The sequence below is a fragment of the Janthinobacterium sp. SUN118 genome, assembly GCF_030397695.1.
In the GTDB taxonomy this organism is placed as follows: Bacteria; Pseudomonadota; Gammaproteobacteria; order Burkholderiales; family Burkholderiaceae_D; genus Janthinobacterium.
Genome location: NZ_JAPUBV010000001.1, coordinates 451,494 through 566,836 on the forward strand (window position 1 = coordinate 451,494; position 115,343 = coordinate 566,836).

Annotated in this window: 97 protein-coding genes and 1 pseudogene (2 of these 98 cut by a window edge); 59 read left to right on the forward strand and 39 right to left on the reverse strand. The window is 64.2% G+C overall.

The genetic code is table 11. The features are described 5' to 3' along the window. From O0880_RS02095 to O0880_RS02115, 5 genes are all read left to right on the forward strand, one after another. On the forward strand, positions 1 to 503 hold the 3' end of the coding sequence (locus O0880_RS02095) for an acetate/propionate family kinase (RefSeq protein WP_289884784.1). The gene continues 715 nt to the left of window position 1, outside the view; the window shows 503 of its 1,218 coding nt (coding positions 716-1,218); its start codon lies off the left edge, out of view; its stop codon occupies positions 501 to 503. 220 nt (positions 504 to 723) lie between these two features. Next, on the forward strand, positions 724 to 1,200 hold the full coding sequence (locus O0880_RS02100) for a hypothetical protein (protein WP_289884785.1): 477 nt from the start codon (positions 724 to 726) through the stop codon (positions 1,198 to 1,200). A 154-nt stretch (positions 1,201 to 1,354) separates the two neighbouring features. After that, positions 1,355 to 3,685 carry a M43 family zinc metalloprotease gene (locus tag O0880_RS02105; protein ID WP_289884786.1) on the forward strand — a complete coding sequence of 777 codons (2,331 nt, stop codon included), beginning with the start codon at positions 1,355 to 1,357 and terminating at the stop codon, positions 3,683 to 3,685. 63 nt (positions 3,686 to 3,748) lie between these two features. Continuing rightward, a complete protein-coding gene (locus tag O0880_RS02110; RefSeq protein WP_289884787.1) occupies positions 3,749 to 4,084 on the forward strand; it encodes a hypothetical protein in 336 nt (111 codons plus the stop codon). Positions 4,085 to 4,337: 253 nt separating this feature from the next. Continuing rightward, positions 4,338 to 4,718 carry a hypothetical protein gene (locus O0880_RS02115; protein WP_289884788.1) on the forward strand — a complete coding sequence of 127 codons (381 nt, stop codon included), beginning with the start codon at positions 4,338 to 4,340 and terminating at the stop codon, positions 4,716 to 4,718. 349 nt (positions 4,719 to 5,067) lie between these two features. On the opposite strand, the gene parC is transcribed toward O0880_RS02115, so the two are convergent. Genes parC through O0880_RS02135 form a run of 4 tightly spaced genes read right to left on the reverse strand, consistent with a single transcriptional unit; the run spans position 5,068 to position 13,017 of the window. Next, on the reverse strand, positions 5,068 to 7,422 hold the full coding sequence (parC, locus tag O0880_RS02120) for a DNA topoisomerase IV subunit A (RefSeq protein WP_289884789.1): 2,355 nt from the start codon (positions 7,420 to 7,422) through the stop codon (positions 5,068 to 5,070). 48 nt (positions 7,423 to 7,470) lie between these two features. Further along, positions 7,471 to 9,297 carry a J domain-containing protein gene (locus O0880_RS02125; RefSeq protein ID WP_289884790.1) on the reverse strand — a complete coding sequence of 609 codons (1,827 nt, stop codon included), beginning with the start codon at positions 9,295 to 9,297 and terminating at the stop codon, positions 7,471 to 7,473. A gap of 12 nt (positions 9,298 to 9,309) precedes the next feature. Beyond that, positions 9,310 to 11,019, reverse strand: a complete 1,710-nt coding sequence (locus tag O0880_RS02130) for a molecular chaperone HscC (protein ID WP_289884791.1) — start codon at positions 11,017 to 11,019, stop codon at positions 9,310 to 9,312. Continuing rightward, positions 11,020 to 13,017 (reverse strand): DNA topoisomerase IV subunit B, encoded by a 1,998-nt coding sequence (locus O0880_RS02135; RefSeq protein WP_289884792.1) that lies wholly within the window; start codon positions 13,015 to 13,017, stop codon positions 11,020 to 11,022. A gap of 463 nt (positions 13,018 to 13,480) precedes the next feature. Between O0880_RS02135 and kdpF the strand changes: the two genes are divergently transcribed. From kdpF to O0880_RS02170, 7 genes are all read left to right on the forward strand, one after another. Beyond that, on the forward strand, positions 13,481 to 13,570 hold the full coding sequence (kdpF, locus tag O0880_RS02140) for a K(+)-transporting ATPase subunit F (RefSeq protein ID WP_071321981.1): 90 nt from the start codon (positions 13,481 to 13,483) through the stop codon (positions 13,568 to 13,570). Then, complete coding sequence (gene kdpA, locus O0880_RS02145) at positions 13,570 to 15,375, forward strand: potassium-transporting ATPase subunit KdpA (protein WP_289884793.1); 1,806 nt, start codon at positions 13,570 to 13,572, stop codon at positions 15,373 to 15,375. The genes kdpF and kdpA overlap by 1 nt, the downstream gene beginning before the upstream one ends. A gap of 9 nt (positions 15,376 to 15,384) precedes the next feature. Continuing rightward, a complete protein-coding gene (kdpB, locus tag O0880_RS02150) occupies positions 15,385 to 17,475 on the forward strand; it encodes a potassium-transporting ATPase subunit KdpB (protein WP_071321983.1) in 2,091 nt (696 codons plus the stop codon). A gap of 10 nt (positions 17,476 to 17,485) precedes the next feature. Continuing rightward, positions 17,486 to 18,061 (forward strand): potassium-transporting ATPase subunit KdpC, encoded by a 576-nt coding sequence (gene kdpC, locus O0880_RS02155; protein ID WP_289884794.1) that lies wholly within the window; start codon positions 17,486 to 17,488, stop codon positions 18,059 to 18,061. 142 nt (positions 18,062 to 18,203) lie between these two features. Further along, a complete protein-coding gene (locus O0880_RS02160) occupies positions 18,204 to 20,951 on the forward strand; it encodes a DUF4118 domain-containing protein (RefSeq protein WP_289884795.1) in 2,748 nt (915 codons plus the stop codon). Next, the gene (gene kdpE, locus O0880_RS02165) at positions 20,948 to 21,646 is read left to right on the forward strand and encodes a two-component system response regulator KdpE (protein WP_071321986.1); all 699 of its coding nucleotides are present in this window, start codon (positions 20,948 to 20,950) and stop codon (positions 21,644 to 21,646) included. The genes O0880_RS02160 and kdpE overlap by 4 nt, the downstream gene beginning before the upstream one ends. A 140-nt stretch (positions 21,647 to 21,786) precedes the next feature. Beyond that, on the forward strand, positions 21,787 to 22,536 hold the full coding sequence (locus tag O0880_RS02170) for a TorF family putative porin (protein ID WP_289884796.1): 750 nt from the start codon (positions 21,787 to 21,789) through the stop codon (positions 22,534 to 22,536). 84 nt (positions 22,537 to 22,620) lie between these two features. On the opposite strand, the gene O0880_RS02175 is transcribed toward O0880_RS02170, so the two are convergent. The 3 genes from O0880_RS02175 to O0880_RS02185 are packed head-to-tail and all read right to left on the reverse strand — an operon-like array spanning position 22,621 to position 24,462. After that, positions 22,621 to 23,172, reverse strand: coding sequence for a division plane positioning ATPase MipZ (locus tag O0880_RS02175; protein WP_071321988.1), 552 nt, complete (start codon positions 23,170 to 23,172; stop codon positions 22,621 to 22,623). After that, complete coding sequence (gene dapA / locus O0880_RS02180; protein ID WP_289884797.1) at positions 23,150 to 24,181, reverse strand: 4-hydroxy-tetrahydrodipicolinate synthase; 1,032 nt, start codon at positions 24,179 to 24,181, stop codon at positions 23,150 to 23,152. The genes O0880_RS02175 and dapA overlap by 23 nt, the downstream gene beginning before the upstream one ends. Further along, on the reverse strand, positions 24,178 to 24,462 hold the full coding sequence (locus O0880_RS02185; protein ID WP_232251033.1) for a hypothetical protein: 285 nt from the start codon (positions 24,460 to 24,462) through the stop codon (positions 24,178 to 24,180). Before O0880_RS02185 ends, dapA begins: the two co-directional genes overlap by 4 nt. 242 nt (positions 24,463 to 24,704) lie before the next feature. Here O0880_RS02185 and O0880_RS02190 point away from each other — a divergent pair, with 242 nt between their 5' ends. Continuing rightward, a complete protein-coding gene (locus O0880_RS02190; RefSeq protein WP_071321990.1) occupies positions 24,705 to 25,697 on the forward strand; it encodes a type 1 glutamine amidotransferase in 993 nt (330 codons plus the stop codon). Next, the gene (locus O0880_RS02195; RefSeq protein WP_289884799.1) at positions 25,694 to 26,773 is read left to right on the forward strand and encodes an alginate lyase family protein; all 1,080 of its coding nucleotides are present in this window, start codon (positions 25,694 to 25,696) and stop codon (positions 26,771 to 26,773) included. The genes O0880_RS02190 and O0880_RS02195 overlap by 4 nt, the downstream gene beginning before the upstream one ends. 1 nt (position 26,774) lies before the next feature. Here O0880_RS02195 and O0880_RS02200 read toward each other — a convergent pair whose 3' ends face one another. The 8 genes and pseudogenes from O0880_RS02200 to O0880_RS02235 form a co-directional block, all read right to left on the reverse strand. After that, positions 26,775 to 29,246 (reverse strand): TonB-dependent receptor, encoded by a 2,472-nt coding sequence (locus tag O0880_RS02200; RefSeq protein ID WP_289884801.1) that lies wholly within the window; start codon positions 29,244 to 29,246, stop codon positions 26,775 to 26,777. A 95-nt stretch (positions 29,247 to 29,341) separates the two neighbouring features. Further along, complete coding sequence (locus O0880_RS02205; protein WP_289887272.1) at positions 29,342 to 30,121, reverse strand: FecR domain-containing protein; 780 nt, start codon at positions 30,119 to 30,121, stop codon at positions 29,342 to 29,344. Positions 30,122 to 30,175: 54 nt separating this feature from the next. Beyond that, positions 30,176 to 30,658 (reverse strand): annotated as a pseudogene (locus O0880_RS02210) (sigma-70 family RNA polymerase sigma factor); the annotation flags it as partial. A gap of 301 nt (positions 30,659 to 30,959) precedes the next feature. Beyond that, a complete protein-coding gene (locus tag O0880_RS02215) occupies positions 30,960 to 32,090 on the reverse strand; it encodes a YbdK family carboxylate-amine ligase (RefSeq protein WP_289884803.1) in 1,131 nt (376 codons plus the stop codon). Further along, positions 32,091 to 33,278, reverse strand: coding sequence for a cation:proton antiporter (locus tag O0880_RS02220; protein ID WP_071326208.1), 1,188 nt, complete (start codon positions 33,276 to 33,278; stop codon positions 32,091 to 32,093). 308 nt (positions 33,279 to 33,586) lie between these two features. Beyond that, on the reverse strand, positions 33,587 to 34,756 hold the full coding sequence (locus O0880_RS02225; RefSeq protein WP_071321991.1) for a VWA domain-containing protein: 1,170 nt from the start codon (positions 34,754 to 34,756) through the stop codon (positions 33,587 to 33,589). Further along, complete coding sequence (locus O0880_RS02230; RefSeq protein ID WP_289884804.1) at positions 34,750 to 35,403, reverse strand: GNAT family protein; 654 nt, start codon at positions 35,401 to 35,403, stop codon at positions 34,750 to 34,752. The genes O0880_RS02225 and O0880_RS02230 overlap by 7 nt, the downstream gene beginning before the upstream one ends. Before the next feature lie 9 nt (positions 35,404 to 35,412). After that, positions 35,413 to 36,282 (reverse strand): MoxR family ATPase, encoded by an 870-nt coding sequence (locus O0880_RS02235; RefSeq protein WP_071321993.1) that lies wholly within the window; start codon positions 36,280 to 36,282, stop codon positions 35,413 to 35,415. 233 nt (positions 36,283 to 36,515) lie between these two features. Between O0880_RS02235 and O0880_RS02240 the strand changes: the two genes are divergently transcribed. Both O0880_RS02240 and O0880_RS02245 read left to right on the forward strand, forming a co-directional pair. Beyond that, on the forward strand, positions 36,516 to 36,845 hold the full coding sequence (locus O0880_RS02240; RefSeq protein WP_071321994.1) for a cytochrome c: 330 nt from the start codon (positions 36,516 to 36,518) through the stop codon (positions 36,843 to 36,845). An 11-nt stretch (positions 36,846 to 36,856) separates the two neighbouring features. Beyond that, entirely contained in the window at positions 36,857 to 37,198 is a 342-nt protein-coding gene (locus O0880_RS02245) for a cytochrome c (RefSeq protein ID WP_071321995.1), read from the forward strand. Positions 37,199 to 37,212: 14 nt separating this feature from the next. On the opposite strand, the gene norR is transcribed toward O0880_RS02245, so the two are convergent. Next, positions 37,213 to 38,751: a nitric oxide reductase transcriptional regulator NorR gene (gene norR, locus O0880_RS02250; RefSeq protein ID WP_289887274.1), complete on the reverse strand. Its 1,539-nt coding sequence runs from the start codon at positions 38,749 to 38,751 to the stop codon at positions 37,213 to 37,215. 150 nt (positions 38,752 to 38,901) lie between these two features. On the opposite strand from norR, the gene nirK reads away from it, so the two are divergent. The 3 genes from nirK to O0880_RS02265 are packed head-to-tail and all read left to right on the forward strand — an operon-like array spanning position 38,902 to position 43,394. Beyond that, positions 38,902 to 40,383, forward strand: coding sequence for a copper-containing nitrite reductase (gene nirK / locus O0880_RS02255; protein ID WP_289884805.1), 1,482 nt, complete (start codon positions 38,902 to 38,904; stop codon positions 40,381 to 40,383). A gap of 26 nt (positions 40,384 to 40,409) precedes the next feature. Next, on the forward strand, positions 40,410 to 41,087 hold the full coding sequence (ytfE, locus tag O0880_RS02260; RefSeq protein WP_289884807.1) for an iron-sulfur cluster repair protein YtfE: 678 nt from the start codon (positions 40,410 to 40,412) through the stop codon (positions 41,085 to 41,087). Between the two features lie 15 nt (positions 41,088 to 41,102). After that, positions 41,103 to 43,394, forward strand: coding sequence for a nitric-oxide reductase large subunit (locus O0880_RS02265; RefSeq protein WP_289884808.1), 2,292 nt, complete (start codon positions 41,103 to 41,105; stop codon positions 43,392 to 43,394). 6 nt (positions 43,395 to 43,400) lie between these two features. Here the strand turns inward: O0880_RS02265 and O0880_RS02270 are convergent, their stop codons facing one another. Beyond that, positions 43,401 to 43,823 (reverse strand): DUF1841 family protein, encoded by a 423-nt coding sequence (locus tag O0880_RS02270; RefSeq protein WP_071321999.1) that lies wholly within the window; start codon positions 43,821 to 43,823, stop codon positions 43,401 to 43,403. Between the two features lie 107 nt (positions 43,824 to 43,930). Here O0880_RS02270 and O0880_RS02275 point away from each other — a divergent pair, with 107 nt between their 5' ends. Together O0880_RS02275 and mqo are read left to right on the forward strand one after the other, a co-directional pair. Further along, complete coding sequence (locus O0880_RS02275; RefSeq protein ID WP_289884809.1) at positions 43,931 to 44,512, forward strand: malonic semialdehyde reductase; 582 nt, start codon at positions 43,931 to 43,933, stop codon at positions 44,510 to 44,512. Positions 44,513 to 44,961: 449 nt separating this feature from the next. Then, positions 44,962 to 46,554: a malate dehydrogenase (quinone) gene (gene mqo / locus O0880_RS02280; protein WP_289884811.1), complete on the forward strand. Its 1,593-nt coding sequence runs from the start codon at positions 44,962 to 44,964 to the stop codon at positions 46,552 to 46,554. A gap of 102 nt (positions 46,555 to 46,656) precedes the next feature. Here the strand turns inward: mqo and O0880_RS02285 are convergent, their stop codons facing one another. Continuing rightward, complete coding sequence (locus O0880_RS02285; RefSeq protein WP_071322002.1) at positions 46,657 to 47,289, reverse strand: RNA pyrophosphohydrolase; 633 nt, start codon at positions 47,287 to 47,289, stop codon at positions 46,657 to 46,659. Positions 47,290 to 47,493: 204 nt separating this feature from the next. Between O0880_RS02285 and O0880_RS02290 the strand changes: the two genes are divergently transcribed. Then, the gene (locus tag O0880_RS02290) at positions 47,494 to 49,233 is read left to right on the forward strand and encodes a proline--tRNA ligase (RefSeq protein ID WP_071322003.1); all 1,740 of its coding nucleotides are present in this window, start codon (positions 47,494 to 47,496) and stop codon (positions 49,231 to 49,233) included. A 20-nt stretch (positions 49,234 to 49,253) separates the two neighbouring features. Next, on the forward strand, positions 49,254 to 49,856 hold the full coding sequence (locus O0880_RS02295) for a lytic transglycosylase domain-containing protein (protein WP_289884815.1): 603 nt from the start codon (positions 49,254 to 49,256) through the stop codon (positions 49,854 to 49,856). 79 nt (positions 49,857 to 49,935) lie between these two features. On the opposite strand, the gene O0880_RS02300 is transcribed toward O0880_RS02295, so the two are convergent. Beyond that, the gene (locus O0880_RS02300) at positions 49,936 to 50,331 is read right to left on the reverse strand and encodes an SWIB/MDM2 domain-containing protein (protein WP_071653383.1); all 396 of its coding nucleotides are present in this window, start codon (positions 50,329 to 50,331) and stop codon (positions 49,936 to 49,938) included. Positions 50,332 to 50,761: 430 nt separating this feature from the next. Then, positions 50,762 to 52,129, reverse strand: coding sequence for a signal recognition particle protein (gene ffh / locus O0880_RS02305; RefSeq protein WP_034746567.1), 1,368 nt, complete (start codon positions 52,127 to 52,129; stop codon positions 50,762 to 50,764). Positions 52,130 to 52,368: 239 nt separating this feature from the next. On the opposite strand from ffh, the gene O0880_RS02310 reads away from it, so the two are divergent. From O0880_RS02310 to O0880_RS02380, 15 genes are all read left to right on the forward strand, one after another. Next, positions 52,369 to 52,878 (forward strand): sigma-70 family RNA polymerase sigma factor, encoded by a 510-nt coding sequence (locus O0880_RS02310; RefSeq protein ID WP_071322005.1) that lies wholly within the window; start codon positions 52,369 to 52,371, stop codon positions 52,876 to 52,878. Further along, entirely contained in the window at positions 52,875 to 53,879 is a 1,005-nt protein-coding gene (locus O0880_RS02315; RefSeq protein WP_289884822.1) for a FecR domain-containing protein, read from the forward strand. The genes O0880_RS02310 and O0880_RS02315 overlap by 4 nt, the downstream gene beginning before the upstream one ends. A gap of 112 nt (positions 53,880 to 53,991) precedes the next feature. Beyond that, entirely contained in the window at positions 53,992 to 56,178 is a 2,187-nt protein-coding gene (locus O0880_RS02320; protein WP_289884823.1) for a TonB-dependent siderophore receptor, read from the forward strand. Between the two features lie 116 nt (positions 56,179 to 56,294). After that, positions 56,295 to 56,576 (forward strand): hypothetical protein, encoded by a 282-nt coding sequence (locus O0880_RS02325; RefSeq protein ID WP_289884824.1) that lies wholly within the window; start codon positions 56,295 to 56,297, stop codon positions 56,574 to 56,576. Continuing rightward, positions 56,573 to 58,276: a PepSY-associated TM helix domain-containing protein gene (locus O0880_RS02330; RefSeq protein WP_071322007.1), complete on the forward strand. Its 1,704-nt coding sequence runs from the start codon at positions 56,573 to 56,575 to the stop codon at positions 58,274 to 58,276. The genes O0880_RS02325 and O0880_RS02330 overlap by 4 nt, the downstream gene beginning before the upstream one ends. Further along, positions 58,273 to 58,614 (forward strand): DUF3325 domain-containing protein, encoded by a 342-nt coding sequence (locus O0880_RS02335; RefSeq protein ID WP_289884825.1) that lies wholly within the window; start codon positions 58,273 to 58,275, stop codon positions 58,612 to 58,614. Before O0880_RS02330 ends, O0880_RS02335 begins: the two co-directional genes overlap by 4 nt. A gap of 91 nt (positions 58,615 to 58,705) precedes the next feature. Further along, positions 58,706 to 59,893 (forward strand): efflux RND transporter periplasmic adaptor subunit, encoded by a 1,188-nt coding sequence (locus O0880_RS02340; protein ID WP_289884826.1) that lies wholly within the window; start codon positions 58,706 to 58,708, stop codon positions 59,891 to 59,893. A 5-nt stretch (positions 59,894 to 59,898) separates the two neighbouring features. After that, positions 59,899 to 61,893 carry a MacB family efflux pump subunit gene (locus O0880_RS02345; RefSeq protein ID WP_289884827.1) on the forward strand — a complete coding sequence of 665 codons (1,995 nt, stop codon included), beginning with the start codon at positions 59,899 to 59,901 and terminating at the stop codon, positions 61,891 to 61,893. 192 nt (positions 61,894 to 62,085) lie between these two features. Further along, positions 62,086 to 63,030, forward strand: a complete 945-nt coding sequence (locus tag O0880_RS02350) for an ABC transporter substrate-binding protein (protein ID WP_289887275.1) — start codon at positions 62,086 to 62,088, stop codon at positions 63,028 to 63,030. Between the two features lie 256 nt (positions 63,031 to 63,286). After that, positions 63,287 to 64,090 (forward strand): cytochrome c biogenesis protein CcsA, encoded by an 804-nt coding sequence (ccsA, locus tag O0880_RS02355; protein ID WP_289884828.1) that lies wholly within the window; start codon positions 63,287 to 63,289, stop codon positions 64,088 to 64,090. Continuing rightward, complete coding sequence (locus O0880_RS02360) at positions 64,087 to 64,347, forward strand: PP0621 family protein (protein ID WP_071322013.1); 261 nt, start codon at positions 64,087 to 64,089, stop codon at positions 64,345 to 64,347. The genes ccsA and O0880_RS02360 overlap by 4 nt, the downstream gene beginning before the upstream one ends. Positions 64,348 to 64,473: 126 nt before the next feature. Continuing rightward, the gene (locus O0880_RS02365; RefSeq protein ID WP_354669877.1) at positions 64,474 to 65,574 is read left to right on the forward strand and encodes a sigma-54 dependent transcriptional regulator; all 1,101 of its coding nucleotides are present in this window, start codon (positions 64,474 to 64,476) and stop codon (positions 65,572 to 65,574) included. Next, a complete protein-coding gene (gene ampD / locus O0880_RS02370) occupies positions 65,552 to 66,163 on the forward strand; it encodes a 1,6-anhydro-N-acetylmuramyl-L-alanine amidase AmpD (RefSeq protein ID WP_071322015.1) in 612 nt (203 codons plus the stop codon). The genes O0880_RS02365 and ampD overlap by 23 nt, the downstream gene beginning before the upstream one ends. Positions 66,164 to 66,557: 394 nt before the next feature. After that, positions 66,558 to 69,509: a ribonucleoside-diphosphate reductase subunit alpha gene (locus O0880_RS02375; RefSeq protein ID WP_289884829.1), complete on the forward strand. Its 2,952-nt coding sequence runs from the start codon at positions 66,558 to 66,560 to the stop codon at positions 69,507 to 69,509. Positions 69,510 to 69,708: 199 nt separating this feature from the next. Beyond that, on the forward strand, positions 69,709 to 70,860 hold the full coding sequence (locus O0880_RS02380; protein WP_071322017.1) for a ribonucleotide-diphosphate reductase subunit beta: 1,152 nt from the start codon (positions 69,709 to 69,711) through the stop codon (positions 70,858 to 70,860). Positions 70,861 to 71,738: 878 nt separating this feature from the next. On the opposite strand, the gene O0880_RS02385 is transcribed toward O0880_RS02380, so the two are convergent. Next, positions 71,739 to 72,749 carry a hypothetical protein gene (locus O0880_RS02385; RefSeq protein ID WP_289884830.1) on the reverse strand — a complete coding sequence of 337 codons (1,011 nt, stop codon included), beginning with the start codon at positions 72,747 to 72,749 and terminating at the stop codon, positions 71,739 to 71,741. Between the two features lie 286 nt (positions 72,750 to 73,035). Here O0880_RS02385 and O0880_RS02390 point away from each other — a divergent pair, with 286 nt between their 5' ends. Next, the gene (locus O0880_RS02390; protein ID WP_232251036.1) at positions 73,036 to 73,569 is read left to right on the forward strand and encodes a YggT family protein; all 534 of its coding nucleotides are present in this window, start codon (positions 73,036 to 73,038) and stop codon (positions 73,567 to 73,569) included. A gap of 115 nt (positions 73,570 to 73,684) precedes the next feature. Here the strand turns inward: O0880_RS02390 and O0880_RS02395 are convergent, their stop codons facing one another. From O0880_RS02395 to O0880_RS02430, 8 genes are all read right to left on the reverse strand, one after another. Next, positions 73,685 to 74,623, reverse strand: a complete 939-nt coding sequence (locus O0880_RS02395; protein WP_071322020.1) for a carbohydrate kinase family protein — start codon at positions 74,621 to 74,623, stop codon at positions 73,685 to 73,687. 12 nt (positions 74,624 to 74,635) lie between these two features. Continuing rightward, positions 74,636 to 75,928 (reverse strand): DUF3426 domain-containing protein, encoded by a 1,293-nt coding sequence (locus O0880_RS02400; protein ID WP_289884831.1) that lies wholly within the window; start codon positions 75,926 to 75,928, stop codon positions 74,636 to 74,638. Between the two features lie 8 nt (positions 75,929 to 75,936). Next, entirely contained in the window at positions 75,937 to 76,881 is a 945-nt protein-coding gene (gene prmA / locus O0880_RS02405; RefSeq protein ID WP_071322022.1) for a 50S ribosomal protein L11 methyltransferase, read from the reverse strand. Next, complete coding sequence (gene accC, locus O0880_RS02410) at positions 76,878 to 78,293, reverse strand: acetyl-CoA carboxylase biotin carboxylase subunit (protein WP_071322023.1); 1,416 nt, start codon at positions 78,291 to 78,293, stop codon at positions 76,878 to 76,880. The genes prmA and accC overlap by 4 nt, the downstream gene beginning before the upstream one ends. Before the next feature lie 103 nt (positions 78,294 to 78,396). After that, positions 78,397 to 78,864 carry an acetyl-CoA carboxylase biotin carboxyl carrier protein gene (gene accB, locus O0880_RS02415; RefSeq protein WP_071322024.1) on the reverse strand — a complete coding sequence of 156 codons (468 nt, stop codon included), beginning with the start codon at positions 78,862 to 78,864 and terminating at the stop codon, positions 78,397 to 78,399. Positions 78,865 to 78,954: 90 nt separating this feature from the next. Further along, positions 78,955 to 79,392, reverse strand: a complete 438-nt coding sequence (gene aroQ, locus O0880_RS02420; protein ID WP_034746628.1) for a type II 3-dehydroquinate dehydratase — start codon at positions 79,390 to 79,392, stop codon at positions 78,955 to 78,957. A gap of 82 nt (positions 79,393 to 79,474) precedes the next feature. Next, positions 79,475 to 80,026: a TlpA disulfide reductase family protein gene (locus O0880_RS02425; RefSeq protein ID WP_289884840.1), complete on the reverse strand. Its 552-nt coding sequence runs from the start codon at positions 80,024 to 80,026 to the stop codon at positions 79,475 to 79,477. A 5-nt stretch (positions 80,027 to 80,031) separates the two neighbouring features. Next, complete coding sequence (locus O0880_RS02430; protein ID WP_289884842.1) at positions 80,032 to 80,682, reverse strand: hypothetical protein; 651 nt, start codon at positions 80,680 to 80,682, stop codon at positions 80,032 to 80,034. 111 nt (positions 80,683 to 80,793) lie between these two features. On the opposite strand from O0880_RS02430, the gene mpl reads away from it, so the two are divergent. The 9 genes from mpl (at position 80,794) to O0880_RS02475 (ending at position 90,241) form a co-directional block, all read left to right on the forward strand. Next, positions 80,794 to 82,170 (forward strand): UDP-N-acetylmuramate:L-alanyl-gamma-D-glutamyl-meso-diaminopimelate ligase, encoded by a 1,377-nt coding sequence (mpl, locus tag O0880_RS02435; RefSeq protein WP_289884843.1) that lies wholly within the window; start codon positions 80,794 to 80,796, stop codon positions 82,168 to 82,170. Further along, entirely contained in the window at positions 82,167 to 82,769 is a 603-nt protein-coding gene (locus O0880_RS02440) for a YqiA/YcfP family alpha/beta fold hydrolase (protein ID WP_289884846.1), read from the forward strand. Before mpl ends, O0880_RS02440 begins: the two co-directional genes overlap by 4 nt. Next, positions 82,766 to 83,380, forward strand: coding sequence for a chorismate lyase (locus tag O0880_RS02445; protein WP_071322029.1), 615 nt, complete (start codon positions 82,766 to 82,768; stop codon positions 83,378 to 83,380). Before O0880_RS02440 ends, O0880_RS02445 begins: the two co-directional genes overlap by 4 nt. Positions 83,381 to 83,382: 2 nt before the next feature. After that, the gene (locus O0880_RS02450; RefSeq protein ID WP_289884848.1) at positions 83,383 to 85,470 is read left to right on the forward strand and encodes an RNB domain-containing ribonuclease; all 2,088 of its coding nucleotides are present in this window, start codon (positions 83,383 to 83,385) and stop codon (positions 85,468 to 85,470) included. 137 nt (positions 85,471 to 85,607) lie between these two features. Next, complete coding sequence (locus O0880_RS02455; RefSeq protein ID WP_071322031.1) at positions 85,608 to 86,465, forward strand: energy transducer TonB; 858 nt, start codon at positions 85,608 to 85,610, stop codon at positions 86,463 to 86,465. A gap of 11 nt (positions 86,466 to 86,476) precedes the next feature. Further along, on the forward strand, positions 86,477 to 87,304 hold the full coding sequence (aroE, locus tag O0880_RS02460) for a shikimate dehydrogenase (RefSeq protein WP_289884850.1): 828 nt from the start codon (positions 86,477 to 86,479) through the stop codon (positions 87,302 to 87,304). Positions 87,305 to 87,357: 53 nt separating this feature from the next. Beyond that, positions 87,358 to 88,032: a monofunctional biosynthetic peptidoglycan transglycosylase gene (gene mtgA, locus O0880_RS02465; protein ID WP_198043941.1), complete on the forward strand. Its 675-nt coding sequence runs from the start codon at positions 87,358 to 87,360 to the stop codon at positions 88,030 to 88,032. Positions 88,033 to 88,248: 216 nt separating this feature from the next. Further along, entirely contained in the window at positions 88,249 to 89,214 is a 966-nt protein-coding gene (gene corA / locus O0880_RS02470) for a magnesium/cobalt transporter CorA (RefSeq protein WP_034746658.1), read from the forward strand. Positions 89,215 to 89,512: 298 nt separating this feature from the next. After that, positions 89,513 to 90,241: an HAD-IA family hydrolase gene (locus tag O0880_RS02475; protein WP_289884852.1), complete on the forward strand. Its 729-nt coding sequence runs from the start codon at positions 89,513 to 89,515 to the stop codon at positions 90,239 to 90,241. A gap of 11 nt (positions 90,242 to 90,252) precedes the next feature. Here O0880_RS02475 and O0880_RS02480 read toward each other — a convergent pair whose 3' ends face one another. The 9 genes from O0880_RS02480 to O0880_RS02520 all read right to left on the reverse strand — a co-directional run bounded on the left by O0880_RS02480 (position 90,253) and on the right by O0880_RS02520 (position 100,690). Then, complete coding sequence (locus O0880_RS02480; protein ID WP_289884854.1) at positions 90,253 to 90,984, reverse strand: SDR family oxidoreductase; 732 nt, start codon at positions 90,982 to 90,984, stop codon at positions 90,253 to 90,255. Positions 90,985 to 90,992: 8 nt separating this feature from the next. Then, positions 90,993 to 92,537 (reverse strand): FGGY-family carbohydrate kinase, encoded by a 1,545-nt coding sequence (locus O0880_RS02485; RefSeq protein ID WP_289884855.1) that lies wholly within the window; start codon positions 92,535 to 92,537, stop codon positions 90,993 to 90,995. 14 nt (positions 92,538 to 92,551) lie between these two features. Further along, complete coding sequence (locus O0880_RS02490; RefSeq protein WP_289884857.1) at positions 92,552 to 93,646, reverse strand: alcohol dehydrogenase catalytic domain-containing protein; 1,095 nt, start codon at positions 93,644 to 93,646, stop codon at positions 92,552 to 92,554. Positions 93,647 to 93,683: 37 nt separating this feature from the next. After that, on the reverse strand, positions 93,684 to 94,694 hold the full coding sequence (locus O0880_RS02495; RefSeq protein ID WP_198043862.1) for a ribose ABC transporter permease: 1,011 nt from the start codon (positions 94,692 to 94,694) through the stop codon (positions 93,684 to 93,686). Continuing rightward, the gene (locus O0880_RS02500) at positions 94,672 to 96,168 is read right to left on the reverse strand and encodes a sugar ABC transporter ATP-binding protein (protein WP_289884859.1); all 1,497 of its coding nucleotides are present in this window, start codon (positions 96,166 to 96,168) and stop codon (positions 94,672 to 94,674) included. Before O0880_RS02500 ends, O0880_RS02495 begins: the two co-directional genes overlap by 23 nt. 72 nt (positions 96,169 to 96,240) lie before the next feature. After that, positions 96,241 to 97,158 carry an ABC transporter substrate-binding protein gene (locus O0880_RS02505; RefSeq protein WP_083412093.1) on the reverse strand — a complete coding sequence of 306 codons (918 nt, stop codon included), beginning with the start codon at positions 97,156 to 97,158 and terminating at the stop codon, positions 96,241 to 96,243. Between the two features lie 80 nt (positions 97,159 to 97,238). Continuing rightward, positions 97,239 to 98,117 (reverse strand): AraC family transcriptional regulator, encoded by an 879-nt coding sequence (locus tag O0880_RS02510; protein ID WP_289884861.1) that lies wholly within the window; start codon positions 98,115 to 98,117, stop codon positions 97,239 to 97,241. Between the two features lie 365 nt (positions 98,118 to 98,482). Next, positions 98,483 to 99,772: a glutamate-1-semialdehyde 2,1-aminomutase gene (gene hemL, locus O0880_RS02515; RefSeq protein ID WP_289884863.1), complete on the reverse strand. Its 1,290-nt coding sequence runs from the start codon at positions 99,770 to 99,772 to the stop codon at positions 98,483 to 98,485. A gap of 60 nt (positions 99,773 to 99,832) precedes the next feature. Then, positions 99,833 to 100,690 carry a hydroxymethylpyrimidine/phosphomethylpyrimidine kinase gene (locus tag O0880_RS02520; RefSeq protein WP_289884865.1) on the reverse strand — a complete coding sequence of 286 codons (858 nt, stop codon included), beginning with the start codon at positions 100,688 to 100,690 and terminating at the stop codon, positions 99,833 to 99,835. A gap of 96 nt (positions 100,691 to 100,786) precedes the next feature. Here O0880_RS02520 and O0880_RS02525 point away from each other — a divergent pair, with 96 nt between their 5' ends. The 7 genes from O0880_RS02525 (at position 100,787) to O0880_RS02555 (ending at position 110,838) form a co-directional block, all read left to right on the forward strand. Then, entirely contained in the window at positions 100,787 to 100,939 is a 153-nt protein-coding gene (locus O0880_RS02525; RefSeq protein ID WP_038488910.1) for a rubredoxin, read from the forward strand. Between the two features lie 85 nt (positions 100,940 to 101,024). Continuing rightward, positions 101,025 to 101,444: a response regulator gene (locus O0880_RS02530; RefSeq protein ID WP_289884867.1), complete on the forward strand. Its 420-nt coding sequence runs from the start codon at positions 101,025 to 101,027 to the stop codon at positions 101,442 to 101,444. Positions 101,445 to 101,482: 38 nt separating this feature from the next. Continuing rightward, the gene (locus O0880_RS02535; protein WP_071322043.1) at positions 101,483 to 101,848 is read left to right on the forward strand and encodes a response regulator; all 366 of its coding nucleotides are present in this window, start codon (positions 101,483 to 101,485) and stop codon (positions 101,846 to 101,848) included. Between the two features lie 3 nt (positions 101,849 to 101,851). Then, positions 101,852 to 102,493: a chemotaxis protein CheW gene (locus tag O0880_RS02540; RefSeq protein ID WP_289884869.1), complete on the forward strand. Its 642-nt coding sequence runs from the start codon at positions 101,852 to 101,854 to the stop codon at positions 102,491 to 102,493. Continuing rightward, a complete protein-coding gene (locus O0880_RS02545; RefSeq protein ID WP_071322044.1) occupies positions 102,493 to 104,730 on the forward strand; it encodes a methyl-accepting chemotaxis protein in 2,238 nt (745 codons plus the stop codon). The genes O0880_RS02540 and O0880_RS02545 overlap by 1 nt, the downstream gene beginning before the upstream one ends. Before the next feature lie 74 nt (positions 104,731 to 104,804). Further along, positions 104,805 to 110,093, forward strand: a complete 5,289-nt coding sequence (locus tag O0880_RS02550) for an Hpt domain-containing protein (RefSeq protein WP_289884870.1) — start codon at positions 104,805 to 104,807, stop codon at positions 110,091 to 110,093. A 124-nt stretch (positions 110,094 to 110,217) separates the two neighbouring features. Beyond that, the gene (locus O0880_RS02555) at positions 110,218 to 110,838 is read left to right on the forward strand and encodes a hypothetical protein (RefSeq protein WP_289884871.1); all 621 of its coding nucleotides are present in this window, start codon (positions 110,218 to 110,220) and stop codon (positions 110,836 to 110,838) included. A 39-nt stretch (positions 110,839 to 110,877) separates the two neighbouring features. Here the strand turns inward: O0880_RS02555 and O0880_RS02560 are convergent, their stop codons facing one another. Next, on the reverse strand, positions 110,878 to 112,341 hold the full coding sequence (locus O0880_RS02560; RefSeq protein WP_289884873.1) for a deoxyribodipyrimidine photo-lyase: 1,464 nt from the start codon (positions 112,339 to 112,341) through the stop codon (positions 110,878 to 110,880). A 426-nt stretch (positions 112,342 to 112,767) separates the two neighbouring features. On the opposite strand from O0880_RS02560, the gene O0880_RS02565 reads away from it, so the two are divergent. The 4 genes from O0880_RS02565 to O0880_RS02580 all read left to right on the forward strand — a co-directional run. After that, positions 112,768 to 113,370, forward strand: coding sequence for a YqgE/AlgH family protein (locus O0880_RS02565; RefSeq protein ID WP_071326215.1), 603 nt, complete (start codon positions 112,768 to 112,770; stop codon positions 113,368 to 113,370). 165 nt (positions 113,371 to 113,535) lie between these two features. Then, positions 113,536 to 113,919 carry a Holliday junction resolvase RuvX gene (ruvX, locus tag O0880_RS02570; RefSeq protein ID WP_289887276.1) on the forward strand — a complete coding sequence of 128 codons (384 nt, stop codon included), beginning with the start codon at positions 113,536 to 113,538 and terminating at the stop codon, positions 113,917 to 113,919. Positions 113,920 to 113,984: 65 nt separating this feature from the next. After that, positions 113,985 to 114,509 (forward strand): bifunctional pyr operon transcriptional regulator/uracil phosphoribosyltransferase PyrR, encoded by a 525-nt coding sequence (pyrR, locus tag O0880_RS02575; RefSeq protein WP_071322048.1) that lies wholly within the window; start codon positions 113,985 to 113,987, stop codon positions 114,507 to 114,509. Then, positions 114,502 to 115,343: the 5' portion of an aspartate carbamoyltransferase catalytic subunit gene (locus O0880_RS02580; RefSeq protein ID WP_034746695.1), read on the forward strand. It continues 124 nt past the right edge of the window; 842 of the gene's 966 nt are visible here — the first part of the coding sequence; it begins with the start codon at positions 114,502 to 114,504; the stop codon falls past the right edge of the window. Before pyrR ends, O0880_RS02580 begins: the two co-directional genes overlap by 8 nt.

Consider the following 115,343-nt stretch of genomic DNA (forward strand, 5'->3'; position numbering starts at 1 on the left):
TCGATGGTTTGATGATGGGCACGCGCTGCGGCTCGCTCGATCCGGGCGCCGTCATCTACCTGATGGAAATCGAAAAGCTGTCGCTGGAAAAAGTGGCGCACGTGCTGTACCACGAGTCGGGCTTGCTGGGCGTCTCCGGCGTGTCGGCCGACCCGCCCGTGCTGCTGGCGCAGCAGGACCGGCAGGATGCAACGGGCGAGCGCATCCGTGCCGCGCTGGCTTTATATATCCGCCGCATCGTGCGCGAGATCGGCGCCCTGACGGCCGTGCTGGGCGGGCTGGACATGCTGGTGTTTACGGCCGGTATCGGCGAGCACAGCGCGGAACTGCGCCAGCGCATCTGCGCCGAGCTGGGGTTTATCGGCCCCGTGCTCGACAGCGAGGCAAATGCGCGCAATGCCAGCCGTATTTCCAGCGAGGACAGCCGCATCGTCGTGGGCGTGGAGCCGGCCAACGAGGAGTGGGTAGCGGCCCGCCATGCGGCGCTGGCCGTCGGCGCGTGAGTGCCTGAGACGCGTGGCCGCGCTCCGCGCAATGGGAAATTTGCCGAATTGCACATATTTCCCATTGAGTGCGATAGCGCACAGTCTGGTTTCGACTTTGTCCTTACTATGAAGTCATGCCATCGAGCTGCTGACAACAACAGCGCGATGCCTGGCAAATTTGGAACATTTTGCCCGCCTTTAGTAAAAATAAATCGAATCCATATTGAAAGGTCACATCATGAACAAATTACTCGCCGCCCTGATCGCTACCCTGTTTGCCACCGCCGCCATCGCCCAGACGGCGCCGGCTACCGAAGCCGTCGTGAAAGCCCAGGCTTCCGCGCAAAAAGACGTCAACAAGGCTGCCGCTTCGGAAGCCAAGGTCGATGCCAAGGCTGACGCCAATGTCGCCAAGGCAGAAATGAAGGCCGACGAAAAGAAAGCCGACGCCCATCACAAGGCCAATAAAACCAAGGCCAAGGCCCACGACAAAGTGGTGCATGCCGACCCGGAAGACAAGCTGAAAGCGGAAGCCAAGGCCGACAAGGCGGCCGCCAAGGCCGATGCAAAAGCGGGCAAGGCTGCCGTGAAAGCCGATGCTAAAGTTGCCAAGGAAAAAGTGGAAGCGAACGCCGACAAGGCTGTCGCCGCCACCAAGACGGAAGAAGCCAAGGCCAAGGCCGACGCTGAAGTCAAGGCCGCCGCCGCCAAGTAATTCCCCATGCAGGTTTTCCTGTAGCAAAAAAGACAGCCCCGGCTGTCTTTTTTTTCGCCTGCCTTTTCCCTGGCGTTGCCATCCTTGACGTGCCTCAAATGCCCGCCCTGTCGCCGTGCCATAGTGAATTGGCAGACAGACCAAGGGAGACATCATGACTACCGCCAAAACGAAAAAAACACCGGCGACCGGTTCCGCTGACGGCATGCCGGCCATGCAGTCCATGCCGGTCGAGGGCGACATGCAGGCCGCCGATGCCGGCGCGGACAGCGGCGATCACATGCCCGGGCCACGCCTGGGCGTGTCGTATGCCGACCAGGCGGCCATCCATGCCGCGGCGGCAGCGGATGCGGCAAGCATGCCCGCCGGCGGCATGCAGCAGGCATCGCAGGGCATGGCCGGCGCCAGTTGCATGCATGTGGGCGATGGCGACGGCATGGGCGGTGACCGCGACGGGGCCGGTGGTGGCGCGGGCGGCGGCATGGGGGGCGGCGGCGATGGCGATAGCCAGGGCGGCGGCACGCCGCAGGTGCGCACCTGCGCCACGATGGACGTGCATCGTCGCCTGCTGAGCGAAGATCCCGCCTATGCGCGCGTGCGCGACGATATCGAGAACCTGGCCGGCTTGTACGAAGGCGACCGCAGCATCGCCGCGCGCGCCGGCGTGACGCAGATACCGGTGGTGGTGCACGTGGTGTGGAACACGGCCGTGCAGAATATCTCGGACGCGCAGATTGCCAGCCAGATCGATGTGCTCAACCGCGATTACCGGCGCACGAACAGCGATGTTGGCAGCACTCCGGCACCATTCCTGCCGCTGACGGCCGACGCGCGCGTGGAATTCGCGCTGGCCACGCGCGATCCGAATGGGGCGGCCACCAGCGGCATCGAGCGGCGCCAGACTACAGTGACGTCCTTCGGCGCCGACGACGCCGTCAAGTCGCAGGCGACGGGCGGCATGAATGCCTGGCCGTCCGATACCTACCTCAATATCTGGGTCTGCCAGCTTGGCGGTGGCTTGCTCGGCTACGCGCAGTTTCCCGGCGGCCCGGCCGCCACCGACGGCGTGGTGGTCTTGCAATCGGCGTTTGGCACCGTCGGCACGGCGGCGCCGCCGTTCCACCTGGGCCGCACGGCCACGCACGAGGTGGGGCATTGGCTGAACCTGAACCATATCTGGGGCGACGACGGCACGGGGTGCTCGGGCACCGACAACGTGGCCGACACGCCCAACCAGGGTGGACCGAACACGGGCCAGCCTTCGTTCCCCCATGTTTCCTGCAGCAATGGACCGAATGGCGACATGTTCATGAATTACATGGATTATGTCGACGACCCGGCCATGTTCATGTTTACCACGGGCCAGGTGGCGCGCATGCAGGCGTGCCTCGATGGCCCGCGCGCCAGCATCGGCACGGGCGCGGGCGGCGGCTCCACGCCGCGCCAGAGTTCCTCTCCCGTCGTGGCCTGGGGCGCGAACCGCCTCGACGTCTTCGTGCTGGGCACCGACCGCGCGCTATACCACAAGGCCTGGAATGGGGCGGCGTGGGCGCCCTCCGTGAGCGGTTACGAGGGGCAGGGCGGCATTTGCACGAGTGCGCCGCAGGTGGTGTCATGGGCGCCGAACCGGCTCGACGTTTTCGTCACGGGCACCGACAGCGGCCTGTTCCACAAGTGGTGGAATGGTTCGGCATGGGGGCCGTCGCTGACGGGCTACGAGGCGATGGGCGGCCTGTGCGTGGGCGACCCGCGCGCCGTGGCCTGGGGCCCGAACCGTCTCGACGTGTTTGTCGTCGGCACGGACCGGGGCCTGTATCACAAATGGTGGAATGGCGCCGCCTGGGGACCGTCGCTGACGGGCTACGAAGCCATGGGCGGCATCTGCCTGGGCCAGCCCGAAGCCGTGGCCTGGGGCCCGAATCGCCTGGACGTGTTCGTCATCGGCACGGACCGCGCCCTGTACCATAAATGGTGGGACGGCACGGCCTGGGGACCGTCGCTGACCGGCTATGAACGGCTGGGCGGCATCTGCATGTCGTCGCCGAAGGCGGTGGCGTGGGGGCCGAACCGCCTCGACGTGTTTGTCACCGGCACCGATGGCGCGCTGTACCATAAGTGGTGGGATGGCACGCAATGGGGGCCATCCATCGATGGCTTCGAACGTCTGGGCGGCATCTGCGTGGGCGAAGTGGAGGCCGTGTCGTGGGCGGCCAACCGCCTGGACCTGTTCGTCATCGGCACGGACAGCGCGCTGTACCACAAGGCGTGGAACGGCAGCGTCTGGAGCCCATCGCTGACAGGCTTTGAAAACCTGGGCGGCGTGTGCACGTCGCGTCCACGCGCCACGGCATGGGCGGCCAACCGCCTCGACGTGTTTGTCACGGGCACCAATGGCGCCCTGTTCCACAAGGCCTGGAACGGTTCGGCCTGGTCACCATCCGTGAGCGGCTATGAAAGCCTGGGCGGCGTGGTATCGTGCTTCTGACGGCGTACTATGGGCGTCTGGACAGCGATGGCTCGGAAAGGGGGCGGCATGCATGGCATGACGATGGCATTGCCCAGCGGTAGCTGGACGCATTCGTTCGAAGAAGATGCGGGCGGCATCGAAGTGTACCGGCCCACGGCCACGTTCGCGTTTCCACCCAGCCGCAAGGGGCGCAAGGTGCTCGAATTTGGCACCGGCGAAAAAACGGGGGAAGAAGGCGCCGCCACCCTGACCGCCATGTCGCCCGGCCCCGATGACCGTCCGCGCGCCGGCGCGGCCGACCGGCTCGTTCCCTTGGGCATGGGCCGCTATGGCTTGGGCGGCACGGCGGCGGCGCCGCAAGAGGTGCTGGAAATCATCGAGGCCACGCCGGACATCCTCAAACTGGCGCGGCGCTGACGAGGAAGAGCCGCTGCTTGCGCGGCCGCCGGCATTGTTCCCTCACCTTGAATGAATATCGCCCACCTGGCCATCTGCCAGATAAATCACGTTGACTGCCTATTTAAATCTGTTAACTGTTGCTGGTCTGGTGTCTAGCGGAAAGTTCTCGTATGGACGGCGCTTGCATAAAACGCTAGACTAAATTTTCTCATACGCAACATTCGATATGCCGATTGTTTGTGGAAAAATGTGAGTGTTTCCCCTATAAATAATGACGATATCTTTTAGTGTTTTAAAAGCGAAAAGCCTGTTGGTTTCCGCTGTGCTCATTAGTTGCTGCCTTCCGGCACAGGCGACTGAAATTCATGTTGAAAATGTCACGATCAGCAAGATACGCGGTATCGGAGACTTTTCTACTCCCGTGTTTGCCAATGCCATTGAAATCTGGTTCGCGGCCCCGGTTAATCTGCCTGCGGGCATGGGATGCCCGGCGCTGGCCTATCGCGTGGCGGTGGATGCCAAGCATAAACATTTGATTGCCGCCGTTTATCTCGCATTTTCCATGGGGAAGAAAATCAATATCAACTTTGACGACCGGCTGCCGATACGCGGCGATATGTGCGAAGCGTCTTATGTGGACGTTGTGAATTAAGTCATTTTCCAAGACGGGATGGCGATGGTTTGCCCCGTTTTTTCAGATGAAGAAAACGGGTGAAACGGAGATTGTTTTCGGATGAAGGGCGATAGATGCCCGGCGATGGCTGGCAGCCTGTATTCCAGCCGCATTCATGCTCGATGCCACAGCAAGGCTGGCAGCTTTTGCACGAGCTGGCAGAGGCAATTTTGACTTGCTCTGAAGAAAAGTTTATGCCGGCGTGATGGCCAGAATCAGCGGCATCGGCCTGCCCCCCTGCGCTGGCTGCTTCTCGCTGCATCTAGTTTTTTAGCCTGCGGGAAAGACGGTCCGGCCGACGTATCGACCGAACCGTATCAATCCTGCATCAGCCGATGGCCGTCATCGAAACGGGCTTCAGCTTGGCCGCCAGCGCCTTGCCTTTCCTGGCGCGCTTGCCGAAGTGCTCGGCCAGGGCCGTGGCGCCCAGCGACGCATCCTGCGGTTTCGATGCGCGGCCGATGCCGGAGACGACGACGCCGCGTTGCGTGATCGGCTGCACGGCCAGCAGCTTGTCCTTGCCTTCCAGGTCGATCAGCTTGACGCCCGTGCCGCCCTTGGACAGGGTTTTCATTTCATCGAGGCCGAATACGAGCAGGCGCGCGCCTTCCGTCAGGCAGGCCACGGCGCTGGCCGCGTCAGGGATGATCTTTGGCTCGAGTGGCACGTCGCCGTCGTCCAGCGTGATGAAGGCCTTGCCGCCTTTCAAGCGGCTGGCCATGTCGCCCGCCTTGGCGATGAAGCCGTAGCCGGCGCTCGACGCCAGCAGCAGGCTGGTGGCGCCATTGCCCGCGAAGTAGTGGAGGATGCGCACGGCGTTGCCCGGTGTACCGCCGCTCAGGTCGCACAAGGTCGTGATCGGCACGCCGTCGCCGCGTGCGTTGGGCAGCGCGGAAACGGGCACGGAATAGATCCTGCCGTTGTTGCCAAAGCCGAGCAGGGTGTCGACCGTGCGGCACTCGAAGGCGCCATGCAGGGTATCGCCCGCCTTGAACGTGAACTGGGCCGCATCGTGGCCGATGCCGGTACGCGCGCGCACCCAGCCTTTTTCCGAGATGATGACGGTGACCGGTTCATCGACCACCTTCTGCTCGGCCACGGCTTTTTGCGCTTCCTCGATCAGGGTGCGGCGCGCATCGCCGAACTGCTTGGCGTCCGCCTCGATTTCGCGGATGATGGCGCGTTTCATCGAACCCGGGTTGTCGAGCAGGTCCTGCAGCGACTTTTCTTCCTTGCGCAGCTCGGCCAGTTCCTGCTGGATCTTGAGCGTTTCCAGGCGCGCCAGCTGGCGCAAGCGGATTTCCAGGATATCGTCGGCCTGGCGCTCGGACAGATTGAACGCGTCGATCAGGGCCGCCTTCGGTTCATCCGAATTGCGGATGATCTGGATCACCTTGTCGATATTGAGCAGGATCGCTTCGCGCCCTTCCAGGATATGGATGCGGTCCTTGACCTTGCCCAGTTTGTAGCCGGTACGGCGGGTCACGGTCTCGAAACGGAAGTCGATCCACTCGCGCAGGATGTCGCCCAGGCCCTTCTGGCGCGGACGGCCATCGCCGCCTATCATCACCAGGTTGATCGAGGTCGACGATTCCAGCGACGTGTGCGCCAGCAGCATCAGCATGAATTCCGTCTGGTCCTGGTTTTTCGATTTCGGCTCGAACACGAGGCGCACGGGCGCGGCGCGGCCCGATTCGTCGCGGATGGTGTCGAGCGAATTGAGGATCAGCGCCTTCAGGGCCACCTGGTCCGGCGACAGCGCCTTCTTGCCCAGCTTGATCTTCGGATTCGTCAGTTCCTCGATTTCTTCCAGCACCTTTTGCGACGAGGTGCCCGGCGGGAGTTCCGTCACGACGGCTTGCCACTGGCCGCGCGCCAGTTCCTCGATCTTCCAGCGTGCGCGCACCTTCATGCTGCCACGGCCGCTCGCATACATGTCCTGGATCTGCGATGGCGGCGTGATGATCTGCCCGCCGCCGGGGAAGTCGGGGCCGGGGATGATGGCCATCAGTTCGGCGTGCGTGATCTTTGGATCGCGGATCATGGCGACAGCCGCTTTCGCCACTTCCGCCAGGTTGTGCGACGGGATTTCCGTCGCCAGGCCCACGGCGATGCCGGAGGCGCCGTTCAGCAGCACCATCGGCAGGCGCGCCGGCAGCAGCTTCGGTTCTTCCGTCGAGCCGTCGTAATTGGGCTGGAAGTCCACCGTGCCCATGCCGATTTCATCCATCAGCAGCTTGGCGATCGGCGTCAGACGCGCTTCCGTGTAGCGCATCGCCGCCGCGCCATCGCCGTCGCGCGAACCGAAGTTGCCCTGACCATCGATCAGCGGGTAGCGTAGCGAGAAGTCCTGCGCCATGCGCACCAGCGCGTCATACACGGACTGGTCGCCGTGCGGATGCAGCTTGCCCAGCACGTCGCCGACCACGGCCGCCGATTTGCGTGGCTTGGCCGTGGAATTCAAGCCCAGCTCATTCATCGCATACAGGATGCGGCGCTGCACGGGCTTCTGGCCATCGCAGACGTCGGGCAGGGCGCGGCCCTTGACCACCGAGATGGCGTAATCGAGATAGGCGCGCTCGGCAAACGTGGACAGGGTCAGCGCTTCACCGTCGAATACCGGTTCATCCGGCTCGATCGGCTCAGGCTGGGCATCGTCAAATAAATTGGTTTGTGTGGACATGGCGCTTGTTTCAGTATTAAGTGGTTGCGGTTGAATTCGTGGAGCCGATTATGACAGCCCGGGTTTGGAGGCGGATGTGCGGTACGTCAGATACATGTAGCGCAAGGTCAGATACAGCACGGCCATGGCCAGTTCGACGCTGTGATGCATCATCGGCATGGCGCGGATAGCGGGGGCCTGGCCGGCCAGCAGAAAGCTGCCGATGGACGGCACCAGGACCAGCGGCCACATCGTCTTCCAGCGGAAATCGCTGGGAGAAAACAGCAAGCCGGCGCAGGACCAGGCAAACAGCATGGCGCCGGCGAGGACGGCCGGCAGCTGCTGCGCATACAGCAGCGACAGCAAGCCCGCACAGCCGATCAGCCATGCCGCGCGCAGGCGGGGCAGGAGCGCCTCGGGGAAGCGGCAATCGCCATACAGGCCGGTGGCGCTGCGCAGGGCCAGCGCCGCCAGGCAAAACATCAGCGGCATGGCCTCGCCGATGGCGAGCGCCGCCTGGCCTTTGCCGCTCATGAACATGGCGGCGAACAGCGAGAGGCCCAGGGCCAGGAGCAGCAGCATGCCATGCAGCAGCTGGCGATTCAGCGCATACGCGAGCAAGGCCGACGCGCACAAGCCGGCCGAAGTGACGAGACGCATGCTCTCGCTGCGTTCGGGCAGGAACAGCAGCAGCGCCAGCGCGAGGTAGGGCACGATCCAGCCCAGTTGCCGCAGGCCGGGCCGCTCCCACAGCGCGGGCAGGCGTTCCTGCAGCGCTTCCAGGCGCGCGAACAGCGGCGCCGGCCAGCGCAAGGCATGCATGGCCAGCAGGGCAAAGGCCAGCGCCTGGAAACCCAGCAGGCTGGCATAGCCAGCCGTGTCGCCGAGCTTGAAACCGGCCGCATCGAGCACGCCGGCCAGCATGAAGTGCAGCACGAAACCGAGGCCGCACGATGCCAGCGCCGTCTGCTTGAAGTAGCGTTTGGCATGGACGACGTGTTCCCATTGCTCGAACAGATCCGTATCGAGCTTGTAGGCCAGCATTTCGGCATGCTGCCAGCGTATCGTCTGCAGCAGCTCGCGCAGCTGCAGCGTGAATTTTTGATCGAACAGCTGGCGCGCGTAGGCGCTCGGCGGCTGTTGCGACATGATGCAGTCCAGGCCCGGGTAGCTGTCGCGGTTGTCGCTGAAATGGGCGAACGAGCGGTCGGCCCGGTAGCGCTGCACGGCGCTGCGTACCAGGTCCGCATGGCTGCGCGCCAGGTAGGAAAAATCATGCTCCCAGCCCAGCTGCTCGAACAGGGCCTGGCGCAGCGCCAGCTCATAGCCGGCGCTGGCGCAGTAGCGCAGCGCGCACAGGTCGAATTCCTCGCGCACGTCGAGGTTCAGCAATTCCCCGCGCTCGAGGAAGCCTGGCAGCAGGGCGACCCCGTTGCGCTGCCTTGCCTGTTCCAGGAATGCCTGCCACAGGCTGGCGCCTTCCTGCACCGGGTCGATGGCGACCACGCCCCACAATTCGGCTGGCGGTGCCTGTTCCTGGGCGATGACGCCCCACAGTTCCGCAGGCGCGTCCAGAGTGTCTCGGGTATCGTCGTCGACGACGCCCCATAATTCGGCGGCTTCCACGCGCGGCGTCCCGGTCTCTGCGATACTTGCCGCTACCGGGGCCGGATGCGCTTCAGCCGTTTCCTCAGCCTGCTCCTGCAACTCGGCGGCAAACAGCTGCGCATGGCGCAGCGCGTATTCATAGGCGTCGCGCAGTTCCTGGAAGGCGGCCGCATCATCCTCGGGACGCGTCACCTTCAGGCGCTTCGCATACGCGCGCTTGATGGCGCGCTCGTCGCCCGTCGGTGCCGTGTCCAGGATCTCCCACAGGCCGCGTTCTGCGTTGTGCATGCCGCCGTCCATCTACAGGAAGCTCTCGCTCTCGACCTGGCGCAGCACGTCATCCAATGCCTGGCGCGCCTTGCGGATGGTGTTCGGGTCCTGCGTTTCCAGCGCGGCCTGGAAGTTGGCCGTATGCGCGGCCAGGTACTGGCGCACGTCGCCCAGCGACTGTTCGTACAGGCGGTCGGCGCGCGTGACCAGGGTGCGGTTCTCCAGCTGCTCGCGCGGGTGGATCTTCAGGTCGGCCAGTTCAAGGAAGCGCCGCTCGATCTGTTCCGGCGTCATCACGCCCGCATTGTCGCTGATGACCATCTTGTGCTTTTCCTGCGTGGCCAGCACCGTCACTTCCGCTTCCAGCACGCCGCTGACGTCATAGGTGAAGCGCACGTCGATGCCGACCTCGCCGGCCTTCTTGGCGGGAATCGGGAAGCTGATCTTGCCGAGGAAGACGTTGTCGGCCACCAGGCGCGACTCGCCCTGGAAGATCGCGACGTTGATTTCCTTCTGGTTGTCGTGGATGGTGGTGATGTTTTCCGTGCGCGAGACGGGCACCACGGAGTTGCGTTCGATGATGGGCAGGTAATGGCCTCCCTCATACTGGTTCGCGCCGACCTGGCGCGAAATGGAAATGCCCAGCGAGTACGGCGCCACGTCGGTCATGACCACTTCGTCGAGGGCCGCATCGCGCATTTTCAGGCCCGCCTGCACGGCGGCGCCCAGCGCCACCGCTTCATCCGGGTCCAGGTGGATGGCGGGAAAGCGGCCGAACATGCGCGACACCAGCTTGCGTACCAGCGGCATGCGCGTGGCGCCGCCGGCCAGCACCACTTCATTCAATTCGGCGGCGCGGATGGTGGCGTCGCGCAGTGCCCGTTCCACGGGCAGGCGCAAGCGGGCCAGAAGGGGCTCGCACAGCTGCGCCAGCTTGTCTTCGTTGATCTCCCAGCTGTATTCCCTGTCCTGGTAGCGCGTGACCATGCGCACGGAGGGCTGCTCCGACAACAGGCGCTTGACGCGCTCCGCCTCGTCGCGCAGCAACTGCTGCTGGCGCGGGTCGAGCAGGCGGCTGCCGACGGCGTCGCGCAAGCCGCTGCCCTCCAAAAAGGCGTCGACCAGCACGCTGACGAAGTCTTCGCCGCCGAGGAAATTGTCGCCGGCCGAGGCGCGCACTTCCATCACGCCTTCAAACAGTTCCAGGATCGACACGTCGAAGGTGCCGCCGCCCAGGTCGAAGACGAGGAATTTGCTTTCCTGTTCCTTGTCGCGGATGCCGTAGGCCAGCGCGGCGGCCGTCGGTTCATTCAGCAGCCGCTCCACGCGCAGGCCTGCCAGCTGGCCGGCGATGCGCGTGGCCTTGCGCTGCGCATCGCTGAAATACGCGGGCACGGTGATGATGGCTTCCTCGACCTTGTGTCCCAAAAACGCTTCGGCGTCTTCCTTCAGCGCGCGCAGCACCATCGACGACAGCTCTTCCGGACGAAAGTGCTGCGTGCCGAGGGTGATTTTCTTTTCGCTGCCCATGTAGCGCTTGAAGACGGCCGCCGTCAGCTGCGGGTGCGTCTGCAGGCGCTCGCGCGCGGCGCGCCCCACCAGCACGGTGCCGTCGTCGTCGATGCTGACGCACGACGGCGTCAGGTGGTCGCCCAGCGCATTCGGAATGATGGATGCCTTGCCGTCGCGCCAGATGGCGACCAGGCTGTTGGTGGTGCCGAGGTCGATGCCGATGATCATTTAGATATCCGCCTCCGCCTCATTGCCGTGTTCCTCGATCCAGGCGCGGCGGCCTGCCGCCTCGCCTTTGCCCATCAGCATGTTGAAGCGGGCGGCCGAGGCCATGTGGTCGATTTCGCCCAGGGTCACGGGCAGCAGGCGGCGCGTGTCCGGGTTCATCGTCGTTTCCCACAGCTGCTCGGCGTTCATCTCGCCCAGGCCCTTGAAGCGCGAGATCGACCAGGCGCCCTGTTTCACGCCTTCCTTGCGCAGCTTGTCCTCGATGGCGAGCAGTTCGCCGTCGTCGAGCGCGTAGATTTTCTGGATCGGCTTCTTGCCGCGCGCGGGTGCGTCCACGCGGTACAGCGGCGGACGGGCGATGCAGATATGGCCCTTGTTGATCAGGGCGGGGAAGTGCTTGAAGAACAGGGTCAGCAGCAATACCTGGATGTGCGAGCCGTCCACGTCCGCGTCGGAGAGGATACAGATCTTGCCGTAGCGCAGACCGGACAGGTCGGGCGTGTCGCCCACGGTGTGCGGGTCGACGCCGATGGCGACTGCGATGTCGTGGATCTCGTTGTTGGCGAACAGGCGGTCGCGGTCCGTCTCCCACGAGTTCAGCACCTTGCCGCGCAGGGGCAGGATGGCCTGGAATTCCTTGTCGCGGCCCATCTTGGCCGAACCTCCCGCCGAGTCGCCCTCGACGAGGAACAGTTCATTGCGCGTGATGTCCGACGATTCGCAGTCGGTCAGCTTGCCCGGCAATACGGCCACGCCCGAGGATTTTTTCTTTTCCACTTTTTGCAGCGAGCGCTGGCGCGACTGCGCCTGCTTGATCACCAATTCGGCCAGCTTCTTGCCGTAGTCGACGTGCTGGTTCAGCCACAGTTCCAGCGGCGGCTTGGTGAAGGTCGAGACGAGACGCACGGCGTCGCGCGAGTTCAGGCGTTCCTTGATCTGGCCCTGGAATTGCGGGTCCAGCACCTTCGCCGACAGCACGAAGGAAGCGCGCGCGAATACGTCTTCGGGCAGCAGCTTCACGCCTTTCGGCAGCAGCGAATGCATCTCGACGAAGTTCTTCACGGCGCCGAACAGGCCGTCGCGCAAGCCCGATTCGTGCGTGCCGCCATTCGAGGTGGGAATCAGGTTGACATACGACTCGCGCACGATGGCGCCTTCTTCCGTCCACGCCACGACCCAGGCCGCGCCTTCGCCTTCGGCAAAGCCTTCCGAGTCCGGGCCCGCGTATTGCGCGCCCTCGAACAGGGGGATCAGCGTTTCGCCATTCGACACCTGCGCCAGCGATTCGGTCAGGTAGCCTCGCAAGCCTTCCGCGTACAGCCAGGTTTGCGTGTCGCCCGTCTTGGCATTGGTCAGCGTGACCGTCACGCCCGGCAGCAGCACGGCTTTCGAGCGCAGCAGGCGTTGCAGCTCGGTTTGCGAGATATTCGGCGAGTCAAAATACTTTGCATCGGGCCAGGCCGTCACGCGCGTGCCCGACTTCTTGCCGTCGCGCGGGGCGGGACGCGAATTCAATGGTTCGATCACGTCGCCGTTGGCAAACACCATGTGATGCAGGCCGTTGCCGTCGCTTTCCTTGCGCCAGACGGTGATTTCCAGGCGCGTCGACAGTGCATTGGTGACGGATACGCCGACGCCGTGCAGGCCGCCCGAAAACGCGTAGGCGCCGCCCGAGCCCTTGTCGAACTTGCCGCCCGCGTGCAGCCGCGTAAACACGATTTCCACCGTCGGCACGCCTTCTTCCGGATGCAGGCCGACGGGAATGCCGCGGCCATTGTCTTCGACGGTGATGCTGCCATCGGTGTTTTGCGTGACGGCGATATGCGTGCAATGACCGCCCAGCGCCTCGTCGGAGGCATTGTCGATCACTTCCTGAATGATGTGCAGCGGATTTTCAGTGCGGGTGTACATCCCCGGGCGCTGCTTGACGGGTTCCAGTCCTTTCAGGACACGGATGGATGATTCGCTGTAGTCGGATGCTGGTTTTTTAGTGGCCATACGTGTTCAAGCTAAGTAAAGACAGTGGTTGGAACGCCAGGCCGGGGCACTGCGCGGCGCAGTGACAGCGGCGGCGATAACTGTATGAATGTACAGTATATCCCGTCCAGCGTCACTGGGGGAGGGCAGTGCGGCAGGCTAGGCGTCCTTGTGCGGACGCTCGCGCATTCTATCTTGATCGGCGAGCAATAGCGCTACTCCAAGGCAACAAGAGTGCGCCACAGCCGTGGTTTTGCGCCAATTGTGGCGGATTTTATGCGGTAAAGCCCCCGTTTTTACATCTTGTTTACAGCTGCCCGCCCAGTCTTTACGAATTTTTTAGATCCATTTGGCTAATCTGCTCACTATCAAAACAAACCTGAATGAGGGTGGGAATGGATATCGTGTATCTCGGCTTGATTGCCGTGTTTTTCGTCGTGGTGGTCGGCTTTGCCGTCGCCTGCGACAAATTAGGGAGCGTGAAATGAACGCGTTTTATGTGCTGGGCGCCTTCGTGTCGGCCGGCTTGCTCGTGTACCTGCTGGTGGCGCTGCTGAAGGCGGAGGAACTGTGATGACGACCCAATCAACACTATTACTGCTCGCTTTCCTCGTCGTGCTGCTGGCGGCCGCCTATCCGCTGGGATCGTACATGGCCAGGGTGGCCGGCGACGCGCCGCTGCGCGGCCTGGGCTGGCTGCAAAAGCTGGAAAACCTGCTGTACCGCTGGTCCGGCCTGCCCGCCGACAAGGCCATGGGCTGGAAAAGCTATGCCATCGCCCTGATCGTCTTCAATACCGTGGGCGCCGTGTTTGTGTATGGCCTGCAGCGCCTGCAGGGCTTTTTACCGCTGAATCCCCAGGGACTGGGCGCCGTCAGCCCGGATTCCTCGTTCAATACCACCGTCAGCTTTGTCGCCAATACCAACTGGCAGGGCTACGGCGGCGAACAGACCATGAGCTACCTGACCCAGATGCTGGGCCTGGCCTGCCAGAACTTCTTCTCGGCCGCCACGGGCATCGCCGTGATCTTTGCGCTGGTGCGCGGCTTCGCCTCGCGCTCGGGCAAGTCGATCGGCAATTTCTGGGTCGACCTGGTGCGCTCGACCCTGTACATCCTGCTGCCGCTCTCCTTGGCCTTGTCCGTCGTCTTCATGGGCGAAGGCATGATCCAGAATTTTTCCCCGTACAAGGAAGTGACCCTGCTCGACCAGGTGGCGTATGAGACGCCGAAAATGGCGGCCGATGGCCAGCCCGTGCTGGATGCGGCCGGCAAGCCCGTGATGGAAGCGCAAGTGGCAAAAACGCAGACGATCGCCATGGGCCCCGTCGCGTCGCAGGAGTCGATCAAGCTGCTGGGCACGAATGGCGGCGGCTTCTTCAATGCCAATTCCTCGCATCCGTATGAAAACCCCACCGTGCTGTCGAACTTCCTGCAGATGCTGGCCATCTTCCTGATTCCCGCCGGCCTGTGCTTCACCTTTGGCCGCATGGTGGGCGACATGCGCCAGGGCTGGGCCGTACTGGCCGCCATGACCGTCATCTTCGTCGTCATGACGGCCGGCGTGATGAGCGCCGAGCAGCAAGCCAATCCTGCCCTACAGGCGCTGGGCGTGGACCAGCAGGCCAGCAGCCTGCAATCGGGCGGCAATATGGAAGGCAAGGAAACGCGCTTCGGCATCAGTTCCTCGACCCTGTTCGCGGCGGTGACGACGGCGGCATCGTGCGGCGCCGTCAACTCCATGCACGACTCCTACATGCCCCTGGGCGGCATGGTGCCGCTGCTGCTGATGCAGTTCGGCGAAGTGGTGTTCGGCGGCGTGGGCACGGGCCTGTACGGCATGCTGATGTTCGCCATCCTGGCCGTCTTCATCGCCGGCCTGATGATAGGCCGCACGCCGGAATACCTGGGCAAGAAAATCCAGGCGTATGAAATGAAGATGGTGTCGCTGGCCATCCTGGTGACGCCGGCCCTGGTGCTGACGGGAACGGCGATCGCCGTGATGGTGGAGCCGGGCACGGTGGGCGTGGCCAATCCGGGCGCGCATGGATTTTCCGAAATCCTGTACGCCTTCACCTCGGCCGCCAACAACAACGGCAGCGCGTTTGCCGGCCTGTCCGCCAACACGCCGTTCTATAACGTGATGCTGGCGATCGCCATGTGGTTCGGCCGCTTCGCCGTGATCGTGCCCGTGCTGGCGGTGGCCGGTTCACTGGCCGGCAAGCAGCGCCTGTCGGCCAATGCCGGCACCATGCCCACGCACGGCCCCATGTTCATCGGCCTGCTGATCGGCGTCGTCGTGCTGGTCGGCGTGCTCAATTATGTTCCCGCGCTGGCCCTGGGCCCCGTCGTCGAACACCTGCAACTATTCATCAAATAAGAGGCTACCATGTCACGCACAAGCCTGACTTTGTTCGATTCCGCACTGATCGGCCCCGCCGTCGTCGATGCGTTCAAAAAACTCGACCCCCGCACGCAGTGGCGCAGCCCCGTGATGTTCGTCGTCTATGTCGGCAGCATCATCACGACCCTGCTGGCCATCCAGGCCCTGAATGGCCAGGGTGAAGCGCCGTTCGGCTTCATCGTCGCCGTCGCCGTGTGGCTGTGGTTTACCGTGCTGTTCGCAAACTTCGCCGAAGCGCTGGCCGAAGGCCGCAGCAAGGCCCAGGCGGCCTCGCTGCGCGCCCTGAAACAGACGGTGATGGCGAAAAAGATGCAGACGCCAAAATATGGCACCTCCTGGCTGCCCACGCCCGCCACCGACCTGCGCAAGGGCATGACGGTGCTGGTCGAGGCGGGCGACGTGATTCCCGCCGACGGCGAAGTGACGGCCGGCGTGGCCTCCGTCGACGAGAGCGCCATCACGGGCGAATCGGCGCCCGTCATCCGCGAATCGGGCGGCGATTTTTCCGCCGTCACGGGCGGCACCCGCGTGCTGTCGGACTGGCTGCTGGTGCGCGTCTCCGTCAATCCCGGCGAAGCGTTCATCGACCGCATGATCGCCATGGTGGAAGGCGCCAAGCGCCAGAAGACGCCGAATGAGATCGCCTTGACGATCCTGCTCGTCGCCCTGTCCATCGTTTTCCTGATCGTCACCGTGACCCTGCTGCCGTATTCGCTGTTTTCCGTGGCGGCGGCCGGTAGCCAAGGTGTGACAAGTTCGCCCGTCACCATCACCGTGCTGATCGCGCTGCTGGTGTGTTTGATCCCGACCACCATCGGCGGCCTGCTGTCGGCCATCGGCGTGGCCGGCATGAGCCGCATGATGCAGGCCAATGTGATCGCCACCTCGGGCCGCGCCGTGGAAGCGGCTGGCGACGTCGACGTGCTGCTGCTCGATAAAACCGGCACCATCACCCTGGGCAACCGCCAGGCGTCGAACTTCGTGCCGGCGCCCGGCGTGACGGAGCAGCAGCTGGCCGACGCGGCGCAGCTGGCCTCCTTGGCCGATGAAACGCCGGAAGGGCGCAGCATCGTCGTGCTGGCCAAGCAGAAGTTCAATATCCGCGAACGCGAGATGGCCAGCCTGCACGCCACCTTCGTGCCGTTCACGGCGCAGACGCGCATGAGCGGCGTGGATATCGCGGGCGAGCAGCAGGTGCGCCAGCTGCGCAAGGGCGCGGCCGACTCCATGAAAAAATATGTGGAAGCGCTGGGCCAGCCGTATCCGGAAGAGGTGGCGCGCGCCGTCGACGACATCGCCCGCCGCGGCAGCACGCCGCTGGTGGTGGTCGACGATGGCCGCGTCATGGGCGCCGTGGAGCTGAAGGATATCGTCAAGGGCGGCATCAAGGAACGCTTCGCGGAACTGCGCCGCATGGGCATCAAGACCGTCATGATCACGGGCGACAACAAGCTGACGGCCGCCGCGATTGCCGCCGAGGCGGGCGTGGACGACTTCCTGGCGGAAGCGACGCCGGAAGACAAGCTGAAACTCATCCGCAGCTACCAGGCCGAAGGCCGCCTGGTGGCGATGACGGGCGACGGCACCAACGACGCGCCCGCGCTGGCCCAGGCCGACGTGGCCGTGGCCATGAATTCGGGCACGCAGGCGGCCAAGGAAGCGGGCAACATGGTCGACCTCGACTCGAACCCCACCAAGCTGCTGGAGATCGTCGAAATCGGCAAGCAGATGCTGATGACGCGCGGTTCGCTGACGACGTTCTCGATCTCGAACGACATCGCCAAGTATTTCGCCATCATCCCGGCCGCCTTCGTGGGCACGTATCCGCAGCTGAAGGCGCTCGACATCATGCACCTGGCCAGCCCCGCCTCGGCCATCATGTCGGCCGTGATCTTCAATGCGCTGATCATCGTCGTGCTGATCCCGCTGGCGCTGAAGGGCGTGCAATACCGCGCCATCGGCGCGGCCAGCCTGTTGCGCCGCAACCTGCTGATCTACGGCCTGGGCGGCATCATCCTGCCCTTCATCGGGATCAAGCTGATCGACATGCTGCTGTCCGCACTCAACCTCGTCTAAAGGAACCATCATGAGCACTATCGTACGTCCCGCCCTGGTCCTGTTTGCCGCGCTGACCGTGATCTGCGGCGTCGTCTATCCGTTTGCCACGGCCGGCATCGGGCAACTGGCTTTCAATGAGGAAGCCAATGGCAGCATCGTCGAGCGTGGTGGCAAACCGGTCGGCTCCAGCCTGATCGGCCAGTCGTTCACCTCGCCCAAGTATTTCTGGGGCCGTCCATCGGCCACCGCGCCGATGGCGAATAACGGCGCCGGTTCGGGCGGCTCGAACCAGGGACCGAGCAATCCTGCCCTGGTCGACGCCGTCAAGGCGCGCATCGCCGCCCTGCAGGCAGCCGATCCTGGCAACCGCAACCCGATCCCCGTTGACCTGGTGACGGCGTCGAGCAGCGGCCTGGACCCTGAAATCAGCCTGGCGGGTGCCCTGTACCAGGCGCCGCGCGTGGCCCGCGTGCGCGCCGTGCCGCTGGCGCAGGTGGAAAACGCCATCGCCAAGGTGCAGAAAACCGCGTATATCGGCTTTTTTGGCGAACCGCGGGTCAATGTGCTGGAACTGAATCTGGCATTGGATGCCATGGCAAAGTAAGCTGGCAATGGTGCGTAGGTCGGCGTAGGTTGACTTGACGCAGCGTAAGCCGACATTACCCACGGCGCAGCCAACAATGCCGTCGGATTACGCGCTAGCGCTAATCCGGCCTACAGATGCTCCAAGAAGACTAAAATACAATATGCTCCCCAACGACAGCCAACGCCCCGACCCTGACGCCCTGCTGGCGCAAGTGCAGGCGCAGGAAAAGAAAGCCGCGCGCGGCAGGCTGCGCATCTATTTTGGCGCCTCCGCCGGCGTCGGCAAGACCTATGCGATGCTGGCCGCCGCCCGCAAATTGCTGGCCGATGGTCAGGATCTGCTGGTCGGCGTGGTGGAGACGCATGGGCGCCAGGATACGGCCGCCCTGCTGGACGGACTGCCGCTGCTGCCCCGGAAGGCCGTCGAATACCGCGGCAAGACCCTGTTCGAGTTCGACCTGGACGAAGCGCTGCGGCGTGCGCCGCCGCTGATCCTGATGGACGAACTGGCCCATTCGAACGTGGCCGGTTCGCGCCATCCGAAGCGCTGGCAGGATGTCGAGGAATTGCTGGCGGCCGGCATCGACGTGCTTTCCACCGTCAACGTGCAGCACCTGGAAAGCCTGAACGATGTGGTGGGCGGGATCACCGGCGTGCGCGTGGCCGAGACCCTGCCCGACACGGTGTTCGACCGCGCCGACGAGGTGGTGCTGGTCGATATCCCCGCCGATGAACTGCTGCGCCGCCTGAAACTGGGCAAGGTGTATCAGCCGCAGCAGGCGGAGCGGGCGTCGCAGCATTTTTTCCGCAAGGGTAATTTGATCGCCTTGCGCGAACTGGCCTTGCGCCGCACGGCCGACCGCGTGCAGGACGACGTGCAAGCCTACCGCGTCGAGAAGTCGATCAATCCCGTCTGGAAGACGGGCGCCGCGCTGCTGGCTTGCGTGGGGCCGCGCGCGGGCGGCGAACATGTCATCCGCAGCACGGCGCGCCTGGCCAGCCAGCTCAATGCGGAATGGCATGCGCTGTATGTGGAAACGCCGCGCCTGCAGCGCCTGCCGGCGCGCCAGCGCGAACGCATCCTGAAAACGCTGAAGCTGGCGCAGGACCTGGGCGCGCGCACGGCCGTCAATCCCTCCGGCGACATCGCCGCCGCCATCGTCGACTATGCGCGCGGCGCGAATATCTCGAAAGTCATCGTCGGGCGCGGGCAGGGCAGGGGCGGCTGGCTGACGCGGCTGTGGAGTGCGTCGCCGGCGGCGCGCATGGCCAGCCTGGCGCCCGATATCGACCTGATCGAGGTGGGCTTGCCGCCAGCTGACGCCCCGCCCCGGCCTGTCGCGGGCGTGGACGCGGAAACGCCGCGCCGCCCCATGCGCCACTGGCGCTACATCCTGGCGGCCGGCGCCAGCATGGCCACGGCCCTCGTTTCGGTGCCGTTGCAGCCTTACCTGGACCTGGCCAATATCGCCATGCTGTCGCTGCTCACGGTGGTGCTGGTGGCCGTGCGCCTGGGGCGCGGACCGGCGGCGCTGGCCAGCCTGGTGGGCGTGGCCTGCTTCGACTTCGTCTTCGTGCCGCCGCGTTTCTCGTTTGCCGTGGGCGATTTTCAATACATCATCACCTTTGGCGTGATGCTGGCCGTGGGCCTGATCACGGGCCACCTGACGGCCGGCCTGCGTTTCCAGGCACGGGTCGCTTCGCACCGCGAAGCGCGGGCGCGGGCCCTGTACGAGTTTTCACGCGAGTTATCCAGCGTGCTGCAGACGGAGCAGATTTTCGAGATCACGAAAAATGCCATCGAGCGGGCGTTCCGCGCGCGCGCGACCCTGCTGCTGCCCGATGACGAGGGACGGCTGCAATCGCCAAATGGCGTGGAGCCGCTGGACATGGGCATCGCGCAGTGGGCCTTCGACCATGCCCAGGCGGCCGGCACGGGCACCGATACCCTGCCGGGATCGAGCATTTTTTATCTGCCGCTGATCGCGCCGATGCGCACGCGCGGCTTGCTGGCGCTGCTGCCGCTGGAGGCGCCGCGTCACGGGCGCTGGCTGCTGGTGCCCGAGCAGCGCCAGCACCTGGACACCTTTGCCGCGCTGGCAGCCATCGCCCTCGAACGCGTGCACTACATCGACGTGGCGCAGGGTGCGCTGGTGCAGATGGAGTCAGAACGCTTGCGCAATTCGCTGCTGGCGGCCCTGTCGCACGACCTGCGCACGCCGTTGACGTCGCTGGTGGGGCTGGCCGAATCGCTGGCCCTGTCGAAACCGGCGCTGTCCAGCGCGCAGCTGGACATGGCGCGCGCGCTGCAGTCCGAGACAGTGCGCATGAGTGCGCTGGTGGCGAACCTGCTGGACATGGCGCGCATCGAAAGCGGCCAGGTGCGCCTGAACCTGCAATGGCAGGCGCTGGAAGAGGTGGTCGGCAGCGCGCTGCGCGCCAGCGGCCCGCAGTTGCAGGCCCACCGCGTGCAGACGCAGCTGGCGCCGGACTTGCCGCTGGTGCGCTACGACGCCGTGCTGATCGAGCGCGTGCTGTGCAACCTGCTGGAAAACGCGACCAAGTACACGCCGCCGGGCAGCAGCATCGCCATCGTTGGCCGGGTACATGGGCAGTTCCTGCAGGTGACGGTGCAGGACGATGGCCCGGGCTTGCCGCCCGGGCGCGAGGAAGCCATCTTCGAAAAATTCACGCGCGGCGAGCGCGAGTCGAACAAGCCGGGCGTGGGACTGGGGCTGGCCATCTGCCGCGCCATCGTCGAAGCGCACGGCGGCACCATCCACGCGCAGCCAGCCGCGTCGGCACAGGGCGCGGCCATGGTCTTTACCTTGCCGCTGGGCACGCCGCCGGCACCGCCCGCGCCGGAGCCGGACGATGCAAACGATTTTGAAACAGGACAACCATCATGAACGAACCTTCCGCCACCGCCTTGCTGGTCGAGGATGAACCGCAAATCCGCCGTTTCGTGCGCTCCGCGCTGGAGGACGAGGGCTGGCAGATTTTCGAGTCGGCCACCATGCAGCGGGGCCTGATCGACGCGGGCACGCGCCGCCCCGACCTGATCGTGCTGGACCTGGGTCTGCCCGACGGCGACGGCATCGACTTCATCGCCGACATCCGCAAATGGTCGGCCGTGCCCATCATCGTGCTGTCGGCGCGGGTCGACGAGCAGGACAAGATACGCGCGCTCGACGCGGGCGCGGACGATTACCTGACCAAGCCGTTCGGCGTGGGCGAGCTGCTGGCGCGCGTGCGCGCCACCTTGCGCCGCCAGCGCCAGCCCGCCGCCAGCGATGACGGCGTGGTGCAGTTCGGCGACGTGCGCGTCGACCTGAAGGACCGCCTGGTGACGCGCAACAAGCAGCTGGTGCACATGACGCCGACGGAATTCCGTTTGCTGTCCGTCCTGGTGAAAAACGCGGGCAGGGTCGTCACCAATCCGCAACTGCTGCGCGAAGTGTGGGGGCCGTCGAACAGCGAAAACGGCCACTACCTGCGCATCTACATGGGGCATTTGCGGCAGAAGCTGGAAGCCGACCCGGCCCAGCCGCAGTACCTGCTGACGGAAACGGCCGTCGGCTACCGCTTGCTGCTGCCTCTCTAAACCGCTTAAACCGCTTTTCATCCCCTGTCTGAAAACAGGCGCCGCGCGCGCCAGGGGGACGCTTTACCCGAATTTTTGCAGCGGCGGGCCAGCTGCGCCATGTTGGCAAAGGCCCATACCACCCATGAAGAAGAAAAACCATGAATAAAATGTTACTTGCACTCGCCGTCGCCACCGCCTTTACCGGCAGCCTGGCCCACGCCGACGAGGCCAAGCCGGACAACGAGCTGAGTTTCAACGTGGCCGGCGTGTCCGACTACCGCTACCGCGGCATCTCGCAGACGCGCTTGAAGCCCGCGCTGCAGGGCGGCTTTGATTACGTCAACAATCCCACCGGCCTGTATGCGGGCGCGTGGGCCTCGACCATCAAGTGGACCAAGGACGCGGGCGGCAGCGGCGACGTGGAAGTGGACCTGTATGCGGGCAAGCGCGGGCAGTTGAACGCCGATATCGGCTATGACGTGGGCGTGCTCGCATATGTGTACGCGGACAACGGCTTGAAGCACGTCGCCGGCCTGGCCAACGCGGATACGCAGGAAGTCTACGGCCAGCTGTCGTATGGCGCGGCCTACATCAAGTACTCGCATGCCGTCTCCAACCTGTTCGGCATCGTCAACAGCAAGAACAGCGGCTACCTCGATATCGGCGCGAATATCGACCTGACGAATGGCTGGACCGGCAACCTGCATGCGGGCCATCAGAAGGTCAACAACAATGATGCATCGAGCTACACGGACTGGAAAGTGGGCGTGACGCGCGACTTCGGTTTTGTTTCTGGCGCGCTGGCCGTGATCGGCACGAATGCCGGCAAGGCCGCCTATGCCTCGCCGGTCAACGGCAAGTTCATGGGCAAGACGGCGCTGCTGCTGACGGTCAGCAAGACGTTTTAATTGAAGGGAGGAGAGGCGGCGGCGCCGCCTTTCGCGTGCTGAAAATGGGGCCGGACCCGGCGGGTCTGGCCCCAGCCGTCGTTGCTATGCCGCGCGGTGGCTGCAGTCGAACACGGCGCAATACAGCTGTCCCAGGCCGACCACGCGGGCTGCCGGGATCCGCGCGGCCAGGGTGTGGGCGGCCGACGCTTGCGTGTCCGTTGCCAGCAAGACGCATAGACCGGGATTGAAGCTGCGCGCATGCGCGATGCGGCGCGTCAGGCCTGCCTGCGCGGCGGCGTCGATGCCGCCGTCCAGCGGCACCACCAGCACGCGCGCAGCGATCAGGGCCGAGCGGCTGCCCATGGAATCGCGGCCTTCGCTGTCGATGACGATGTCGTGGTAGCAGGTCACCAGGTGCTCGAGTTCCGGTTGCAGACCCTTGGCGCTGATGGCGCGCGCCATCAGGCGCGGCCGCGTCACGCTGTTTTGCGTGACGCCGTCGTGCATGATCCTGGCCTGCGCCAGGGCTCCCTGGCGCGGATCGGCATCGAGCAGCAATACCTTGCGTCCGGCCAGCGCGCGCGAGGCAGCCAGCCGTCCGGCGACGATGGATTTTTCCATCCCGCCGCGTTCATCCGTGATGGCGATGATCATCGTGGCGTACCGCGGGCATGATGTTGGCAGGGGAGACCAGCTGCAGCAGGCAGCTTTCGCGCGCGGCCAGCCTTTCATCGGCCGTCCATACGGGCAGCTCCATCAGCTGTTCCAGCGCATCGGCCAGCGCGGCTTGGCCGGCCTGGGACATGGGTGTCATCGGCAAGCGCAGCTCGTCGCGCACCTTGCCCTGCATGGCCAGCGCCGCCTTCACGGGGCCGGGGTTGGGTTCGGAAAACAGCAGGCGGATGACGGGCAGCATGGCCTTGAACAGGGCGCCTGCTGCGCCGTGGCGGCCCTGCTTGACGAGGTGGAACAGCTGCGCATACAGGTCGGGACGTACCTGGGCGGCGGCCGACATGGCGCCGTGGCCGCCCATGGACAGGCTGGCCAGCAGCAGCGCATCGTCGCCGCACAGCACGTCCAGGCGCGTGTCGAGCAGCAATTCGCCGAGCTGCTGCAGCGTGCCGCCCGCTTCCTTGATGGCGACGAAATGGGAGTCGCGCGCCAGCAGGGCGGCCGTCTGCGGCGCGATATTCACGCCCGTGCGGGCCGGTACGTTGTACAGCACGATGGACTGGTCGGTGGCGGCGGCGATGGCCTGGAAGTGGCGCACGATGCCGTCCTGCGACGGGCGCACATAGGCGGGCGCGGAGATCAGCAGGCCGGCCAGCGGATGGTCGTTATAGCGCTGCACGCTGGCGATGACGCCGTGCGTGTCGCTGCCGCCCACGCCCATCACGACGGGAAAGCGCGGACCGACGGCTTCGAGCACGCTATCCAGTAGCATGGTCTGTTCGGCGGCGCTCAGCATGGCCGCCTCGCCCGTGGTGCCGCACGCGACCAGGCCGTCGATGCCGCTGGCGGCCAGCTCGCCGGCCAGCTGCTGCGCGGCGTCGACGTCGATCTGGCCATCGCGGAACGGCGTGACCATCGGCACCCAGATGCCCTGGAAGTGCGCGGTGATGCGGGAGGTGGACATCGCCTGCTCGCAGGCATACTGGTTCATAGCGATTTCCCCTGGCTGATGCGGCCAAATTCCGCCGCCGGCAGCAGGCGCATGACGGCATCCATCGTCAGGCGCAGGGCCGGTTCCGTCACGCACAGCCAGACTTTCATGCGCTCGGCATGGTCGACCGCTTCGACGCGCATGAACGAGAGCATGCCGCCGCAGGTCTTGACGACCAGCTGGCGCAGCTCGGCCAGGCAGGATTTGTCGACCGTGATGTGCATGAGGAAGGTGGGCAGGCGGGGATGGCGGTGGGGCAGCGCTTGATGCGCTGGAGGCATAGAGTGGCGTGAATGGGGATCCATGGCGGCTTTGCAGCGGTGGTTGAGGTACGTTCAAGATTAGCAGCGGGGCCGTAAAGATTCTCTAAAAAGCGGGGCCGCCGGCGTAAACGCGGCGTATGCGTTGGGTGCGCTCCTGTTGCGCGGATGCGCCGCACGTATGCTTTTGTTACAAAATTGAATCGTGCTTTCGGAGGCGGGGGTTTATATTGAAACCGTCCCCGCTTTGAGTCAGCCTTGCCATGTCAGACGAAAAAGATCCCCAGCAGCCCCCTTCCACCGATCCTGCACCGCCATCCCGGCCCGACCGGGTTGGCCGGGCATCCGACGACGAGCACCGCGCACGCGACGCCGCGCCGCGCTACCTGAAGGACAATGACACGCCGCTGGCGCTGGCCTGGCGGGTGATCTCGTCGCGCTACCGTTCCATGCGCGACAAGGCGAGCCGCGATTTCATGCGGCGCACCTTGCGCATCGGCATCTCGGCGCGCATCTTCCATCCCGAGCCCGGTGCCACGGGCCTGCGCAGCAAGAACCTGCAATACCTGGAAGAGTCGATCGCGCAGTGGGTCATGTCGCGCGACGTGCTGGTGTTCATGATTCCCACGGTCAATACCAGCGGCCTGCTCCACCCGAGCAACATCACCTTGCGCCACTATGCGCGCCACCTGGACGGCCTGGTGCTGCAGGGCGGCGCCGACGTCTCGCCGCAGACCTATTCGGAGACGGCCACGCGGCCCGAATGGAGCGGCGACCGCGCGCGCGACTTGTACGAGCTGGAGCTGCTGCACGAATTCGTCGACGCGGGCAAGCCCGTGCTGGGCATTTGCCGTGGTTGTCAATTGATTAATGTCGGTTTCGGCGGCACGCTGTACCAGGACATCGCCTCGGACGTGGAAGGCGCCACCTCGCACGTCAACGACCTGTATGACCGCCACCGCCACAGCATCGTCTTCCCGAAAGGTTCGTCACTGGCCGGCCTGTTCCCGAAGACGGGCGAGGCACTGGTCAATTCCATCCACCACCAGTCGGTCAAGGACCTGGGACGCGACATCACGGTGGAAGCGTATTCGCAGGGAGACAATATCGTCGAGGCCATCCGCTACCAGCGGGCGCGCTTCGTCATGGGTCTGCAGTGGCACCCGGAATTCCATTCGGCGGGCGGCGTCGAACTGCTCGACTGCACGCCCATCCTCGACAACTTCCTGCGCGCGGCGCGGGAAACGCGGTTTTGACGCCCTTCCTGATGCGCCGCCGCGCCGTGCTGGCCGGCTTGCTGGCGTTGTCCCTGGCGCAGCTGCGCGCGGCGCCGCGCCCGCACGAGGCAGCGCTGCCGTTTGCGCTGACGTCGGCCGAGCGCGCCCGCACGCTGAAGGCGCGCGTGACCCCTGCCGTTGCCGAACAGGTGCTCAAGGCGGCGCGCAAGGATGCGGCGCGGCCCGTGCATTTGATGGCGCAAGTGCGCACGGGCGGCTTGCTGAAGGGCGAGGGCGGGCGCGAACACAGCCAGCAGGCGCAGGAAGACTGGCGCCAGGCGCGCCTGCAGGCGCTGGCCTGGCGGCTGTCGGGCGACATGGCGCATTTCGAGAGCGCGCGCCGGCTGGTGCTGGCCTGGAGCAGTGGCTATCAGCCGTCGTTCAGTCCCGTCGACGAGACGGAGCTGGCCAGCCTCCTGACGGGCTTTGATTTGCTGCAGGAGCGCCTGAATGGCGTCGAGCGCGAGCAGGTGCAGGCATTTTGCCGCACCCTGGCGCACGGGTACTTGAGCGATCCGATCAAGGTGGGCGGGCCGTCGACGGCGCGCAACAACTGGCATAGCCACCGCATCAAGATCGGCACGGCCGCCGCTTACCTCACGGGCGAGGCGCTGCTGATCGCGCGCGCGAAAGAGCGTTTCCTGGCCCATGTGCCGCGCAATATCGGCGCCGGCGGCGTGCCGTTCGACTTCGAACAGCGCGACGCCCTGCATTACACCACCTACAGCCTGGAACCGCTGCTGGCGACGGCGCTGATGGCGCAAGCCCATGGCGACGACTGGTATGGCGCGCCGCCGGCGCGGCGCCTGGCCGAGGCGCTGGCCTGGCTGGCGCCGTATGCGCAGGGAAAAAAGACGCACGAGGAATTCGCGAAAAGCGCCGTGCCCTTCGACCGCAAGCGCGTGGCGGCCGGCGAAAAGGGCTTCACGGGGAACTGGGAACCCAAGGGCGCCGCCAATGTGTACCTGCTGGCGGCGCGCTTCGATCCCGCTTATTTGCCGCTGGCGCTGGAATTGCGCCCGCCGGCATGGGCGCTGGCGTTGTACGGCGCGTAGTTTAAAACTTCGTGCGCACGGTGAACATCACGCTGCGCGGTTCGCCATAAAAGCCCGTCTGGAACAGGCCCAAACCCGTCATGTATTTCTTGTCCAGCAGGTTGTTCACGTTGAGGCTGGCCGTGACGTTCTTGCTGATTTCATAGCGGGCCAGCAGGTTGACCAGTGCGTAGCTGCCCTGCTTGATGCGCGAATAATCGTTGATGGCGGGATTCCAGATATTGCCGTAGTGGCTGCTTTGCCAGTTGATGCCGCCGCCGACGGTCAGCTTGTCCAGGCTTGCCGGCAGGCGCCACGTGCCCTGCACGCGCACCAGGTGGGCCGGCTGCGTGGTTTGCAGCATGGTGGAAAACACGTCCTTGCCCTCCGCGTCGCGCACATGCGCATAGGTATAGCCGGCGCTCAGCTTCACATCCCTGGCCACTTCGCCCGTCACTTCCATTTCCACGCCGCGGCTGGTGACGCCGTCGATGGCTCGATACGCTTCTTCGCCGTTGACTTCGCCCACAGAGCTGGCCACGTTGCTTTGACGGATCTGGAACAGGGACGCGCTGGCATTGACCTTGCCGTCAAGATACTCCGCCTTCACGCCCGCTTCGAAACCCTTGCCGCGCACGGGGGCGAGGAAGTTGCGGTTGACGTCGCGGTTGCTCTGCGGCGCGAAGATGCTGGTGTAGCTGCCGAACACGGAATATGTCTTGTCGAGGTCATACACGATGCCCGCGTACGGCGTGATGACCTTGTTTTCCTCGATGCGCGACTGGATGCGCGCCGTGCCGCTGTCGAAGAAGGTACGGTCCTGTTCCTGCCTGTAGTCGCTGACGCGCGCGCCGACGATGACGGACAGCGCGTCGACAGGATGCAGGCGCACGGCGCCATACAGGCCGCTCTGGCGCGTGCTGTCGTTGTCGTTGCCCAGGCGCTTGAAGGCCGGTTCCGCGTACTGGCCGCGCCAGTCGAAATAGCTGCCTTCGACTGGCGGATAGATGGATTCGTAGACGGGGCCGTCCTGCTTCGCCGTCGATGAAGAATAGCCGACCATGGCTTCGTGCCGGCGGCCGAAGGCCGTGAACGGGCCGCTGGCGTCGACGTTGACGGTGGTCTGGCGGCGGTCGCCCTTGTATTTCCCCATGAAGAAATAGGCGCCTTCGCCCGTGGCGGGGTCGGGATTGCCGCCGCTGGCCGAGCCGAGCACGCTGTCATGCTTGCTGCGCAGCTGGTTGGCGCTCAATTTCACCTTCCACTCGTTGGCGAAGCTATGCTCCAGCGACGTAAACAGCGTGGTGTTCTGCATGTCGCGGCGGCTCCAGTCCGTGGCCGGGTTCCACGCGGTGGGGAAATCCGTGCGCGAGCCATCCGAGAACAGCACGGGAAAACCGGTCCAGGTCGAGCCGCGCGGCTTGTAGTCCTGGTGCGTGAAACCGGCCGTCAGCAGGGTGACAGGCGTCAGGTCCGCCTCGATGATGCCGTAGGCGACCGATTTTTGCTGTTTATAGCGGTCCAGGTAGGAGTGCTTGTCCTGGTAGGCGCCCACCAGCCGGCCGCGCACCGTGCGGCTGTCATTCAGGGGGCCGGAGACATCGACTTCGCCGCGGTAGTTGTCCCACGAGCCGGCGCCCAGGGTGGCCGAGCCCTCGAAGCTGGCGGTGGGGCGCTTGCGCACCATGTTGACGGTGGCGGACGGGTCGCCCGAGCCGCTCATCAGGCCCGTCGCGCCTTTCAGCACTTCGATGCGGTCGTAGATGGCCATGTCGCTGTTGGTCGTGCCCCAGTCGTACACGCCATCATAGATGGCCGATACGCCGTCGTACTGGAAATTGGTGACGGCGAAGCCGCGCGCCTGGAAGCTCCAGCGGTCGCTGTCATAGTTCTGCACGCTCACGCCATTGACGTTCTTCATGACGTCGGAGACGGCGTTGCTGTTCTGGTCATCCATCTGCTGGCGCGTGACGATGGTCAGCGATTGCGGCGTTTCGCGCTGCGTCAGGACCAGGCCCGTGGCGCCGCTGGCGGGGCCGCCCGTATAGCTGCCCGTGCCGGCCGTCACGGCGCTGCGTTCGGCCGCTGCCACCACGGTGACGCCGCTCATGACGGCCACGCCGCGGCTGTCCGCCGTTGAGGCGCCGGCGCTGGCGGGGATTTTCTGCAACAGGTAGCCGCCATTCGCCTGCGGCACGGTTTGCAGGCCACTGCCGGCCAGCAGCGTGCGGAAACCGTCCTGCAGGCTGTAGCGGCCTTGCAGGCCGGCGCTGCGCAAGCCTTGCGTGGCCTCGCTGGAGAATGACAGCAGGATGGCGCTGTCGCTGCCGAAGCGCGTCAAGACATCGCCCAGCGAGCCTGCGGGAATGCTGTAGCTGCGCACTTGCTGCGTTTGCGCCTGGGCTGATGCCGGCAGGGCCAGGGCCATGCCGATCTGCGACAGGGCGCAGGCCAGGACGGTGCGGGTAAGGAGGGTACGCGAAGCGTGATGCATGTGAAAAAACCTTTCGTGGATGCGCAAGATGGGGACTGCCTATCTTCCAAGTCACGCGACCACGGCGAAACAGCTCAATTTCAAGAGAATATTTTTTAGCGTGCCGCCAGTTCGATGCGCACGACCTGATGTCCCCAGAAGCGCGTGACGGTATTGCGGCGCAACTGCAGGCTGGCGCAGACGGCGTCGAGGATGGCGTCCGTGTCGGCCAGCGGGTAGGAGCCGGAGACGCGCAAGCTGGCGATGCCGGGCGCACAGCTCAGCGGCTGCTCGCAGTAGCGCGTCAGCTCGGCGAGAAAATCGGCCAGGCGCATGTCGCGCGCCACCAGCATGCCACCGAGCCAGGCCCCGCCATAGGGAGCCAGCGCCTGGCGGTGGTATCCCGCGCTGTCGAAGTGGGCGCCCTCGCCGGGGCGCAGCACCAGGCGCTGGCCGCCATCGTCGGCCAGCACGGCGACGGCCCCTTCGAGCACGCCGGTGCTGGCGTAGTCATCGTGCAGGCGCACCGTGAAACGCGTGCCCAGCGCCTGCAGGCCGCCATGCGGCGTGCTGACGAAGAACGGCCGTTGTGCCGCATCCTTGCCGGTGGCGATGAAGATCTCGCCGGCCAGCAGCACAATGCGCCGCTGTTCGCCGCTGTAATCGATGTTGACGGCGCTGCTGGTGTTGAGGGTGAGCTGGGTGCCATCGCTCAGGGTCACGACGCGGCGCCGGTTGACGCCCGTGCGGTAGTCGGCCGTCCAGCCGCGCCATGGCGCATGGCGTTCGAATGCGTACAGCGAAGCGCCGCAGGCCAGCAGCAGGGCCAGGGTCTTGACGGCGTGGCGGCGCGGCGCATTCGCCTGCACGCAGGCGCGCAGCAGGGTCGCCTGCATGGCCGGCGGCAGATGCTCGTGCTGCAGTTGCAGCTGCTGCCACGCGTGCGTGGCGCTGCCGGCGCGCTGCAGGTGGCGTTTCACCGTGGCCAGCGAGATGCCGAGCTGGCGCGCGATGTCTTCCTGCGGCAGGTCGTCGAGCTGGCGCAGCAGGAAAGCGCGCTTGACGGGCGCCGGCAGGCCGTCGAGCATGCGGTCGAGTTCGAATACGGTGGCCAGCAGCAGTGCCCGTTCTTCGGGCGACGGTGCATGCAAAGGCGGCAGCTGCGCCAGCACGTCGAGGTAGGCCAGTTCCAGTTTCTGGCGCCGGTAGTGGTTGAACAGCACGCGCTGGGCAACGGTGGCGAGAAAGGCGCGCGGCTCGCGCGCGGCGACGGCGTCCTCCCGGTCGAGCAGGCGCATGAAGGTGTCATGCGCCACGTCGGCCGCGCAGGCGGTGCTGCCCAGCTTCTTGCGCAGCCATCCCTGCAGCCAGCCGTGGTGGTCGGCGTACAGTGTCGCGATGTCCTGGCGTTGTAGCGGCTCTGCCAGCGGCATCGCGTTCCCCTTGCATGGCCGGCCCGGCTGGATCGGTGGATTAAACAATAATAAGAATCATTCTCACTTATTGTAACAAGCGGGGCCGGCTGCTGTAAATGACGGGGAGGCGGGGTGTGGTTTTTTGGCTTTGCTCTGCTGCCGTAAAAGTCACGGTGACTGGCAACACCGTCGCGCGCGGACGGTGGCGGGTAGGTCGCATTAGTCCGCAGTACGTCATCCGACAACATTGTTGGCGACGCCAGTCGGATTGCGCGGCGTGCCGCCGCCGATCCGAGCTACGTTTCCATGCTGACCGGCGTCAGTAGTTCATCGGCTCGCCGCGAAAACATCTGATGGCCGAATCGACCATGCCCTCGGCGCTGCCCTGCAGGCTGTGCTGCTTGCGCAGGTATTGCGCATCGCTCCACTGCTTGGCCACGTCCGACAGGTGTTTCAGGGCCTGCGTGCTGCCCAGCGCCTCGGCGTGCGGTTCCATCTTGCGCAGGGTGGTCATGATGTCCTCGCGCAGCGACATCGTCTCGTAGGTTTTCGGATGCGTGATGGCGCCGTCGAGGCCGAAGCGGCAGGCCTGGAAGCGGTTGTAGTTATACACGAGGTAATCGTCTTCCACCGGCGGCGCTTCCTTGCGTTCGAGCAGGTAGCGGCACAGCGCCTGCAGGTAGGCGGCCAGCGCGGCGGCCCGCTCCACCGTCAGCGGCGTATCGCACACGCGCAGCTCGATGGTGCCGAATTCCGGTTTGGGGCGGATATCCCAGTAAAAGTCCTTCATGCTCTTGATGATGCCCGTGTTCTCCATCTTGGCGAAATACTCGTTGGAGAACTGGTCCCAGCTCAGGGTGAATGGCGCGCGTCCGCTCATGGGGAAGGCGAACACGGAGTTCAGGCGTGCCGAATCGAACAGCGTGTCGCGTCCCTGCACGTAGGGCGAGGAGGCCGACAGGGCGATGAAATGGGGGATGTAGCGGTTCAGCGAGTGCAGCAAAAACATGGCGTCGTCGCCCGAGGCGCAGCCGATATGCACGTGCTGGCCGAAGATGGTGAACTGCTTGGCCAGGTAGCCGTACAGTTCCGAAATTTCCTGGAAGCGGGGCTTGGAAAAGATCTTTTGCGACGACCATTGCTGGAACGGGTGCGTGCCGCCGCCCGCGATGCCGATATTGAGCTTGTCGCCGGCCGTGATCAGCGTGTCGCGGATTTCCTGCAGCTGCTCCAGAAGGGGGCCATGATGCGTGTGCACGCTCGAGTTGATCTCGATCATGCTCTCGGTGATTTCCGGCGTGACGTTGCCGGGAAACGGTTTTTTATTCAGCAGGTGCAGCAGGTCGGGGCTGGCGGCCGTCAGGTCGTAGTCCGACAGGTTCACCAGCTGCAGTTCGAGTTCGACGCCGAAAGTCAGCGCGGCCGATTGGCCAAAGGGTTCCAGCGGCATTTAGCGCTCCTTGATTTCGTGGGTTTCTTTTGCCAGCATCAGCACGCGCTGCACGAGCACGGGGCCGACCAGTTCCAGGCCCAGGGTGACGGCGGCCAGGGCATTCAATTCGTCGCCGAAGTTCACGCCGTGCTGGCGCGCGTGTTCGAGCAGCAGGATGATGAAGACGGAGACGGGCGTCAGCGCCACGCCTGTCAGGATGCCCTTGCGCCAGGAAATGCCGCTGACATGCGAGAACGCGGCCACGCCGACGACTTTCGTCAGCAGGCGGCCGCCGACGACGGCCAGGGCCAGGCCGGCGCCGGCCGTCACGCTGCCCCATTCCAGGGTCGAGGCGGCATACACGAACAGCAGCACCGTCAGCAGTTCGCCCAGCGCGCCGAAATTGCGCTGCGCCTGGCTGAAGGCGACGCGGCGGTGGCGCGCCACCAGCCCGAAGGTCAGGGTGGCCAGCAGCGGCGACAGGCTGGTGGTGTAGGTCAGGGCGACGAGCAGCATGACGGACAGGGCGAAAGCCACCGTGGCGTCCTGTGCCATGTTGCCCAGGCGGCGCAGCATGGCGGGCACGATGATGCCGAAGACGGTGCCGGCGGCCACGGAGGCGGCCAGCACGGCGGCGCTGCTGCTGGTCGCCTCGATCAGGTCGGTGGAGCTCTGGAACATCCAGAAACCGATGATGATGTTGAAGGTGAAGACGGCCAGCACGCAGTTGAGCGCCGTCAGGTGGACGATGCGCTCCGTGACCTGACCCGAGCTGCGCTCCTCGTTGATGACGCGCATGATGGTGGCCGGCGAGGTGGACATGGCCAGCGACGCCAGCAGCAGCGCCGTCATCGATGTGGTGCCGAACTCGATGCCGATGAAGTACACGACGGCAAAGGTCAGCAGGGACTCGACGAGGCCCGTGACGGCGATCCACGGGTTGTTTTTCAGCCAGCGCAGGTTGATGCGGTAGCCGACTTCGAACAGGATCAGGCCGAAGGCCACGTCGGCCAGCACCAGCATGGGGCCGGCGTCCGTCTGCGGCAGGATGCCGACCTGCGTCTGCGCCAGGATGAAGCCGATCACGCCGTAAAAACTGATGCGCGGCAGGCCCGTCCAGCGGTGGCCGAATTCGCCGACGACCCAGGCCAGGGTAATGGCGAACGGCCAGGACAGGTCGGCGGCGATCGAGATTAGACTTTGCATGCTCATTCCTTTGAAGTGTCGCTGGCACCGGCCGGCAGCATGGAGACTGGCGCGGCAACAGCATGGTGCAGCTTTGGTGCATTGTTTGCGCAGAGCGTTGCGCCGATTCTACCGGAGCAGAAGGCGCGCACGATGTGCGCAATCGAACAGTGCCGTGGTCATGGCGGCCACGCACGGGATGCGGCAGGGGCGGGGCATGGCAATGCCGATGGCGCGCCGCCCGCGGCGGAGAGGCTCCGCACGGTTGTTTCTACCGCAGTGTACGACATGGCGGCGGCATGCCGCCATGGACTTTTTGTTGCACGCTTTTATTTACTGAGCAAGCGCATGCCCCGTTCCAGTCCGTCGATCGATAGCGGGAACATGCGGTTGTTCATCAATTGCCGCATCACGCCGATGGACTGGCGGTACTGCCACAGGCCTTCCGACTCGGGATTGAGCCAGATGAATTTCGGGAAGGCGGCGGTAAAACGCGCCAGCCATGTCGATCCCGCTTCCTCGTTGTTGTATTCGACCGAGCCGCCCGGCTGCAGTATTTCATAGGGGCTCATGGTGGCGTCGCCGACAAAAATCAGCTTGGTGTCGGGCGGGTACTTGCGCAGCACGTCCCAGGTGGGGAAACGCTCGGCGTTGCGGCGCCGGTTGTTCTTCCACAGGTAGTCGTAGACGCAGTTATGGAAGTAAAAGAATTCCATGTTCTTGAATTCCGTCTTCGCCGCCGAGAACAGTTCCTCCGTGCGCTCGATATGGTCGTCCATACTGCCGCCCACGTCGAGCAGCATCAGCACCTTGATGCGGTTCTTGCGCTCGGGCCGCATCCTGATGTCGAGGTAGCCCGCGTTGTTGGCGGTGGCGGCGATGGTGGCGTCGAGCGCCAGTTCGTCTTCCGCGCCTTCGCGCGCGAACTTGCGCAGGCGGCGCAGCGCCACCTTGATGTTGCGCGTGCCCAGCTCGCGCTCGCCGTCGTAATCCTTGTAGCTGCGCGCTTCCCACACCTTCACGGCCGTGCGATTGCCGCCCTTGCCGCCGATGCGGATGCCTTCCGGATTCGTGCCGCCGTTGCCGAACGGCGAGGTGCCGCCCGTGCCTATCCACTTGCTGCCGCCTTCGTGGCGTTCCTTCTGCTCCTTCAGCAGCTCGTTCAGGCGGTCCATCAGCTTGTCGTAGCCGAATTTTTCCAGCTGCGCCTTCTGCTCTTCGGACAATTCGCGCTGCATGCGTTTCAGCAGCCAGTCCAAGGGAATCGTCGCATTCGTCTCGAAGGCCGCATTGACGCCCTTGAAGTACTGCGCGAACGCGCGGTCGAACTTGTCGAAATGCGCTTCATCCTTGACCAGGGTCAGGCGCGACAGATAGTAGAAATCGTCCATCGAGGCGCCGATGACGTTCTTTTGCAGCGCCTCGAGCAGCGTCAGGAATTCCTTGATGGAGACGGGTATCTTCGCATCCTTGAGCGTGAAGAAGAAATCGATCAGCATGGCGCGCTTTCGCCATCCGCGCCGCCGTCGGCCCTGGGCAGCGCCGCGATGGGACGCTGCGCCAGCTTGTAGCGCAGGTGGGCGGCGATTTCCGGCCACTCGCCGCGCGCGATGCTGTACATGACCGTGTCGCGCACGGTGCCGTCGCGGCGCAGCGCATGGTGGCGCAGCACGCCATCCTTTTTCGCACCCAGGCGTTCGATGGCCGTCTGCGAGGCGTGGTTGAAGTTGTCGGTGCGCAGTCCCACCAGCGCGCAATCGAGAGTCTCGAAGGCGTGCGCCAGCAACAGCAGCTTGCAAGTGGTATTGACGTGGCTGCGCTGGCAGCGCTTCGCATACCAGGTGTAGCCGATTTCCAGGCGGCCGATGGCGGGTACCACGTCGTGGTAGCTGGTGGTGCCGATCACGTCGCCGCTGGTCACGTCGATGACGGCAAAGGCGAAGCGCGCAGGGCGCATCTCGATGGCCTTGAAGATGTACTGGTCGACCTGGTCCGGTTCCGGCACGGACGTCACGCGCAGGTTCCATAATTCGCCATCCATGGCCGCGGCGCGCAGGCCGGGCGCGTGATGGGGCGCCAGCGCCTCGAGGCGGATGCCGTGCAGCTCCAGCGGAACGAAGACGTTTTCCGTGCTGATGTCTTTCACCTGCGCTCCTTAGCGGTTGGTGCGCGACATGAACATCAGGCGCTCGAACAGGTGCACATCCTGTTCGTTTTTCAGCAGCGCCCCGTGCAGGGGCGGCACGACGGCCTTGTTGTCCTTGCTGCGCAATGCTTCGGCGGGGATGTCCTCGGCCAGCAGCAGCTTGAGCCAGTCGAGAAATTCCGACGTCGACGGTTTTTTCTTCAGGCCCGGCACGTCGCGCACCTCATAGAAGGTTTGCAGCGCCTGCGCCAGCAATTCCTGTTTCAGGTGCGGATAGTGGACGGCGACGATCTGCTCCATCGTGTCCTTGTCCGGGAATTTGATGTAGTGGAAGAAGCAGCGGCGCAAGAAGGCGTCCGGCAATTCCTTCTCGTTGTTCGAGGTGATGATGACGAGCGGGCGATGGCGCGCCGTGACCATTTCGCGCGTTTCGTAGACATAGAATTCCATGCGGTCGAGTTCGCGCAGCAGATCGTTCGGGAATTCGATGTCGGCCTTGTCGATCTCGTCGATCAGCAGCACCACCGGTTCGGGCGCCGTGAACGCCTGCCACAGCACGCCCTTGACGATGTAGTTCTGGATGTCGCGCACGCGCTCGTCGCCGAGCTGAGAATCGCGCAGGCGCGAAACGGCGTCGTACTCGTACAGGCCCTGCTGCGCCTTGGTGGTCGATTTGATATGCCATTGCATCAGCGGCATGTTCAGCGCCGCCGCCACTTCCTCGGCCAGCATGGTCTTGCCCGTGCCGGGCTCGCCCTTGATCAGCAGTGGCCGCTGCAAGGTCAGTGCCGCATTCACGGCCAGTTTCAGGTCGGCGGTGGCGACATAGCTGTCGGAACCTTCGAAGCGGTGGCCTTGCTGTGGGTGCTGTGCTTGCATGAGCGGTCTGCCAAAGTATTGAAAGGGTGAGTATAAACAGAACTGGGGCGTACTGCCACGCAGGCGGCCTGTGCCCGCCCGCATACACTGGTCTTTTTGTAGGTGGACTTGCAAGAACATCTTGGTTAGAATCGGCAAGTAGCAGCTTAATTGTCAACCTTAATTGTCAATACATAAGATCAATAAAAACCAGCTCTGGCGTTTCTCCGATTACCTTTGTTCACTTTGCCACTATGAAAAAAATATTTGCACTTCTCGTGCTTGCCGGCATCGCAAATGCCGTCACAGCGGCTGACATTGTAGGAAACGCCAAGGCAGCCACTGCCAAGGTGGAAATGTGTATCGGTTGCCACGGCATTCCCGGTTACAAGGCAACTTTCCCTGAAGTGTTCCAGGTGCCGATGATCGGCGGCCAGTCGGCAAAATACATCGAAAATGCGCTGCAAGCGTACAAGAAGGGCGATCGCAAGCACCCCAGCATGAAGGGCATCGCCAGCAGCCTGTCGGACCAGGATATCGCCGACGTCGCCGCCTACTATGCGCAACAAGCCAAGCCGAACTGAGGACTAGCCAGATGAAAACATTATTCGCCGCCCTCGTTTGCGCCACCGTCTCGTTTTCCGCCGTTGCCGCCGGCAATATCAACACGGGCAAGGTCCTGGCGGAGAAATACAGCTGCGCCACCTGCCACGGCAAGGATTATGGCTCGCCCATCGACCCGTCGTATCCGAAACTGGCGGGCCAGCACAGGGATTACCTGGAACACGCGATGACGGCGTACAAGCGGGGCGACAAGGCCAACGGCCGCAACAACGCCATCATGACGGGCCAGGTCAAGCCGCTGAGCAACCAGGATATCAAGGACCTGGCCGCCTACTTCCACAGCCTGCCCGGCACCCTGGTGACGCACCGCTGAGCGGTGTCGCCGGCTCAGGCTTTCAGCCCGACCCGGCGCGCCAGCTTGTGCAGGTTGCTGGCGTCCAGCCCCAGCTGGCGCGCCGCCGCGGCCCAGTTGTCCTGATGCAGGGCCAGCGCCTGGCGGATGGCCTGGCGCTGGCTCGCTTCCACAATTTGATGCATGCTGAGCAAAGGCGCCGCTGCCGTCGCGCACGCTGCCGGCGCACCCGCCGGCGCCTCCAGCGCATCGAGATCGAGCATATCCGTTTCCAGGGTGACGATGTCCTTGCGGTCCGCGCCGCGGATCACGGCTTTCAGCGCGGCACGGCTGATCACATGTTCGAGTTCGCGCACATTGCCGGGCCAGCGGTAGTGGCGTAGCGCCTCTTCCGCTGCCGCCGACAGGCGCAGGCTGCGCAGGCCCAGGCGTGCACGGTTGAGTTCCAGGAAACCGCCCGCCAGCAGCAGCACGTCATTGCCCCGCTCGCGCAGCGGCGGAATCGGCACGGGATACACGGATAAACGGTGGTACAGGTCGGCCCGGAACGTGCCGTCGCGCACGTGCTCGCGCAAGCTGCGGTTGGTGGCGGCGATCACGCGCACGTTGACCCGGCGCGGCCGGTCCGCGCCCAGGCGCTGGATTTCCCCATTTTGCAAGGTGCGCAGCAGTTTGGCCTGGATGGACAGCGGCAATTCCCCCACTTCATCGAGGAACAGGGTGCCCCCTTCGGCCGCCTCGAAACGGCCGGGCCGGTCGCTGACGGCGCCGGAAAACGCGCCGCGCACATGGCCGAACAGTTCGCTCTCGGCCAGGGACTCGGGCAAGGCCGCGCAATTGACATGGATCAAGGGCTTGCCGGCGCGGCGCGACAGCCGGTGCAGCCGGTGCGCGCACAGTTCCTTGCCCACCCCCGTTTCCCCCAGCAGCAGCACGGGCAGTTCCGAATCGGCCACCACCTGCAGTTCGTGCAGCAATTGCGTGATGGCGCCGCTCTGGCCGACGAAATCGTGTTCCTCGCGCGGCACCTGCGCATTGGCCTGCATGGCGCCGCCCGACAGGCGCAGGCCGCGTATTTCGGCCTCCAGGCGGGTGACGCGCACGGCTGCCTCGATGGCGCACGCCAGTTCGCCCAGCTCGCGCTGCGCGCGGACATCGAAGGCGCCCACCTGCAGGGCGTCGAGCGTGATCACGCCCCAGCGTTCGCCTTCCAGGTCGAGCGCCATGCCCATGCAGTCGTGCACGGGCAGCGGCTCGCCGGCCCGCTCGGCGATCAGGCCGTCGTACGGATCGGGCAGGGCACTGTCGTGATGGAAGCACAGCACGCCGCGCCGCTGCAGGATGGCGGCCAGGCGCGGATGGTCCGTGACGGCGAAACGGCGTCCCAGCGCGTCGCTGGCCAGGCCGGCCATGGCCACGGGCCGCAGGTGCTCGCCGTCCAGTTTGAGCAAGGCCACGGCCTCGCAGCCGAAGTACGCGCGCAGGCTGCCCACCAGCCGTTGCAGGCGCACGGCCACGGGCAGGTCGGCGACCAGGTCGGTGAGTAGCAGAAGGTGAATGGCGGAGGTGGTCATCATGACCATGGAGGGTACAACGGACCCTGCCCAGGCAGGGTCATAACGACCCTGCAATTTTCAAATCGTTGATTTAAAACAAGTTTTTCCTGGCACACGGTTTGCCTAGGTAAGAGTGCCGAACCGGCAGACAAGACCAAGGAAAGCTTGATGAAAACCACTCCCTCCCTCGGCGCCATCGCCGCCGCCATCTGTGTCCTGGCGCTGCCCCCGTGCGTACAGGCGCAGGCCAGCCTGCCTGCCAGCGCCGCCGCCACTGCCGCCAAATCCGCCGCCGCGACGCTCAAGCGTTATGAACTGCAGACCAATATCGTCGATGGCAAGATGGTGTTCATCGACGCCAAGGGCCAGGTCAATCCCGTGCTGGCGGCAAACGTGGGCGACACGGTCGAACTCGTGCTGAAAAGCGGCGAGGGCGCCGAACATGATTTGCTGATACCCGAGCTGAACGTGGCGTCCGCCAAATTCAGCGCCAATACGGGCAAGACCAGCGTGCGCTTCAAGGTCACGCGCGCCGGCACGTTCACGTATTACTGCTCGATTCCCGGCCACCGGCAGATCGGCATGGAAGGCAAGCTGGAAGTGAGCGGCGCCTCGCGGGCAGAAGCCGGAGCACCGAAGGCGGCTGGCGCGGGCGCCGCCAGCGAATCGGGCCAGGCCGCCGCGCTGGCCCTGTACACGCCGGCGCCATCGCCGATGCGCGGGCCCGATCCATCCGCCGTCAGCGTGGCGGCCAATCCCGCTTCGGTGCCCGCCGCCATCGGCGCGCGCGCGCCGCAGACCCTGAAATACCGCATGGAGACGGTGGAACTGCCGGGCAAGCTCGATGACGGTACCAGCTTTACCTACTGGACCTTCAACCGCCAGGTGCCCGGTCCCATGCTGCGCGCGAAGGTGGGCGACACGGTGGAGCTGACCCTGTTCAATGCGAAAGACAGCAGGATGATCCACTCGATCGACCTGCATGCCGTGACGGGCGGCCATGGCGGCGGCCAGCACACGCAGGTGGCGCCGGGGCAGGAAAAAACCGTCACCTTCAAGGCGCTCAATCCCGGCCTGTATGTGTACCACTGCGCCACGCCGCTGGTGCCGCAGCATATCGCGGCAGGCATGTACGGCATGATCCTCGTCGAACCGGAAGGCGGCTTGTCGAAGGTGGACCGCGAGTATTACGTGATGCAGGGCGAGATGTACACGGGCCGTCCGCACGGCGCGCCCGTGCACCAGGAACCGAACCTGGAAAAGATGGCCAACGAGCTGCCCGACTACTACGTCTTCAACGGAGAAGTGGGCGCCTTGAGCAAGACGCACAAATTGCAGGCGACAGTCGGCGAGACGGTGCGCATCTACTTCGGCGTCGGTGGCCCGAACAAGATTTCATCGTTCCACATCATCGGCGAAATCTTCGACAAGGTGTACAGCGAAGGCTCGATCAGCAGCCCGAAACACGACGTGCAAACCACCTTGGTGGCCCCCGGCGGCGCGACCATCGTCGAACTCAAGGTGCAGCACCCGGGCAGCTACCTGCTGGTCGACCATGCCCTGTCGCGCGCCGGCAAGGGCGCCGTCGGCGTGCTGGAAGTCACGGGCGAGCCCGTGCCCGGCGTCTACCACGCGGGCGCCCGCCAATAAACCCTATTCATCCTCAAGGAACCGTTATGGACATGATCGAGTTATCCCTGGGCCAGCTGGCCCGCCGCATCCCCGGCGCCACGCGCCTGTTCGATGCGCACCGCCTGGATTTTTGCTGCGGCGGCAACAAGACCCTGCGCGCGGCGGCCGAAGCGGCCGGCGTGGACGTCACCCCCATCGTCGAGGAGCTGCGGCTGCTGCAAGGGCGGATGGACGCCAGCGGCGAGCGTGACTGGCAGGAGGCTACGGCCACGGAATTGGTGCAGCACATCCTGGCGCGCTACCACGCCGTGCACCGCGAGCAGCTGCCCGAACTGATACGCCTGGCGCGCAAGGTCGAGCAGGTGCATGGCGAGCGCGCCGACTGTCCGCACGGGCTGGCGGAACACCTGTCGGCCATGGCGCAGGAGCTGGAAAGCCATATGCGCAAGGAGGAGGACGTGCTGTTCCCCATGATCGTGCGCGGCCAGGGCCCGCAGGCCGGCGCACCGATCAACGTGATGCGCATGGAGCACGACGACCATGGCGTGGCCTTGCGCGCGATGGAGGCGATGACGAACGATATCAGCGCGCCGGCCGGCGCCTGCACCACCTGGCGCGCGCTGTACACGGGGCTGCGCACCTTCCGCGAGGACCTGATGGCGCACATCCATACCGAAAACAATATCCTGTTCGAGCGCTTCGCGCCGGCCGTGGTGCACTGACAAAGGAAAGACCGCATGGGTCCCTATAAAAAACTCTGGTTCACCCTGATCGGCGTGCTGATCGTGACCTTTTCGCTGCTCGGTTATTACGGCGTCGAAGTCTACCGGCAGGCGCCGCCGATTCCCGCGCAAGTGCTGGCGCAGGATGGCCGGCAGCTGTTCGACCGTGAAGGCATCCTCGATGGCCAGACGGCCTGGCAATCCGTGGGCGGCATGCAGCTGGGCTCCATCTGGGGCCACGGCGCCTACCAGGCGCTCGACTGGACGGCCGACTGGCTGCACCGCGAACTGACGGCCTGGCTGGAGCTGGCCGCGCAGGAGCAGCACGGCAAGGCTTACGCGCTGCTGGACGGCCCCGCGCAGGCGGCACTGCGCGAAGCGCTCAAGCTCGAGTACCGCAGCAACCGGGTCGACAATGCGCAGGTGCTGCGCCTGTCGCCGCGCCGCGTGCAGGCGCTTGCCCGCACGGCGCACTATTACGACCAGCTGTTTTCCGACGCGCCGGCGCTGCAAAAGAGCCGCGAGCATTTCGCCATGAAGGAAAACACCCTGCCCAGCGCCGAACGGCGCGCGCAGATGACGCAGTTCTTCTTCTGGACCGCCTGGGCCGCCGCCACCGAGCGTCCGGGCCAGAAGGTCACGTACACGAACAACTGGCCGCACGAACCGCTGATCGGCAACCAGCCCAGCGGCGAGAACCTCGTCTGGTCGGTCGCCAGCGTGGTGGTGCTGCTGGCCGGCGTCGGCTTCCTCGTCTGGGGCTGGGCCTTCCTGCGCGACCATGACGAAGCGCTGCCGGCGGCCGGTCCGCGCGATCCGCTGACCACTTTCGCCCTCACGCCTTCGCAGCGGGGACTGGGCAAATACCTGTTCCTCGTCGTCGCCCTGTTCATCTTCCAGGTCTTCATCGGCGGCTTTACCGCGCACTATACGGTGGAAGGGCAGCAATTCTATGGCGTCGACGTGTCGCGCTGGTTCCCGTATGCGCTCACGCGCACCTGGCATATCCAGGCCGCGCTGTTCTGGATCGCCACGGGCTTCCTGGCCGCCGGCCTGTTCCTCGCGCCGCTGATCAATGGCGGCCAGGATCCGAAGTGGCAGCGCCTCGGCGTCGACGTGCTGTTCTGGGCGCTGGTGGTGGTCGTCGTCGGCTCCTTCATCGGCAATTACCTGGCGATTGCGCAAGTGATGCCGCCCGAGTGGAATTTCTGGCTCGGCCACCAGGGCTATGAATACGTGGACCTGGGTCGTTTGTGGCAGATCGGCAAGTACGTGGGCATCCTGCTGTGGCTGTTACTGATGCTGCGCGGCGTCGTGCCGGCCCTGCGCCAGAAGGGCGGCGACAAGAACCTGCTGGCGCTGCTGACGGCTTCCGTGGGCGCCATCGGCCTGTTTTACGGCGCCGGCCTGTTCTACGGCGAGCGCACGCATTTATCGGTGATGGAATACTGGCGCTGGTGGGTGGTGCACCTGTGGGTGGAGGGTTTCTTCGAAGTCTTCGCCACCACGGCGCTGGCCTTCATCTTCGCGACCCTGGGCCTGGTGTCGGCGCGCATGGCCACCACGGCCAGCCTGGCGTCGGCGTCGCTGTTCATGCTGGGCGGCATACCGGGCACTTTCCACCACCTGTATTTTGCCGGCACCACCACGCCCGTGATGGCCATCGGCGCCAGCTTCAGCGCGCTGGAAGTGGTACCGCTGATCGTGCTGGGCCACGAAGCGTGGGAAAACTGGCGGCTGAAGGAACGCGCGCCGTGGATGGAAAACCTGCGCTGGCCGCTGATGTGCTTTGTCGCCGTCGCCTTCTGGAACATGCTGGGCGCGGGCGTGCTGGGCTTCATGATCAACCCGCCCGTGGCGCTGTATTACATCCAGGGTTTGAACACGACTCCCGTGCATGCGCATGCGGCACTGTTTGGCGTGTACGGCTTCCTGGCGCTGGGCTTTACCTTGCTCGTGCTGCGCTATCTGCGGCCGCACTGCCAGTTCAGCCCGGCGCTGATGAAGACGGCGTTCTGGGGCTTGAACGGGGGCCTGGCGCTGATGATCTTTACCAGCTTGTTGCCAATTGGCATTATCCAGTTCCACGCCAGCGTGACGGAAGGCCTCTGGTATGCGCGCAGCGAGGCATTCATGCAGCAGCCGCTGCTGCAGACGCTGCGCTGGGTGCGCACCTTTGGCGACATGGTCTTCATCGTGGGCGCCATCGCCATGGCATTGCAGGTGGTGCTGGGATTGCTGGGCAAGGCGCCGAAGGCGCCCGTACTGCAGCCGCAGGCAGGGGGCGGCGCGGCCGCCATGAAATAGCGTTGCCTAGCGGCGGCGCACGCAGTCGATATAGGCGTCCGTGTCCGGCGGCAAGCCCGAACGCTGCGACGCCCAGATCATCTGGCCCAGGCACTCCATCACTTCGTGCTGGGCTGCATGGGCCGAATCGAGGCGCTGCGTCAGCTGCTGCACGGCCGGGCGGATGCCGCGCGGCTGGTCGACCTGCACCTGTTCCGTGATCGACAGGTGCATGGACAGGTGCAGGAAGGGATTGGCCTGCCCGCCCTCGACGGAATAGTCGCGCGCCAGCGCCGCTTCAACGTCGCTCAGCTCGTTTTCATATTCGGGGTGCTCAAGGATCCAGTCGAGCGCGATCGCTTCCATGGGCGTGAGGATGTCGTGGGCGCGGTGCTTGCGCAGGGTGTCGCAAAAGAAACGGCGCACATCGTCGGAAGAGGGGTTGAACATGGCTGGATAACTGTGGCTAAGGGCAGCCGGCATTGTACCGCGTACGTAAATTGTGTACGCTGTGCCAGCTGTTTTTGCCCTTCCACCGACCACCTGGAGAATGCCCGATGTTGAATGATGCCGCCCTCGATACCCTGTTCTACGCCGCCCGCACGCATAATGGCTGGCAAGACCGTCCCGTCAGCGATGCGCTGCTCAAGCAGCTGTACGATACCCTGAAGTGGGCGCCCACTGCGGCCAATGGCTCGCCGATCCGCGTGGTTTTCGTCAAGTCGCCTGAAGCGAAGGCGACCCTGGTCGAATGCATGTCGGCCGGCAACGCGGCCAAAGTGGCGCAGGCGCCCGTGACGGCCATCATCGGCATGGACATGGCGTTTTATGAACAGCTGCCCAAGCTGTCGCCCCACGTCGACGCGCGCGCCTGGTTCACGGGCAACCAGGCGCTGTCCGATGCGACGGCATTCCGCAATTCTTCGCTGCAAGGCGGTTATCTGATCCTGGCCGCGCGCGCCCTGGGCCTCGATTGCGGCCCGATGTCCGGCTTCGACACCGAGAAACTCGACGCCGCCTTCTTCGCCGGCACCACCGTCAAGGCCAATTTCGTCTGCAGCCTCGGCTATGGCGATCCCGACCGCGTGCGTCCCCGCGCGCCGCGCCTGTCCTTCGAGGAAGCGTGCCGCATTGTCTGAATGACTACTTCAGGGTAATTTCCAAGGGCATCGCGGATGCCCTTTTTTACGCCGCGCGACCGCGTTCATGAGCCGATAGTCACCGCAAATTAATACCTGGCAGTAAGTATTATCCACTAGCGCCGCGCCCCGGCAGCGCCAAATAACGGTGATAAAATCGCCGTTCTTGATATTTGCACTGGACACGACGGCGATTGTATTGCCGCTTTTTCAGCCGGCAACGACGGCCGTGCCGTTCCATTGCCCGCACCTTTGCCACCAAATCTTGCTTTGGGACTATCCCGTAGCGCGGCAGCATGCCTGACACCATCGACCTCCGCCTCTCCGGCTGCCTCGGCGTTCCGGATGGCGGGCTGTTTTTCGTTCGATCCTCGATCGATCGCTTGCGGTCGCGCTGGTGCCGCCGCGGTGGCGCACAAGAATCATCCTATTCATGAACGGAGTTACGTATGCGTAAATCGCTATTACTTTTGATGTCGTGCCTGATCCTGGCGGCATGTGACAAGACCCCGCCGGCTTCGTCGGAAAAACCGGTCGACGTGCTGCTGGTCGGCGCCGGCACCATGAGCGCCACCCTGGGCAGCATGCTCAAGGAACTCGACCCGTCGCTGACGATGGAAATGTACGAGCGCCTCGGTTCCGTGGCGGCCGAAAGCTCGGACGCGATGAATAACGCGGGCACGGGCCACTCGGCGTTTGCCGAGCTGAACTACACGCCGGAAGCGGCCGACGGCAGCATCGAAACCAAGAAAGCCGTCGATATCAACGAGCAATTCGAGATTTCCAAGCAGTTCTGGGCTTACCAGGTGGAAAAGAAGCACCTGGGCGCGCCGCAGACCTTCATCAACAATGTGCCGCACATGAGCTTTGTGTGGGGCGATGCGAATATCGCCTTCCTGCACAAGCGCTATGAAGCGATGCAAAAGCAAAACCTGTTCAAGGGCATGCTGTACTCGGAAGACCCGGCGCAGATCGCGCAATGGGCGCCGCTGGTCATGCAAGGCCGCGACAAGGGCCAGAAAGTGGCCGCAACGCGCATGGAGATCGGTACCGACGTCAATTTCGGCACCCTCACGCGCGGTCTGGTGAGCTACTTGACGGACAGCCATGGCATGGCACTGCATCTGCGCCATCAGGTGCAGGACATCAAGCGCGGCGCCGACGGCGTGTGGAACGTGACGGTGAAAAACCTGGCCGACGACACGGAAAAGACCGTGCGCGCCAAGTTCGTCTTCATCGGCGCGGGCGGCGGTTCGCTGCCGCTGCTGGAAAAATCGGGCATTCCTGAAGCCAAGGGCTACGGCGGCGTGCCGGTGGGCGGCCAATGGCTGGTCACCACGAATCCGGACCTGGTGGCGGCGCATGCGGCCAAGGTGTATGGCAAGGCGTCCGTCGGTTCGCCGCCGATGTCCGTGCCGCATCTGGACACGCGCATCATCGACGGCAAGAAAGCCTTGCTGTTTGGCCCGTTCGCCACCTTCTCGACCAAGTTCCTGAAAAACGGTTCGTGGATCGACTTGCCCGCCTCTATCGGCAGCGGCAACATCAAGCCCATGCTGCAAGCCGGCTACGACAATATTCCGCTGACCAAATACCTGGTCGAACAAGTGATGAATACTCCGGAAGACCGTTTGAAGACCCTGCGCGAATACTTGCCGAATGCCAAGATGGAAGACTGGACCCTGCAAAACGCGGGCCAGCGCGTGCAGATCGTCAAGGATGACCCGGTTAAAGGCGGCTTGCTGCAGTTCGGCACGGAAGTCGTCGGCGCCGCCGATGGCAGCATCGTTGCCCTGCTGGGCGCCTCGCCTGGCGCGTCTACCGCGCCGCCGATCATGATCAAGGTGCTGCAGACGGCGTTCAAAGCGCGCCTGGCGACGCCGGAATGGCAGGCGAAGATGGTGGAAATGGTGCCGTCGTATGGTCAAAAGCTGAACAACGACCCGGCCCTGGCCAACAAGATCCGCCAGCACAGCAGCGCGATCCTGGGCTTGAAAGCCATTACGCTTGACGTGCCAGCGGCAGCGCCGGCGGCAAACTAAGTGAGCCTGACCGGCAGGGAGGTTTCCTGCCGGAATGAAAAAAAGGGGCAGCCTGGTCAGGCTGCCCCTTTTGCGTGGGAGCGTGCGTTCATGTCTGGCCGGCTACTCCTTGCCCGGCAAAATCAGCTCGGGCGTGCGCCCTTCGGCGGCAGCGCCGTCGCAAGGCTTGGCCAGCGCAGCACCGTCCTGCGCCCGCGGCGCATGCGGCTGGCGCAGGTAGCGCGAGGTATGGCGGTGCGCTTGCTGCGCGTTGCCATGCACGGGCCAGGTCAGGAAGCGGGACAGCTCCTGCAAGGCACGCTGGTACACATCGCGCTTAAATTCAATCACGACATCGAGCGGGACCCAGTACTCATGCCAGCGCCAGGCGTCGAACTCGGGATGGTCGGTCAGGCGCAGATTGACGTCGTTGTCGCGCGCGCACATTCTCAGCAGAAACCAAATCTGCTTCTGGCCACGGTAGTGGCCGCGAATCTCGCGCTTGATGAAGTGGTCTGGCACTTCATAGCGCAGCCAGTCGCGGGTGCGGCCGACAATTTTGACGTGTTCCTGCCTGAGTCCGATTTCCTCTTCAAGTTCGCGAAACATGGCTTGTTCCGGAGTTTCGCCATATTTGATACCGCCTTGCGGAAACTGCCATGAGTGCTCGCGCACCCGCTTGCCCCACCACACCTCGTTCTGGGCGTTTAGCAGGATGATGCCGACGTTGGGCCGAAACCCTTCACGGTCGAGCATAATGCACCTCAAACTTTCTGCGACAGCGCGTCTTTTTTTACATTTTTGCCCACAACTCCGCAAGCCGGTTGCCTTTTCGGGGTGCGAAAAGAGCCGGAATCGCACCAATTGAGCGCATTTGTGTAAAGTATGGACGCATCAGCCAGCTAATCCTTTAAAATTAGGTTGATTATAACCCTCTCTTTTTAAAAAGAATTCACCGTTATGCGCGCCTCCCGTTTTTTTATTTCCACACTTAAAGATGCACCTTCTGACGCGGAAATCGTCAGCCACCAATTGATGATGCGTGCAGGCATGATCAAACGCCTCGGTTCCGGCATCTACACCTACATGCCGATGGGCTTGCGCGTGATCCGCAAGGTGGAAGCCATCATCCGTGACGAGATGAACAAGGCCGCCGGCATCGAACTGCTGATGCCGCTCGTGCAGCCTGCCGAACTGTGGCAGGAGACGGGCCGCTGGACCAAGATGGGCGATGAACTGATGCGCGTGAAAGACCGCCATGGCCGCGAATACGCGATCCAGCCGACGTCGGAAGAGGTCATCACGGACGTCGTGCGCACGGAAATCAAGTCCTATCGCCAGCTGCCGTTGAATTTTTACCATATCCAGACCAAGTTCCGCGACGAGCGCCGCCCACGCTTCGGCCTGATGCGCGGCCGCGAATTCACCATGAAGGATGCGTACTCGTTCGACCGCGACCTGGCCGGCATGCAAGCGTCGTACAAGGTCATGTTTGATGCCTACACCAGTATCTTCACGCGTTTCGGCCTGCAATTCCGCGCCGTGGCAGCCGATAACGGCGCCATCGGTGGTTCCGGTTCGCATGAATTCCACGTCATCGCCCACACGGGCGAGGACGCGCTCGTGTACTGCCCGACGTCCGACTACGCCGCCAACATGGAAGCGGCCGAAGCGCTGCCGCCGGCTGGCGAGCGCGCCGCCGCCACCCAGGCCTTGACCAAGACGGCCACGCCGGACACCGTCAAGTGCGAAACCGTGGCCACCCTGCTGGGCCTGGATCTGTCGCAGACCGTGAAAACCATCGCGCTGACGGTGGAAACGACGGGCAAGGACGAGAAAGTCACGAAACAGTTCTTCATGCTGCTGCTGCGCGGCGACCATGAGTTGAACGAGATCAAGGTAGGCAAGGTTGCCGGCCTGGCCGGCCACCGTTTCTCGACGGAAGCGGAAATCCTGGAAGTCTACGGCACGATTCCCGGCTACCTGGGCCCGATCGGCACCAAGGCACCGGTCACCGTGGTGGCGGACCGCACGGTTGCCCATATGGGCGATTTCGTCTGCGGCGCGAATGAGGCCGGTTTCCACTACACGGGCGCCAACTGGGGCCGCGACATGGCCGAGCCTGCCATCGTGGCCGATTTGCGCAATGTCGTCGCCGGCGACGCGTCGCCGGACGGCCAGGGCCTGCTGGCCATCGAGCGCGGCATCGAAGTGGGCCACGTGTTCCAGCTGGGGACGGCGTACTCGGAAAGCATGAAAGCCACCTTCCTCGACGAGAACGGCAAACCGGCACCGCTGCAGATGGGTTGCTACGGCATCGGCGTGACGCGCATCCTGGGCGCCGCCATCGAACAGAACTTCGACGACAAGGGCATCATCTGGCCTGCGTCGATCGCGCCATTCGAGGTCGTGCTGTGCCCGATGGGCATGGACCGCAGCGAACTGGTCAAGGAAGAGACGGAGAAGCTGTACGCGGCCCTGCAAGGCGCGGGCGTCGATGTCATCGTCGATGACCGCGGCTTGCGCCCAGGCGCCATGTTTGCCGACTGGGAACTGATTGGCGTGCCGCACCGCATCGTCATCGGCGAGCGGGGCTTGAAAGAAGGCAAGCTGGAATACCAGGGCCGCCGCGACGCGGAAGCGACCGGCGTGGCACCGGACGAGATCGTTGCCTTCATCCAGGGCAAAATGGCGCAGTGAAGCGTCTATCCGTAAGTCAAGTGGCCGGCGCCCTCGCGCTGGCCACCTGCCTGGCCTGCGCTTTCCCGGCGCAGGCCGGCAACCAGAAGGAAGAGGCGCTGGCCGACTCCGTCCGCCTGGCGCTGTCGCATGCGATCCGCGACGAACGCCCGCCGCAACCCAAATTTGCCACCCCCGCCGAGTTGCAGCGCTACCAGCAATGGCTGGCGCAGATGTCGCAACGCCTGCAGCGCAAGCTGCCGGACGCGCAGTTGCGCACGGAATTTCTGGAAACAGTATGGTATGAAGCGCGCCGCGCCGGCCTGGAACCGGCCCTGGTGCTGGGCCTGATCCAGGTCGAGTCGGCCTACCGCAAATATGCCGTCTCGCTGGCCGGCGCGCGCGGCTACATGCAGGTGATGCCGTTCTGGACGGGCGTCATCGGCGACAGCGACCGCAGCAAGCTGTTCCACATGCAGACGAATCTGCGCTATGGCTGCGCGATTTTGCGCATGTACCTGGACATGGAAAAGGGCGATCTGTACCTGGCCCTGGGCCGCTACAACGGCAGCCGGGGACGCGCCGAGTACCCGAATGCCGTGCTGGCCGCGTGGAAATTGTGGGAATTCAAGCCTGCCGCCTGAACGCAAGTCAAAAAAATGCCCCGCTCGCTGATTCAGCGGCGGGGCACTCGCACGGCTGACGCAGCCGGCGCGTATCTGATCATTTCAAATGATCGGAGATCAGTTTCGTCATTTCAAACATGGAGACTTGGGCTTTGCCGCCGAAAACAGCTTTCAGCTTGTCGTCCGCATTGATCATGCGGCGGTTGGCCGGATCTTGCAGATCGAGTTTTTTGATGTAATCCCATACCTTTTTGGTCACTTCCGTGCGCGGCAGTGGTGCTGCGCCAACAACGGCGGCCAGTTCTTTCGATGGCGTCATTGCTTTCATGAATGCTGCGTTTGGCTTGCGTGGTGTTGCCGGTGCTGCCGCTTTCTTCGCCGCTGCTGGTTTAGCTGCTGCCTTGGCTGCGGGTGCTGCTTTCTTGGCGGCTGCAGGCTTGGCTGCTGCTGCTTTGGCTGGCGCTGCTACTGGGGTTTTTTTGGCTGTTGCCATCTTCGAGCCTCCTTAACAAACACATGGGAAATTGCGCAATTAATCGCACGGCTAATATTGGTGTGGATTTACCTAGTATGCAAGTGTTTTTCACGTTTTCACGAGGAAAAAGCAGGGAAATGACGCGCCTGTCGCCCGGGCGCACCGCTTGGGGGCGTGGAACGGCGTTTTTGCCCGTAAATGGCATGGTTGCTGGCTATGCGGGGAGGGGACTGCGGGGAGGGAGGAAATCATGCCGGACGCCATCAAAATGCAATCCGGCATTATTTTATAACGGTGTTTCTTGACTTGAACTACGTCTCACGCGGCGTAAAAAAGGCCTTCAAAATCACAGCGGGCGGGGATGCTTTGTGGCAGGGAAGCGCAACCGTACTGAAGTACGGTGAGCATCGCCGGCCGCAAAGACCACCGCGCAGCGGATTTTGAAGCCTTATCTCATCCCAGGCATCATGCCCTTCATGGAGCGCATCATCTTCATCATGCCGCCGCCCGACAATTTTTTCATCATCGTCTGCATTTGCTCGAATTGCGTCAGCATGCGGTTCACTTCCTGCACCTGCACGCCGGCACCGGCGGCGATGCGGCGCTTGCGCGTGGCCTTGATCAATTCAGGCTTGGCGCGCTCCTGCGGCGTCATCGAATCGATGATGCCGCACATGCGGCGCACCTGTTTGTCGGCCTGGTCCATGTTCTTGCCGCCGGCCGCCTGCTGGAACTGGGCCGGCAGCTTGTCCATCAGGTTGGCCATGCCGCCCATTTTCTTCATCTGGCCCAGCTGCGCCTTGAAGTCGTTCATGTCGAACTTGCCGCCCACCTTGATCTTTTGCGCCAGGTCCGCCGCCGCCTTGCTGTCGACGCCCTTGCGCGCCTCTTCCACCAGCGCGAGGATGTCGCCCATGCCGAGGATGCGGTTGGCCATGCGGGTCGGGTCGAACGCTTCCAGGCCGTCGAGTTTTTCCGAGACACCGGCAAACTTGATCGGCTTGCCCGTGATGTGGCGCACCGACAGGGCCGCGCCGCCGCGCGCATCGCCATCGAGCTTGGTCAGCACGATGCCGGTCAGCGGCAGCGCATCATTGAAGGCCTTGGCCGTGTTGATGGCGTCCTGGCCCAGCATGGCGTCGACGACAAACAGGGTCTCGATCGGCTTCACGGCGCCGTGGACGGCGGCGATTTCGCGCATCATCTCTTCGTCGATACCGAGACGGCCCGCCGTATCGATGATCAGCACGTCGTGGTAATGCTTTTTCGCCCAGTCCAGCGCGGCCAGCGCGATATCGACCGGCTTGTCCGTGCTGGTCGATGGGAAGAAGTCGGCGCCCACCTGGGCGGTGACCGATTGCAGCTGGGCGATCGCGGCAGGGCGATACACGTCGGCCGAGACGGTCAGCACTTTCTTTTTCTTTTCTTCCTTCAGGTATTTCGCCAGCTTGCCGACGGTGGTGGTCTTGCCCACACCCTGCAGACCGGCCATCAGGATGATGGCGGGCGGCTGCTGGGCAAAGCTGATCTGCGACGCTTCCGGGCCCAGGTCGGCGCCCATCAGGGCTGCCAGCTCGCGCTGCACCACGCCCACGAGGGCCTGGCCTGGCGTCAGCGAGGAAATGACATCCTCGCCCATGGCTTTTTCTTTGACTTTGGCGATGAATTCGCGCACGGCGGGCAGGGCGACGTCGGCTTCGAGCAGCGCCAGGCGCACTTCGCGCAGCATGTCGGCGGTATTCGCTTCGGTCAGGCGCGCCTCGCCGCGCATGGTCTTGACGACTTTGGCAAGCCGTTGGGTGAGATTATCTAGCATGATGAACCTGCAATGAAAAGCTTGGGGGTGGGCGGCGCAAGCCGGACGATGGGCGCCATTTTACCCCATCGCGTGGCCCTGGCGCGCCATTGCTGCACAGCCTGGCGGTTGGCCGGCTTTTGAATTAGTTGGTATTTCTGCCAATGCCGCGATTGCATGAAAGCTAAAATCGCGGTTAAAATGAGAATAATTCTTATTTACATTCGAGGGCGCCACGCGCCATACCGGAAAGGGGTGCCATGTCGGCCGCCGATTTTGCCCAGCAACAAGACCTGCACGCGCTCTACAGCAGCCATCACGGCTGGCTGCAGGGCTGGCTGCGGCATAAGCTGGGCAATGCGGGCGAGGCGGCCGACCTGGCGCAAGACACCTTCATCAGCGTGCTTGCCAACGGCATGGCGCCGCAAATCCGCGAGGCGCGCCCTTTTCTCGCCACCATCGCGCGGCGCCTGGTGGCGCACCGCTACCGCCGCCAGGTGCTGGAAGACGCCTACCTGGAGGCGCTGGCCTGCTTGCCGCCCGAGGCGGCGCCCGCGCCGGAAGCGCGCCTGCTGGCGCTCGAAGTCTTGCAGGAAATCGACACGGCCCTCGACGGCTTGCCCGCTCCCGTGCGCACGGCTTTCCTGCTGGCGCAGCTGGAAGGTCTCAGCTATGCCGAGATCGCCGCGCGCCTGAACGTGTCGGCCAGCTCGGTGAAGCAGTACCTGACGCGCGCCAACCGCCAGGTGTTTTTCTCCCTGCCGGCATGAACACGGCGGGCGAAGCGGCGGCCCCGGCGGTCATCAGCGAGGACGTGCAGCTGCAGGCGGCCGAATGGCTGACGCTGCTGATGTCGGGCGATGTGGGCGAGGCGGAGCGGGCCGCCTGGCAGCGCTGGCGCCGCGCCGCGCCGGAACATGAACAGGCCTGGCAGCATATCGAGGCCGTCGCGCAGCGCCTGCAAGGCGTGTACCGCGACGGTGCGCAGCGCACGGCGGCCGCGCAGGCGCTGGCCAGCGCCGGCCCGCCCGCCAGCGGCAAGCGGCGCCAGCTGCTCGTCTGGCTGGGCGTGGCGACTGGTGGCGGCTTGCTGGCCGCGCAGACGGGCGCCTGGGATGGCGTGCGCGCCTTGCGCGCCGACTACCGCACGGCCACGGGTGAGCGGCGCGAAGTGGCGCTGGCCGATGGCAGCGTGCTCAGCTTGAATACGGAGTCGGCCGTGAATGTGCGCTTCGACGGCAGCCGCCGCCTGATCGAGCTGCTGGCCGGTGAAATCCTCGTCGTCAGCGGCCGGGGCGCCGGCAGCGCCGCGCCGCTGGAAGTGGCTACGCGCGAAGGCCTGGTGCGCGCGCTGGGCACGCGCTTTTCCGTGCGCCAGCAGGATGGCTACAGCACGGTCGATGTCTTTGAAAGCGCCGTCGAGATTCGTCCGCGCGACGGCGACGGCGCACCGTTGCTGCTGGCGGCCGGGCGCGGCGTGACGTTTTCCCGTCACGCACCCGACGCGCCGCATGCCGTCGATGCGTATGCGGACGCCTGGTTGCGCGGGCAGATGATCGTCGACGACGTGACCCTGGGCGATTTCCTGGCCGAGCTGGCCCGCTATCGCCCCGGCGTGATCCATTGCGCGCCGGAAGTCGCCCAGCTGCGCCTGTCGGGCGTGTTCCCGCTGGCCGACACCCAGCGCATCCTGCACATGCTGCCCAACTCGCTGCCGGTGCAGGTGCGCAGCCGCACGGCGTACTGGGTGACGGTCGAACCCGCGCCATAGCCGCGGCATAAAGAATATTTATCGAGCGGACTGCCCGTTTGTCGTTTTCGCGGCACCTACAGAGTAGGGCGCCTATTGTTCACCGTCTCATGACGCCATTTCAGGATTTTTCATGCCGCACGCTTTGCAAATTGCCATTTCGACACCGCGCCTTTCCGCACTGCGCCCGCTGGCGCAAGCGGCCGCGGCCCTGTGCCTGGCCGCCAGCGTGCCGGCCTTGGCCCAGCAGACCGCGCCCGAGCAGACCATGGGCGGCGTGTCGGTGACGGCGGGACGCGATGCGGCGACGGAAGGCAGCGGCTCCTACACGACGGGCGTGAGCAATACGGCAACCAGGCTGAACATGTCGCTGCGCGAGACGCCGCAGTCGGTCAGCGTGCTGACGCGCCAGCAGATCGACGACCTGGGCATCACCACCCTCGATGACGCCGTGCAGTCGATCACGGGGCTGGTCATGCAAAAAGGTAACTTCACGGGCGATTCGGGCAGCTTCAGCGCGCGCGGCTTTCCCGTCGAGAACATCCTGTTCGATGGCTTGCCGACCAGCCTGGGCGCGAACGGCACCTTCAATGGCGACAATGACGACCTGGCCATCTACGACCGCATCGAGGTGGTGCGCGGCGCCACGGGCCTGACGACGGGCAGCGGCACGCCCAGCGCCGCCATCAATCTGGTGCGCAAGCGCCCGACGGCCACGCCGCAGGCGTCGTTCTCGGCCAGCGTGGGCAGCTGGAGCAACTACCGCCTGGAAGCCGACGCGGCCAATGCGCTCAACGAAGCGAAGACGCTGCGCGGGCGCGTCGTCGTGACGGTGCAGGACAAGCAGGACTACGTCGACGTGCTGCATGGCCGTAACCACCAGCTGTACGGCATCATCGAGGCCGACCTGCGCCCCGACACCACTTTTACCTTCGGCGCGCACTACCGCAAGACCGATAACGACGGCGTCGTGACGGGCGTGGTGACGGCCGCCGACGGCAGCTTCCTGCAGTTGCCCCGCTCCACCTACCTGGGCACCGACTTCGATGACTGGCGCCAGACGGACAAGACCCTCTTCGCCGAACTGGAACACCGCTTCGGCAACGGCTGGAAGGCCAGGCTGGCGGCCACGCGCAAGACGCCCGAGATCGACACGACGTTTTCCGGCATCAACCGCCGCGGCGATACCCTGCGCTTCAACTCGCAGAGCTACCGCGCCGAGCTGGCCAACACCAGCTACGAAGCGTATGCCAGCGGCAGCTACAACCTGTTCGGCCGCCGGCACGAGCTGACGGTCGGCGCCAGCCACCGCCGTTCGTCGAAAAACAGCTATGGCGGCTGGGCGCCGTACAGCTGGGGTGCGGCGGCGCCCGTGATCGACCCGTTCAACTGGGACACGGGCAGCGTGCCGCGCCCCGTCATCAACTACGCGCAGTGGCGCACGGCCAGCATCACCGAGCAAAGCGGCGTGTATGCCGGCACGCGCATGCGCCTGGCCGATCCGCTGTCGCTGGTGCTGGGCGGTCGCCTGAGCTGGTACAAGGACGACGCCGGCTACTCGGTGGCGCGCGAATTCACGCCGTACGCCGGTGTCGTGTACGACCTCGACAAGCAGCACTCCGTGTACGCCAGCTGGACCGAGATCTTCCAGCCGCAGGCGTCCACGGACGCCAACGCGCAGTCATTGAAGCCGATCAGCGGCACCAACTACGAAGCCGGCGTGAAGGGCGAGTACTTCGGCGGCGCCCTCAATGCCAGCGCGGCCGTGTTCCAGATCCGCCAGCAGAATCGCGGCGTGGACGACCTCAATGGCCCCAATCCCTGCCCCGGCAGCACCTGGGGCTATTGCCAGCGCGCCTCGGGCGAAGTGCGCAGCGAAGGCGTGGAGCTGGACGTGGCGGGCGCGCTGACGCCCGACTGGCAGCTGTCGGCCGGCTATACCTATGTGAAGGCGCAATTTACGCGCGACAGCGATCCGGCCAATATCGGCAAGGATTTCAACAGTCGCTATCCGCGCCAGCAGCTCAAGCTGGCCACCAGCTACCGCCTGTCCGGCGCGGCGCAGGGCTGGCGCGTCGGCGCCTCCGTGTACGGGCAGGGCGCGACGGAATCGAGCGACGGCAGCTATCACCTGCGCCAGGGCCGCTACGCGATCCTGGGCCTGAACGCGGCCTGGCAGGTCGACAGCCGCGCCGAGCTGCGCCTGAACGTCAACAACGCGCTCGACAAGCATTATTACCAGAGCATTTATTCCGATGTCTTCGGCAACCTGCCCGGCGCGCCGCGCAACGTGATGCTGACGCTCAATTACAAGCTGTAACTTAATAACTTTGAATGACCTATCTTGATGAAGGATGCATGGCTTATGGATGTGCAGTTGAATGTGGCCCGCGCCCGCGATGGCGTGAACCAGCGTATGCTACAAGGAGCGCCGCGATGATGAAATCGGCCAACATGATGTTGTTTTCGCGCGTGCTGGCCGCCATTTTCGGCGGCTACGCGCTCACGTCCGGCGTGGCCGTGCTGCTGTCGGCCGTGCTGCCGCTGTCGCGCGCCGAAGCCGTGCTGACGGCCACCCTGAGCGCCTTCGTCGTCTACACCGGCGCCGTGATCTGGGTCTTTGCCGTGCAGGACCTGCGCCGCGCCTGGACCGGCATGCTGCTGCCGGCCATCCTGTGCGGCGGCATCGGCATGCTGTTGTCGCGGGGTGCCGCATGAACGCCGTCAAGGTGGACAAGGTGGCGAAGACGCCACAGCAGGGCGGCTTGCGCCAGGCCATGGCCTGGCTGCATACGTGGAGCGGCCTGTGGATTTCCTGGCTGCTGTTCGCCATCTTCATGACCGGTACCCTGGCCGTCTTCGACGACCCGATCGGCCACTGGATGACGCCCGAGCACGCGCTGGAAGAGGCGGCGCATGCGAACGATCCGCCGCTGCCGAAGGTCACGGACCGCGGACACCGTCTGGAGCTGGCCCTGGACTTCATGGCGAAAGAGCATCCGAAGGCGGACATGTGGGAAATCTGGCCCGTGCAGCGTCCTGGCCATGGCCTGTCCGCCTACTGGTTCCAGCCCAGCGGCGGCTATGGTTCGGCGGATCTCGATCCGCTGACGGGCGCCGTCGTCGAGCATGCGCGCGAGGCGACCGAGCGCGAAACCATCGGCGGCCACCATTTCGTCGATTTCCACTACGAGCTGCACGCGGGCCGCATCGGTGTCTGGATCGTCGGCATCACCACCATGATCATGCTGGTGGCGCTGGTCAGCGGCGTCATCACGCACAAGCGCATCTTCAAGGATTTCTTCACCTTCCGTCCGGCGAAAGGGCAGCGCTCGTGGCTCGACGCGCACAACGCGGTGGCCGTGCTGACCCTGCCGTTCCAGTTCATGATCGCCTATACGGGCCTGGCCTTCTTCAGCGACGACTATGTGCCTGCCCCCGTGGTGGCCCAATATGGCATGGAAAACGGCAAGCGCGCCTTCCTGGCCGACTGGAACGATGCGGGCAAGCCCGAGCGGTCGGGCCAGCCGCTGGCCATTCCCGCGCTGGAGTCATTCGCGCAGCGCGCCGAGCAGGCCATCGGCCAGGAAATCCGCGCCGTGGTGCTGGACAACCCGAACGACGCCTCCATGCGCGTGTGCATGTACGGCTGGAATGAGGACACGGAACTGCTCACGCGCCTCAGCGCCAACACGGGCAGGGCCTGCTATGCGCTGGCCACGGGCGAGCAGACCGCCTTGCGCCTGCCGGGCAAGTCGGACACGGGCGGCGCAGGCCTGACGCGCACCGTCATGTCGAACCTGCACATGGTCGGCTTCGGCGGCACGCCGATGCGCTGGCTGTACTTCTTCTGCGGCCTGGCCGGCACGGCCATGATGGGCACCGGCGCCATCCTGTTCATGGTCAAGCGCCGCCAGCGCTCCGGCGGCGAATTCGGCGCCTATACGCAGCGCGTGTACCGCGTCATCGAATGCCTGAACGTGGCGGCGATCGCCGGCCTGGCCATCGCCTGCGTGGGCTTCCTGTGGGCCAACCGCCTGATCCCCGTCGGCATCGAGCAGCGCGCCGGCTGGGAAGTGCGTGCCTTCTTCGGCGTGTGGTTCGTGATGCTCGTGCATGCCTGCCTGCGCGCGGAAAAGCGCGCGTGGATCGAACAACTGTGCCTGCTGGCCGCCCTGTGCCTGCTGCTGCCCGTGCTGAATGTGCTCACGACAGGCGACAGCCTGGTGGCGCAGATCGCGCGCGGCGACTGGGAAAGCGCCGGCGTGGAACTGTGCAGCATGGCGTTCGGCCTGCTGGCCGCCTGGGGCGCGTGGAAAGTCCACAAGCGCAAGGAAAAAGCGGCCAGGAAGGCCGCCGGCAAGGAAAGCCAGGCGCCATCGGCCAGCCTGCAAGTCACTACGGAAGGACAGTCATGATCAACACCATACTCTGCGCGCTGGGCCTGTCGTATGCGGGCATGGCCAGCCTCTCGCTGGCGATGGACCGCCATCACGGCCAGGTGTGGGGGCGCGACGCCGCGCCGAATGTGCGGCGTGCGCTGCAACTGGCGGGCGCCATCCTGCTGGCGCTGGCCATCTGGCCCTGCGTGGCTGGCTGGAGCCCCACCGTCGGCGTGGTCGCCTGGCTGGGCTTCCTGTCGGCCGGCGCGCTGCTGGTGGCCCTGCTGCTGCCGTATGCACCCAAAGTATTGTTTCGTAGTTCCCTGCTGGCAGCCGTCGCCGCGCTGGCAGGGCTTGTGACGTTCCTGCAGTAATGTTGACTGCCATTTTCAAGGATAGACTGATGCAATTTTCACGCCTGGCGACACCGTTCGATGTTTTAACTGTATTGAAAGTGGCTTCCTGATGGCGGCCCGCCTGTCTTCCCGCCGCGCGCGCATCCTCGGCGGCGCGGTCTTGCTGGCGCTGTTCGGCGCCGGCGCCCTGTGGGCCACGCGCGGCCCGAAAACCGTGTTCGACACGGCCCCCGTCAAGCGCGGCAACATCGAGGCCAGCGTCACGGCCATCGGTACCCTGCAACCGCAAACCTATGTCGACGTGGGCGCCCAGGTGTCGGGCCAGATCACGCGCCTGCACGTGCAGCCCGGCAGCGCCGTGGAAAAAGGCCAGTTGCTGGCCGAGATCGACCCCAGCGTGCAGCAAGCCACGGTCGACGCGGGCCGCGCCGCCCTGGCGGGATTGCGCGCGCAGCTGGCCGACCAGCAGGCGCAGCACCGCCTGGCGGGCCAGCAGCATGGGCGCCAGAAACAGATGGCCAAGTTCGATTCCACGCCGCTGGCCGACCTGGAAACGGCCGAAGCCACCCTGGCATCGGCCGCCGCCAAGATCGACCACCTGAAGGCGCAGATCGACCAGACCCAGGCGAGCCTGAAGGCCGACGAGGCGCGTCTCGGCTATACGCGCATCTACGCGCCGATGGCCGGCAGCGTGGTGGGCCTGGATGCGAAGGAAGGGCAAACCCTGAACGCGACGTACCAGACGCCGAACATCCTGCGCATCGCCGATTTGTCGGCCATGACGGTGTGGACGGAAGTGTCGGAGGCGGACGTGCGCCGCGTGCGTCCGGACATGCCCGTGTATTTCACCACCCTGGGCGGCGACCAGCGGCGCTGGAGCGGCAAGGTGCGGCAGGTGCTGCCGGCGCCGCCGGTGCCCGGTGGCTCTGCCGCCGGCACGGCCCTGGCGCCGTCGACCAGCAAGGTGATTCTGTATACCGTGCTGTTCGACGTGGATAACGCCGATGGCGAATTGATGCCGCAAATGACGGCGCAGGTGGTGTTTGTCACGGCGGCGGCGAAAAATGTGCTGGCCGTGCCCCTGCCGGCCCTGAAACCGTCGACCGAGGAGGGCGCGAAGCCGGGGCAGTTCACGGCCCGCGTGATGGATGCCGAGGGCAAGGTCGATACGCGCGCCATCACCGTGGGCGTGCGCAACCGCCTCAATGCGGAAGTGCTGCAAGGCTTGCGCGAAGGCGAATTGCTGGTGACGGGCGAGCAGCCGGCCGGCAGCGGCGCCAGCAGGTTCCAGCTATGAGTGCGATGAGCGAGACCGCGTCGCTGGGGCAACCGGGACAGCCGGCGCCGTCGGCGCCGTTGATTGAACTGCAAGGCATCCGCAAGCGCTATGGCGGACATGACGGCGCGCCGGCCGTGGAAGTGCTGCGCGGCGTCACGCTGTCGATCGGCGCCGGCGAATTCGTCGCCATCGTCGGGGCGTCCGGTTCCGGCAAGTCGACCCTGATGCACCTGCTGGGCTGTCTCGACCGGCCCAGCGACGGCAGCTACCGCTTTGCCGGCCAGGACGTGGCCAGCCTGAATCCCGATGAACTGGCATGGCTGCGGCGCGAAGCGTTCGGCTTCGTCTTCCAGGGCTACCATTTGATCGCCACCGAATCGGCGCGCGAGAACGTGGAAGTGCCGGCCCTGTACGCGGGCATGCCAGCGGCCGCCCGCCATGCCCGCTCCGAGGCGCTGCTCAAGCGCCTGGGGCTGGGCGAGCGGCTCGACCACCGGCCGAACCAGTTGTCGGGCGGGCAGCAGCAGCGCGTGTCGATTGCGCGCGCGCTGATGAATGGCGGGCGCATCATCCTCGCCGATGAGCCGACGGGGGCGCTGGACAGCACCAGCGGCGCCGAAGTCATGGCCCTGCTGGGCGAACTGGCCGACGCCGGCCACACCATCATCCTGATCACGCATGACCGCAAGGTGGCGGCCCAGGCGCGCCGCGTGATCGAGATCAGCGACGGCGAGATCGTCGAAGACTCGGGCGCCATCGCCATTCCCGCCACGGCGACGGCCCTGCCGCCGCTGGACATGTCGCGCGCCGCGCACGATACGGGCGCCTCGCTGGGCACGGAACTGCTCGACGCGGCGCGCGCCGCCTGGCGCGTGATGTGGATCAACCGCTTCCGCACGGGCCTGACCCTGCTCGGCATCATCATCGGCGTCGCTTCCGTGATCGTCATGCTGGCCATCGGCCTGGGCACGCGCCAGCAAGTGATGGCGCAGCTGGGCGCCTTCGGCTCGAACCTCTTATATATGTCGTCGATCGGCGAAAGCTCGCGCATCCCCGGGCGCAGCATCACGCTGGCCGACCTCGAGGCGCTCGAGGAAGTGCCCGGCATTTCCCACGTGCTGCCGAATGTCACCGGCAACAAGGTGATCCGCCATGGCAACCTCGACGTGCAGACGTATGTGCGCGGCACGGGCGCGGCGCTGCCGCAGATCCAGACCTGGCCGCTGGCCTATGGCGGCTTCTTCACGCAGCAGGATGAGCGCGAGATGGCCACCGTCGCCGTGCTGGGCTGGCGTCTGGCGCACAAGCTGATGCCCGACATCGCCAATCCCGTCGGACAGAATATCCTGATCGGCAACGTGCCGTTCCAGGTGATCGGCGTGATGAGCGAGAAGGGCGCGCTGACGGGCGACAAGGACGAGGACGACGTGCTGCTGCTGCCGTTCTCCACGGCCGGCATCCGCGTCTTCGGCCAGCGCGAGCCCACGTATATCGTGCTGGCGGCCGACGATGTGAAGCGCATCGCCGAGACGGAGAAAGCCGTCGACGCCGTCATGTTCGAGCGCCACCGCATCCGCGACTACGGCATCAGCAACGCGGCCGCCTCGATCGCCGCCGAGGCGCGCACGCAGGACAACATGACCATGATGCTCAGCCTGATCGCCGCCGTCTCGCTGGTGGTGGGCGGCATCGGCGTCATGAACGTGATGCTGATGACGGTGCGCGAACGCACGCGCGAGATCGGCATCCGCATGGCGACGGGCGCGCGCCGGCGCGACATCCTGCGCCAGTTCCTCACGGAAGCCGTGCTGGTGTCGGTGGTGGGCGGCGTGGCCGGCATCGTCGTCGGCGTGAGCTTTGCCGCCGTGCTGCTGGTGTGGGAGGTGCCGGTGATCTTTTCGCTGAGCGCCATCGGCGGCGCCTTTGCCTGCGCCGTGGTGACGGGGCTGGTATTTGGCTTCATGCCGGCGCGCAAGGCGTCCGGGCTCGATCCTGTCGTGGCGCTGGCCGGACAGTAGCTATTGTGGCAACGCCGGCAGCATGGCTGCCGGCAAAAAAATGTTGCCCTGGCTCTAACACGCGGTACTATCTCCCCATAATAAAAAAGCCGTGTTTCGCGTAGTTTTGCCCTTGCGGGCACACACCAACCACCACAGGAGAACCCGATGCGTAAGAAATTAACCTTGAAGGCCGGTATCACCGCCGCCCTCATGCTGGCTTTCAGCGTGGGCGCGGTCCAGGCCCAGGCGCAGGAAGTCGTGCGTCTTGGTAACTTGAAATTTGCCCATTACGGCGCCGTGTCGTACATCAAGGAAATCGCGCCCAAGTGCGGCATCAAGGTGGAAGAACATATCTTCGCCAAGGGCCTCGACGTGATGCAGGCCATCATCGCGGGCGAGCTGGACGTGGGGGCGACGGCCTCCGAGGCAGCCATTTCCGGCCGCGCGGGCGGCGCGCCCATCTATGTGGTGGCCGGCTTTGCCAAGGGCGGCGCGCGCCTGGTGGGCGGGGCGGGGCAAAAGATCGCCAGCGTCAAGGAATTGAAGGGCAAGCGCGTGGGCGTGACGCGCGGCGGCATCCAGGAAGTGCTGCTGCTGGCCGAACTGGCGCAAGCGGGCCTGACGTATTCCGAAACCAAGGGCAAGGACGTGCAGCTGGTGTTCCTTGCCTACGCGGACTTGAACCAGGCGCTGATGGGCAAGAATATCGATGCCATGATGCAATCGGAACCGCAATCGTCGCAGGCGATCAACAAAGGTTTCGGCACGGAAATCCTGAAACCGTACGACACGCCGATCGGCGAGCCCGTGCGCACCATGGTGATGACGGAAAAGTTTTACAAGGAACGCCGTCCCGTGGCGGAAAAATTCATGCGCTGCTTCGTCGAAGCGACGAAGACCTTTATCGACAACAAGGCGACGGCGGAAAAATACGTGCGCGAAGTGGTGTTCCGTGGCCAGATCACGAAGGATGACTTCGACGATGCGATCAGCAATTCGCCGTATTCCTACGACATCACGCCCGAGCATATCCAGGTGACCACCGATGTGATGGTGAAGACGGGCGTGGGACGCATGACGAAGCCGCCCGTGGCCAAGGACTGGGTCAAGACGGATTTGCTGGAACAGGCGAAAAAGAGCCTGAACGTCAAGTAAGCCGGATACCGGCAGTGCCCGATGGCCCGCTTGAGCGGGCCATCATTTTTTTGCGGCACACTAATATATATAGGCAAGCGGCGAGACAGGCGGCGGGCAGCGGCGCGAAAGATTGTTGAATTCTTGAGGGTGCGCCACCCCGTCACGCCTCAGGCGCGATATCATGGCAGGCTTGCGGTGTCGGCTGGCGGCGTAGTGCCCATAGCCCATACTGTCGCTTGAATCGCGCTTGCCGGCTATGGTGTAAACTTAAACTATGCAGACTTATTTCTTTCTCATCGCCGCCCTGGGGTATGTGGTGTGTGCGGTGCTTCCCTCGTCCCGGGCCCGGCTGATTGCCGGCCTGACGGGCGTGGCTTGGCTGGCGCACGGCGCCACCCTGTGGTTCGACCTGATGGCGCCAGGCACCTTGCGCTTCGGTTTTTCCGCCATGCTGTCGGCCGCGCTGTGGGTATCGGTGGGCGCCTACTGGATAGAAAACCGCAATTTCAGCCTCGATGGGCTGCGCCGGATGGTCATGCCCAGCGCCGTCATCGCCATCGGCCTGGCATGGGCCTTTCCCGGCAGCCAGGTCAGCATGGAAGGCAAGTCGGCCGTCTTCGGCTGGCATATCGCCGTGGCCGTGCTTGCCTACAGCACCTTGACGATCGCCGCCTTCCACGCCGTGCTGATGGCGTTGCAGGAATCGCGCCTGCATACGCGCAGCGAAAGCCGCGGTTTCATCGGCAACGCGCTGGACCAGCTGCCGGCCCTGCTGACGATGGAGAAGTTGCTGTTTCGCATGATCGGCCTGGGCTTCATCCTGCTCAGCCTGACCGTGCTGTCGGGCATTGTGTTTTCCGAACAATTGTTTGGCAAGGCCTTGAACTGGGATCACAAGTCGGTGTTTACCATGCTGTCGTGGCTGCTATTTGCCGCCTTGCTGGCCGGTCGCCGCTTCCGCGGCTGGCGCGGCAAGACGGCCTTGAGCTTTACACTGGCCGGTTTCGCTACCTTGCTACTGGCCTATGTCGGCAGCCGTTTTGTACTTGAAGTGGTTTTACACCGAGGATTCGCATGACACGTGTTTTATTCTGGCTGGCGCTGGTGTTCCTGGTGCTGTTCGCTATCCGCAGCAAGATCCGCGGCATGCAGCAGCGCGCCCGCGCGCAGCAGCAACAGCCGCCGCATCCGTTTGCACCGCCCGGCCGGCCGCAGGAATTGCCCGATGCCGAGCTGATGCTGTGCTGCGCCCATTGCGGCGTGTATTACCCGGCTTCCGAAAACGTGCAGGCCAAGGGCCACGATTACTGCAGTCACGCGCACGCCACCCTGTAGCGCCGGCGACGGGCAGGCGGGCGCCGTTTCCCGCATTGCTCATCCGTATCGTAACGTCCCCCACCGCCAGTCTGGCGTAGCATCTGCAGGAAGCGACCCGTAGCGCCATCGCAGAAAGGCCAGCCCATGTCCCGCCTCAGCCCGCGTACCGTGGCCGCCATCGGCATGCCGCCGGCACCGCAATTGAGCGGCAACTCGGCCGCCATGCAGGCGCTGCGCGCGCAGATCGGCCGCATCGCCGGCTGCGGCGCGCCGGTGGCCATCCGCGGCGAGTCGGGCAGCGGCAAGGAGTTGGCGGCGCGCGCCATCCATGCGCAGGGCGCGCGCGCCCCTTTTCCGTTTATCGCCGTCAATTGCGGGGCGATACCCGAAGCGCTGATGGAGGCGGAATTCTTTGGCTGCCGCCAGGGCGCCTATACGGGCGCGCTGCATGAACGGCAGGGCCTGTTCCAGGCCGCGCACGGCGGCAGCCTGCTGCTCGATGAAGTCGACGACCTGCCGCTGGCCATGCAGGTAAAGCTGTTGCGCGCCCTGCAGGAGCGCCGCGTGCGCAAGCTGGGCGGCAGCACCGACGAAGCCGTCGACGTGCGCATCCTGTGCGCCAGCCAGCATGGCCTGGCGCGCGGCGTGGCGGCCGGCACCTTTCGCCGCGATCTGTATTACCGGCTCAATGTGATCGAGCTGGCCGTGCCGCCGTTGCGGGAACGGCTCGGCGATCTGCAGGTATTATGTGAGGCGATACTGGCACGCCTGGCGCCAAGGCAGGCCGTGCGGCTGGCGCCGCCGGTGCTGGCGGCACTGGGCAATTATGCGTTTCCGGGCAATGTGCGCGAGCTGGAAAACCTGCTGGAACGGGCGCTGGCTTTCGCCGACGGCGGCGTGATCGCGCTCGACGGCCTGGGCTTGCCGCCAGCCGTCCCGCTTCCGGTCCCCGCGCCGATGCGCGCCGCGGCTGGCGCCGCACCGTTGGAAGTGGCGGCGCCCGGACTGGAGCGGCAACTGTCGCTGCCCGGCATGGCGCCGCGCGGCGAGGTGGCCGTCCTGCCATTGGCGGCGTATCTGTGCCGGGCCGAGCGCGACATGATCGTGCTGGCGCTGGAGCGGGAACGCTATCACCGCGGGCGGGCGGCGCGGCAACTGGGGCTCAGCGTGCGCCAGTTGCGTTACAGAATGCAAAAATTGACGATACAGGAGCCCCGGCTTGATGACGGCATGGAAGATAGATGAAGACGGCTGGTGCGATGGCGCCGTGCGCTACGAATCGCCGTACTGGGATGCGCGGCCCGATGGCGCGCAAATCGACTTGCTGGTGATCCATAACATCAGTTTGCCGGGTGGCCACTTTGGCGGGCCGCATGTGTCGGACTTGTTTACCGGCCGGGTAGATTATAATGCCGATCCTTCTTTCGCCGACCTGCGTGGCTTGCAGGTGTCGGCGCACTTTTTTGTGCGGCGCGATGGTGCGTTGTTGCAATATGTTTCGGCTGACCAGCGCGCCTGGCATGCCGGCACGTCCTCGTTCGAGGGACGCCCGCAGTGCAATGGATATTCGATCGGTATCGAAATGGAAGGCTCGGACTGCGTGCCCTTCCAGCCGCGGCAATACCATGTCCTGGCGGCATTGACGGCGGCGCTGGTGGCGCGCTACGGGCTGAGCCAGGTGCGTGGACATGAGCATATTGCGCCGGGCAGGAAGACGGATCCGGGGCCATTTTTTGACTGGCATTTTTATCAAGTATGCTGGCTGGAAACCCTGGCGCGGCAAGCTGCGTTAGCGCTTACTTCGCGGGCATTGGGCTTCCCGCCGCTGCCCTGAAAAGTCAACCGAAATCGTATAAGAAAGTACAAAAAATTACGCTGGCGGATGCCGGAAAACTATTGCATCCCATTTCGATGGGCACTACAATTAGTGCAGAACTTGGATTTAAAGACTATATGTAGTGCCATCTCAGACGTTTTCAGAATTATTGTCAAAGCTACCCTGCTTGCCGGTATGGCAACGGGAACTGGCGGTTTATCACCCTTGATCGTGTTTCGCGCCAGCCCGGCAGTACGGTTTGGCAATATGGATTCTGACCCTGTTTGCGCATTATGAATTTATTATTTAGCAACAATATTACCTGAAGAAACCCTGAGCATCGGGCGTTCTATTCAACAACACACGCGGCAGCAAAACTGCAGGCTGACTTTAGCTGACAACGGGAGCTTCAATGCAATCACCTCAAGATATTTCCATCAATCCAACGCCAGCATCGCCAGCGCCCAGCGCGGCCCACAGCGTGGCAAGTACCGGCGCAGCCTTGGGCGACTATCGCATCATCCGCCGCAACGGTGCGGTGGTGGCATTTGAGCCTTCGAAAATCGCCATCGCCATGACCAAGGCGTTTTTGGCCGTTAACGGCGGCCAGGGCGCGGCGTCGGCACGCATCCGCGAACTGGTGGAACAATTGACTGACGGTGTCGTGGCCGCGCTGGTGCGCCGCCATCCGGGCGGCGGCACCTTCCATATCGAAGACGTGCAAGACCAGGTGGAACTGTCGCTGATGCGTTCGGGCGAGCATGACGTGGCGCGTGCCTACGTGCTGTACCGCGCCAAGCACATGGAAGAGCGCCGCCTGCAGAAGGAAGCGCAAGGCGCTTCCGCGCAAGTCACGGCGCCCCAGCTGAACGTCACCGACAACGGCGTGCGCCGCCTGCTGGACATGCAGGAAGTGCGCGACCTGATCAACGCCGCCTGCGCCGGCCTGGAAAAGCACGTCGATGCCGACGCCATTCTGGCCGAGACCGTGAAAAACCTGTACGACGGCGTGCCCGTCGAAGAGCTGCACAAGTCGGCCATCCTGGCGGCGCGCGCGCTGATGGAAAAAGATCCGGCCTACAGCCAGGTCACGGCCCGCATCCTGCTGCACACGGTGCGCAAGGAAGTGTTCGGCAAGGAAGTGCCGCAAGCGGCCGCTGCCGCCGAATACCTGACGTATTTCCCCGCATATATTGCCAAGGGCATCGCCAACGACCTGCTGAACCCGGTACTGGCCAGCTTCGACCTGGAACGCCTGGCGAAAGCCATCGTCGCCGACCGCGACTTGCAATTCGGCTACATCGGCCTGCAAACCCTGTATGACCGCTACTTCCTGCACATCCATGACGTGCGCATCGAAATGCCGCAGGCCTTCTACATGCGCGTGGCCATGGGCCTGTCGCTGAACGAAGCGGACCGCGAAGCGCGCGCCATCGAGTTCTACAAGCTGCTGTCCTCGTTCGACTTCATGAGCTCGACCCCGACCCTGTTCAACTCGGGCACCCTGCGCTCGCAGCTGTCGTCGTGCTACCTGAGCACCGTGTCGGATGACCTCGAAGGCATCTACGACGCCATCAAGGACAACGCGCTGCTGGCCAAGTACGCCGGCGGCCTGGGCAACGACTGGACGCCAGTGCGCGCCCTGGGCGCCCACATCAAGGGCACCAACGGCAAGTCGCAAGGCGTGGTGCCGTTCCTGAAAGTGGTCAACGACACGGCCGTGGCAGTCAACCAGGGCGGCAAGCGCAAGGGCGCCGTCTGCGCCTACCTGGAAACCTGGCACATGGACATCGAGGAATTCCTCGACCTGCGCAAGAACACGGGCGACGACCGCCGCCGCACGCACGACATGAACACGGCGAACTGGATTCCCGACATGTTCATGAAGCGCGTCATGGAAAAAGGCGAGTGGACCCTGTTCTCGCCATCCGAAACGCCGGACTTGCACGACCTGGTCGGCAAGGCCTTTGAAAAGGCGTACCTGGGCTACGAAGTCAAGGCCGCCGCCGGCGAAATGCGTTCGTTCAAGAAGATCGCCGCGCTGGACCTGTGGCGCAAGATGCTGTCGATGCTGTTTGAAACGGGCCACCCATGGATCACCTTCAAGGATCCGTGCAACATCCGCAGCCCGCAGTCGCACGTCGGCGTCGTCCACAGCTCGAACCTGTGCACGGAAATCACGCTGAACACGGGTCCTGACGAAATCGCCGTCTGCAACCTCGGTTCCGTGAACATGCCGGCGCACATGAAAGAAGGCAAGCTCGATCACGTCAAGCTGGCCAAGACCATCCGCACCGCCATGCGCATGCTCGACAACGTCATCGACATCAACTACTACGCCGTCGACAAGGCGCGCAATTCGAACATGCGCCACCGTCCGGTCGGCATGGGCGTGATGGGCTTCCAGGACTGCCTGCACATGATGCGCGTGCCGTTCGCCTCGGATGCCGCCGTGTCGTTTGCCGACACCTCGATGGAAGCCGTCTGCTACTACGCCTACCTGGCGTCGACGGAACTGGCCGAAGAGCGCGGCCGCTATGAATCGTACGCCGGCTCGCTGTGGGACCGCGGCATCCTGCCGCAAGACTCGGTCAAACTGCTGGCCGAAGAGCGCGGCGGCTACCTGGAAGTCGATTCCTCGTCGGCCATGGACTGGACCCCGGTGCGCGAGCGCATCGCCAAGTTCGGCATGCGCAACTCGAATTGCGTGGCGATCGCCCCGACGGCGACGATCTCGAACATCATCGGCGTATCGGCCTGTATCGAGCCGACGTTCCAGAACCTGTACGTGAAATCGAACCTGTCGGGCGAATTCACCGAGATCAACGGCTACCTGGTGCGCGACCTGAAGGCGCGCGACCTGTGGGATGAAGTCATGATCTCGGACCTGAAGTACTTCGACGGCTCGCTGGTGAAGATCGACCGCATCCCGCAAGACCTGCGCGACATCTATGCGACGGCCTTTGAAGTATCGCCAAGCTGGCTGGTGGAAGCGGCTTCGCGTCGCCAGAAGTGGATCGACCAGGCGCAGTCGCTGAACATCTACATGGCGGGTGCTTCCGGCAAGAAGCTGGACGAAACCTACAAGCTGGCATGGCTGCGTGGCCTGAAAACCACTTACTACCTGCGCACCATCGCCGCCACCCACATGGAGAAATCGACCTCCAAGACGGGCGCCCTGAACGCCGTGGCAGTCGACGGCGGCATGTCGGCCAGCGCACAGAGCGCCCAGGCAGCCGTGGTGGCTGCAGCAGCGGTGGTCGTGGCGCCAGTAGTGGCAGCGGCAGCGGACGACGCTGATGGCGAAGCCTGCTACCTGCGTCCAGGCGACGATGGCTTTGAAGAATGCGAAGCCTGCCAGTAAAACCCGGCGCGCAGCCCGCCTTCTGAAGTGCGGCTGCGCCACTTGCCCGGTATCGGGCTTGCGTGCGACGGTTTTTAGTATAAATTTTAGTTGTCAGCCCGGCACGGCCGGGTTGATTCAATGTTGTTAATGTCTGTATTGCCCGGTACAACGGGCCTGTTGCAGACGCCGGTGAACCGGCATGGAAAGGAAGAAGATTATGTCGTTGTCTTGGGATGATGAAACCACGTCGGCAGCTGCGCCGCGTCCGGCGCAGCAAGCGCCACTGGGAAATACCGAATTGAACCTGCCAGCGGGCGCCGAGCCGTCCGAAGCGAACGCCGAGCAAGTGGCGCGCCGCGTGAATGCCGATGACAAGCGTATCATCAACGGCAAGACGGACGTCAACCAGCTGGTGCCGTTCAAGTACAAGTGGGCGTGGGACAAATACCTGGCCGGTTGCGCCAACCACTGGATGCCGCAGGAAGTGAACATGCAGCGCGATATCGAGCTGTGGAAGAACCCGAACGGCCTGACGGACGACGAGCGCCGCCTGGTCAAGCGCAACCTGGGCTTCTTCGTGACCGCCGACTCGCTGGCCGCCAACAACATCGTGCTGGGCACCTACCGCCACATCACGGCGCCGGAATGCCGCCAGTACCTGCTGCGCCAGGCGTTCGAGGAAGCGATCCACACGCACGCCTACCAGTACATCGTCGAATCGCTGGGCCTGGACGAAGGCGAGATCTTCAACGCCTACAACGAAGTCAAGTCGATCCGCGACAAGGATGAATTCCTGATCCCGTTCATCAACACCCTGACCGACCCTGCGTTTGTCACCGGCACGGTGGAAAACGACCAGAAGCTGCTGAAGTCCCTGATCGTCTTTGCCTGTCTGATGGAAGGCCTGTTCTTCTACGTCGGCTTCACGCAGATCCTGGCGCTGGGCCGCCAGAACAAGATGATGGGCGCGGCCGAGCAGTACCAGTACATCCTGCGCGACGAATCGATGCACTGCAACTTCGGCATCGACTTGATCAACACGATCAAGATGGAAAACCCGCAGCTGTGGACGGCCGCCTTCCGCGAAGAGATCAAGGACCTGTTCATGAAGGCCGTGGAACTGGAATATGCGTACGCGGAAGACACCATGCCGCGCGGCGTGCTGGGTCTGAACGCGCCGATGTTCAAGGGCTACCTGCGCTTCATCGCCAACCGCCGCGCGCAGCAGATCGGCATCGAGCCGCTGTTCGCGCAAGAGGAAAATCCATTCCCATGGATGAGCGAGATGATCGACATGAAGAAGGAACGCAACTTCTTCGAGACGCGCGTGACCGAGTACCAGACCGGCGGTGCGCTGAACTGGGAATAAGCTTTCGCTCTTCAAAGCCAGAAGCGCCGTCCTCGTGACGGCGCTTTTTTTTCGTGCGCGGCGCTGCAAAATGCCGCCGCCAGAGGACACGAGAAAGCGCCATCGGCACGACATGAAAATGCATGCGGAGCGGGCGCCGCGAAGAGACTGGCGCCGGTTTTTTCGCAGCCCATGCGCGGCCGCATCGCAGGCTGAAAATATCGTTTCCGCATACGCTGGCGGCGGCATTTGGCGCGCGATTGTGCGATAGCACGCGTATCGTGCAAAAAAGCGGGCGAAAACGTGTCGTGCCGGTTGCGCATTGACAAGGTTTTCGTGTACTTTATGAGATTGCAAATGCGAGCGTTAGAATGCGGGGTTTTTTAACCAGCGCGGTAACGAAAAAACCTCGCAAAACAGGGATACAGATTTACACGGATATGCACAAAACCACACCGTTTTCGTCTGCCGCCGTGCCCGAATTTTTTCAGGCATGGCGGTTTTTTATTTGACGCATGGGTGTTGTAGCGAGCGCGATGCGAGGAGCGAAAAAACGCACGGCATCGAAAACGAATGACCGAATTCAGACTTTGCCACCAGCTGCGAGATAAAGCAGGGTGGCACCGACGATGGCTGAAGTGCTGCAAACGTGAGGAGTTGCAGCAGTTCAGCTGGTGCCGAATTCATTAGCGCAAACGACCGTTTGTGCCGATGAATAATTCGCCTGGCCTATCCCTGTGGTGGGTCGGACGGGTTTAAATCTTGTAGCTTAAATTTCTCATCTCAGATGAAGGAGAGACAAATGGCAACAGCCGCTAAGAAATCAGAAGTAAAGAAACCAGCCGCCAAGGCTGCTCCTGCCGCGAAGAAGCCGGCAGCCGCAGCGAAGACGGTTGCCGCTAAACCAGCTGCCAAAGCCGCAGCGAAACCAGCCGCCAAACCAGTCGCCAAAGCCGCAGCCAAGCCTGCGGCAAAAGCAGCTGCCAAGCCGGCAGCAAAACCAGTAGCGAAAGCCGCCGCGAAACCAGCGGCCAAGGCCGCAGCAAAACCGGCCGCCAAGCCGGCAGCGAAAGCCGCAGCGAAACCTGCCGCGAAAGCAGCAGCCAAGCCTGTAGCGAAAAAAGCCGCCGCCAAACCGGCCGCCAAGCCAGCAGCCAAAGCCGCAGCGAAACCTGCCGCCAAGGCAGCAGCCAAGCCAGCGGTGAAAAAAGCCGCAGCGAAACCTGCAGCCAAGGCAGCAGCCAAACCTGTCGCCAAAGCAGCAGCCAAGCCAGCGGCGAAAAAAGTCGTCGCCAAGGCAGCAGCAAAGCCAGCAGCAAAAGCTGCAGCCAAGCCAGCGGCCAAGGTAGCAGCGAAGCCAGCAGCGAAAGCTGCAGCCAAGCCAGCAGCAAAAGCTGCGGCGAAGCCAGCGGTGAAAAAAGCCGCGGCGAAACCTGCGGCCAAGGCAGCAGCGAAGCCGGCCACCAAAGCGGCCGCCAAGCCAGCAGCGAAAAAAGTCGTCGCCAAGGCAGCAGCCAAGCCGGCCGCCAAAGCAGCAGCCAAGCCAGCAGCAAAAGCTGCAGCGAAGCCAGCGGCCAAGGTAGCAGCGAAGCCAGCAGCAAAAACCGCAGCGAAGCCAGCAGCAAAAGCTGCAGCCAAGCCAGCGGCCAAGGTAGCAGCGAAGCCAGCAGCAAAAGCTGCAGCCAAGCCAGCCGCCAAAGTTGCCGCGAAGCCAGCGGCCAAGCCGGCAGCCAAGGTCGCAGCGAAACCTGCCGCCAAGGTAGCCGCAAAACCGGCAGCCAAGCCAGCGGCCAAGGTAGCAGCGAAGCCGGCAGCAAAAGCTGCAGCCAAGCCAGCCGCCAAGCCGGCAGCGAAAGCCGCAGCGAAACCTGCCGCCAAGCCAGCCGCAGCGCCAGTCGTGGCAGCAGCACCGGCCGCAGCAGCGCCGGCAGCTCCAGCGGCACCAGCCGCCGTGGCCGCCAAGCCAGCCGCCAAGAAGGCCGCGCCTAAAAAGGCCGCGCCGAAGAAGGCAGCTCCTGCCGCCAAGCCATCGGCACCTATCGCACCTGTAGCAAAAACCGTGTTGGCACCGGCTGCAGCCTGGCCATTCCCAACCAGCACCCGCCCATCGTAATTTCCACGATACGGATGCCTGGATGAGGCAACACGCCGCTGTGTGACTCAATCACACAGCGGTTTTTTTTTGGAGAATTTGTCGTGCTGATCGTTATCCTTACATTGATCGTTGATACCATTGCCACTCTGCTGGGCGGGGTCTTGCTGCTGCGCTTCTGGATGCAGGCGGTACGCGTGCGGCCGCCGTCGTCCGTGGCGCAATTCACCTTTCAATTGTCCGACTGGCTGGTGCGTCCCCTGCGCCGCGTGGTGCCGGGCGTGGGCGGATATGACTGGGCCAGCCTGATCGGCGCCTTCCTGATTGTGTTGCTGGCCAGTACGGTCCTGTTTATTTCCGGTTACCCGGTCGAAGCGGTGCTGCTCAAATCGCTGCAACGCTTCCTGCAATGGATACTCTACGGTTTCATGGCCTTGCTGATCATCGAAGCCATCTTCAGCTGGGTCAACCCGCATGCGCCGCTGGCGCCCTTCGTACGGGCCCTGAACGAGCCGCTGCTGCGTCCGATCCGCAAGGTGGTGCCGCTGGTCGGCAGCCTGGACCTGTCGCTGCTGGTGGCCCTGATCCTGCTGCAGATCGCGCAAGTGCTGGTGGGGATGATTTTTGTGGTGCGATGACGGTGAGGTGGTGGCGTAGGCCGGGTTAGCGTAGCGTAACCCGACATCACCACTTGTCATGCTAACGATGTTGTCGGATTACGCGCGGTTTTACCGCGCTAATCCAACCTACATATTAATAGCGGTAGCCGAACGCCGCTTCGAACTGGTCGGCGATGCTGGCTGGCGTAAACACGTGGTTTTGCGCGCCCTGGGTGGCGATCTTGATGGCGCCCAGCAGGCTGGCCAGGCGGCCGCTGGTTTCCCAGCCCAGGTCGTTGGTGATGCCGAACAGCAAGCCGGCGCGGTAGGCGTCGCCGCAGCCGGTGGGATCCAGCACTTCCTTGGCGGCAACGACAGGGATGTCGATGCGCTTGCCGTCCGTATAGATTTCCGAACCCTTTTCGCCGCGCGTGACGATCAGCGCTTCCAGGCGGCTGGCGATTTCCGGCAGGGTCAAACCTGTGCGTTCCATCAACATTTCCATTTCATAGTCGTTGGCCGACACGTACGTGGCTTTGTTGATGAAGTCGATCAACTGTTCGCCGTTAAAACGCGGCAACTGTTGACCTGGATCAAACATGAAAGGGATGCCCAGCTCGGCCAGGTCGGCGGCGTGCTTGAGCATGCCAAGGTCGCCGTCCGGCGAAATGATGGCGACCTTGGCCGGGCCCGCATTGGCGATCGGGTTTTCATGCGCGAACGACATGGCGCCCGGATGGAAGGCGTTGATCTGGTTATTGTCGGCATCGGCCGTGACGAAGCACTGCGCGTTGTAGCTGTCGGCCTTGATCAGGATGTTGGCGGTGGAAATGCCCAGCTTTTGCAGGCGTTCCAGGTAGGCGGCGCTGTCCTGGCCCATGACGCCGACGATGCGCGGCTCGCCACCCAGCATTTTCAGGCTGTAGGCGATATTGCCCGAGCAGCCGCCAAACTCGGTGCGCATGGTGGGCACGAGGAAGGACACGTTTACCTTGTGCAGCTGGTCGGCCAGCAGCGATTCGCCGAAGCGGCCGGGGAATTGCATGATGGTGTCGGTGGCAAGCGAGCCGCAGATCAACGATGTTTTAGTCATGATAGTGTGCTGTTAAGGGTAAAAGATGGCGATATGGTAGCCAGACGCCGTGAGCTGGTCTAATGCGAAATACACTTTGATGGTTTGTTCCGAGCGCGGCGCCAGGCCCTTGGCCACGTCGATATTCGCCGGCAGGTAGTCGCGCGGCGCGATGACACGGCGCAACACGGGCTTGTCGTTGGCGTCATTGAGGGTCAGTTCGATGCTGGGCCACGCCTGCACGCTGCGGCTGTGGTTGCGCAGCAGGGAAACATAGGAAAAGGTCTGTTCCTTCAGGGTCTGCAGCTCGCCCTGTTCGATGGCCAGCGCCTCGATCTGCGCCGGCAAGTCCACCTGGCAGCCGCTCAGCGAGCAGAGCGCGGCCAGGGTTGGCTTCCACTGCGGAAATTGTGCCGCCAGCGGATTGCGGAATGTGGTCATCACTTGCAGCACCAATATGAGCAGCAGCGCCAGCGAGCCAAGGCCCATGGCCACACGCAAGGCCTTGCCGCTTTGTTCGCGGCGCCGGCCCTGGATGACAAAGGCGGGCTCGTCGTCCGGCGGCGCTGGCGCGGCCTCGGTTTCTTCCTCTACCTCGGCGGCGGCGTGCTCTGGCGCCGGCACTTCGTCGGGCGGCGGCGTGAACGGCTGTGCGGCCAGCGTGGGCTCCTGGCGCACGCCGGCGGGAGCGGCGGGCGGCAGCGTTGCAGCCCGGGGCGGCACGGCGGCCGGCACGGGCTTGTCGAGGCTGATTTTTTCCACGTCCGGCTCACTGGCGGGCGCACTGCCGTCGAGGTTCGGTTCGCGGCGGCTGTCGCGCAAATACGTGGCAAAGGCGGGCGCTTCATCGACCTGGCGGCGCTTGAACGGCGCCATCGGCCGGGGCAAGGGCGGTTCGGGCAGCTCTGCCGGTGCTGCTACAGCGATGTCGGCAGGCGCGGCGGCAGGCACGTCGGCCGGCAGGTCGACGTCGAGGTCCAGCTCGATATGCTCGGTATCGTCTTCGTCATCCTTGAGCTGTGCCGTTTCCGGCAGGATGCCGAACGGGTCGAACGAGGTGTCGAAATCGAGGGAATAGATGGGTTCGTCGTCCGTGGCGGACGGCAGGCTGTCTGCCAGCGGGTCTGCGCCGGACAGCGGGGGAGTGGCGGTGCCGGGATGCGATGTTAAAAACGGCGATGCCGCGGCCGGATCGACCAGCGCGGCATTGCCGTCAAAGACTTCCCTGCACGTGCCACAGCGCACGATGCCCCCACGTAACTTCAACTGGTCAGCAGCGACCCGAAATATCGTGTTGCAATGGGGGCATTTGGTGGCGAGGGCCATTGCTGTGCTTATGCACCTTCCGCGCGGGGCGCAGGGGCTTGTGTTGCACCCAGGCGGCCATGCAGCGCCACCCAGCCGTCTTGCTCGGCCCATACGCCCAGCTCAATGAACGGAGCGTAGGCAGCGGCCACTTCTTCCGCCTGGCGTGCCAGCACGCCGGACAGGATCAGGGCGCCGCCGTCGGCGACGCGGCCCGACAGCATCGGCGCCATCAGCTTCAATGGGCTCGACAGGATATTCGCGACAACGATGTCAAACTTGGCCGTGGCGTGTGCCGAGGTGGCAAACGTGTCTGGCAAGAAATATTCGATCTCGCACTGGTTGCGTTCGGCATTGTCGCGCGCCGATTCGATCGCCTGCGGGTCGATATCCACGCCGGCCACCGTTTGCGCGCCCAGTTTCTTGGCCACCATGGCAAGGATGCCGGAGCCGCAACCATAGTCGAGCACGGTCTTGCCGGGCGCGGGGTGCGCTTCCAGCCATTCCATGCACAGACGCGTGGTCGGATGGCTGCCCGTGCCGAAGGCCAGGCCCGGATCCAGTTCCAGGATCAGGCCGTCAGGATCCGGTGCCTCGTGCCAGCTGGGCACGACCCAGATGTTCTTGCCGATGTGAATCGGCGCGAACTGCGACTGGGTCAAACGCACCCAGTCCTGCTCTTCCACGGGGCGCACGGTAAAGGCGGGCACGTCCGCCATGCCGACCGCCTGGGCGGCGGCGGCCACGATGGCGGCCTGGTCGGCGTCGACGTCCGTCAGCGCCACCACGCGGCTGCGTTCCCACGCCGCTTCCTTCGGTTCCATGCCGGGTTCGCCAAACAAAGGCTGTTCGGCATCCGTGCCTTCGTCGGCGTCTTCCACCGACACCGACAGCGCGCCCGCTTCCATCAACGCGTCGGACATGGCTTCGGCGTTGTCGCGGGCGATTTCGATGACGATTTCAGTCCAGCTCATGCGTCCGCCTTGATTTCGGATTTCTTGGCGATGCTGGGGCTGCCGCCATGCAGGTTCTTGCCCAGGTCCGGCATGTCGGCCAGCTTCTGTTCCAGATAGTGAATGTTGGTGCCGCCTTCGATGAAGCGGGCGTCGATCATCAGCTCGCGATGCAGGGCGATGTTCGTATTGATGCCTTCGACCACCATTTCGGACAGGGCGATCTGCATGCGGCGAATCGCTTGCTCGCGCGTAGCGCCGTAAGCGATCACTTTGCCGATCATCGAGTCGTAGTGCGGCGGCACGTAATAGCCGGCGTAGGCGTGCGAATCGACGCGGATGCCGGGACCGCCCGGTGCATGCCACGAGACGATCTTGCCTGGCGATGGCGTGAACTTGAACGGATCTTCCGCATTGATGCGGCACTCGATGGCGTGGCCCGACAGCATGACGTCGCGCTGGCGGAAACGCAGTTTTTCGCCGGCGGCGATGCGGATCTGTTCTTGCACGATGTCGATGCCGGTGATCATTTCGGTGACCGGATGTTCGACTTGCACGCGGGTATTCATTTCAATGAAATAGAACTCGCCGTTTTCGTACAGGAACTCAAACGTGCCGGCGCCGCGGTAGCCGATCTTGCGGCAGGCTTCGGCGCAACGGTCGCCGATTTTTTCGATCAGCTTGCGCGGGATGCCCGGCGCCGGCGCTTCTTCGATCACTTTCTGGTGGCGGCGCTGCATGGAGCAGTCGCGCTCGCCCAGCCAGACGGCGTTTTTGTGTTCGTCGGCGAGGATCTGGATTTCCACGTGGCGCGGATTTTCCAGGTACTTCTCCATATACACTTCAGGGTTGCCGAAAGCCGTGCCGGCTTCCGTCTTGGTCATCGCCACGGCGTTGATCAGGGCCGCTTCCGTGTGCACCACGCGCATGCCGCGTCCGCCACCGCCACCGGCGGCCTTGATGATGACCGGGTAGCCGATCTTGCGGGCAATTTGCACGATCGCTTTCGGATCGTCCGGCAACGCGCCTTCCGAGCCGGGTACGCACGGTACGCCAGCCTTGATCATGGTTTGCTTGGCCGACACTTTGTCGCCCATCAAACGGATCGATTCGGAGCGGGGGCCGATGAAGACGAAGCCCGATTTCTCGACGCGTTCGGCAAAGTCGGCGTTTTCCGACAGGAAGCCATAGCCTGGGTGAATCGCTTGTGCATCCGTCACTTCAGCGGCGCTGATGATGGCGGGCATGTTCAGGTAGCTCAGGGCGGACTGGGCCGGCCCGATACAAACGGATTCGTCGGCCAGCTTGACGTATTTCGCGTCCTTGTCGGCTTCGGAGTGGACTACAACCGTTTTGATGCCCATTTCGCGGCAGGCGCGCTGAATACGGAGGGCAATTTCACCACGGTTGGCAATCAGGATTTTTTCAAACATGGTAGGTTCGCGTATGTCTGTGAGAGCCGGCGAGCCGGCGAAACAACAAGTGTGGGAGGGGCTAGAACTGCAAACGGCCGTTGCCGGCCGTGTTGACTGGGTTTTAGCCGATCACAAACAGGGGTTGACCGAATTCGACCGGCTGGCCGTTTTCGACCAGGATCTGGGTCACGACACCGGCTTTGTCCGAGTCGATTTCATTGAGCAGCTTCATCGCTTCGATGATGCACAGGGTATCACCTTCCTTGACGGTGGAACCCACTTCGACGTACGCGGCGCTGCCAGGAGCGGAGGAACGGTAGAAGGTGCCGACCATCGGCGACTTGACCACATAGCCCGTTGGCTCGGCGGCAACGACGACAGCGGCGGCCGCCGGTGCTGGCGCAGCTGCTGGCGCGGCTGGCTGGTAGTGGGCTTGCATGCCTTGCGGCTGCATCATGACCATCTGGTTTTGCGGCATGGCCGACGATTTGACGATGCGAACCTTGCTTTCGCCTTCGGTAACTTCCAGCTCTGCGATATCCGATTCGGCGACCAGGTCGATCAAGGTCTTGAGTTTTCGTAGATCCATGTAAAACCCCTAGGAATGTAGTTTGTTTTATGAGTGATGCGGTGATGTCCAGAACCTATCGCCGCGCTAAATGCGTGCAGATCGCGTAGATTAACGTTTTTTAAGCGCAAAGTCGATGGCAAACCGATATCCATCGATACCCAGGCCGCAGATCGTCCCCTGCGCGATCGCGCTGAGAAATGAGTGATGTCGAAACGTTTCGCGTTGATAAATATTCGAGATATGGACTTCCACGAACGGAATGGCAACCCCGGCCAGCGCATCGCGCAAGGCGACGCTGGTATGGGTCAAACCGCCCGGATTGATGACGATGGCATCGATCCCTTCCGCTCGCGCGGCATGGATGCGGTCGATCAGCGCGCCTTCATGGTTGCTTTGGAAGCAGACCAGGTCGGCACCGGCCGCCATGGCTTGCGCCATTGCTGCCTGCTCGATATCGGCCAAGGTGCTGGCGCCGTAGACCTCAGGCTCGCGCGTTCCCAGCAAATTCAGGTTGGGACCGTTGAGCAGAAGGAGGTTTTTTGCCATGTATGGAAGACCGTTTTAGCGAAAGTTCCGCATTTTGCCGCCAAAGATACGCATTGGCAAGAGAAAAAAGCACGCTCCGAATTTACAATTTATCCAGATCGGCGCGCAACTGATCAAATTTCAAGCGTCCCAGATAGGTCTTTTTGACTTCGCCATCGGCGCCGATCAGCACCGTAAAGGGCAAGCCGCCCGTCGCATTGCCAAAATGGCGCGACAGGTCGGTGCCGCTCATGCCGGACACGTAGACGGGATAGGCGATCTTGACCTTGCTGGCAAAGGTGGCAATATTGCTGGCCGAATCGATGCCGATACCGATGACCTGCAGGTTTTTCCCCGCATAGTGGCCTTGCACTTCGGATAACTCCGGCATTTCTTCCACGCAGGGCGGGCACCATGGGGCCCAGAAATTGACCAGCAGATTCTTGCCTTTCCATTGTGACAAGGCTTGCGTGGCGCCGGCCGCGTCCGGCAGCGACAGCGCATACAGTTCATTCACGGGGCCCGTCGCGCCCGGCGCGATCGTGGCCGTCAGCGGACCCGCTTTTTCCTTGTCCTTATGCAAACCTACGTATGCGCCCATGCCGCCAAACATCAGCGCAACGATGGCGCAAGCAATCCAATTCTTCTTTGTCATAGCTATTATTTATCTATCTTCGTGTTAGTGGGCGCGCCATCGGCCAGGCTGGTGGCCAGCAGGCTGCGCAAGCCTGCGATATCCGTGCGCAGCACCTTGCCGTCCGCCTTGGCTTTCAGCGCGCCGCGCATATCGTCGAGCTCATACAGGGCCGCGTGCACGCCTTCGTTTTTCCATAAGAAACTGGCCGTCTCGACCGCATCATAACGCGCTCCCTTGAAATGCGGGCTTTCCGACATGTCGAGCACGACATTTTTATTCAGCAGGAAGATGTGAATCTCCTTGGCGCTCTCGGCAAACAGCTGCAAATAGATCTCGTCGTGCGGGCCGGCCGTGCCGTTGAGTACGGGGCCGCTAAGCAGGGGATGAAATTGTTGCAAGGCTTCCATTACCTGCAGCGCAATCGTGCGCAGCTGGAACAGGCGCGCCGGCTGGCTGTCGGCCAGGAACAGGGCATTGTACTGGCGCACCTGTTCCTCGATCAGGTCGTTGTCAGGAAGTATATTGGGGCGGTTCGGCGCGTCGCCGAGGACTTGCCGCGCGGCCTTGCGCTTGGCGCTGGCATAGTCGGCGCCGTCCTGCGCCACCAGGCGCGCGGCGGCAGCGGCGATTTCCAGGCGCAACTGCGCGCTATCGTCAAATGCATCGTTTGTCATGAGCCAGATGATACTCTGAAGCGGAAAAAGTCATGGCGTCAGGTAAAATCCTACACTTGCTCTTTTTTATCTCACCGTCTTACTTAACTTCGCACCTTTCGCACTGATCACATGCACATTCATATCCTCGGCATTTGCGGTACCTTCATGGGCGGCCTGGCTGTCCTCGCCAAGGAAGCCGGCCATAAAGTTACCGGCTGCGACGCCAACGTCTATCCTCCGATGAGCACCCAGTTGGAATCGCAGGGAATCGAACTGATCCAGGGTTTTGACCCGGAACAAACCCGGCTGAACCCGGATTTGTATGTGATTGGCAATGTGGTCTCGCGCGGCAATCCGCTGGTGGAAGAGATATTGAACCGCAGCCTGCCGTACGTGTCTGGCCCGCAGTGGATCGGCGAACATATATTACGCAACAAGTGGGTGCTGGCCGTTGCCGGCACGCATGGCAAGACGACCACCTCGGCCATGCTGGCGTGGATACTCGAAGACGCCGGCTACGCGCCTGGCTTCCTGATCGGCGGCGTGCCGATGAATTTTGGCATTTCCGCCCGCCTCAGCGGCAAGATCGACGGTAAAAGCGCCGATTCCGACTTCTTCGTCATCGAAGCCGATGAATACGACACGGCCTTCTTCGACAAGCGCAGCAAATTCGTGCACTACCACGCGAAAACGGCCGTCATGAATAACCTGGAATATGATCACGCCGACATCTTCCCCGATCTGCATGCGATCGAGACGCAATTTCATCACCTGGTGCGTACCGTGCCCGGCATTGGCCGCCTGATCGTCAATGGCGACGAAGCGTCGCTGCAGCGCGTGCTGGCGCGCGGTTGCTGGAGTGAACAGGAAAGTTTTGGTCAGGATGCCAACTGGCAACTGCAAGAGCAAGCCGATGGCAGCTTTGACGTGTTCTTCAATGGCAAGCAGGAAGGCCATGTGGCGTGGGCGCTCACGGGCAAGCACAACCGCAGCAATGCGCTGGCGGCGATTGCCGCCGCGCGCCACGTCGGTGTGCCGATTGCCCAGGCGTGCGCTTCGCTGGCCACGTTTGACAGCGTCAAGCGCCGCATGGAAGTGCGCGGCGTGGTCGACAACATTACCGTGTACGACGACTTCGCCCATCACCCGACGGCGATTGCCACCACGGTGGGCGGCTTGCGCCAGAAAATCGGCCAGGCTGGCCGCATCCTGGCCGTGCTGGAACCGCGTTCGAACACCATGAAGCTGGGCGCCATGAAAGACGCGCTGCCGGGCAGCCTGAAGGATGCCGATCTGGTCTTCGGTTTCGGCAGCCAGCAAGCGCTGGGCTGGAGCCTGGGCGACGCGCTGGCGCCGCTGGGCGCGATGGCCAGCGCGTATGAGGACATCGATACGCTGGTGGCCGCCGTGGTGGCCGCCGCCCGTCCCGGCGACCAGATCGTCGTCATGAGCAATGGCGGCTTCGGCGGCGTGCACGAGAAACTGCTGAAGGCGCTGGGCCGATGATTCTGTATCTGCATGGATTCCGCTCGTCGCCGCTGTCGATGAAGTCGCGCCTGCTGGCTGAGCAGATGCAGGCGCTGGGCCGCACGGCAGAATGGCTGTGCCCGCAATTGCCCGCTTCGCCGAAGCTGGCCATCGAACTGGCCCGCTCGCTGGTGCAGCACGTGCCGCCGGCGGAATTGACGATCATCGGCTCCTCGCTGGGCGGCTATTACGCCACCTGGCTGGCCGAGCAACTCGCTTGCCGCGCCGTGCTGCTCAACCCGGCGATTGTTCCCTTGATCGACCTGGAACAGCATGTGGGCGTGACGACCGAGTTTCATTCGGACAAGCCGTTCGAATTCAAGCGCGAATATATCGATGAGTTGCGCGCGTTTGCCGTGCAGCACATTACTGAACCACAACGTTATTTCCTGATCGCCGCCACCGGTGACGAAGTGCTCGACTACCGCGACATGGTGGCGCATTATCGGGGGGCGCGCCAGCTCGTCATCGACGGCAGCGACCACGGCATCAGCGAATTTGCCGATTACGTGGCGCCCGTCCTGGCCTTTTGCGGTATCGATATCAATTCTGCAATGGCCGAAGGCGCGGCCCGGTGAGGCCGGGTTCGCTGCGGCAGGCGCAGTGGCATGCGCATGTGAACGCCGTCAATGCGCCCCCGGCCCTGCGCCACTGGCTGACGGGCGGCGGTTCGCTGACGGCCAAGCTGAAAGCGCATAGCCAGGCATTCCGCGTGCAATGTTTGCATCAGGAAACGGCGCGTTGTCTGAGCGACGAGTCTGCCATCATCGGCCTGCATCGCGCGGGCCGGGTATGGGAACGCGAAGTGCTGTTGCGGTGTGATAATAGACCGGCCGTGTTTGGCCACACCGTCGTGCCTATGCAGGCGACGGCCACCGACTGGCCCCTGTTTTCCGCACTGGGCGAACGCTCGCTGGGGACGACCCTGTTTGGCGATCGCATGGTACGGCGTGGCACGCTCGAATTTGCCCGTTTGCGCGCGGGACACCCGCTGGTGCAGCGGGCGCAGGCGGCGCTGGCCCTGGAAGGCGCAGGCTGCGATGCCAAGGCGCTGTTTTTTGCCCGACGCTGCTTATATCAGCGTCATCAAGGATTGCTGCTGGTAACGGAAGTATTTCTGCCGGCGGTGCTGGAGCTGAATTTCGTCACTCGCACCGTTGCAACCGACACATTAATAAACAAAGCATAACAATGAATCTATTTTTTGAAGAATCCGGCGATTTCAAGGTCGGCACGGTCCTGTCGCAAGCGGGCGAGGCGTACCAGGTTGAAATGGCCAGCGGCAAGCGCAGCAAGGTCAAGATCAAGGATGTGCTGCTGCAGTATGAGAAGCCGGCCCCGGCCGAGCTGCTGGAGCAAGCCAAGGCTGTTGCCGCCGAGATCGACCTCGATTTCCTGTGGGAAGTGGCGGGCGAAGATGAATTCGGCTTTGCCGAGCTGGGCGCCGAGTATTTCGGCCATGTCCCCTTGCCGCCGGAAGCGGCCGGCCTGATCCTGGCCCTGCATTCGGCGCCCGTGTATTTCTACAAGAAGGGCCGCGGCCGCTACAAGGCGGCGCCGGAAGCATCGCTGAAGGCGGCCCTGGCCGGCATCGAAAAGAAAAAACAGCAGGCGCTGGTGCAAGCCGCGTACGTGGAAGAGCTGAAACAGAACCGCTTGCCCGCCTCCATGCAGCCGATGGTGCTGCAGCTGCTGTTCAAGCCGGACAAGAACACCATCGAATACAAGGCGCTGGAAGCGGCATGCACGGAATTGCACACGACGCCGCCGCGCCTGATGCTGGCCGCCGGTGGTATTGCTTCGCCAAAAGACTTGCACCTGTCGAAATTCCTCTTCGAGAATTTCCCCAAGGGCGCCGGTTTCCCCAGCGTGCCCGTGCCCTCCGTGACGGCCAAGCTGCCGCTGGCGGACGTGGCCGCGTTCTCGATCGACGACGTGACCACCACCGAGATCGACGATGCCTTCTCCGTGCAGCCGTTGCCGGACGGCACGGTGAAAGTGGGCATCCACATCGCCGCGCCGGGCCTGGGCATCCGCCCGGAAGACGTGATCGACAAGATGGCGCGCCAGCGCATGTCGACCGTTTATATGCCGGGTGACAAGATCACCATGCTGCCCGATGAAATCGTCAACGCCTTCACCCTGGCCGAAGGCACGACGTGCCCGGCCCTGTCGCTGTATGCCACGCTCGACCCGAAAGCCGACTGGGCCGTCGTCAGCACGCAGACGCGGGCCGAACTGGTGCCGATTGCCAGCAACCTGCGCCACAACCAGCTAGACGACCTGGTCAATGAGGAAACCTTGGCCAGCGGCGAGGGCGAGTACCCGCACAAGGCCGATTTCGCCGTGCTATGGCAATGGGCGCAGCAGCTGGAACAGGGCCGCATGAAGAAGCGCGAAGCGTTTGGCCTGAAGCCGGAACAGAACAACCGCGTCGATTTCAACTTCTACGTGGAAAACGACATCGTCACCGTGGCGCGCCGCAAGCGTGGCGCGCCGCTGGACAAGATCGTCGCCGAATTGATGATTTTTGCCAACAGTACCTGGGGCAAGATGCTGCACGACCATGGCGTGCCCGGCATCTACCGCAGCCAGGGCGGCGGCAGCGGCAATAGCTGGGCGGCAAAGATGCAGGTGCGCATGGTCACCCATGCGGCGCCGCACCAGGGCCTGGGCGTGGATCAATACGCTTGGAGCACGTCGCCCTTGCGCCGCTATACGGACCTGGTGAACCAGTGGCAAATCATCGCCTGCGCCGAGCACGGCGTGACGGCGCCCCTGGTGGCGCCATTCAAGCCGCGCGACGCCAACCTGTTCGCCATTGTCTCGGCGTTTGATGCGGCGTATGCCGCGTATGGCGACTTCCAGTCGAACATGGAACGCTACTGGTGCTTGCGCTGGTTGCACCAGGAAAACGCGCGCCAGGTCGATGCCGTCGTGCTGAAAGATGAAATCCTGCGCCTGGTCGACATTCCGCTGGTCATCAAGCTGCCGGGCATGCCATCGGTGGCGCGCGGCGCGCAAGTGAAACTGGACTTGCTGCGCTGGGATGAGGTCGACCTGAGCATCGAGGCGCGCCTGCTGGAAATCGCCGCCGTGCCGGATGCGGCGGCCGACGCCGAGCTCGATTACGAGGAAGACGCGGGCGACGACGTGGCCGACGATGGTGTGGCAGCAGCGGAAACATCGCCGGAAGCGGCGAACCAGGTCAGCGACGCCGACGCGGAAGTGGCGGAACTGGCCAGCGAAGACGTGGTCAGCGAGCCGGAGGTCAAGTAAGGCGTCGCTCCAGTCACAGGGCGGTGCTGAAAACTGTTACCAGCACCGCCCTTTGACGTAGAATTCAGCCATCTTGTATCTTGTGCTTGTTGCGAACTGGGTTGCGCGTGAAGTCTTTCCGAGAGTATCGTTTCCTGATGGTGGCCGTGGCGGTATCGCTGCTGGCGCACGGCGCCTTGCTGGCGATGCATTTTGTCGCCCCGGCGCCGCAGCGGGCCGTCGCCACCGACCCCGGCCTGGAAGTGATCCTCGTCAATGCCAAGCATGCCAACAAGCCGCTGAAGGCCGATGCCCTGGCGCAAGCGAATCTCGATGGCGGTGGCCAGGCCGACAAGGGCCGCGCCAAGTCGCCGCTGCCCGACCTGCGCAAGGTGGAAGAGGGCGAGAGCGTCAAGGCCAGCGCCCGGCGCATTGCCGAACTGGAACAGAAACAGCAGGAACTGCTGACGCAGGCGGCCAAGCCCACGCCCTACAGCGCCGCGCCCGTCACGGAAAAGGACAAGCCCAATCCGCTGGCGTCCGGGTCGGACCTGATGGAAAGCAGCAAGGCCATCGCCCGCATGGCGGCCGAGATCAGCCAGACCGTGGAAGACCAGAACAAGCGTCCGCGCAAGACCTTCATCACGCCCAGCACGCAGGAGGTCGGCTATGCCATGTATTACAAGACCCTGCAAAAGCGCATCGAGGAAATCGGCACCCTGAATTTCCCGCAAAACAATGGCCGCAAGATGTATGGCGAACTGGTCGTGTACATTCCCATCTTCCAGGACGGTACGATTTACCAGAAGGAGGGCGGCGCTCGCGTCGAACGCAGCTCGGGCAATCCCGCGCTGGACGCGGCCGCCCTGGCCATCGTGCGCCGCGCGGCGCCCTTCGGTCGTTTCCCACCGAATATGTTGTCCAGTGACAAGGATGACCTGTGGGTCGTGATTACCCGCTTCAAATTTACCCGCGAAGAAAAAATGGAAGCCAACCTGACTGGCGGCAGCAATTGAACAAGCACAAGATGAATCCAGATCAATATTGCGTTTTCGGCAACCCGATCGCCCACAGCAAGTCCCCCCTGATCCACGCCGCCTTTGCCCTGCAGACGGGCGAGGCCATCGCCTATGAGCGCCGGCTGGCGCCGCTGGACGGCTTTGCGCTGGCGGCGCGCACGTTTGCCGCCGAGGGCGGCAAGGGCGCGAACGTGACGGTGCCGTTCAAGCTCGACGCCTGCGCGCTGGCCACGGAACTGACGCCGCGCGCGCGCGCGGCGGGCGCCGTGAATACCCTGCGTTTCGATGGCGACAGCATTCTTGGCGACAATACCGATGGCGCCGGCCTGGTGGCCGATATCGTGCGCAATGCCGGCGTGGCCATTGCCGGCAAGCGCGTCTTGCTGCTCGGTGCCGGCGGGGCCGCGCGCGGCGTGTTGCTGCCCCTGCTGGAATGGCAACCGCAGGAAATTGTCATTGCCAACCGCACCGTGGCCACGGCCCAGGCCCTGGTGGCGCAGTTTGCCGATGCGCTGAGCCACCCCGGCCAATTGCATGCCGGCGGGTTCGAGCAGCCCCGGGGCGTCTTCGATATCGTCATCAATGCCACCTCGGCCAGCCTGGCGGGCGACTTGCCGCCCGTGCCTGCCGGCATCTTCGGCAACCATACCCTGGTGCTGGACATGATGTATGGTGCCCAGCCCACCGTCTTCATGGACTTTGCCGCCCGGCATGGCGCGCAGGTGCGCGATGGCCTGGGCATGCTGGTGGAGCAGGCGGCCGAAGCGTTTTACGTGTGGCGCGGCGTGCGGCCGCAGACGCAGGACTTGCTGGCGCAATTGCGCAGCGCCCTGTGAGCGGCGGCAAGAAGGGCGGCCGTAACGGCGCCGGCGGCCGCCGCTACGGCTGGATCAAGTGGCTGTTCATCGTGCCCATCCTGGCGTTTATCGTCGTGCAATTGTATTTTTTCCTGCAAATCTGGTGGTGGATCGACCATAACCCCAGCAGCACGGCCTTCATGCGCGAGCAGTTATCTGTTTTACAGGAAAAAAATCCGAATGCCGCCATCAAGCAGACGTGGGTGCCGTACAACCGCATTTCGACCAATCTGAAGCGGGCCATCATCGCCTCGGAAGACGCGAATTTCTCCGAGCACGAAGGCGTGGACTGGGAAGCCTTGCAAAAGGCCTATGAAAAGAATAACAAGAAGCAGAAAGTCGTCGCTGGCGGTTCCACCATTACGCAGCAGCTGGCGAAGAATCTGTTCCTGTCCGGTTCGCGCAGCTATGTGCGCAAGGGCCAGGAGCTGATCATTACCTACATGCTGGAAAGCCTGATGGACAAGCAGCGCATTTTCGAGATTTACCTGAATGTGGTGGAGTTTGGCACCGGCATCTTCGGCGCCGAAGCGGCGGCGCGCCATTATTATCACGTCAGCGCGGCCAGCCTGAGCGCGGCGCAGGCGGCGAAACTGGCCGTGATGCTGCCGAATCCCCGCTTCTATGACCGCCACCGCGACACGGGCTACCTGAACCGGCGCACCGGCGTGATCCTGCGCCGCATGGGCGCGGCGGCCTTGCCTTGATCTAAGTCATTCCACATTATCAAACATGCCTGAATTGAATGATTGCGTTCAGGCATCTTGAAATGCCCCCGATGTGCAGCGCCGCACATTTTTCCGCGAAAAAGCGCCACGCAGGGGTGGTCGTGAAAAGGCCTTTGCGGGTACACTTGCGCTGTTTTCATTTTTGGCGCCAGCGCCAGCACATCACGATAACCCAACATCCGGCTGAGAGCGCGCATGATCAATGTCTTTGTATTACAGAATGGCCGGCTCAACCAGGTGCCGATCGACAGCCGCGCAGACCTCGAAAATGCCGAACCGGTCTGGGTCGACCTGACCGACCCCACCGATGACGAACGGGCCTGGGTCAAGGCCATTTACAACGTCACCCTGCCGGGCGAAGACGAAGTCAAGGATATTGAAGCGTCGGCCCGCTACTACGAAGCGGAAAACGGCGACCTGCATCTGCGCACGGACTTTTTGCGTGAAGAGGACGACGGCCCGTCGCGCGTCATCACGGTCGCGTTCATTCTTGCCCGCAAGATCCTGTTTTCCATGCATACGGACGACCTGCCCGTGTTCCGCCTGGTGCGCATGCGCGCCCGCTCGCGGCCAGGCTCGATCGCCGACTACATGGACGTGCTGCTCGACCTGTACGCCACCGACGCCGAATATTCGGCCGACGTGCTCGAAGGCATCTACCAGAACCTGGAAGAAGTCAGCACGCGCGTGCTGCAAAAGGAATTTACCGATGCGCACGCGGCCGAAGCGCTGAATGCGATTGCTCACGAGGAAGATTTGAATGGCCGCATCCGCCGCAACATGATGGATACGCGCCGCGCCGTGAGCTTTCTGATGCGCGGCCGCTTGCTCAATTCCGAGCAGTTCGAGGAAGCGCGCCAGATCTTGCGCGATATCGAATCGCTCGATGGCCACACGTCTTTCTTGTTTGATAAGATTAACTTCCTGATGGACGCCACCGTCGGCTTCATCAATATCAACCAGAACAAGATCATCAAGATCTTCTCGGTGGCCAGCGTGGCCTTCCTGCCGCCGACCCTGATCGCCAGCGTGTACGGCATGAACTTCAAGCTGATGCCGGAGCTGGAATGGTCGTTCGGTTATCCCTGGGCCTGGGGCCTGATGATCACCAGCGCCATCGCGCCCTTCCTGTACTTCCGCCACCGCGGCTGGCTGAAATAAGCCACCAGCGCCGGGACGCTCCTGCGCCCGGCGCCGTCACCGGGCCCGCCCCAATTTCAAGGCGAACGCAGCAAATTCAAAAATCAGCGATAATCACTGGTATTGCGTGGTATTGAATTGGTATTTGCCGTTGCCGCCATCATTCCTGTCCGCGCGCGGTGCTTGCTGAAAAAAAGTATCGCTATCTGTCCGCTTTTGGCGTGGCTGCGCCCGCCTGCTCCACCGTATGATTGCTGCGGCATCCGCCTTGCCGGCTGGCCGCCGCATTTCCCGTCACCGTCGTTCTTTTGGAGAATCCATGCCTGATACCGCTACCGCCCAAGCGCGCTTTACCCACCTGATCAGCGACTGCGATGGCGTGCTGATCGACAGCGAAGCCGTGGCCCTGCAAGCACTGCTGGAATTGCTGGCGCCGCGCCTGCCGAACCTGCCCGCCGGCGTTACCCTGCAAGGCTTGATCGAGCCGCGCCTGGGCCAGCGCCTGGTGCCGCTGATGCAGGACATCTACCGGGAACTGGGCTTGCCGCAATTGCCCGCCGACGACATCATGTCCATCGGCAACGCCGTCGATGCGGCGTGCGATGCGCAATTGCGCGCCGTACCCGGCGTGGCGCAGGCATTGGCCGCCATTCCCCTGCCCAAGGCCGTGGCGTCGAACAGCGTCAGCGCGCGCGTGCTGTCGGCGCTCGAGCGCACGGGCATGGCGCCGCTGTTCGAGCGCCGCGTCTTCACGCCGGACCTGGTGGGTCACGCCAAGCCGCATCCGGGCGTCTACCTGGCGGCAGCGGCCGCCTTCGGCGTGCCGCCGGCCCGGTGCCTGGTGCTGGAAGACAGCGTCACGGGCGTGACGGCGGCCGTAGCGGCGGGCATGACGGTGCTGGGTTTCATCGGCGGCGGGCATATCGCTCCCGGCCAGGAAGCGCGCCTGAAGGCGGCCGGCGCGCATGTCGTGTTCAGCGACATGGCCAGCCTGCCGGCGCTGGTGGCGGACTTGCTGCCGACGGCCGCCGAGCAGCAAGTGGCTTAATTGCACGTGATTTAGCGGCAGGTATAGCCGCCATCGACGGGCAGGCTGACGCCGCTGATCATGGCGGCGGCGTCGCTGAGCAGGAACAGGATGGGCTTGGCCACCTCTTCCGGGGTGGCGAAGCGGCGCAGCGGGATGGCGGCCAGCATGGGGCCGCTTTTTGCCGGGTCGCTCCAGTCCCGTTCGGCCATCGGCGTCAGGGTCACGGTGGGGTTGACGCTGTTGACGCGGATGCCGTGCGGACCCAGTTCCAGGCACAGGCTGCGCGTGATCGCATCCATGGCCGCCTTCGAGGCGCAGTACGCCAGGTGATGCTCGAGCGCCACCAGGGCCGCCTGGCTCGACACATTCACGATGCTGCCCTGGTGCCCTTCGCGCAGCATGCCTTGCGCCACATGACGCGCCATCATGGCCGCGCTGCGCGCATTGACTGCCATCACGCGGTCAAAGCTGGCCGCATCCGTTTCCAGGCAGGGCCGCAGCTGCGAAATGCCGGAGCAATTGACGAGGCCATCGACGTTGCGCAGCGGCACCAGCGCGGCCTGCATGGCGTCGCTGTCGCTGATGTCGAGCTGCAGCGGCTCGCAACCGGTGTCGTCGGCCAAGGCGGCCAGCCGGTCGGCGTTTTGCCCGATGGCAATTACCCGCGCGCCGGCGGCGCTGAGCATGCGCGCCGTGACGAGGCCGATGCCGCTGGACGCGCCCGTGACGATGAATTTCTTGTGGCGGAAATCGAATAGCATGCTGGTCCTCAGGTGGTGTGATGGATGCGGTGCATCAGGGGCCGCAATGCGGGATAGGCATCGCGGTAGTGCTCGAATGTGCGGCGGTAGACTGCGCTGGCGTCCGGCTGCGGCGTGCTGCGCGGCACCAGGCTGACCCAGCCCCGCTGCGCCGTTGCCTTGTCGATCAGGCCCGTGCCCAGCGCCGCCAGCAGTGCCGCACCCAGTGCCGCCTCGACGTTTTCCGCGATGGTGTAGACGGGATAGCCGGTGATGTCGGCAATGATCTGCATCCACAGGGGCGAGTGCGCGGCGCCGCCGACGACGATCAGCTTGTCGTCGAGCGCGACCGTGCCAATGCCCCTGGCGCCGGCCTCGATATTGTGTTTCAGCGCAAAACTCACGCCTTCGAGCACGGCGCGGTACAAGTGGGCGCGGCTGTGGTACAGGCTCAGCCCCAGGAAGGCGCCGCTGGCCCTGGCATCCCAGATGGGACTGCGTTCGCCCATCAGGTAGGGCAGGAACAGCACGCCGTCCGCGCCGGGCGGGATTTGTTGTGCCTGTTCTTCCATCCGCTGGTGCGCATCGGCATGGCCCAGCAGCCTGGCCGCTTCCACGTCGGCCTGGCAAAATTCGTCGCGGAACCAGCTGACGGAAGCTCCGGCCGTGATGGCGCCGCCAAACACATACAGGTCGGACTGGCTGTTGAACACGTGCGGCATGCTGATCAGGCCATGGCGCGCATCGACTTGCTGGTGGATATAGCCCCAGCACATGCTGGTGCCTATCATCGCCACATGCTGGCCCGCGCGGCTGACGCCGGCGGCGAAGGTGGCCACGGCCGCATCGACGCCGCCCGCGATGACGGGGGTGCCGGCCAGCAAGCCCAGCTGCTGCGCCGCCAGCGGCAGCAGCGCGCCCACCACCTCGGACGAGTCGACCAGGCGTTCCGGCATCATGCGCGCGGGGATGTCCAGCGCCTCGAGCATGGGGGCCGACCAGCCGCGCGCGGCCAGGTCGTACACGCCGCCGATATTGCCGGCCGAACTATGGTCGACCGCCACTTCGCCCGTCAGCAGATAGTTGACGTAGCTGTTCGGCGGCAGGAAGTAGCGCGTGCGGGCCCATACATCGGGGCGGTGGCGCTGCAGCCACAGCATCTTGGTATAGCCGTAATAGCTGTCGACGCCATTGCCGGTGATCGCTTGCAGGCGCTCCAGGTCGACGTGCTGCCTGACCCATTCCACCTCGTCGGTGGCGCGCCGGTCCATCCAGATCAGGCAGGGGTGCAGCGCTTGCATGGCGGCATCGACGGGGATGCCGGAACCGCCATACAGGCTGCTGACGCAGATGGCCTTGACGCTGTGCGCCGGCACGCCGCTGGCGTGCAGCACCTGCCGCACGCACGCCACCACGGCGTCGTACCACACGGCCGGCCATTGTTCGGCCCACAGGGGGCGCGGCGTGTCGACCTGGTAGCCGTGCGCATGCTGCGCCACGAGGGTGCCGCCGCTGGTGACCAGCAGGGCCTTGGTGCTTTGCGTGCCGATATCGACACCGATGACGTAATCCATGCCTGCTTCCCCGTTCAGCCCTGCGCTGCCGGCTTGAGCAGCACCTTGATGGAATCGAGCGAGTTGGCCAGGGCGAACGCCTGCTCCCAGTCTTCCAGCGGGAAGTCGTGCGTGACGATGCCTTTCGAGGTGACGAGGCCCCGCTCCAGCAGATCGATGGCGACCGGGTAGCAATACGGTCCCAGGTGGGCGCCGCGCACGTCGAGTTCCTTGCGGTCGCCGATGATGGACCAGTCGGCGCTGGTTTCCTTGCCGAATACGCTGAACTCGACGAAGCGGCCCAGCTTGCGGATCAGGTTCAAGCCCTGCGTCACGCCGGCCGGCACGCCCGTCGTCTCGATATACACGTCGCAGCCATAGCCGTCCGTCAAGCCATGGATGATGGCCAGCGCATCGTCCTGGGCGGGATTGATGGTGACGTGGGCGCCATATTCGCGCGCCAGCGCCAGGCGTGCCGGCACCATGTCGATCACCACCAGTTTTTTCGGCGTCTTCAGGGCGGCGATCTGCGTCATCATCAGGCCCAGCGGCCCGGCGCCGGCGATCACCACCACGTCGTCGAGCTGCACCTCGGCGCGGTTGACCGTGTGGATGGCGCACGCCATCGGCTCGATGATGGCGGCGTCTTCCAGCGAAATGCTGTCCGGAATCTTGTGCACGAGGGCCGTGGGCGGGATGCGCATGTATTCAGCCATGCCGCCATCGGCCACTTCGCGCTGGAAGCCGAAGATGTTATGCACTTCGCACATCCAGTATTTGCCCGATTTGCAAAAGCGGCACTTGCCGCAAGGCACGATCTGCTCCGCGATGATGCGGTCGCCGACCTTCACGCCGAAGTGTTCCTCGCCGTGCTCCCCCGCCTCGACCACGTAGCCGAAGAATTCATGGCCGGGCACCACCGGCGGCTTGACCCACGATGGCTGGCCGTCGCCGCCCCAGAACATGGCGGCGCCCGAATGGCATTTGCAGTCGCTGGCGCAGATGCCGCAGGCGGCGATGCGGATCAGCAACTCGTTCAGGCGCGGCGCGGGACGCGCGATTTTTTGCAGGCGGTAATCTTTCGGACCGTGGCAAACGACGGCTTGCATGTCGACTTCGGTGTACTTCATGGGAGGCTCCAGGTGGTAAAGGTGGGTCAAGCGGTGCTCAGGCGCGCTTGCTGCTGTTGCGGCTGATGTAAATGGCGAGCAGGATGATCACGCCCTTGATGATGTTTTGCAGGTAAGGCGAGACGCCCATCATGTTCAGGCCGTTATTCAGCACGCCAAGCATGATGGCGCCGATCAGGGTGCCGACGATGGAACCGCGTCCGCCCGTGATGGCCGTGCCGCCCATGACGACGGCGGCGATCGCGTCCAGCTCGAAGCCGATGCCGGCGTTCGGCTGGCCGCTCATCAGGCGGGACGTCAGCACCAGGCCGGCGATGGCGGCCGTGCCGCCGCTGATGGCATACACGAGCAGCTTGTAGCGCGCCACGCGCACGCCGCTCAGGCGCGTCGCTTCCTCGTTGCCGCCGATGGCGTAGATATAGCGTCCCAGCGGCGTATGGTCGAGCAGCACATAGGCGACGAGGAAGACCAGCAGCATGGCCAGGATCGGCGTCTGCACGCCCAGCACGTTGCCGCGGCCAAAGAATTCGAACCAGTCCGGCAAGTCGTTGATCGGATAGCCGCCCGTGTACAGCAGGGCCAGTCCGCGCGCGATGCCCATGGTGGCCAGGGTGACGATAATCGGCGGCATCTTGGCATAGGCGACAAAGAAGCCATTGCCCACGCCAAAGGCGATGCCCACGGCCAGGCCGGCGGCAATGGCCAGCCCGGGCGGCAGGCCGGCCACCATCAGGCCCGCCGTCAGGGTGCCTGTCAGTGCCATCACGGAGCCGACGGACAGGTCGATGCCGCCGCTGAGGATGGCGCAGCTCATGCCGACGGCGATGATGGCGTTGATCGACACTTGCCGCGCAATATTGACCAGGTTATCGCTGGAGAAGAAATGGTCGGTGGTGGCCGCCATCGCCGCCGACACCAGCAGCAGGCCGACCAGCGGCAGGAAGGCCGGCGATTGCCTCAGCCGTGCCCACAGGGCGCGCGCCGACAGGGAGGATGCGGCGCCGCGGCGCTGCGCGGCGAGGGGTTCAGTGTTGACCGGCTGTTGCATGGCGCATTACCTCGCTAGAATGAATGGACGCGCCTTCCAGCAGGGCCACGATGGCGCCCTGGCGGAAGACGGCGACCCTGTCGCACATGCCGGTGATTTCCGGCAGTTCCGACGAAATCAGGATGATGGAATAGCCATCGCTGGTCAGTGCACGCATCAGGCGGTAGATTTCCGCCTTGGCGCCGACGTCGATGCCGCGCGTGGGCTCGTCGAAGATGAGGATCTTGCAGTGATGGTTGAGCCAGCGGGCGATCACCACTTTTTGCTGGTTGCCGCCGCTCAGGGTGCCCACGCGCGTGCCGGGACCGGGCGCCTTGACGCCCACCTTGGCCATCATCGACCGCGTGCTGGCCAGCTCGGCTCGGCGGCGTATCCATCCATATCGCGTGTATTTCCCCAGGTTATTGATGGACAGGTTGTCCGTGATGTCGAAATCGAGGATCAAGCCCTCGGTCTTGCGGCTTTCCGGCAACAGGCCTATGCCGTGGCGCAAGGCATCAGCCGGATCGCGCAGGCTGGCCGGCTTGCCGCCGATGCGGACATCCTTGTGCCAGGCCGGGTGGGCGCCCATCACGGCCAGCGCCAGTTCCGTGCGGCCCGAGCCGACCAGGCCCGCAAAGCCGAGGATTTCCCCCTGCTGCAGCTGGAAGCTGTTGACGGGGCCATCCTTGCGCAGGCGCACGTCCCTGGCGTCGAGCACGATGGCCGGCGCCACGGGGCGGACAGGCTTGGCGGGAAAGTTCGCTTCGAGCTTGCGTCCCACCATCATTTCCACCAACTGGTCGATACTGGTGGCGGCCACGTCCGTCATGCCCACGTACTGGCCATCGCGCAAGACGGTGATGCGGTCGCATACGTCGAAGATTTCTTCCATGTGATGCGAGATGAAGATCATCGCCACGCCTTGCTGCCGCAGTTCGCGCATGATGGCGAACAGGTGTTCGGCTTCGCTGGGCGTCAGGGTGGCGGTCGGCTCGTCGAGGATCAGGATGCGGGCATTGAGCGACAGGGCCTTGCCGATTTCCACGAATTGCTGTTGGGCAATGCTGAGCTGGCTGATCTCGGCCGACAGGTCGATCTCGATGTTCAGGCGCGCAAAGATGGCGGCCGCCTGTTGCCGCATGGCTTTTTTCGACAGCAGGCCCACGGCATTCGTCAGCTCGCGTCCGAGGAAGATGTTTTCCACCGCATTCAGGTAGGGAATCAGGGAAAATTCCTGGAAGATGATGGCGATGCCGGCGGCGATGGCGTCGTTGTAGCTGTGAAAATCGCAGGGCTGGCCATCGACGACGATGCTGCCCGCATCGGGCCGGTAGATGCCGCTGAGAATTTTCATCAAGGTGGACTTGCCGGCGCCATTTTCACCGAGCAAGGCGTGGATCTCGCCCTGGCGGATGCTCAGGTTAATGTCGTTCAAGGCCTTCACGCCGGGAAAACCCTTCGTGATGTTTTGTAGCTGCAAGATCGTATGCATGATGGGTCCGGAGGAACGGTGAGCCTCCCGCAGGCCCGCTGCGGGAGTGGACAGGCACGGTTGTGACTGCCGTTACCAGCTGAAGGATTTGGCGGCCGCCTTGTCCACCAGCTTGACTTCGACGGGAATCTGCGCCGGCACGTTGGCGCCCCATTTTTTGGCCATGGCGATGGCCAGCGCCAGGCGCACCTGGTCGCGCGGGTACTGGGCGGCCGTGGCGATGAACTTGGAATTGGGTTTCTGCATCGCCTTGATGGCTTCGGGCGCGCCGTCGACGCTGGTCAGTTTCACGTCCTTGCCGCTCGCTTCGATGGCCGACAGCGCACCCATGGCGCCGCCGTCGTTGACGCTGAAGATGCCTTTCAGCCTGGGCTGCGCCTGCAGGATGTTTTCCGTGACGGTCAAGGCCTGGTCGCGTTCCTGCTTGCCGTTCTGGCTGGTGACGATCTTGATGCCGGGAAAGGCCGCCAGCGCATCCTTGCAGCCGCGTACCCGTTCCAGGATGGGCACGACGGGAATGCCGTCGAGGATCGCCACGTCGCCCTTGCCGTCCAGGCTCTTGGCCAGGTAGGTGCAGGCCAGCTGGCCCGCATTGAAATTTTTCGAGCCGACGAAGGAATCGACGGGGCCGTTGGCATTCGCGTCGACGGCGACGACGATGACGCCGGCCGCCTTGGCCGACTTGACGGCCGACTGGATGCCCACCGAATCGGTCGGATTGAGCAGCAGGATATCGATCTTTTTCTGGATCATGTCTTCCACATCGCTCGTCTGTTTTGCCACGTCATGGCGCGCATCGGTGATCACCACCGTGGCGCCGATGCTGGCGGCCGCCTCTTCCAGCGCCTTTTTCATGGTGATGAAATACGGGTTGTTGAGTTCCTGGAAGGACATGCCGATCTTCAGCGGCGCGGCGCTGGCGCTCATGGACAGGCTGGCGGCACACAGGGCGGTCGTGGACAGGGCAAGCAATTTTCTTTTCAACATCATCGTCTCCTCGTTTTTGAGCATGGTTTTTTGATTGTCGTGGCAGCCTTGCCTTGCCTGCTGCCGGGGCATGAAGCGAAAGATCAGTTGCCGGGCGCCGCCGTCTTCAAGCCGTCGTAGCGGCGAAACTTGGACGGCGAGATCCCCTTGTGGGCGAGGAACTGGCGGTTGAAATTGGACAGGTTGTTGAAACCCACCTGGTAGCAGATATCCGTGATGCTCAAGGCGCTGTTGCTGAGCATTTCGCAGGACAGCTTGATGCGCAGCAAATTCACATATTGCACAAAGGAAATACCCGTGTGCTTGCTGAACGAGCGCGAGAAGGAGCTGACGTTTTGTCCGATCAGTTCGGCCAGCTCCGACTCGCGCAGGTCGGTCGACAGGTTCTTGCCGATGTAGGCCAGCGCCAGGTTGATTTTCGACGCCATGTAGCTGTGCGGATCGGGCAGGTAGCTGGGGCTGGACAGCGTGCGCCGTTCGCTGTCGTGCAGCAGCAGTTCCAGCAGCGACAGGAAGAGCATGACCCGGCGGCAGCCGCGCGCTTCCAGCAGCGCCTGCATCAGCGGGCGGGCGGCGGCGCCGGCTTCCGGCGTAAACAGCAGGCCGCTGCGCGATTCGGCCAGCAGGGTGGTGACTGGCTGCAATTCCGGGAAGGCGGCGATGGCCTTGGCGATGAATTCGGCCGTGAATTGCAGGATCAGGCAGCGCTGCGGCACGGGCTGGTTGTCGGGCAATTCGCTGACCCAGTTGTGCGGCAGGTTGGGGCCGGACATGACCAGGTTGCCCGGTTCAAAATCGCCGATGTAGTCGCCGACGAAGTACTTGCCGCTGGTGTCCGTGATCAGCTGGATTTCATATTCGGGGTGAAAGTGCCAGCGCACGGTGCGGTAGGGGTAGCCGTGCGACCAGGCTGTAAACGATTCATCGGCGGGCACGCAGACGACTTCGAGATCGGGATGCATGGCGGTCTCCGCGCGGTTCAGGCGAGGCGTGGAACGGCGCGGCGGAAACGTGGCGTGGCGGCGAGGCGGATGCGTGTCATGGCGTGTCTCCTGCTGGGTTACCGTGCGCTCCAGCCATGTTGCCGGCCGGGCGGGTTATTGGTTTGTGTCCCCATTCTATGCAGGCGAGCCGGGCAGGGCTACCGATTACATGTGATAAAACCGATACTTTTTTTGCATTTGCAGGGTCGGGGATGGCCCAGGGTCAAATTTTGTGCATTGCGTCAAATGCAATTGGGCAATAACGCGGTGGGGGGAGGCGGAAGCGCAGCGGCCAGGCGGGCCGCTGCGGGGTCAGGCAGAAGGGGGCAGCTGGATGCTGCAGCTTACGCCAGCTTGGCGAAGACCTTGCGCGCGGCGGCGATGGTGGCGTCGATGACGGCGTCATCGTGCTGCGCCGAGACGAAGCCCGCCTCGAAGGCGGCTGGCGCGAAGTACACGCCTTCGTCCAGCATGGCGTGGAAGAAGGCGTTGAACTTGCTGCGGTCGCCCGCCATCATTTCCGCATAGCTGGTCGGTGGGTTTTCGCTGAAATAAATGCCGAACATGCCGCCGATGTAGTCGGCGCAGAAGACCACGCCCGCTTCTTTCGCCGCGGCGGTCAGGCCTTCGGCCAGGCGCCGGGCCGTGGCGCCCAGCTGCTCGTAGAAGCCCGGCTGCTGGATCAGTTTCAGGGTTGCCATGCCGGCCGCCACGGCCACCGGGTTGCCCGACAGCGTGCCGGCCTGGTAGACGGCGCCCAGCGGCGCCATGTGGTGCATCAGCGCGGCGCTGCCGCCGAAGGCCGCCACCGGCATGCCGCCGCCGATCACCTTGCCCAGCGCCGTGAGGTCGGGCTTGATGCCGTACAGCGCCTGCGCGCCGCCCAGCGCCACGCGCAAGCCGCACATGACTTCATCGAAAATGAGCAGGGCGCCGTGCTGCGTGCACAGCTCGCGCATCGCCTGCAGGAATGCCGGCGTGGCTTTCACCAGGTTCATGTTGCCGGCCACGGGTTCGACGATCACGCAGGCGATGTCCGCGCCGAAGCTGTCGAAGGCGTCCTTCAGTTGCTCGACGTTGTTATAGTCGAGCACCAGCGTGTGCTTGACGAAGTCTTCCGGCACGCCGGCCGAGGTCGGGTTGCCGAAGGTGAGCAGGCCGCTGCCTGCCTTCACCAGCAGCGAATCGGCGTGGCCGTGGTAGCAGCCCTCGAACTTGACGATCTTGTCGCGTCCCGTGGCGCCGCGCGCCAGGCGCAGCGCGCTCATGGTCGCTTCCGTGCCCGACGATACCAGGCGCACCTGTTCGATCGACGGCACCAGGCGCGTGATTTCCTCGGCCATCAGCACTTCGCCTTCCGTCGGCGCGCCGAACGACAGGCCCAGCGCGGCCGCATCCTGCACCGCCTTTACCACTTGCGGGTGGGCGTGGCCGACGATGGCCGGGCCCCACGAGCCGATATAGTCGATATAGCGCTTGCCGTCGGCGTCCCAGAAGTACGGGCCTTCGGCGCGCGTGATGAAGCGCGGCGTGCCGCCCACCGAGCGGAAGGCGCGCACGGGCGAGTTGACGCCGCCTGGCGTGGTTTTTTGCGCGCGGGTAAACAGGATGTCGTTCTGGGAAGTCGTCGTCATGATAATCGTGCCTTGAAAGTGGATCGTTGTCTGTGTCGTCTGGTCTGCACCGGCCAGCGGCTATTGGGCGCCGCGCTGGCGCTGCTGCTGGAACAGCCGGTTCGGCACCAGCTTGCCCATGCCGTGGCGCTGTGCATGCGCCAGCGCGCCGGTGGTAAATTCCTGTGCCGCCACGACCGCTTGCGGCACGTCGTCCTCGTTTTCCGCCAGGGCCAGCAGGGCGGTGGCCGCCGCCGACAGGGTGCTGCCGGCGCCGTTGAAGATGCCGGGCAGGTGGCGCCATTCGTCATGGCGCACCACGCCATCCTCGCCGAACAGGGTATTGGCGCGCAGCTTGCCTTCGGCCGTGCCGGCCTTGCTGGCGTCGGCCGGCATGCCGGTGACGAGCACGTATTCGCAGCCCAGCGCCACCAGGTAGTCGACATCGTTCTGCAGGGTGTCGTCCGGGTCGGCGTCGCGCCAGGTCTCGGCCAGGCGTTCCAGCTCCACCGGCGAGAGCACCAGCAGGGTCGTTTGCGGGATCAGCAACTGGCGCACGGCGGTGAGGATGTCTTCGTCGTCCATGCCCTGTTCCGGCAGCGCCGAAATGAAGGGATCGAGCACCAGCGGCACGTTCGGATAGTCGGAAACGATTTCGGCGATGGCCGTGACGTTTTCCACGCTGCCCAGCGCGCCGATCTTGATGGCGGCGACGGACATGTCTTCCAGCAGCACGCGCGCCTGGTCGGAAACCCAGTCGGGATCGATCGCCTGCACGTCTTCCACGCGCGCCGTGTCGCTGATCAGCAGGCCCGTGGTGACGGACAGGCCGTGGCAGCCAAAGGCTGAAAACGTGGCCAGATCGGCCTGGATGCCGATCGCGCCGACGGGATCGGACACGCCGAAGCTTAATATGAGGGGAGAAGTTTGGTTTTGCACGGCGGGTAGATTAAGATACCTAATTCAGCATTTTACTTGATTGAAGGGTGGCAGAACGTGAGTAGCAACGAAACAACGCAGCAATTCCAAACGTGGATGTGTCTTATTTGCGGCTGGGTTTATGATGAAGCGGCCGGCCTGCCCGACGAAGACATCGCTCCGGGCACGCGTTGGGCCGATGTTCCGATGAACTGGACCTGCCCTGAATGCGGCGCGCGCAAGGATGATTTCGAGATGGTAGCCATTTAATCAATCCTGATCAATTGGCAATCTGCTGTCACGTGCCTGACGACTGCAGCCTATGCTATGGTATGAAAGATTGCCGAATAATCAAATGACGAGTCCGTTACTGCCCGAGGCATCGTCCGCTACGGCGTGCGCCGGCCCGACGATCCTGGTCATCGACGACAGCGCCACCATACGCTGCCTGGCCGAGAAAGTCCTGGGCGAGGCCGGCTACCGCGTGGTGGTGGCGGAAAACGGTTTCGCGGCGCTGGCCAAGATCGGCGACTGCCACCCGGCGCTGATCGTGTGCGACATCCTGATGCCGCGCCTCGATGGCTACCGCACGTGCGCGCTGATCAAGGCCAGCGCGGGTTTTTGCACGACGCCGGTGCTGATGCTGTCGTCGAAGGAAGGCTTGTTCGACCGCGCGCGCGGCGCCATGGCCGGCGCCAGCGCCTGCCTGGCCAAGCCGCTGACGCGCGAAGCGCTGCTGGCGGCCGTGCGGCTGCACCTGGCCAGCCGTTTTTAGTATGATGTACCCAACGCAGCAAGGAAGTAAACACACACATGGCCATACACACAATTCTGATCGTCGATGACTCGCCGACAGAGCGCTACTACCTGAGCGAGATGCTGGTGCGCGCTGGCTATGCCGTCATGACGGCGGAAGACGGCGCCGACGCGCTGGCGCAACTGAAGCAGGCCAGGCCCGACCTGATCCTGATGGATGTGGTGATGCCCGGGGCGAATGGCTTCCAGATCACGCGCGCCATCGCCCGCGATCCTGAACTGCAGGACGTGCCGGTGATTATCTGCTCCAGCAAGAGCCAGGAAACGGACCGCATCTGGGGCTTGCGCCAGGGCGCGCGCGATTACCTGGTCAAGCCCGTGGTCGAAGCCGACCTGCTGGCCAAGATCGCCGCGCTGGCCTAGGCAATGCACACGATGCCCGGCAACGGCGTGCCTGCCCCGGCTTTTCTGCCTGCCATTCCCGCCATGCCCTCGCACGAGACTGGCGCGCGGCAGGGGCGCTTGCGCCAGTACCAGCTGCAATTGCTCGAGCGCGTGCAGGCCGCGCGCAGCGGCGCGCTGGCGGCGCGCAAGGAGCTGGGCGTGATGCTCGGTGGCCGGCGCTGCCTGCTCGACCTGACGCAGCTCGGTGAAATCGTCATCCCCGCGGGCCTGTCCATCCAGGGCGTGCCGCTGGCGCAGGACTGGTACCTGGGCCTGGCAACCATGCGCGGCCGCCTGACGGCGGTCGTCGACCTGGCCCGCTACATGGGCGAAGCGGCCTGCGTGGCGGGCAGCGACAGCCGCATCATCACGTTTTCTCCCCGTTTGGGCATGAATTGCGCATTGCTGGTCGAACGCGTGCTGGGCTTGCGCCAGCAGCGCGGCATGCAGTCCGTCTGCTTGCCCGATGCGCCGCCGCACGCGTCGCTGCCGTGGGTCGCGCAGCTGCTGCGCGACGGCGAGGGTGAGCAATGGCTGCGCCTGGACCTGGCGCTGCTGGCGCAATCGGCGCGCTTCCAGGATGCCGGTTTTACTTGCATGCCCGTGCACGAGGACAGGCGCTGATGGGCGCCAGTTCCCCCATCCTGGCGGCCGGCTTGCCCGAGGCGGAGCACGGCCTGGGCGAGGCGGCGTTGCCGGCCGACCTGCCGCTGCGCCTGCGCGATGCGCTGGGCCGGCGCCGGTCGCTGGCCAGCGCGCCAGCCAGCGACTTGAAGCTGCCGCTGATCGGCCATCTGCCGCTGCAAAAGCAATTGAGCATCCTGTCGACGGTGATGGCCCTGAGCCTAGCCGCCAGCCTGCTGTTCGTGGGACTGAACACGCGCAGCGGCAACATCGCCTCGGCGCAGACGCAGCTGGCCAGCGACGCGCTGATGCACTCGCAGCGCATCGGCAAGGCCGCGCCGAACGCCGTGCAGGGCAATCCGGAAGCGTTCCGCCAGCTCGAGGAAAGCCGCAACGAGCTGAACCAGGATTTCCGCCTGATGCAGCGCGGCGGCACCTATCACGGGCGCGATATCGGCGAATCGCGCTCCGGCCTGCTGGCGGCGGTGGCCGATGCGCGTAAAAAATGGGCCAGCAGCGACCGCGCGGCCAGCACCATCCTGCGCCTGAAGACGGAATTGGGCGAATTCGACAAGACCTTGCAGCAATTGAACGCGCTGTCGCCCGCCTTGCTGGCGCAAACCGAGGAAATCGCGGCGCTCAAGGTGCAGCGCGGCGGCAATGGCCGCGACCTGGCCGTCATCGGCCGGCTGATGATGCTGACCCAGCGCATGAGCCGCAGCGCCAGCGAATTCCTTGGCTCGGGCAGCATCAGCTCGGAAACGGCGTTTTCGCTGGGACGCGACACGACGTATTTCCGCGCCGCCGTCGAGGGCCTGCTCAATGGCAGCGTCTCGCTGCAGCTGGCGCCCACGCGCGACGCCGAGCTGCGCGACCGCCTGGTGGCGCTGAAGGCCAGTTTCGACAACTACCAGAAGCTGGTGTCGTCGATCCTCGACCGCCTGGATAAATTCAGTTCGGCGAAAAGCGCCGAGCAGCTGATCTTCAACGAGAACGAGGACCTGCGCCAGCGCCTGACCCTGCTGCAGCAGATGTACCACGCGAACCAGGAAACGCTCGGCGTGGCCTTCTGGCTGATGGTCGGCGGCGTGCTGCTGACCCTGATCGCGGCGGCAGGCATCGGCCGCGTGCTGCTGCAGGATTCCGTCAACCGCACGCGCGACGCCGAGCGACGCCGCCAGGAAGCGGAAATCCTGCGCCTGCTGTCGCAGGAAAAGGAAGCGCAGGCAAAGGCCAAGAATGACCAGAACCAGGCGGCCATCCTGCGCCTGATGAACGAGCTGCAGAAGGTGGCCGACGGCGACCTGACGGTGCAGGCGACGGTGTCGGAAGACATCACGGGCGCCATCGCCGATTCCGTCAACTACACGGTCGAGGAGCTGCGCGGCCTGGTGGGCAGGGTGACGGCCACCGCCGAACAGGTGAACCGCGCCTCGACGCAGGCGCAAAGCATCTCGAGCAAGCTGCTGATCGCTTCGCAGCAGCAGTCGCGCGAAATCCTCGACGCCAGCGCCACCGTGGTGAAGATGGCCAACGCCATTACCGACGTGTCGAAATCGGCCAGCGTCTCGGCCGACGTGGCGCGCCAGTCGGTGGCGGCCGCGCTGCAGGGCTCGACGGCGGTGGAAAACGCCATCAAGGGCATGCATGAAATCCGCGAGCAGATCCAGGATACGTCCAAGCGCATCAAGCGCCTGGGCGAATCGTCGCAGGAAATCGGCGAAATCACGGAACTCATCTCCGACATCACGGAGCAGACGAATGTGCTGGCGCTGAACGCCGCCATCCAGGCCGCATCGGCCGGCGAGGCGGGACGCGGCTTTTCCGTCGTCGCCGAGGAAGTGCAGCGCCTGGCAGAACGCTCGGCCGCCGCCGCCAAGCAGATCGGCGCGCTGGTGCGCACCATCCAGGCCGATACCCAGGATGCCACCCGGGCGATGGAAAAATCGACCCAGGGCGTGGTCGAGGGCGCGCGCCTGTCGGACGCGGCCGGCGCCGCCCTGAACGACATCAGCGAAGTGTCGAAGCACCTGGCCGAGCTGATTCAGGGCATCTCGTTCGCCACCGGCACGCAGGCCGGTTCGGCCAGCGGCGTGGCCTTGAACATCCAGCATATCCTGAGCGTGACGGAGCAGACCCAGGATGGCACGCAGCAAACGGCGCAATCGATCCATAAACTGTCGATGCTGGCGCAGGAACTGAAAAATTCGGTGTCGCGCTTCCGCGTCGCCGCCTGAACGCCGCGCCAGACGATGGCGCGGCGCGTTGTGCGTACCGATTTTCGCGCTACGATTCCTTTACCGAGGCATGCATGAGCACACCAGATAGTCCGCAGCAGTCCAAGCCGTTCGACAGCGAACCCCTGTCGTGGGTGATGGTGGAAATCCGCGAAGCGCTGGGCCGCTCGAAAACGGCGCTGTTCGAAGCCGGTGGCCGCGAGCGCGAGGAGCGCGCCACGGCCCTGCAGCATGCGCGTTCGCACCTGCATCAGGCGCATGGCGCGCTGGTGATGGTCGACGTGGCCGGCGCCAGCCTGCTGACGGCCGGCGCGGAACAGGCGCTCGCGCGTTTTCGCGACGGCAGCCTGGAATACACGGTCGATCATGCGCAGGTCGTCGCCGAACTGTATCAGGCCCTCGTCGAATACCTGGAAGACCTGGTGGCCGGCGCGCCGCCGCAACCGACCCGCCTGTTCTCCTACCATCGCGCCCTGCAGGCCATGCTGGGCGTGGAACGCATCCATCCGGCCGACCTGTTCTTTCCTCCCGCCGCCATGCTGGACGGCCACGCCATCGCGCTGGCCGAGGCGCCGCCGGCCGCGGACTATCCGGCCTGGCGCGGCCGTTTTGAAAAATCGCTGCTGCCTTTCCTGAAGGCGCAGGACGCCGGCGCGCAACGCCAGCATGCCGCCGCCCTGCACGAGACATTGACCCTGGTGGCCGACGCGCAGCAGGAAGCGCCTGCGCGCACCTTCTGGTTCGCCATGCAGGCATTTGCCGAACTGGCGGCCAGCGGGCAGGTAGCGCACGGCTTGTACGTCAAGCAGCTGTTCGGCCTGATCAACCTGCAATTGCGCCGCCTGGCGCAGGGCGCGGCCAGCTTGCCCGAGGCGATGCTGCGCGACGCGCTGTTCTTCATCGCCGCGGCAGACGCACCGACGCCGGCGGCAAGCCAGCTGCGCACCGCCTTTGCGCTGGACGGCCTGGCGGTGGCCGACGTGGAAACGCGGCGCTACGGCCAGGTCGACCAGGATGCGCTGCAAGGCGCGCGCGCGGCGCTGGCGCAGGCGCGCGCCAGCTGGAGCCGTCTGGCGCAAGCCGATCTCGATCCGGCGCTGGGCGACGCCTTCGATCAGTCCCTGCAACAGGTGGCCGCGCATGCCGATGCCCTGAAGCTGCCGGCCCTGGCCAGCTTGCTGCGCCAGTGCGCGGACGTGGCGCGACAGGCCGTGGCGAGCGGGCGCAGCGCGGCGCTGGAGCAGGAGATCGGCACGGCGCTGCTGTTTGCCGAGACGGGCCTGGAGCAGGTGCGCCGTCTGCCCGACGATTTCGCCGGCAATGCGGAAACCCTCGCCGCGCGCCTGCAGGCGTTGCTGGCCGGCGCGGCGCCGCTGCCGGCCGCCGCCGGCGAGCTGTCGCGCCAGATCGAGCAGGGGCAGACCGTCGCCGCGCTGGCCGACGCCATGAAGGCAGGGCTGCGGCAGGTGGAAAAGCTGCTCAACGAGTATTACGCGGATGCCGCGCGGCAGGCCTCGCTGGCGGGCGTGTCTCCCGTGCTGGCGCGCCTGCAGGAGGGCCTGGCCGGACTGGGACTCGACGATGCGTGCGCCGCCGTGCAGCAGGTCGATACCGCCGTCGAGCGGCTGGCGGCAAGCGATGCGCCGGCTGGCGCGCAGGCCGAAGCGCTCGACGAGATCGCGCAAAATGTCAGCGCGCTGGGCTTCTTTGTCGATATGCTGGGACGCAACGCGCAGGCAGCCAGCGCGCGTTTTCATTTTGACGCCGCTGCCGGCACCTTCCGCGCGCTGCCGTTTGAAAAAGTCGCCGCGGCCGGGAAGGTGCCGGTGCCGCTGCTTGACCAGGCCTTGCCGCCGGCCGCGCCGGCCGCCGTGGATGCCGGGCCGGCGCTGGCCGATGTCGATGCCGAGATGCTCGATATCTTCATCGCCGAGGCGCGCGAAGTGCTGACGTTCATCGACAGCACCCTGGCGCTGCCGCGCGAGCAGGCCGCCAGCGGCGAACACCTGGCCATGCTGCGCCGCTCGTTCCACACGCTGAAGGGCAGCAGCCGCATGATCGGCCTGGCGCAGTTCGCCGAGGCTGCCGCCGCCGTCGAAAGAGTCATGAATACCTGGCTGGCCGAGGCGCGTCCTGCCAGCGATGATCTGTTCACCTTGCTGAACTACGGCTGGTACCAGCTCAGTGAATGGGTGGCCGAACTGGAGGGCGGCGCGGGGCGCGAGCGCGAAGCGGGCATGCTGCTGGCGGCGGCCGAACGGGTGCGCGAAGGCGGCCCGTTCGAGTTGCGCAAGCCGCGCCCGGCCGCGCCGTTGGCCAGCAATGGCAATGTGATCGGTTTTCCTTCCGCCACCGCGCCCGGCGTGCACGAGGCGCCCGACGATCACCTGAAACATGTGGGCGAGCTGCGCATCGGCCTGCCCTTGTACAACATCTACCTGGCCGAGACGGACGAACTGCTGCGCGTGCTGACGCGCGACTTCGGCGAGTGGCGCCATGAACCGCGCGCCGTCAGTGCCGAGGCGCTGCAAGCCGTGCATACGCTGGCCGGCACTTCGGGCACGGTCGGCTTCCTGTCCCTGCGCGACCTGGCGCATGCGCTGGAGACGACGATTGAAACGGCGGTGCCGCCGCTGGCGGGCCTGCAGGACGCGCAGCACGACGTGCTGGAACAGGCCACGCAGCGCATCGCGCAGATGCTGCAGGCGTTCGCGCTGGGCGACCTGGCGCCGGCGCAGCCGGACATGATCGAAGCGCTCAACGCCCTGTGGCGCGCGTTGACGGCGGCGCCTGGCGCGAGCGCGCAGGATCCGCTCGATGCCCTGTTTGCCGCCACCTATGCCAGCATCGTCGGCGCTGCGGCGCCGGAGACGCCGCCGGCCGAGGTGGCCGAGGTGACCGAAGCGGCAGAAACGGCCGCCGGCGCCGAGCCGGAAGCGTCCGTGCCGCAGCTCGATACGCTGTTCCAGACGACCTACGCCAGCATCGTGGCCGATGCGGTACGGCCGCCGGTGCCGGCGCTGGAACGCGGCGCCAGCGACGACCTGTTCGACGCCGGCTTCGATCACCCGCCGCCATTGGAGCATGCCGTGCCGGATGCGCTGGTGACTGCCACCATGCCGCCCGATGCGGCTGCGCTGCTGGCGGCCAGCGCCGGCATCAGCGATGAACTCGACCTCGACCTGCTGTCGGTCTTCCTGGAAGAGGGCACCGATCTGCTGCCGCAGATCGGCGAAGCGCTGCGCAGCTGGCAGCAGCAGCCGCAGGACAGCAGCCAGGCGCAGATGCTGCTGCGCACCCTGCATACGGTGAAGGGCAGCGCGCGCATGGCCGGCGCCATGCGCCTGGGCCAGCATGCGCATGAAATCGAGACGCATATCGAAAACATGCTGCATGCGGGGACGGCCACGCCACAGGCGTTCGAGGAATTGCTGGCCCATTACGACCATGCGCTGCACCTGTTCGAGCAATTGCAGCAGCCCTTGCTGCCGCTGCCTGGCATGGAAGACACGCCTGCCGCCGAGCCGAAGGCGGCGCTGGTGCGCGTGCGGGCCGATATCCTCGACCGGCTGGTGAACCAGGCGGGCGAAGTATCGATCACGCGTTCGAAAATGGAAAATGAAGTGGGCGTGCTGGGAGCGTCGCTGGCCGAGTTTTCCGACAACCTGCAGCGTTTGCGGCGCCAGTTGCGCGAAGTGGAAATGCAGGCCGAGTCGCAGATCGCCTCGCGCATGGCCGTCGGCAGCGAGCGCGATTTCGATCCGCTCGAATTCGACCGTTTTACGCGCTTGCAGGAACTCACGCGCATGATGGCCGAAAGCGTCAACGACGTGGCGTCCTTCCATGAGAACCTCAGCCACAGTGTCGACGCGGTGACGGACGACCTGGTGCTGCAGGCACGCCTGACGCGCGAACTGCAGCGCGACCTGATGCAGATCCGCATGGTGCCGTTTGCCAGCATCGCCGAACGCCTGTTCCGCGTGGCGCGGCAAAGCGCCAAGGAAGTCGACAAGCGCGTCAACCTCGACATTCGCGGCAGCGGCGTGGAAGTCGACCGCAGCGTGCTCGAACGCATGGCGGCGCCTTTCGAGCACCTGCTGCGCAACGCCATCGTGCATGGCGTCGAGCCGCGCGATGCGCGCCTGGCCGCGGGCAAGAGCGAAACGGGCGAGCTGCTGGTGCAGGTCAGCCAGCAGGGCAATGAAGTGGCGATCGCCTTTTCCGACGATGGCGCCGGCCTGGACCTCGAGCGCATTCGCGCCAAGGCGCACAGCGCCGGCCTGCTGGCGCCGGATGCGCAGCTGAGCGATGCGCAGGCGGCCGAGCTGATTTTCGCACCGGGCTTTTCCACCGCCGACAGCCTGACGGAACTGGCAGGCCGCGGTGTCGGCATGGATATCGTGCGCTCCGAAGCGGTCGCCCTGGGCGGCCGCATCGAGACCGTGTCGGTGCCTGGGCAAGGCATGCGCTTCACCATCCATTTGCCGCTGACCCTGGCCGTGACGCAAGTGGTGCTGCTGGCGGCGAACGGGCAAACCTATGCCCTGCCTTCCGTGCTGGTGGAGCAGGTGCTGCACCTGAAGGGCGGGCAGCTGGAACAGGCGCAGGCGGCCGGGCGCATCGAGTCGCACGGGCAGTCGCTGGCGCTGCACCACCTGTCGGCCATGCTGGGCGAGCCGCCGGTGGCGCAAACCGTGCAGCGTTACGCGCCCGTGCTGTTGCTGAGGAATGGCAATGACAGGCTGGCGCTGCAGGTCGACGACGTGCTGGGCAACCGTGAAGTGGTGGTCAAGCACGTGGGTCCGCAGCTGGCGCGCATGCCCGGCATTGCCGGCGCCACGGTGCTGGGCACGGGCGACATCGTGCTGATCCTGAACCCGGTGGCGCTGGCGCAGCACCTGGAGCATCATCCCGAACTGCTGTCGCAGTACGCGCTGGCATCCGGTGCGCACCGCGCCGCCTCCAGCATGCTGGCCGCGGCGCGCGCCTGCGTGATGGTGGTGGACGATTCGCTCACCGTGCGCCGCGTGATGCAGCGCCTGTTCGAGCGCGAAGGCTACCAGGTACTGCTGGCGAAGGATGGCGTCGATGCGCTGGAACAGCTGCATGCACTGGAGGCGTCGGCCATGCCGGCGCTGCTGCTGCTCGACGTGGAGATGCCGCGCATGGATGGTTTCGACCTGACGCGCAATGTGCGCAGCGACGACAAGACGCGCGACATTCCCGTCATCATGATCACCTCGCGCAGCGCCGACAAGCACCGCACGCATGCCTTTGAACTGGGCGTGAACGCGTATTTCGGCAAGCCATTCCAGGAGGATGAATTGCTGGCCGAGGTGAACCGCTTGCTGACGGCGGCTTGAACGAAGCTTGCCTGTCCGCCAGGCGCGGACAGGCATGAAATGGGCAGGCAGGCTCACGGCAGGCCCTGCATTCTAAGACATAGCGGCAACCATGACAGGCGTGCAGCGGCGCGCCAGGACAACAATGAGCATACACGCCAAACTGAAAAAACTCGAAGACAAGGCCATGCTCAAAGGCGAGCATGCGGTCGCTGCGGCAGCAGCCCATCTGTTGCAAGAGATCGACGCCGTGGACAGGCAAATTAACCTCGTCGGGGCGCTGCACGAAGTGGGCTACCTTCAAAACTCGCTGAAGCCATACTGGAATGAATTCAGGGCCGATGAGCCAGCATGGATAGCGCGCTGCCTGGCAAGGCTGGTCGTTGCCGATCATGATTATTGGGCCCTGGCCTCGCTTCTGGGCTGCGATGGCCCGACCACCGTCGGCCTCGCAAAGGGCAAGGGTTTCAAACCCGCCGCGACGAGGCGGTATGCACGTTTTGACAAACCCGATGTCCAGGTCGAGACCCTGTATTTGACCGGTACGGGGAAGGTGCTGCATCCCATCCTGGAAATCGGCTATGACAGCAGGGACATGAGCAATGTCGACGTGGGACGGGCGCGGGCGCTGAGTCTGGACAATAAGCCGGACCATACACAATGGCAGCCGGGTGAGCCGCTGGGGGCGGGCGGACTGTCCCTTTCCATGCAGGCGAAACTCCCGCACGGCGCCTGGCGGTCGGTCTGGACGGCGTTCAATCCATGAGCGCTGCGGCGGGCACCGGCCACGCCGCCTTTCGCTGCCTTATTTCACCGCCTTGACGACGCCATAGCGCTCCAGCGTTTCCTTGCGCGCCGCATCGTGCTGTACCAGGGGAAGCGGATAGTCGCGGCCCAGCACGATGTTTTTTTGTTCGAGCAGCATGCGCGGCACCAGCCACGGCGCGTGGATTTCCCTGTCGCCCAGCGCCTTCAGTTGCGGCAGGTAGCGGCGGATGAAGCGTCCGTCCGCATCGAATTTTTCCGATTGCGTGACCGGATTGAAGATGCGGAAGTAGGGCTGGGCGTCGCAGCCCGACGATGAGGCCCATTGCCAGCCGCCGTTGTTCGAGGCCAGGTCGAAGTCGTTCAGGTGCAGCGCGAAATACGCTTCGCCGCGGCGCCAGTCGATGCCCAGGTCCTTGATCAGGAAGCAGGCCGTGACCATGCGCAGGCGGTTGTGCATATAGCCTGTCTGGTTCAGCTGCGCCATGGCCGCGTCGACCAGCGGATAGCCGGTGCGCCCATCGCACCATGCCGCAAAAGCGGCGTCGGCCTCGGGTCCCGTTTCCCAGGCGATGGCGTCGTAGGCCGGTTTGAAGGCGCCCGTTTCCACATGCGGGTTCTGGTACAGAATCATGGCGTAGAAGTCACGCCAGATCAGTTCGGCCAGCCACACGGGCGCGCCATCGCCGCCGCCGCCCCGGTCCATCAGGTCGACCACGCTGCGCACCAGGTAGCGCAGCGAGACGGTGCCGAAGCGCAGATGCATCGACAGATAGGACGGCCCCTTCAGGGCGGGATAATCGCGCGCCACGTCATAGCGGGCCACGCGCGGCAGGAAGTCCTCGAACAGTTTGCTGGCGCCCGACATGCCGGTGGGGATGGCCAGTTCGGCCAGGTTGCTGGCCTCGAAACCCAATTCGGCCAGGGTGGGCAAGGGCAGCGGCGTGCCGGCGCGAGGCGGCGCCAGGCGGGCCGCGTGCGGCTCGATGTCGAATGGCGCCAGGCAGCCGGGGTCGGCGCGCATTTTCTTCAGCCAGGCGTTCTTGTACGGCGTGTAGACGGTGTACGGCTTGTCCGACAGCGTCAGTACTTCATCTTTTTCAAAGATCACCTGGTCCTTGAAACTGAACCACAGGCGCGCATCGCGCGTCAGCGCGGCGGCGACGCCGGCGTCGCGGGCGATGGCTTGCGGTTCGTAATCATGGTTGGCGAAGACGGCATCGGCGTGCAATTCGGCCGCCAGGCGCGGGATCGCTTCGGTCGCGTCCGCGTGCAGCACGATCAGGTCGCCACCGAGCTGGCGCAGCTCGGCCGCCAGTTCGGCCACGCTGGCCAGGATGAAGTCGACGCGCCGGTCGCGGCGCGGCAGCGCCGCCAGGATGGCGGTGTCATAGACAAATACGCAATGCACGGCCTGGCTCTGGCGCAGGGCGTGATGCAGTGCAGCATGGTCAAATGCGCGCAAATCGCGGCGGAACCACACCAGGGAAGTCTTGATTGTCATTATTTCGTGTGTTTAGGGTCAAGAATAGGCGATTTTTCGCCGTTCATGCGGCTTTATGGCCGCTCGCGCCATGCCTTTGGCGTCGCTGTGATGGCAATTCAGTGTAAACTACTGGGTATATGCGCCGCGTTTTGCGTGCGACAACGATTTTGCGATCAATTTTACAATTGACGTTGCGAAGGAGGCCGGCGAGCTTGCAAGCGAGCTGGTTACTGACGCTCCGTACCACGCAAAGCGTAATTTGTAATCGAATTTACAACAATAATAGCGTCCGGCATCCCTGCGGCGCGCGGCCACCGTTCCGCGCCGCAGGGATCGCCAGGCGTACGACAGCAGGGGTAAGCGAGACTTGCCAGCAAGCCCACAGAGAGAGCATCGCGTATGAAGAAGAGTAAAATTGACCAGACTCTACCAGGACATCGATTGATGCAGGGAGTCGGAGAACCGGCCGCAACCGGTTCTTCCACCCTGAATCTGGCCAACCATTTCCTGATTGCGATGCCGGCGATGCAAGATCCCATCTTTGGCGGTACGGTGGTTTACGTTTGCGAGCACAATGAAAACGGCGTGCTGGGCGTCGTCATCAACAAACCCACCGACATGACGATGGAAGTGCTGTTCGATCGCATCGACCTGAAACTGGCGGCCGGCAGCGACGCGCCCATCATCAACGAACCGATCATGTTTGGCGGCCCCGTGCAGGATGACCGCGGCTTCGTGCTGCATACGCCGGGCGCGCGCTATTCCTCGTCGCTGACGGTGACGGACGAAGTGGCGTTTACCACCTCGATCGACGTGCTCGAAGCCGTCGCCAAGGGCGATGGCCCCGAGCGCATGCTGGTCTCGATCGGCTATTCGGGCTGGAGCCCGGGCCAGCTGGAAGACGAGATCGGCCGCAATGGCTGGCTGACGGTGGGCGCCTCGGCCGATATCCTGTTCGACTTCCCCATCGAAGAACGCTATGTGGCAGCCATCAAGCTGCTGGGCATCGACCCGCTCATGCTGGCGAGCGAGGCTGGCCACGCATGAGGTGGATGGCATAAACCTGCCGCGCAGCCCACTTTCGGGCATCCGTTGCTCGCCGTACCTGCGACCAGCTCCGCTACTCAACCCGACATTGAGCTTGCTCGTTACGGTTTCTGGCACCACCTATGTTGATTTTTATTATGGAAAAATGCTGTGACGAGTGACGCCATCGACACCATCCTTGCCTTCGATTTCGGCCTGAAACGCATCGGCGTGGCCATCGGCAATACCATGATTTGCCAGGCCAAGCCGCTCAGCGTGATCACGGCCACGGCGAATGAGCCGAAGTTTGCCGCCATCGCCAGCCTGATCACGGAATGGGGCGCCAGCCGCATCGTGGTGGGCCTGCCCAGCCATCCCGATGGCACGGAACACGAGATGAGCGCGCGCTGCCGCCGTTTCGCCAACCAGGTGCATGGCCGCTTCAACCTGCCGGTGGAACTGGTCGACGAACGCTATTCCTCGGCCGTCATCGCCGCCAAGCGCGGTGAAGTGATCGACGACCGCGCCGCCGCCATCATCCTGCAGCAGTATTTCGACGCACATTGTTGACCTGACCTACCACGTATTTTCCGAACCGAATTCCTGAACCGACTTCCCGAACCATTAAGAGCTCTATGCCGAATCCTACGAATCCTTCCCAACTCGACGCCGAGGCCCTGTATGCGGTCTTGCTGCAACAGGTGCAGAACGGCCTGGCGGGCATCCCCAACGTGGCCATCGTCGGCATCCATTCGGGCGGCGCCTGGCTGGCCGAACGCCTGGCGCGCGACCTGAACCTGCTCGACCGCCTGGGCGTGCTCGACGTCTCGTTCTACCGCGACGACTTCGCCCAGAAAGGCCTGCATGCCGACGTCAAGCCGACGCAGATCAGCTTTGACGTGGCCGGCGCCACCATCCTGCTGGTCGACGACGTGCTGTACACGGGCCGCACCACGCGCGCGGCCATCAACGAATTGTTCGACTATGGCCGTCCGGCGAAGATCATGCTGGCCGCCCTGGTCGACCGTGGCGAGCGCCAGCTGCCGGTGGCCGCCGATTTCGTGGCCGCCTTCACTGCCGTGCCGCCGGGCCAGGCGCTGGTCCTGAAGCAAGCCGACGATGGAAAATTCACGCTCACCATAGATACCCACCATGCTTAATCCGCAACTGAATAAACACGGCGAACTGCAACATCTGCTGACGATCGAAGGCTTGCCGAAGTCTATCGTCAACCACATCCTGGACACCGCTTCCTCGTTCGTCGGCATCTCCGACCGCGACGTGAAGAAGGTGCCGCTGATGCGCGGCAAGAGCGTTTTCAACCTGTTCTTTGAAAACTCCACGCGCACCCGCACCACCTTCGAAATCGCCTCGAAACGATTGTCGGCCGACGTCATCAACCTGAACATCCAGGCATCGTCGGCCAGCAAGGGCGAGTCCCTGCTCGACACCATCGACAACCTGTCGGCCATGCATGCCGACATGTTCGTCGTGCGCCACGCGCAATCGGGCGCGCCCTATCTGATCGCCAAGCACCTGATCGACACCAAGCAGCCGCATGTCCACGTCGTCAACGCCGGCGACGGACGCCACGCGCACCCGACCCAGGGCTTGCTCGACATGTACACGATCCGCCACTACAAGAAGGATTTCACGAACCTGACGGTGGCCATCGTGGGCGATATCCTGCACAGCCGCGTGGCCCGTTCCGATATCCACGCGCTGACCACGCTGGGCGTGCCGGAAGTGCGCGCCATCGGCCCGCACACCCTGCTGCCGGGCGGCCTGGAACAGATGGGCGTGCGCACCTTCACCAACATGGATGAAGGCCTCAAGGGCGTCGACGTGATCATCATGCTGCGCCTGCAAAACGAACGCATGAGCGGCGCGCTGCTGCCGTCGGCGCAGGAATATTTCAAGAGCTACGGCCTGACGCCGGAACGCCTGGCGCTGGCCAAGCCGGACGCCATCGTCATGCATCCGGGCCCGATGAA

Excerpts from the sequence above, each read along its gene's own strand:
- O0880_RS02100 (WP_289884785.1), top strand. The coding sequence starts at position 724 with ATGAACAAATTACTCGCCGCCCTGATCGCTACCCTGTTTGCCACCGCC.
- O0880_RS02105 (WP_289884786.1), top strand. The coding sequence starts at position 1,355 with ATGACTACCGCCAAAACGAAAAAAACACCGGCGACCGGTTCCGCTGAC.
- O0880_RS02110 (WP_289884787.1), top strand. The coding sequence starts at position 3,749 with ATGGCATTGCCCAGCGGTAGCTGGACGCATTCGTTCGAAGAAGATGCG.
- O0880_RS02115 (WP_289884788.1), top strand. The coding sequence starts at position 4,338 with ATGACGATATCTTTTAGTGTTTTAAAAGCGAAAAGCCTGTTGGTTTCC.
- parC (WP_289884789.1), bottom strand. The coding sequence starts at position 7,422 with ATGTCCACACAAACCAATTTATTTGACGATGCCCAGCCTGAGCCGATC.
- O0880_RS02125 (WP_289884790.1), bottom strand. The coding sequence starts at position 9,297 with ATGCACAACGCAGAACGCGGCCTGTGGGAGATCCTGGACACGGCACCG.
- O0880_RS02130 (WP_289884791.1), bottom strand. The coding sequence starts at position 11,019 with ATGATCATCGGCATCGACCTCGGCACCACCAACAGCCTGGTCGCCATC.
- O0880_RS02135 (WP_289884792.1), bottom strand. The coding sequence starts at position 13,017 with ATGGCCACTAAAAAACCAGCATCCGACTACAGCGAATCATCCATCCGT.
- kdpF (WP_071321981.1), top strand. The coding sequence starts at position 13,481 with ATGAACGCGTTTTATGTGCTGGGCGCCTTCGTGTCGGCCGGCTTGCTC.
- kdpA (WP_289884793.1), top strand. The coding sequence starts at position 13,570 with ATGACGACCCAATCAACACTATTACTGCTCGCTTTCCTCGTCGTGCTG.
- kdpB (WP_071321983.1), top strand. The coding sequence starts at position 15,385 with ATGTCACGCACAAGCCTGACTTTGTTCGATTCCGCACTGATCGGCCCC.
- kdpC (WP_289884794.1), top strand. The coding sequence starts at position 17,486 with ATGAGCACTATCGTACGTCCCGCCCTGGTCCTGTTTGCCGCGCTGACC.
- O0880_RS02160 (WP_289884795.1), top strand. The coding sequence starts at position 18,204 with ATGCTCCCCAACGACAGCCAACGCCCCGACCCTGACGCCCTGCTGGCG.
- kdpE (WP_071321986.1), top strand. The coding sequence starts at position 20,948 with ATGAACGAACCTTCCGCCACCGCCTTGCTGGTCGAGGATGAACCGCAA.
- O0880_RS02170 (WP_289884796.1), top strand. The coding sequence starts at position 21,787 with ATGAATAAAATGTTACTTGCACTCGCCGTCGCCACCGCCTTTACCGGC.
- O0880_RS02175 (WP_071321988.1), bottom strand. The coding sequence starts at position 23,172 with ATGATCATCGCCATCACGGATGAACGCGGCGGGATGGAAAAATCCATC.
- dapA (WP_289884797.1), bottom strand. The coding sequence starts at position 24,181 with ATGAACCAGTATGCCTGCGAGCAGGCGATGTCCACCTCCCGCATCACC.
- O0880_RS02185 (WP_232251033.1), bottom strand. The coding sequence starts at position 24,462 with ATGCCTCCAGCGCATCAAGCGCTGCCCCACCGCCATCCCCGCCTGCCC.
- O0880_RS02190 (WP_071321990.1), top strand. The coding sequence starts at position 24,705 with ATGTCAGACGAAAAAGATCCCCAGCAGCCCCCTTCCACCGATCCTGCA.
- O0880_RS02200 (WP_289884801.1), bottom strand. The coding sequence starts at position 29,246 with ATGCATCACGCTTCGCGTACCCTCCTTACCCGCACCGTCCTGGCCTGC.
- O0880_RS02205 (WP_289887272.1), bottom strand. The coding sequence starts at position 30,121 with ATGCAGGCGACCCTGCTGCGCGCCTGCGTGCAGGCGAATGCGCCGCGC.
- O0880_RS02215 (WP_289884803.1), bottom strand. The coding sequence starts at position 32,090 with ATGCCGCTGGAACCCTTTGGCCAATCGGCCGCGCTGACTTTCGGCGTC.
- O0880_RS02220 (WP_071326208.1), bottom strand. The coding sequence starts at position 33,278 with ATGCAAAGTCTAATCTCGATCGCCGCCGACCTGTCCTGGCCGTTCGCC.
- O0880_RS02225 (WP_071321991.1), bottom strand. The coding sequence starts at position 34,756 with ATGCTGATCGATTTCTTCTTCACGCTCAAGGATGCGAAGATACCCGTC.
- O0880_RS02235 (WP_071321993.1), bottom strand. The coding sequence starts at position 36,282 with ATGCAAGCACAGCACCCACAGCAAGGCCACCGCTTCGAAGGTTCCGAC.
- O0880_RS02240 (WP_071321994.1), top strand. The coding sequence starts at position 36,516 with ATGAAAAAAATATTTGCACTTCTCGTGCTTGCCGGCATCGCAAATGCC.
- O0880_RS02245 (WP_071321995.1), top strand. The coding sequence starts at position 36,857 with ATGAAAACATTATTCGCCGCCCTCGTTTGCGCCACCGTCTCGTTTTCC.
- norR (WP_289887274.1), bottom strand. The coding sequence starts at position 38,751 with ATGACCACCTCCGCCATTCACCTTCTGCTACTCACCGACCTGGTCGCC.
- nirK (WP_289884805.1), top strand. The coding sequence starts at position 38,902 with ATGAAAACCACTCCCTCCCTCGGCGCCATCGCCGCCGCCATCTGTGTC.
- ytfE (WP_289884807.1), top strand. The coding sequence starts at position 40,410 with ATGGACATGATCGAGTTATCCCTGGGCCAGCTGGCCCGCCGCATCCCC.
- O0880_RS02265 (WP_289884808.1), top strand. The coding sequence starts at position 41,103 with ATGGGTCCCTATAAAAAACTCTGGTTCACCCTGATCGGCGTGCTGATC.
- O0880_RS02270 (WP_071321999.1), bottom strand. The coding sequence starts at position 43,823 with ATGTTCAACCCCTCTTCCGACGATGTGCGCCGTTTCTTTTGCGACACC.
- O0880_RS02275 (WP_289884809.1), top strand. The coding sequence starts at position 43,931 with ATGTTGAATGATGCCGCCCTCGATACCCTGTTCTACGCCGCCCGCACG.
- mqo (WP_289884811.1), top strand. The coding sequence starts at position 44,962 with ATGCGTAAATCGCTATTACTTTTGATGTCGTGCCTGATCCTGGCGGCA.
- O0880_RS02285 (WP_071322002.1), bottom strand. The coding sequence starts at position 47,289 with ATGCTCGACCGTGAAGGGTTTCGGCCCAACGTCGGCATCATCCTGCTA.
- O0880_RS02290 (WP_071322003.1), top strand. The coding sequence starts at position 47,494 with ATGCGCGCCTCCCGTTTTTTTATTTCCACACTTAAAGATGCACCTTCT.
- O0880_RS02300 (WP_071653383.1), bottom strand. The coding sequence starts at position 50,331 with ATGGCAACAGCCAAAAAAACCCCAGTAGCAGCGCCAGCCAAAGCAGCA.
- ffh (WP_034746567.1), bottom strand. The coding sequence starts at position 52,129 with ATGCTAGATAATCTCACCCAACGGCTTGCCAAAGTCGTCAAGACCATG.
- O0880_RS02310 (WP_071322005.1), top strand. The coding sequence starts at position 52,369 with ATGTCGGCCGCCGATTTTGCCCAGCAACAAGACCTGCACGCGCTCTAC.
- O0880_RS02315 (WP_289884822.1), top strand. The coding sequence starts at position 52,875 with ATGAACACGGCGGGCGAAGCGGCGGCCCCGGCGGTCATCAGCGAGGAC.
- O0880_RS02320 (WP_289884823.1), top strand. The coding sequence starts at position 53,992 with ATGCCGCACGCTTTGCAAATTGCCATTTCGACACCGCGCCTTTCCGCA.
- O0880_RS02325 (WP_289884824.1), top strand. The coding sequence starts at position 56,295 with ATGATGAAATCGGCCAACATGATGTTGTTTTCGCGCGTGCTGGCCGCC.
- O0880_RS02330 (WP_071322007.1), top strand. The coding sequence starts at position 56,573 with ATGAACGCCGTCAAGGTGGACAAGGTGGCGAAGACGCCACAGCAGGGC.
- O0880_RS02335 (WP_289884825.1), top strand. The coding sequence starts at position 58,273 with ATGATCAACACCATACTCTGCGCGCTGGGCCTGTCGTATGCGGGCATG.
- O0880_RS02340 (WP_289884826.1), top strand. The coding sequence starts at position 58,706 with ATGGCGGCCCGCCTGTCTTCCCGCCGCGCGCGCATCCTCGGCGGCGCG.
- O0880_RS02345 (WP_289884827.1), top strand. The coding sequence starts at position 59,899 with ATGAGCGAGACCGCGTCGCTGGGGCAACCGGGACAGCCGGCGCCGTCG.
- O0880_RS02350 (WP_289887275.1), top strand. The coding sequence starts at position 62,086 with ATGCTGGCTTTCAGCGTGGGCGCGGTCCAGGCCCAGGCGCAGGAAGTC.
- ccsA (WP_289884828.1), top strand. The coding sequence starts at position 63,287 with ATGCAGACTTATTTCTTTCTCATCGCCGCCCTGGGGTATGTGGTGTGT.
- O0880_RS02360 (WP_071322013.1), top strand. The coding sequence starts at position 64,087 with ATGACACGTGTTTTATTCTGGCTGGCGCTGGTGTTCCTGGTGCTGTTC.
- O0880_RS02365 (WP_354669877.1), top strand. The coding sequence starts at position 64,474 with ATGTCCCGCCTCAGCCCGCGTACCGTGGCCGCCATCGGCATGCCGCCG.
- ampD (WP_071322015.1), top strand. The coding sequence starts at position 65,552 with ATGACGGCATGGAAGATAGATGAAGACGGCTGGTGCGATGGCGCCGTG.
- O0880_RS02375 (WP_289884829.1), top strand. The coding sequence starts at position 66,558 with ATGCAATCACCTCAAGATATTTCCATCAATCCAACGCCAGCATCGCCA.
- O0880_RS02380 (WP_071322017.1), top strand. The coding sequence starts at position 69,709 with ATGTCGTTGTCTTGGGATGATGAAACCACGTCGGCAGCTGCGCCGCGT.
- O0880_RS02395 (WP_071322020.1), bottom strand. The coding sequence starts at position 74,623 with ATGACTAAAACATCGTTGATCTGCGGCTCGCTTGCCACCGACACCATC.
- O0880_RS02400 (WP_289884831.1), bottom strand. The coding sequence starts at position 75,928 with ATGGCCCTCGCCACCAAATGCCCCCATTGCAACACGATATTTCGGGTC.
- prmA (WP_071322022.1), bottom strand. The coding sequence starts at position 76,881 with ATGAGCTGGACTGAAATCGTCATCGAAATCGCCCGCGACAACGCCGAA.
- accC (WP_071322023.1), bottom strand. The coding sequence starts at position 78,293 with ATGTTTGAAAAAATCCTGATTGCCAACCGTGGTGAAATTGCCCTCCGT.
- accB (WP_071322024.1), bottom strand. The coding sequence starts at position 78,864 with ATGGATCTACGAAAACTCAAGACCTTGATCGACCTGGTCGCCGAATCG.
- aroQ (WP_034746628.1), bottom strand. The coding sequence starts at position 79,392 with ATGGCAAAAAACCTCCTTCTGCTCAACGGTCCCAACCTGAATTTGCTG.
- O0880_RS02425 (WP_289884840.1), bottom strand. The coding sequence starts at position 80,026 with ATGACAAAGAAGAATTGGATTGCTTGCGCCATCGTTGCGCTGATGTTT.
- O0880_RS02430 (WP_289884842.1), bottom strand. The coding sequence starts at position 80,682 with ATGACAAACGATGCATTTGACGATAGCGCGCAGTTGCGCCTGGAAATC.
- mpl (WP_289884843.1), top strand. The coding sequence starts at position 80,794 with ATGCACATTCATATCCTCGGCATTTGCGGTACCTTCATGGGCGGCCTG.
- O0880_RS02440 (WP_289884846.1), top strand. The coding sequence starts at position 82,167 with ATGATTCTGTATCTGCATGGATTCCGCTCGTCGCCGCTGTCGATGAAG.
- O0880_RS02450 (WP_289884848.1), top strand. The coding sequence starts at position 83,383 with ATGAATCTATTTTTTGAAGAATCCGGCGATTTCAAGGTCGGCACGGTC.
- O0880_RS02455 (WP_071322031.1), top strand. The coding sequence starts at position 85,608 with ATGGTGGCCGTGGCGGTATCGCTGCTGGCGCACGGCGCCTTGCTGGCG.
- aroE (WP_289884850.1), top strand. The coding sequence starts at position 86,477 with ATGAATCCAGATCAATATTGCGTTTTCGGCAACCCGATCGCCCACAGC.
- corA (WP_034746658.1), top strand. The coding sequence starts at position 88,249 with ATGATCAATGTCTTTGTATTACAGAATGGCCGGCTCAACCAGGTGCCG.
- O0880_RS02475 (WP_289884852.1), top strand. The coding sequence starts at position 89,513 with ATGCCTGATACCGCTACCGCCCAAGCGCGCTTTACCCACCTGATCAGC.
- O0880_RS02480 (WP_289884854.1), bottom strand. The coding sequence starts at position 90,984 with ATGCTATTCGATTTCCGCCACAAGAAATTCATCGTCACGGGCGCGTCC.
- O0880_RS02485 (WP_289884855.1), bottom strand. The coding sequence starts at position 92,537 with ATGGATTACGTCATCGGTGTCGATATCGGCACGCAAAGCACCAAGGCC.
- O0880_RS02490 (WP_289884857.1), bottom strand. The coding sequence starts at position 93,646 with ATGAAGTACACCGAAGTCGACATGCAAGCCGTCGTTTGCCACGGTCCG.
- O0880_RS02495 (WP_198043862.1), bottom strand. The coding sequence starts at position 94,694 with ATGCAACAGCCGGTCAACACTGAACCCCTCGCCGCGCAGCGCCGCGGC.
- O0880_RS02500 (WP_289884859.1), bottom strand. The coding sequence starts at position 96,168 with ATGCATACGATCTTGCAGCTACAAAACATCACGAAGGGTTTTCCCGGC.
- O0880_RS02505 (WP_083412093.1), bottom strand. The coding sequence starts at position 97,158 with ATGATGTTGAAAAGAAAATTGCTTGCCCTGTCCACGACCGCCCTGTGT.
- O0880_RS02510 (WP_289884861.1), bottom strand. The coding sequence starts at position 98,117 with ATGCATCCCGATCTCGAAGTCGTCTGCGTGCCCGCCGATGAATCGTTT.
- hemL (WP_289884863.1), bottom strand. The coding sequence starts at position 99,772 with ATGACGACGACTTCCCAGAACGACATCCTGTTTACCCGCGCGCAAAAA.
- O0880_RS02525 (WP_038488910.1), top strand. The coding sequence starts at position 100,787 with ATGTGTCTTATTTGCGGCTGGGTTTATGATGAAGCGGCCGGCCTGCCC.
- O0880_RS02530 (WP_289884867.1), top strand. The coding sequence starts at position 101,025 with ATGACGAGTCCGTTACTGCCCGAGGCATCGTCCGCTACGGCGTGCGCC.
- O0880_RS02535 (WP_071322043.1), top strand. The coding sequence starts at position 101,483 with ATGGCCATACACACAATTCTGATCGTCGATGACTCGCCGACAGAGCGC.
- O0880_RS02540 (WP_289884869.1), top strand. The coding sequence starts at position 101,852 with ATGCACACGATGCCCGGCAACGGCGTGCCTGCCCCGGCTTTTCTGCCT.
- O0880_RS02545 (WP_071322044.1), top strand. The coding sequence starts at position 102,493 with ATGGGCGCCAGTTCCCCCATCCTGGCGGCCGGCTTGCCCGAGGCGGAG.
- O0880_RS02550 (WP_289884870.1), top strand. The coding sequence starts at position 104,805 with ATGAGCACACCAGATAGTCCGCAGCAGTCCAAGCCGTTCGACAGCGAA.
- O0880_RS02555 (WP_289884871.1), top strand. The coding sequence starts at position 110,218 with ATGAGCATACACGCCAAACTGAAAAAACTCGAAGACAAGGCCATGCTC.
- O0880_RS02560 (WP_289884873.1), bottom strand. The coding sequence starts at position 112,341 with ATGACAATCAAGACTTCCCTGGTGTGGTTCCGCCGCGATTTGCGCGCA.
- O0880_RS02565 (WP_071326215.1), top strand. The coding sequence starts at position 112,768 with ATGCAGGGAGTCGGAGAACCGGCCGCAACCGGTTCTTCCACCCTGAAT.
- pyrR (WP_071322048.1), top strand. The coding sequence starts at position 113,985 with ATGCCGAATCCTACGAATCCTTCCCAACTCGACGCCGAGGCCCTGTAT.